General features: G+C 69.3%; 97 protein-coding genes and 1 tRNA gene (1 of these 98 running past the window's edge). 54 read left to right on the top strand and 44 right to left on the bottom strand.

The window, feature by feature from the left end:
• Positions 1-1,210, top strand: the 3' portion of a protein-coding gene (locus tag D7X32_RS03265; RefSeq protein ID WP_120601017.1) for a hypothetical protein. The gene continues 41 nt to the left of window position 1, outside the view; the window shows 1,210 of its 1,251 coding nt (coding positions 42-1,251); its start codon lies beyond the left edge, outside the window; it ends in the stop codon at positions 1,208-1,210.
• Between the two features lie 128 nt (positions 1,211-1,338).
• Complete coding sequence (locus D7X32_RS03260; RefSeq protein ID WP_120601016.1) at positions 1,339-2,076, top strand: hypothetical protein; 738 nt, start codon at positions 1,339-1,341, stop codon at positions 2,074-2,076.
• Here the strand turns inward: D7X32_RS03260 and D7X32_RS03255 are convergent.
• Genes D7X32_RS03255 through D7X32_RS03235 form a run of 5 tightly spaced genes read right to left on the bottom strand, consistent with a single transcriptional unit; the run spans position 2,048 to position 8,198 of the window.
• The gene (locus D7X32_RS03255) at positions 2,048-3,028 is read right to left on the bottom strand and encodes an ABC transporter substrate-binding protein (RefSeq protein WP_147450009.1); all 981 of its coding nucleotides are present in this window, start codon (positions 3,026-3,028) and stop codon (positions 2,048-2,050) included. The genes D7X32_RS03260 and D7X32_RS03255 overlap by 29 nt on opposite strands.
• Positions 3,025-4,083: a D-alanine--D-alanine ligase family protein gene (locus tag D7X32_RS03250; protein WP_120601014.1), complete on the bottom strand. Its 1,059-nt coding sequence runs from the start codon at positions 4,081-4,083 to the stop codon at positions 3,025-3,027. Before D7X32_RS03250 ends, D7X32_RS03255 begins: the two co-directional genes overlap by 4 nt.
• On the bottom strand, positions 4,080-6,173 hold the full coding sequence (locus tag D7X32_RS03245; RefSeq protein ID WP_120601013.1) for an MFS transporter: 2,094 nt from the start codon (positions 6,171-6,173) through the stop codon (positions 4,080-4,082). The genes D7X32_RS03250 and D7X32_RS03245 overlap by 4 nt, the downstream gene beginning before the upstream one ends.
• The gene (locus D7X32_RS03240) at positions 6,170-6,925 is read right to left on the bottom strand and encodes a cache domain-containing protein (RefSeq protein WP_120601012.1); all 756 of its coding nucleotides are present in this window, start codon (positions 6,923-6,925) and stop codon (positions 6,170-6,172) included. The genes D7X32_RS03245 and D7X32_RS03240 overlap by 4 nt, the downstream gene beginning before the upstream one ends.
• Before the next feature lie 16 nt (positions 6,926-6,941).
• A complete protein-coding gene (locus tag D7X32_RS03235) occupies positions 6,942-8,198 on the bottom strand; it encodes an OprO/OprP family phosphate-selective porin (RefSeq protein ID WP_147450008.1) in 1,257 nt (418 codons plus the stop codon).
• Between the two features lie 128 nt (positions 8,199-8,326).
• Here D7X32_RS03235 and D7X32_RS03230 point away from each other — a divergent pair, with 128 nt between their 5' ends.
• The 4 genes from D7X32_RS03230 (at position 8,327) to D7X32_RS03215 (ending at position 17,258) form a co-directional block, all read left to right on the top strand.
• Entirely contained in the window at positions 8,327-10,657 is a 2,331-nt protein-coding gene (locus D7X32_RS03230; RefSeq protein WP_120601010.1) for an MFS transporter, read from the top strand.
• The gene (locus D7X32_RS03225; protein ID WP_120601009.1) at positions 10,650-11,846 is read left to right on the top strand and encodes an ABC transporter substrate-binding protein; all 1,197 of its coding nucleotides are present in this window, start codon (positions 10,650-10,652) and stop codon (positions 11,844-11,846) included. Before D7X32_RS03230 ends, D7X32_RS03225 begins: the two co-directional genes overlap by 8 nt.
• The gene (locus tag D7X32_RS47435; RefSeq protein ID WP_120601008.1) at positions 11,843-16,579 is read left to right on the top strand and encodes an nSTAND1 domain-containing NTPase; all 4,737 of its coding nucleotides are present in this window, start codon (positions 11,843-11,845) and stop codon (positions 16,577-16,579) included. The genes D7X32_RS03225 and D7X32_RS47435 overlap by 4 nt, the downstream gene beginning before the upstream one ends.
• A 67-nt stretch (positions 16,580-16,646) precedes the next feature.
• Positions 16,647-17,258 (top strand): glycoside hydrolase family 19 protein, encoded by a 612-nt coding sequence (locus D7X32_RS03215; RefSeq protein ID WP_120601007.1) that lies wholly within the window; start codon positions 16,647-16,649, stop codon positions 17,256-17,258.
• A 90-nt stretch (positions 17,259-17,348) separates the two neighbouring features.
• On the opposite strand, the gene D7X32_RS03210 is transcribed toward D7X32_RS03215, so the two are convergent.
• Positions 17,349-17,768, bottom strand: coding sequence for a hypothetical protein (locus D7X32_RS03210; RefSeq protein ID WP_120601006.1), 420 nt, complete (start codon positions 17,766-17,768; stop codon positions 17,349-17,351).
• 111 nt (positions 17,769-17,879) lie between these two features.
• Positions 17,880-18,185 (bottom strand): hypothetical protein, encoded by a 306-nt coding sequence (locus D7X32_RS03205; protein WP_120558997.1) that lies wholly within the window; start codon positions 18,183-18,185, stop codon positions 17,880-17,882.
• 165 nt (positions 18,186-18,350) lie between these two features.
• On the opposite strand from D7X32_RS03205, the gene D7X32_RS03200 reads away from it, so the two are divergent.
• Positions 18,351-19,808, top strand: a complete 1,458-nt coding sequence (locus D7X32_RS03200; RefSeq protein WP_120601005.1) for a hypothetical protein — start codon at positions 18,351-18,353, stop codon at positions 19,806-19,808.
• Positions 19,809-19,905: 97 nt separating this feature from the next.
• Here D7X32_RS03200 and D7X32_RS03195 read toward each other — a convergent pair whose 3' ends face one another.
• Both D7X32_RS03195 and D7X32_RS44835 read right to left on the bottom strand, forming a co-directional pair.
• Positions 19,906-20,232, bottom strand: a complete 327-nt coding sequence (locus D7X32_RS03195) for a hypothetical protein (RefSeq protein WP_120601004.1) — start codon at positions 20,230-20,232, stop codon at positions 19,906-19,908.
• A 19-nt stretch (positions 20,233-20,251) separates the two neighbouring features.
• Positions 20,252-21,433 carry a patatin-like phospholipase family protein gene (locus tag D7X32_RS44835; protein WP_158625603.1) on the bottom strand — a complete coding sequence of 394 codons (1,182 nt, stop codon included), beginning with the start codon at positions 21,431-21,433 and terminating at the stop codon, positions 20,252-20,254.
• 220 nt (positions 21,434-21,653) lie between these two features.
• Here D7X32_RS44835 and phbB point away from each other — a divergent pair, with 220 nt between their 5' ends.
• Together phbB and D7X32_RS03175 are read left to right on the top strand one after the other, a co-directional pair.
• Entirely contained in the window at positions 21,654-22,379 is a 726-nt protein-coding gene (phbB, locus tag D7X32_RS03180) for an acetoacetyl-CoA reductase (RefSeq protein WP_120601003.1), read from the top strand.
• Between the two features lie 10 nt (positions 22,380-22,389).
• Complete coding sequence (locus D7X32_RS03175) at positions 22,390-24,030, top strand: PHA/PHB synthase family protein (RefSeq protein ID WP_120601002.1); 1,641 nt, start codon at positions 22,390-22,392, stop codon at positions 24,028-24,030.
• 52 nt (positions 24,031-24,082) lie between these two features.
• On the opposite strand, the gene D7X32_RS03170 is transcribed toward D7X32_RS03175, so the two are convergent.
• Positions 24,083-24,622 (bottom strand): RNA polymerase sigma factor, encoded by a 540-nt coding sequence (locus D7X32_RS03170; RefSeq protein ID WP_158625602.1) that lies wholly within the window; start codon positions 24,620-24,622, stop codon positions 24,083-24,085.
• A gap of 150 nt (positions 24,623-24,772) precedes the next feature.
• Here D7X32_RS03170 and D7X32_RS03165 point away from each other — a divergent pair, with 150 nt between their 5' ends.
• The 6 genes from D7X32_RS03165 (at position 24,773) to D7X32_RS03140 (ending at position 31,635) form a co-directional block, all read left to right on the top strand.
• Entirely contained in the window at positions 24,773-26,053 is a 1,281-nt protein-coding gene (locus D7X32_RS03165) for an SET domain-containing histone-lysine N-methyltransferase (protein ID WP_120601000.1), read from the top strand.
• A 2-nt stretch (positions 26,054-26,055) separates the two neighbouring features.
• On the top strand, positions 26,056-27,006 hold the full coding sequence (locus D7X32_RS03160) for an NmrA/HSCARG family protein (protein ID WP_120600999.1): 951 nt from the start codon (positions 26,056-26,058) through the stop codon (positions 27,004-27,006).
• A 101-nt stretch (positions 27,007-27,107) separates the two neighbouring features.
• Positions 27,108-28,847: a serine/threonine-protein kinase gene (locus D7X32_RS45935; RefSeq protein WP_120600998.1), complete on the top strand. Its 1,740-nt coding sequence runs from the start codon at positions 27,108-27,110 to the stop codon at positions 28,845-28,847.
• A 323-nt stretch (positions 28,848-29,170) separates the two neighbouring features.
• Entirely contained in the window at positions 29,171-30,514 is a 1,344-nt protein-coding gene (locus D7X32_RS03150) for a hypothetical protein (protein WP_120600997.1), read from the top strand.
• 72 nt (positions 30,515-30,586) lie between these two features.
• Complete coding sequence (locus D7X32_RS03145) at positions 30,587-30,823, top strand: hypothetical protein (RefSeq protein WP_120600996.1); 237 nt, start codon at positions 30,587-30,589, stop codon at positions 30,821-30,823.
• A gap of 131 nt (positions 30,824-30,954) precedes the next feature.
• Complete coding sequence (locus D7X32_RS03140) at positions 30,955-31,635, top strand: MotA/TolQ/ExbB proton channel family protein (protein ID WP_120600995.1); 681 nt, start codon at positions 30,955-30,957, stop codon at positions 31,633-31,635.
• A gap of 186 nt (positions 31,636-31,821) precedes the next feature.
• On the opposite strand, the gene D7X32_RS44830 is transcribed toward D7X32_RS03140, so the two are convergent.
• The 3 genes from D7X32_RS44830 to D7X32_RS03130 form a co-directional block, all read right to left on the bottom strand.
• A complete protein-coding gene (locus D7X32_RS44830) occupies positions 31,822-32,040 on the bottom strand; it encodes a hypothetical protein (RefSeq protein WP_147450006.1) in 219 nt (72 codons plus the stop codon).
• A gap of 234 nt (positions 32,041-32,274) precedes the next feature.
• Positions 32,275-33,519, bottom strand: a complete 1,245-nt coding sequence (locus D7X32_RS03135) for an imm11 family protein (protein WP_167506429.1) — start codon at positions 33,517-33,519, stop codon at positions 32,275-32,277.
• An 18-nt stretch (positions 33,520-33,537) separates the two neighbouring features.
• Entirely contained in the window at positions 33,538-34,899 is a 1,362-nt protein-coding gene (locus D7X32_RS03130) for an AHH domain-containing protein (RefSeq protein WP_120600994.1), read from the bottom strand.
• A gap of 353 nt (positions 34,900-35,252) precedes the next feature.
• Here D7X32_RS03130 and D7X32_RS03125 point away from each other — a divergent pair.
• The 7 genes from D7X32_RS03125 to D7X32_RS03095 all read left to right on the top strand — a co-directional run bounded on the left by D7X32_RS03125 (position 35,253) and on the right by D7X32_RS03095 (position 41,894).
• Positions 35,253-35,326 (top strand) — tRNA-Ile (locus D7X32_RS03125).
• A gap of 159 nt (positions 35,327-35,485) precedes the next feature.
• Complete coding sequence (locus D7X32_RS03120) at positions 35,486-37,861, top strand: zinc finger-like domain-containing protein (protein WP_120600993.1); 2,376 nt, start codon at positions 35,486-35,488, stop codon at positions 37,859-37,861.
• Entirely contained in the window at positions 37,858-38,247 is a 390-nt protein-coding gene (locus D7X32_RS03115) for a YHYH domain-containing protein (RefSeq protein ID WP_158625601.1), read from the top strand. Before D7X32_RS03120 ends, D7X32_RS03115 begins: the two co-directional genes overlap by 4 nt.
• Positions 38,248-38,337: 90 nt before the next feature.
• Positions 38,338-39,906, top strand: coding sequence for an AlkA N-terminal domain-containing protein (locus D7X32_RS03110; protein ID WP_120600991.1), 1,569 nt, complete (start codon positions 38,338-38,340; stop codon positions 39,904-39,906).
• Positions 39,899-40,420, top strand: a complete 522-nt coding sequence (gene ogt, locus D7X32_RS03105; RefSeq protein WP_208752297.1) for a methylated-DNA--[protein]-cysteine S-methyltransferase — start codon at positions 39,899-39,901, stop codon at positions 40,418-40,420. Before D7X32_RS03110 ends, ogt begins: the two co-directional genes overlap by 8 nt.
• Positions 40,421-40,449: 29 nt before the next feature.
• Positions 40,450-41,265 (top strand): isocitrate lyase/PEP mutase family protein, encoded by an 816-nt coding sequence (locus tag D7X32_RS03100; RefSeq protein WP_120600990.1) that lies wholly within the window; start codon positions 40,450-40,452, stop codon positions 41,263-41,265.
• A gap of 26 nt (positions 41,266-41,291) precedes the next feature.
• Positions 41,292-41,894, top strand: a complete 603-nt coding sequence (locus tag D7X32_RS03095; protein WP_120600989.1) for a class I SAM-dependent methyltransferase — start codon at positions 41,292-41,294, stop codon at positions 41,892-41,894.
• On the opposite strand, the gene D7X32_RS03090 is transcribed toward D7X32_RS03095, so the two are convergent.
• Both D7X32_RS03090 and D7X32_RS03085 read right to left on the bottom strand, forming a co-directional pair.
• Positions 41,840-42,115: a hypothetical protein gene (locus D7X32_RS03090; protein WP_120600988.1), complete on the bottom strand. Its 276-nt coding sequence runs from the start codon at positions 42,113-42,115 to the stop codon at positions 41,840-41,842. The genes D7X32_RS03095 and D7X32_RS03090 overlap by 55 nt on opposite strands.
• Positions 42,116-42,210: 95 nt before the next feature.
• The gene (locus tag D7X32_RS03085) at positions 42,211-42,711 is read right to left on the bottom strand and encodes a DUF1579 domain-containing protein (RefSeq protein ID WP_120600987.1); all 501 of its coding nucleotides are present in this window, start codon (positions 42,709-42,711) and stop codon (positions 42,211-42,213) included.
• Positions 42,712-42,833: 122 nt separating this feature from the next.
• Here D7X32_RS03085 and D7X32_RS03080 point away from each other — a divergent pair, with 122 nt between their 5' ends.
• Positions 42,834-43,883, top strand: a complete 1,050-nt coding sequence (locus D7X32_RS03080) for an NAD(P)-dependent alcohol dehydrogenase (RefSeq protein WP_120600986.1) — start codon at positions 42,834-42,836, stop codon at positions 43,881-43,883.
• Between the two features lie 69 nt (positions 43,884-43,952).
• Here the strand turns inward: D7X32_RS03080 and D7X32_RS03075 are convergent, their stop codons facing one another.
• Positions 43,953-44,519 (bottom strand): TMEM165/GDT1 family protein, encoded by a 567-nt coding sequence (locus tag D7X32_RS03075; protein WP_120600985.1) that lies wholly within the window; start codon positions 44,517-44,519, stop codon positions 43,953-43,955.
• 447 nt (positions 44,520-44,966) lie between these two features.
• Here D7X32_RS03075 and D7X32_RS03070 point away from each other — a divergent pair, with 447 nt between their 5' ends.
• Positions 44,967-45,221: a ribbon-helix-helix domain-containing protein gene (locus D7X32_RS03070; RefSeq protein ID WP_120600984.1), complete on the top strand. Its 255-nt coding sequence runs from the start codon at positions 44,967-44,969 to the stop codon at positions 45,219-45,221.
• 166 nt (positions 45,222-45,387) lie between these two features.
• On the top strand, positions 45,388-45,861 hold the full coding sequence (locus D7X32_RS03065; RefSeq protein WP_120600983.1) for a hypothetical protein: 474 nt from the start codon (positions 45,388-45,390) through the stop codon (positions 45,859-45,861).
• Between the two features lie 12 nt (positions 45,862-45,873).
• On the opposite strand, the gene D7X32_RS03060 is transcribed toward D7X32_RS03065, so the two are convergent.
• Both D7X32_RS03060 and D7X32_RS03055 read right to left on the bottom strand, forming a co-directional pair.
• The gene (locus D7X32_RS03060) at positions 45,874-46,944 is read right to left on the bottom strand and encodes a lysylphosphatidylglycerol synthase transmembrane domain-containing protein (protein ID WP_120600982.1); all 1,071 of its coding nucleotides are present in this window, start codon (positions 46,942-46,944) and stop codon (positions 45,874-45,876) included.
• A 150-nt stretch (positions 46,945-47,094) separates the two neighbouring features.
• Complete coding sequence (locus D7X32_RS03055) at positions 47,095-47,298, bottom strand: DNA gyrase inhibitor YacG (protein ID WP_120600981.1); 204 nt, start codon at positions 47,296-47,298, stop codon at positions 47,095-47,097.
• Positions 47,299-47,350: 52 nt separating this feature from the next.
• On the opposite strand from D7X32_RS03055, the gene D7X32_RS03050 reads away from it, so the two are divergent.
• The gene (locus tag D7X32_RS03050; RefSeq protein WP_120600980.1) at positions 47,351-48,352 is read left to right on the top strand and encodes a magnesium transporter; all 1,002 of its coding nucleotides are present in this window, start codon (positions 47,351-47,353) and stop codon (positions 48,350-48,352) included.
• A gap of 35 nt (positions 48,353-48,387) precedes the next feature.
• Positions 48,388-49,377, top strand: coding sequence for an NAD(P)H-quinone oxidoreductase (locus D7X32_RS03045; protein ID WP_120600979.1), 990 nt, complete (start codon positions 48,388-48,390; stop codon positions 49,375-49,377).
• A gap of 4 nt (positions 49,378-49,381) precedes the next feature.
• Here the strand turns inward: D7X32_RS03045 and D7X32_RS03040 are convergent, their stop codons facing one another.
• On the bottom strand, positions 49,382-49,810 hold the full coding sequence (locus D7X32_RS03040) for an MmcQ/YjbR family DNA-binding protein (protein WP_120600978.1): 429 nt from the start codon (positions 49,808-49,810) through the stop codon (positions 49,382-49,384).
• 88 nt (positions 49,811-49,898) lie between these two features.
• Here D7X32_RS03040 and D7X32_RS03035 point away from each other — a divergent pair, with 88 nt between their 5' ends.
• Positions 49,899-50,936: an agmatinase family protein gene (locus tag D7X32_RS03035; protein ID WP_120600977.1), complete on the top strand. Its 1,038-nt coding sequence runs from the start codon at positions 49,899-49,901 to the stop codon at positions 50,934-50,936.
• A gap of 4 nt (positions 50,937-50,940) precedes the next feature.
• Here the strand turns inward: D7X32_RS03035 and D7X32_RS03030 are convergent, their stop codons facing one another.
• Positions 50,941-51,951 (bottom strand): ATP-binding response regulator, encoded by a 1,011-nt coding sequence (locus D7X32_RS03030; protein ID WP_120600976.1) that lies wholly within the window; start codon positions 51,949-51,951, stop codon positions 50,941-50,943.
• 258 nt (positions 51,952-52,209) lie between these two features.
• Here D7X32_RS03030 and D7X32_RS03025 point away from each other — a divergent pair, with 258 nt between their 5' ends.
• The 3 genes from D7X32_RS03025 to D7X32_RS03015 all read left to right on the top strand — a co-directional run bounded on the left by D7X32_RS03025 (position 52,210) and on the right by D7X32_RS03015 (position 56,079).
• Positions 52,210-53,550, top strand: coding sequence for a trypsin-like peptidase domain-containing protein (locus D7X32_RS03025; protein WP_120600975.1), 1,341 nt, complete (start codon positions 52,210-52,212; stop codon positions 53,548-53,550).
• Between the two features lie 53 nt (positions 53,551-53,603).
• On the top strand, positions 53,604-55,610 hold the full coding sequence (locus D7X32_RS03020) for a protein kinase domain-containing protein (RefSeq protein WP_120600974.1): 2,007 nt from the start codon (positions 53,604-53,606) through the stop codon (positions 55,608-55,610).
• Between the two features lie 172 nt (positions 55,611-55,782).
• Positions 55,783-56,079 (top strand): hypothetical protein, encoded by a 297-nt coding sequence (locus D7X32_RS03015; protein WP_147450005.1) that lies wholly within the window; start codon positions 55,783-55,785, stop codon positions 56,077-56,079.
• Between the two features lie 51 nt (positions 56,080-56,130).
• On the opposite strand, the gene D7X32_RS03010 is transcribed toward D7X32_RS03015, so the two are convergent.
• Both D7X32_RS03010 and D7X32_RS03005 read right to left on the bottom strand, forming a co-directional pair.
• On the bottom strand, positions 56,131-56,487 hold the full coding sequence (locus D7X32_RS03010; RefSeq protein WP_120600972.1) for an alpha/beta fold hydrolase: 357 nt from the start codon (positions 56,485-56,487) through the stop codon (positions 56,131-56,133).
• 57 nt (positions 56,488-56,544) lie between these two features.
• On the bottom strand, positions 56,545-56,853 hold the full coding sequence (locus D7X32_RS03005; protein WP_147450004.1) for a hypothetical protein: 309 nt from the start codon (positions 56,851-56,853) through the stop codon (positions 56,545-56,547).
• A 571-nt stretch (positions 56,854-57,424) separates the two neighbouring features.
• Between D7X32_RS03005 and D7X32_RS03000 the strand changes: the two genes are divergently transcribed.
• Positions 57,425-58,456, top strand: a complete 1,032-nt coding sequence (locus D7X32_RS03000; RefSeq protein ID WP_147450003.1) for a hypothetical protein — start codon at positions 57,425-57,427, stop codon at positions 58,454-58,456.
• 195 nt (positions 58,457-58,651) lie between these two features.
• Positions 58,652-59,413: a superantigen-like protein SSL4 gene (locus D7X32_RS02995; RefSeq protein ID WP_120600969.1), complete on the top strand. Its 762-nt coding sequence runs from the start codon at positions 58,652-58,654 to the stop codon at positions 59,411-59,413.
• 419 nt (positions 59,414-59,832) lie between these two features.
• On the opposite strand, the gene D7X32_RS46480 is transcribed toward D7X32_RS02995, so the two are convergent.
• Positions 59,833-60,069: a hypothetical protein gene (locus tag D7X32_RS46480; RefSeq protein WP_244238820.1), complete on the bottom strand. Its 237-nt coding sequence runs from the start codon at positions 60,067-60,069 to the stop codon at positions 59,833-59,835.
• A 3-nt stretch (positions 60,070-60,072) separates the two neighbouring features.
• On the opposite strand from D7X32_RS46480, the gene D7X32_RS02990 reads away from it, so the two are divergent.
• Positions 60,073-60,918 carry a helix-turn-helix transcriptional regulator gene (locus D7X32_RS02990; RefSeq protein ID WP_244238819.1) on the top strand — a complete coding sequence of 282 codons (846 nt, stop codon included), beginning with the start codon at positions 60,073-60,075 and terminating at the stop codon, positions 60,916-60,918.
• A 20-nt stretch (positions 60,919-60,938) separates the two neighbouring features.
• Here the strand turns inward: D7X32_RS02990 and D7X32_RS02985 are convergent, their stop codons facing one another.
• Positions 60,939-62,864 carry an ATP-binding protein gene (locus tag D7X32_RS02985; protein WP_147450002.1) on the bottom strand — a complete coding sequence of 642 codons (1,926 nt, stop codon included), beginning with the start codon at positions 62,862-62,864 and terminating at the stop codon, positions 60,939-60,941.
• Between the two features lie 182 nt (positions 62,865-63,046).
• Here D7X32_RS02985 and D7X32_RS02980 point away from each other — a divergent pair, with 182 nt between their 5' ends.
• A complete protein-coding gene (locus D7X32_RS02980) occupies positions 63,047-63,607 on the top strand; it encodes a DUF1993 domain-containing protein (RefSeq protein ID WP_120600966.1) in 561 nt (186 codons plus the stop codon).
• 85 nt (positions 63,608-63,692) lie between these two features.
• Positions 63,693-63,833 carry a hypothetical protein gene (locus D7X32_RS45300; RefSeq protein WP_158625600.1) on the top strand — a complete coding sequence of 47 codons (141 nt, stop codon included), beginning with the start codon at positions 63,693-63,695 and terminating at the stop codon, positions 63,831-63,833.
• On the opposite strand, the gene D7X32_RS02975 is transcribed toward D7X32_RS45300, so the two are convergent.
• Together D7X32_RS02975 and D7X32_RS02970 are read right to left on the bottom strand one after the other, a co-directional pair.
• Positions 63,818-64,243, bottom strand: a complete 426-nt coding sequence (locus D7X32_RS02975) for a DUF3592 domain-containing protein (protein WP_120600965.1) — start codon at positions 64,241-64,243, stop codon at positions 63,818-63,820. The two genes, D7X32_RS45300 and D7X32_RS02975, sit on opposite strands and share 16 nt — an antisense overlap.
• 237 nt (positions 64,244-64,480) lie before the next feature.
• Positions 64,481-66,850: an RCC1 domain-containing protein gene (locus D7X32_RS02970; protein WP_120600964.1), complete on the bottom strand. Its 2,370-nt coding sequence runs from the start codon at positions 66,848-66,850 to the stop codon at positions 64,481-64,483.
• 406 nt (positions 66,851-67,256) lie between these two features.
• Here D7X32_RS02970 and D7X32_RS02965 point away from each other — a divergent pair, with 406 nt between their 5' ends.
• A complete protein-coding gene (locus D7X32_RS02965; protein WP_147450001.1) occupies positions 67,257-67,496 on the top strand; it encodes a hypothetical protein in 240 nt (79 codons plus the stop codon).
• A gap of 99 nt (positions 67,497-67,595) precedes the next feature.
• The gene (locus tag D7X32_RS02960; RefSeq protein ID WP_147450000.1) at positions 67,596-68,156 is read left to right on the top strand and encodes a hypothetical protein; all 561 of its coding nucleotides are present in this window, start codon (positions 67,596-67,598) and stop codon (positions 68,154-68,156) included.
• A gap of 213 nt (positions 68,157-68,369) precedes the next feature.
• On the opposite strand, the gene D7X32_RS02955 is transcribed toward D7X32_RS02960, so the two are convergent.
• Genes D7X32_RS02955 through D7X32_RS02940 form a run of 4 tightly spaced genes read right to left on the bottom strand, consistent with a single transcriptional unit; the run spans position 68,370 to position 75,228 of the window.
• Entirely contained in the window at positions 68,370-69,776 is a 1,407-nt protein-coding gene (locus D7X32_RS02955; RefSeq protein WP_120601028.1) for an EH signature domain-containing protein, read from the bottom strand.
• An 11-nt stretch (positions 69,777-69,787) separates the two neighbouring features.
• A complete protein-coding gene (locus D7X32_RS02950; RefSeq protein ID WP_120600961.1) occupies positions 69,788-70,522 on the bottom strand; it encodes a hypothetical protein in 735 nt (244 codons plus the stop codon).
• Positions 70,519-72,543 carry a methyl-accepting chemotaxis protein gene (locus D7X32_RS46475; protein WP_244238818.1) on the bottom strand — a complete coding sequence of 675 codons (2,025 nt, stop codon included), beginning with the start codon at positions 72,541-72,543 and terminating at the stop codon, positions 70,519-70,521. Before D7X32_RS46475 ends, D7X32_RS02950 begins: the two co-directional genes overlap by 4 nt.
• Positions 72,544-72,546: 3 nt before the next feature.
• Positions 72,547-75,228, bottom strand: a complete 2,682-nt coding sequence (locus D7X32_RS02940) for a DEAD/DEAH box helicase (protein WP_244238817.1) — start codon at positions 75,226-75,228, stop codon at positions 72,547-72,549.
• 336 nt (positions 75,229-75,564) lie between these two features.
• Between D7X32_RS02940 and D7X32_RS02935 the strand changes: the two genes are divergently transcribed.
• The 7 genes from D7X32_RS02935 to D7X32_RS02905 all read left to right on the top strand — a co-directional run bounded on the left by D7X32_RS02935 (position 75,565) and on the right by D7X32_RS02905 (position 84,642).
• Positions 75,565-77,343, top strand: coding sequence for a hypothetical protein (locus tag D7X32_RS02935; RefSeq protein WP_120600959.1), 1,779 nt, complete (start codon positions 75,565-75,567; stop codon positions 77,341-77,343).
• A gap of 1,053 nt (positions 77,344-78,396) precedes the next feature.
• The gene (locus tag D7X32_RS02925) at positions 78,397-79,017 is read left to right on the top strand and encodes a hypothetical protein (protein WP_120600958.1); all 621 of its coding nucleotides are present in this window, start codon (positions 78,397-78,399) and stop codon (positions 79,015-79,017) included.
• A gap of 60 nt (positions 79,018-79,077) precedes the next feature.
• Positions 79,078-80,718 (top strand): hypothetical protein, encoded by a 1,641-nt coding sequence (locus tag D7X32_RS02920; protein WP_120600957.1) that lies wholly within the window; start codon positions 79,078-79,080, stop codon positions 80,716-80,718.
• A gap of 2 nt (positions 80,719-80,720) precedes the next feature.
• Positions 80,721-81,773: an alpha/beta fold hydrolase gene (locus D7X32_RS02915; protein ID WP_120600956.1), complete on the top strand. Its 1,053-nt coding sequence runs from the start codon at positions 80,721-80,723 to the stop codon at positions 81,771-81,773.
• Positions 81,774-81,822: 49 nt separating this feature from the next.
• Positions 81,823-83,706 carry an extracellular catalytic domain type 1 short-chain-length polyhydroxyalkanoate depolymerase gene (locus D7X32_RS02910; RefSeq protein WP_120600955.1) on the top strand — a complete coding sequence of 628 codons (1,884 nt, stop codon included), beginning with the start codon at positions 81,823-81,825 and terminating at the stop codon, positions 83,704-83,706.
• A gap of 85 nt (positions 83,707-83,791) precedes the next feature.
• Positions 83,792-83,935, top strand: a complete 144-nt coding sequence (locus tag D7X32_RS45295) for a hypothetical protein (RefSeq protein WP_158625599.1) — start codon at positions 83,792-83,794, stop codon at positions 83,933-83,935.
• A 65-nt stretch (positions 83,936-84,000) separates the two neighbouring features.
• Positions 84,001-84,642 carry a glutathione S-transferase family protein gene (locus D7X32_RS02905; RefSeq protein ID WP_120600954.1) on the top strand — a complete coding sequence of 214 codons (642 nt, stop codon included), beginning with the start codon at positions 84,001-84,003 and terminating at the stop codon, positions 84,640-84,642.
• A gap of 61 nt (positions 84,643-84,703) precedes the next feature.
• Here D7X32_RS02905 and D7X32_RS02900 read toward each other — a convergent pair whose 3' ends face one another.
• From D7X32_RS02900 to D7X32_RS02890, 3 genes are all read right to left on the bottom strand, one after another.
• Complete coding sequence (locus tag D7X32_RS02900) at positions 84,704-86,017, bottom strand: nitrilase-related carbon-nitrogen hydrolase (RefSeq protein WP_120600953.1); 1,314 nt, start codon at positions 86,015-86,017, stop codon at positions 84,704-84,706.
• Positions 86,014-86,601 carry a hypothetical protein gene (locus D7X32_RS02895; protein ID WP_147449999.1) on the bottom strand — a complete coding sequence of 196 codons (588 nt, stop codon included), beginning with the start codon at positions 86,599-86,601 and terminating at the stop codon, positions 86,014-86,016. The genes D7X32_RS02900 and D7X32_RS02895 overlap by 4 nt, the downstream gene beginning before the upstream one ends.
• A gap of 127 nt (positions 86,602-86,728) precedes the next feature.
• Complete coding sequence (locus D7X32_RS02890) at positions 86,729-87,463, bottom strand: hypothetical protein (protein ID WP_120600951.1); 735 nt, start codon at positions 87,461-87,463, stop codon at positions 86,729-86,731.
• A 240-nt stretch (positions 87,464-87,703) separates the two neighbouring features.
• Here D7X32_RS02890 and D7X32_RS45290 point away from each other — a divergent pair, with 240 nt between their 5' ends.
• Together D7X32_RS45290 and D7X32_RS02885 are read left to right on the top strand one after the other, a co-directional pair.
• Positions 87,704-87,856 carry a hypothetical protein gene (locus D7X32_RS45290; RefSeq protein ID WP_158625598.1) on the top strand — a complete coding sequence of 51 codons (153 nt, stop codon included), beginning with the start codon at positions 87,704-87,706 and terminating at the stop codon, positions 87,854-87,856.
• Positions 87,857-87,894: 38 nt separating this feature from the next.
• The gene (locus tag D7X32_RS02885) at positions 87,895-91,176 is read left to right on the top strand and encodes a carboxypeptidase-like regulatory domain-containing protein (RefSeq protein ID WP_120600950.1); all 3,282 of its coding nucleotides are present in this window, start codon (positions 87,895-87,897) and stop codon (positions 91,174-91,176) included.
• A gap of 866 nt (positions 91,177-92,042) precedes the next feature.
• Here the strand turns inward: D7X32_RS02885 and D7X32_RS02880 are convergent.
• Positions 92,043-92,333, bottom strand: a complete 291-nt coding sequence (locus tag D7X32_RS02880) for a hypothetical protein (RefSeq protein ID WP_120600949.1) — start codon at positions 92,331-92,333, stop codon at positions 92,043-92,045.
• A gap of 526 nt (positions 92,334-92,859) precedes the next feature.
• Between D7X32_RS02880 and D7X32_RS02875 the strand changes: the two genes are divergently transcribed.
• Positions 92,860-94,071 carry a glycoside hydrolase family protein gene (locus D7X32_RS02875; protein WP_120600948.1) on the top strand — a complete coding sequence of 404 codons (1,212 nt, stop codon included), beginning with the start codon at positions 92,860-92,862 and terminating at the stop codon, positions 94,069-94,071.
• A 94-nt stretch (positions 94,072-94,165) separates the two neighbouring features.
• Positions 94,166-95,050, top strand: a complete 885-nt coding sequence (locus D7X32_RS02870; protein WP_147449998.1) for a DUF3455 domain-containing protein — start codon at positions 94,166-94,168, stop codon at positions 95,048-95,050.
• 248 nt (positions 95,051-95,298) lie between these two features.
• Here the strand turns inward: D7X32_RS02870 and D7X32_RS02865 are convergent, their stop codons facing one another.
• The 3 genes from D7X32_RS02865 to D7X32_RS02850 all read right to left on the bottom strand — a co-directional run bounded on the left by D7X32_RS02865 (position 95,299) and on the right by D7X32_RS02850 (position 98,612).
• Positions 95,299-97,182 carry an NBR1-Ig-like domain-containing protein gene (locus D7X32_RS02865; protein ID WP_120600946.1) on the bottom strand — a complete coding sequence of 628 codons (1,884 nt, stop codon included), beginning with the start codon at positions 97,180-97,182 and terminating at the stop codon, positions 95,299-95,301.
• A 439-nt stretch (positions 97,183-97,621) separates the two neighbouring features.
• Positions 97,622-97,747 carry a helix-turn-helix domain-containing protein gene (locus D7X32_RS02860; protein ID WP_244238816.1) on the bottom strand — a complete coding sequence of 42 codons (126 nt, stop codon included), beginning with the start codon at positions 97,745-97,747 and terminating at the stop codon, positions 97,622-97,624.
• A 451-nt stretch (positions 97,748-98,198) separates the two neighbouring features.
• Entirely contained in the window at positions 98,199-98,612 is a 414-nt protein-coding gene (locus D7X32_RS02850) for a hypothetical protein (RefSeq protein WP_120600945.1), read from the bottom strand.
• A 216-nt stretch (positions 98,613-98,828) separates the two neighbouring features.
• Between D7X32_RS02850 and D7X32_RS47430 the strand changes: the two genes are divergently transcribed.
• Together D7X32_RS47430 and D7X32_RS02845 are read left to right on the top strand one after the other, a co-directional pair.
• Positions 98,829-98,963 carry a hypothetical protein gene (locus D7X32_RS47430; RefSeq protein ID WP_279635553.1) on the top strand — a complete coding sequence of 45 codons (135 nt, stop codon included), beginning with the start codon at positions 98,829-98,831 and terminating at the stop codon, positions 98,961-98,963.
• Between the two features lie 564 nt (positions 98,964-99,527).
• Entirely contained in the window at positions 99,528-101,390 is a 1,863-nt protein-coding gene (locus D7X32_RS02845; RefSeq protein ID WP_120600944.1) for a hypothetical protein, read from the top strand.
• A 225-nt stretch (positions 101,391-101,615) separates the two neighbouring features.
• Here the strand turns inward: D7X32_RS02845 and D7X32_RS02840 are convergent, their stop codons facing one another.
• Positions 101,616-102,725: an FAD-dependent monooxygenase gene (locus tag D7X32_RS02840; RefSeq protein WP_120600943.1), complete on the bottom strand. Its 1,110-nt coding sequence runs from the start codon at positions 102,723-102,725 to the stop codon at positions 101,616-101,618.
• Between the two features lie 110 nt (positions 102,726-102,835).
• Here D7X32_RS02840 and D7X32_RS02835 point away from each other — a divergent pair, with 110 nt between their 5' ends.
• Positions 102,836-103,444: a TetR/AcrR family transcriptional regulator gene (locus D7X32_RS02835; RefSeq protein WP_208752295.1), complete on the top strand. Its 609-nt coding sequence runs from the start codon at positions 102,836-102,838 to the stop codon at positions 103,442-103,444.
• 87 nt (positions 103,445-103,531) lie between these two features.
• Here the strand turns inward: D7X32_RS02835 and D7X32_RS02830 are convergent, their stop codons facing one another.
• Both D7X32_RS02830 and D7X32_RS02825 read right to left on the bottom strand, forming a co-directional pair.
• The gene (locus D7X32_RS02830; RefSeq protein ID WP_120600942.1) at positions 103,532-104,074 is read right to left on the bottom strand and encodes a LysR substrate-binding domain-containing protein; all 543 of its coding nucleotides are present in this window, start codon (positions 104,072-104,074) and stop codon (positions 103,532-103,534) included.
• Positions 104,046-104,558 carry a TetR/AcrR family transcriptional regulator gene (locus D7X32_RS02825; RefSeq protein WP_208752293.1) on the bottom strand — a complete coding sequence of 171 codons (513 nt, stop codon included), beginning with the start codon at positions 104,556-104,558 and terminating at the stop codon, positions 104,046-104,048. The genes D7X32_RS02830 and D7X32_RS02825 overlap by 29 nt, the downstream gene beginning before the upstream one ends.
• 160 nt (positions 104,559-104,718) lie before the next feature.
• On the opposite strand from D7X32_RS02825, the gene D7X32_RS02820 reads away from it, so the two are divergent.
• Positions 104,719-105,675 (top strand): NADP-dependent oxidoreductase, encoded by a 957-nt coding sequence (locus D7X32_RS02820; RefSeq protein WP_120600940.1) that lies wholly within the window; start codon positions 104,719-104,721, stop codon positions 105,673-105,675.
• Between the two features lie 54 nt (positions 105,676-105,729).
• Here D7X32_RS02820 and D7X32_RS02815 read toward each other — a convergent pair whose 3' ends face one another.
• The 4 genes from D7X32_RS02815 to D7X32_RS02800 form a co-directional block, all read right to left on the bottom strand.
• Positions 105,730-107,127 carry a DUF1552 domain-containing protein gene (locus D7X32_RS02815; protein WP_120600939.1) on the bottom strand — a complete coding sequence of 466 codons (1,398 nt, stop codon included), beginning with the start codon at positions 107,125-107,127 and terminating at the stop codon, positions 105,730-105,732.
• A gap of 5 nt (positions 107,128-107,132) precedes the next feature.
• Positions 107,133-109,460: a DUF1588 domain-containing protein gene (locus D7X32_RS02810; protein ID WP_120600938.1), complete on the bottom strand. Its 2,328-nt coding sequence runs from the start codon at positions 109,458-109,460 to the stop codon at positions 107,133-107,135.
• 282 nt (positions 109,461-109,742) lie between these two features.
• Complete coding sequence (locus D7X32_RS02805; RefSeq protein WP_147449996.1) at positions 109,743-111,170, bottom strand: hypothetical protein; 1,428 nt, start codon at positions 111,168-111,170, stop codon at positions 109,743-109,745.
• Positions 111,171-111,180: 10 nt separating this feature from the next.
• On the bottom strand, positions 111,181-112,839 hold the full coding sequence (locus tag D7X32_RS02800) for a hypothetical protein (protein WP_120600936.1): 1,659 nt from the start codon (positions 112,837-112,839) through the stop codon (positions 111,181-111,183).
• A 280-nt stretch (positions 112,840-113,119) separates the two neighbouring features.
• Between D7X32_RS02800 and D7X32_RS02795 the strand changes: the two genes are divergently transcribed.
• Positions 113,120-113,524: a hypothetical protein gene (locus D7X32_RS02795; protein ID WP_208752291.1), complete on the top strand. Its 405-nt coding sequence runs from the start codon at positions 113,120-113,122 to the stop codon at positions 113,522-113,524.
• The last annotated feature ends 241 nt before the right edge of the window (positions 113,525-113,765 follow it).

The following is a 113,765-nucleotide window of genomic DNA, read 5'->3' as shown; positions in this document are numbered from 1 at the left end:
GCGCAACGAGAAGGATGCGGACGTCATCATGACGGCGGCGATTGTCGGGTGGGCGTGGAGCCGCCTCACGAACGCGGACGTGAACAAGCGGCACGCACGGGTCGACTTCGAACTCAAGGACACCCAGAAGCTGAATGCGAAGGAGCTCGTCGAACAGACGGAGACCATCGACATCCACAGGGCCGCCATCACGAAGCTCAACCAGCTGCTGCATGCCACGGGGCTCAAGCCCGAGCAGCAGGTGGAGCTGGGCACGACGCCCATCTGGACGACCGGCGGCCGCATCTCCGGAGGCTCCGGCGACAAGACCCCCGCCGACGCCTACCGCTACAACCCGCCGCTGCCGGACGGGTACGCCGCGAAGCTGTTCCAGATGGCCACCAACCCCGCCACCGCGGGCCTGCTGGGCTACCAGGGACGCGGCGCGTACACGGGGTTCATCGACGGCCGCACGGATGGGCAGACCGGGTTGATGAGCACCTTCCAGCACACCGTGCCGTTCGACGATGCGTACGGGCGGCGGTGGCATCCCCCGGAGGCGCCTCCGGACAAGACCTGGGGGATGATCCTCACCACCGCGATGCAGGACCACGAGGACCCGGACGAGTCGAAGCAGGGCCTCAAGCAGTGGGGCATGCACTTCGAGGGCCCGGCGCCCCAGCGCAACCGCGACATCTGCGCCTACACGCACGGGATGATCCAGGCCATCTACGACGTGCACGTCCACCAGCTGGCCAACGACACCAGCCCGACCAAGAAGACGCCCTACAACCCGGGCACGCCGTATGAGATCGCGGTGGGCAAGCAGACCACGAAGCTCGCCTCCTGCTTCCCCTGCAGCATCTTCATGGAGGCCACCGGCCACGCGGCGTCCTCGACGCACCTGGGCCGCGGCGAGTCCTGGAGCCCCCTGTATCCGCCCTCCAATCCCACCACCACGCAGCACAAGGCCTGGCAGGCGTGCAACACGCAGTGGCAGGCCTACTGCAAGTCCATCATCGACGCCGGGCTCCAGTGCCTGAAGAAGGCCCCGGCCCAGGTGAACGGCGACTGGACCGCCAGCGTGGCCGCGCTCGACCTGTACCTCAACGGCCCGCGCGGGGTGAACAAGACGCCGGCCACCGCGGCCCAGGCCTACGCCAACCTCATCCTCGACGCCGTGACCGTGCACGACCACGAGGTGAAGCGCGTCGCCCGGACCCTCAAGTAGCCGAAGCAGACGGGAGGACCCGGCCTGGCGCCGGTGACTCTGGCAGGCCTCACGGGGCACACCGCCCCGTGGGGCCTCTTTTATTTTCGGAGGAATCACAGCCGGTCCGCCCGCGCCGTCCTGGCGGCATGATCCGAACGGATATCTTGAAGGCTTGTCAGGCGCGGGACTCCGCGCTGTTCGACGTCGCGCTGTTCGCGGAGCGCCTGTCGCGGCCCCCACGCGGACAGGGCCCGCTGGAAGGCGAAGCCCTCTTCGCGTCGCTGCGCGCGCGGCTGCCGGAGGGCCCCAACCGCCTGCTGGCCTTCGGGCTGGCGCTGCGGTCCGCGACCGCGGACTCCGGACACCCCGGCCCAGCGGAGCTGCCCCTGGCCCAGCTCTCCCGCGAGCTGGGGGTGACGCCCGCCCAGGCGCGCGATATGCGCCGGGGACTCGCGGACGGGCTCTCTCCGCTCGTGCTCGCGGCGGAGCCCGCCTCCCTCCTGCACACGCGGGTGCTGGAGGCCGTGCTGCTGACGGCGGGGCTGGAGCTCCGCCTCACGGAAGCGGAGGCGACCGCGCTGGGGCGGGCGCGGGAGGACGTGGCCCACCTGCGGGAGCTGGCCGGGGAGCTGCTGCGCCGCAACGCCTTCGGCGCGCAGGTGGCCTGGCCCCTGGAGGCTCTGCGCCAGCAGTTGACGGCGCTCGCGCTGGCGCCCTCGACGCTCGCGCACCGCCAGGAGGCCTGGCGGCTGGCGGTCCGCTTCTCCCACGCCATCGGCCAGGACCTGGCGCAGCAGCTGGTGCTCGACCTGATGCGGGAGCTGCTCCACGTCGACGCGATGGAGTGCCCCCGCCCTACCGCTCCCGCATCCTCGCGTACCTGAGGATGTGCATGGGCGGGTACAGGCCCAGCGCGTGCGCGGCCGGCATGTTCACCTCGAAGGAGAAGCGCGACAGCGCTTCAATGGGAATCTCCGAGGGCGGCTGGCGGTCCCGGAGGATCTGCGCGGCCTTGAAGCCCGCGAGTCCTCCCACGTTGTAGAAGGGCGCCACCAGCCCCATCATGCCGCCCGCCTCCAGCTGCACCTCGATGGCGCAGAAGGTCGGCAGTCCCAGTCTCAGCGCTTCGCTCATCAAGAGCTGGCTGTGCGGCGCGAAGAAGTTCACCGGCGGCAGGTACACCAGGTCCGGCCGCCGGGCCGCCAGCCGCTGCATCATCGTGGGCAGCCGCGCCGGGTCCGGCTTCCCATCCGGGCCGAGCGGATCCACGGCCACCAGCTCGATGCCGGCCTGGGCGGTGAGCTGCGAGAGCCGGTCGAACATGGTGCGCTGGGACAGCTCGGCCGGGTTGTACGCGACGCCCAGCCGCTTCAGCGGCATGAAGGACTGCATGGCCTTGAGCTGGACGGGCAGCGAGGCCACGTGGATGGCGCCCGTCAGGTTGCGGCCGGAGCTCTCCAGCCGCTCCACCAGGCCCGCGCTGACCGGATCCGACACCATGGCGAAGACGACGGGGATGTCGGTGATGCGCGGGGGCGCGTCCGTTTCTCCCAGCTCGCCCACGAGCCCCTGCGTCACCAGCGTGCTCTGCGCGTAGACGAGGTCCGGGCGCCGCGCGCGGATCTCCTGGACGATGGCCGGCAGCCGGCTGGCGTCTCCCTCGATGTTGCGGACCGTGAACTCCACCTCCAGCCCAGCGCTGTGCAGGTAGTCCTTGAAGCCCTGGTCCGTCTCCGCGCCGGCCCGGTGCAGCACCATGAAGACGCGGTACGGCGCGGCGGAGGCGGAGGCCGCCGCCAGCAGCACCAGCGCCGCGAGGAGCGCCGGGCGGCTCATCGCTCCGCCTCCCGCGCCGTCCTGAAGGACGCCCTGTTCCACAGCCGGTGCTGCCGGTCCAGGCTGTGCCGGACGATGTGCTCGATGACGTCCGCCTGGCTGAACCCCGCCTGCCGCGCGAGGAACATCACCGCCGCGTGGCTGCCCAGGTTGCAGCCGATGTTGAACTCCAGCAGGAACAGCTCCCCGGTGTCCCGGTGCAGGCGGAAGTCGACGCGCAGGTAGTCGAACTCCATCACCGCGGCGCACAGCTTCAGCGCATGCTCGCGCAGCCGCGCCTCCAGCGGCCCCGGCGACACGAGCCGGCGCTCACGGCCTCCGTCCAGGAGCCGCTTCTGCCGGTGGGTGACGATGCCGTGCGGCAGCGCGGACGTCTCCTCCGCGACCCCCAGCACCAGGGGCTCCGGCCCGCCCAGCACCGGCACCGTGAGGTCCACGCCGGGGATGAGGGCCTCCACGAGGCAGGCCTGGCCCAGGTTCTGGAAGTAGCGCAGGCGCGCGTGCAGCCCGGCCTCCGTGTCCTGGATGCTCTCCTCGGAGATGCCCACGGACGCGGCACCGAACCGCGGCTTGACGAACCAGGGGCCGGGGAAGTCCGGCGCGGCGGGGAGCGGTCCCTCCACCGGACTGACGAGCCACGGGGCCGTCGGGATTCCCAGGGCCCGCGCCATCAGCTTGGTGAGGTGCTTGTCCTCCGCCAGCGCGCGGATGTTGGGCGGCGCGCCCAGGTAGGGCACCTCCAGCCATTCGCAGAACGCCGACGTGAAGACCTCCGAACTGCGGAACGGCGCGCGGTTGAGCAACGTGAAGACGTAGTTGGGTTCGCTGCGCAGGTGGACCAGCTCCTCCAGCGCGCGGCAGGGCGAACACCGCAGCCCCAGCTCCGTCAACGTGTGGAACAGCTCGTGGTTGTAGCGCGGGAGCACGCCGTGCTCCGGGTGCATGCCGGGCCTCGGCGCACCGGGCTCCGGCGCGTACTGCGCCAGGAACAGCACGTCCAGGCGCTCGCGCTGCAAGGGGGTCAGCTTCAGCAGGTCTCTTGAGAGTCGGGTCATGGGGCTTTCGGGGAGGGAGTGGACGAAGGAAGGGAGCGGACGAAGAGGTACGCGGCGAGTCCCGCGGTGAGCACGAGCATCCCGGCGCCAATGGCGTGGGCGCACCGGACGAAGCCGCTGGCGCCCAGCAGCGCGGCGGCGAGCAGCGGGCCGGCGAGGCTGCCCACCCGCTCGATGATGCGGAACACGGACAGGAGCGCGTCCAGACCGAACCCGACGCACTCCTCGGCGAAGAGCGGCGGCACGCTGGCCAGCAGCGGCGTGGTCGCCAGCGCCTGCCCCAGCCCCACCAGCAGCACCGAGGCGAGCAGCGGCCAGCTGCCTTCCGCCGACGCGAACAGCAGCACGCCCAGCCCGGAGGATCCGCCGCCCGCCAGCATCATCCCCCGGTGCCAGCCGTACCGGTCCGCCAGCAGCGACACCACCGGCGTGGCCAACACCGTGGCGATGAAGGAGCCCATCATCAGCCGTCCGATGGCGGCCTCGCTGAAGCCGAGCTCATGCAGGCGCAGCGGCGTCAGGAAGAAGAGGAACCCCGTCAGCACCAGGCGCACCGGCATGGCCGCCAGCAGGATGAACAGCAGCACCCGGCCGCGCTTGAGGATGCCCAGGTAGGCCGCCACCGGGCGGTGCTCGGCGGCCTCGCGAGGCCCCGAGTCCGGCGTCAGGAGCCCCACCAGCACCATGGACAGACACACCAGCCCCGCGGCGACCCCGAAGGTCGCGCCGTACCCGATGCGGTCCGCGAGGATGCCGCCAATGGCGGTGCCGCACACGCTGGCGGCCGTGGAGGCGCCCACGAACACGCCCATGCTCCGCGCGCCGTGGCGCTGCTTCGACGTCCGCGCGACGTGGAGCAGCGCCGTGGCCGTCACGATGCCGTAGCCACCGGCGGTGACGATGCGCCAGAGGAACAGCTCGGTCAGGCTCGACGACTGGCCCGTCAGCGCCAGGCCGAACGCGCTGGGCACCATGCCCGCCAAGAGCGCCACGCGGCTGCCCCGGGTGTTCAGCAGGCGCCCGCCCAGCGGCGTGCACAGCACCATGGCGGTGACCCACAGCGACATGGGCAGCGCCACCATGAAGCTCTCCGAGAAGAAGGGGCCGGGCTGGTAGAGCCGCTTGACGTAGAGCGGCCAGAACGAGCGCGAGAGCTCCGAGCCGAAGAGGTAGATGAACAGCGGAAGCCGCAGGTCGCCGGTCTCCGGCTCCTCCAGCGCCGCGGGTGCCTTCGGGTCGCCGAACCGGAACCGCGCCCCCAGCGCCGCGAGGGCCTGCTCCACCGCCTCGGTGAGTCTCCCGCCGCGCCGTGCTCGAGCGGCGCGCTCCGTCAGCGCGGCGTGGCGGGCGTTGAGGACGCGCACCAGCCTTGCCGCCGCGGCCAGCGCCCGGGTGGCCTCGTCGTGCAGCCGCAACCGGGCCTGCCGGGTGAAGTCCCCCGCGCTCCCGAGCGCCAGCAGCCGGTGGAGCAGCCGCAGCGGCCGGACGACGAGCAGTCCCATCAGCGCCATCAGCACCTCGATGGTGACCAGCGCCGTGACGAACAGGGTGATGAGGATGTCGGTGTGGATCTCCTGGAGCCGCTGCTCGACGTAGCCCGCGTCGATGCCCAGGTGGAGCTGTCCGATGACGCGGCCCCGCGACTCGACGGGATGGGCCAGGTCCAGCGCGCCCTCCAGGCGCGCCAGCCCGCGCGACTCCTCCTGCCCGTGGGCCTGCTTCACCCTGTCGAAGAAGGACTCGGGCCGCGTCTTCAGCTCCCGCGAGGCGTACAGCAGGCGGCCCTCCGGGGAGGCGAAGCCGATGTAGCGCAGCTCCTCGTGGCCCGCCGCCGCGTCGTCCAGGTAGGCATCCGCCGCCCCCAGCCGCGTCACCGGGATGCCCAGGTCCGCGGCGCGGTGGAACTGCAGGGCCACGGTCTCCGCCAGCGTCTCCGCCTTGGCCCGCAGGTCCGGGCGCAGCGACTCCTCGAAGAGGCGCGACGCTTGAACGGAAGCCGCCACCAGCGTCGCGACAATGAGCAGCGTGGACAGCAGGCTCACCTGCCAGATGCGGCCCCGGGACAGGCCTCCGTCGCTGGCCGGGCTCATGTGCCCTCCAGGGACTGCTCCGCACGGGCCAGGGCCTGGGAGGCTTCCTGGTAGCGCGCATCGAACGCGCGCACGTCCTCGTCCGCCGGGGCCGCGTGCGCCGGGCCCTCCATCCCGCGAAAGGTCTTCTCCATGGCCTGGAACCGCTGGCCCAGGGGCTTGAGCAAGCCCCACATCAGGGCGCAGACCAGCGTGAAGCCGCAGGCCAGCGGCCACAGCGCCTGCCGGGCGAACGTGTGGAGGAAGACGCCCGCGCGCGCATCCAGCGCCCGGCGGTCATAGGCGATGAGCACGAACCCCACGGGCTGGCTGAAGGGATTGAGGATGGGCGCGCCCACCAGCAGCGCCGTGCTGTCCGTGCGGTTCCAGGTGCCGTCGCGCGCCGCGGCGGCTTCCTCGAACCAGACCGCGCGCTCGCGGGCGGAGCCGGGCAGGTGGGTGGTGGCGTGCAGCCCGCTCTGGAACAGCACCGTGCCCCGGCGGTCCAGGATGACGACGCCCCGGATGTCCGGGTCCATGGCGGAGACCCGGGTGAGGATCTGCTGGGCGTCCCGCGCGGCGGGCAGGGCCAGGCCCAGGTCGATGGCCGCCTCCGTGGAGGCCTTCGCGTCCAGCGCGAGCACGCGCAGCCGCGAGCGTTGCAGCTCGCCGAGCGTCGTCTCGAACTTGGCGTAGTTGAGCAGGACGATCAGCGCGATGGAGAAGCACAGGATGGCCGCGGTCGCGGCCCCCAGCTTGAAGAACAGACTCATGGCCCTGCCCTCCCCTTCAGAAGAAGGACCACTGGATCCGCATGAGGAACTCGTCGAAGGACGGCTGCCCCTGGGAGAACCGGTACCGGCTGGCGTTGAACATCCAGCGGGTGGACGTGTTGAGGTACCAGTTGAGGCCCGCGGTCAGCTCCTGGATGCGCTCCACGGAAGGGCCGTCGTGTCCGGGCAGGCCGTCGAACTTCAGTTGGGCGACCCCGTAGCGCAGCCCCACCTCCCACGCGCCCGCCCCGTACCGGCCCGCCGAGGGATCGAAGGGACTGGAGGGCTCCACGCCGCGCTCCACCCGCTTCTCCCCGGTCAGCACCCACGTCCCGGACGCGTACACGGCCTGGGAGCGCAGCCCCGGCAGGTGGACGCGCCGCGCGTCGTTGCCGACGTCCGAGGCCTGGAGCCAGCCCTCGCGCGTGGAAGCATGGAAGCGCGCGTACTCCACCTTCAGCGAGGTGGGGCCCTGGAAGGAGACGGCGTCGGCGCCCAGGCGCCAATCCGCGGGGCCCACGTACAGGCCCGAAGCGCCCGTGGCATACGTGACCTTGTACTGGGGAGACGTGAGGAAGGCGTAGCCGGTGGCCAGCTTGCCCCGGGCCTCCTCGGGCAGGTTGTCCCCCAGCGCGTGCGTGGCGCTCACCGCGACGGAGAGGCCCTCCAGCGGTGACACGGAGAGGCGGCCCGCCAGCATCTTCCCGCGGTCCTCGTCGCGCGCCTTGCTGCTGGCCTCGTTGAAGAGTCCCAGCCAGTACTCCACGCGCTGATCCGCGAGCTCGCCATGGAGCGCCAGGCCCTGGTCGTACCGGGGCAGCACCAGCGTGTAGAGCAGCGACTGCTCCACGAAGTCGAGGAAGACGGAGGACGTCTCCAGCCACTCGTAGCCGAAGGGGACCTTGAGCCTGCCGGCCCGCAGCCGGAGCCAGGGAGCGGCGCGCAGCTCCAGCCACGCGTCCTGGAAGAGCGGCGTGTTGAACTGGCCCACGTCGGCGATGAGCCGCACGTCCGCGAAGGACGCCAGCGTCCCCGTGAGGTTCAGCCGTGCGCGGCGGACCAGGAAGGTGCTGTCCCACCCCTCGTCGGTGGGGTGCAGGCGCAGGTCCGACTGGAGGTTCATGCCCACGCGCAGGGTGGACCGGCCATCGCGGCCCTGGAGGACGGCGACGCCGCCCGGGGCCGGTGTGTCCGCCCGGGAGCCAGGGGGCAGCAGGAGCACCGCGACAAAGACAGACAGAAAAAAGGGGCCGGGCCCGCGGAGTTCGTTCATGCCCAGCACGACGTCCGCATGGTTGTCTTTGTGAAACTTCACACCTGACGTCCCGGGGCCGTCCTCGGAAGTCACCCGCGCGGCCCGGCTTTCTTCCGTCCACGGCGCCACGCCTTTCGAGAGGATCCATGTCTGCCCATTTCCTCCGGCACGGACGCGGGCTGCGCCGGGCCCGGCTTGGCGCCCTCCTGCTGGTGCTGGCCGCGTCGCTCGGCGGGGTCGTCGCCGTGGGGCTGAGAGAGGCGCAGCGCGGCTATGCCCACCTCCAGTTCGAGCGGCTGGCGGCGCAGGGCGCGGTCATCCAGGGGCCCGTGGAGATGTTCCTGCGCGTGGGCGTGGCGCTGGAGCAGTTCACCGGCTTCCACCACCTGGCCCGCGCGCTGCGCGAGGCGGATCCCACGCTGGAGGCGGTCCGTGTCCTGGATGCCCGGGGCCGAATCCTCTTCTCCGAACCTCCCGGGGAACAAAGCGCGCTCCCCCTTCCCCGCCGCGTGCCCTCCCCTCCCGGCCAGCGCTTCGAGGTGACGGAGGACGCGCGCGCGTTCCGCGTGGCGCTGCCGCTCTCCGACCGCTTCGGCGTGGTGGGCCGCCTGGAGCTGGTGATGTCCCGGCAGGCCGTGGACCTGCGCGTGCTCCAGCGCTTCCAGGCCCTCTTCACCCTGCTGGGAGGCTGTCTGGTGTTCCAGGTGGCGTTCGTCCTGGGGGCGCAGCGGCTGTGGATGCGGCGGCCCCGGCGCTGGCTGGGCCTGGCCTTCAGCGCCGGCTTCGGCGTGATGACCCTGGCCACCTCGCTGGCGCTGGTGGACCTCTACTCGGACGGCCTCCAGCAGCGGACCAGCAGCCTGGCCCATTCACTGGCGCGGCGGCTGAACGAGGCGGCGCGGCTGGGGCTGACGCTCTCCCACCTGCGCGGGCTGGACACGCTGCTGGAGGACTACCAGCGCTCCAACACGGACCTGGGCTCGCTCGCGCTCATCGCGGATGAGCGGGTGCTGGTCCAGGCCGGCTCGGGAGCGGGGGCGCCCGGGCATGAGCGCTTCAAGTACACCATCGACCTGGAGCTGACAGAAGGGCCCTGGAGCCTCCCCGTGCGGCTGGAGGTGGGCGCCGCGAAGGGCGCGCTCGACGACCGGCTCTGGCGCGGGTGCCGCGGCTTCCTCTTCCTCTTCGTGGCCTGCGGCCTGCTGGGCCTGCTCGTGCTGAGGGCCTTCGCGCCCCTGCCCCGGCGCGAGACACGGCCGCGTGCCTTCGAGCACGGCGCGGTGGACCGGCTCCAGCCCCTCGCGTTCCTCGGGGCCTTCCTGGACGGACTCCCCCTGGCCTTCCTCGCCACCTCCGCGGAGGCGCTCCATCCGGGCGGGGGCGCCGCGCTGCTCTTCTTCGCCTTCCATGGCGCCAGCGCGCTGGCGCACCTCTACTCCGAGCGCTCCATCCGCGACCTGGGCCCCGGCCGCTTCCTGATGGGCGCCCTGCTGCTGTCGGCCGCGCCCCTGTTGCTGATGGCGTGGACCGGGGACTTCCGCCTGTGGCTGCTGCTGCGCTGCCTCTCGGGCCTCGGGCACGGAGCGCTCGCCGCCGGAAACCGGGCGTACCTCCTCGCGGTCTTCCACCCCCAGCAGCCCCCAGCCCACGGCTCGCGCCTCGCCCTGTCCCGCTGCGGCGGGCTGCTCGGCGGCACGGTGCTGGGCGCCCTGCTGGCGGCCCACCTGGGCCCTCGCGCGGCGTTCCTGTGCGGCGGCCTCTGCGCCCTGGCCGCGCTTGCGTACGCGCGGCTGTGGTTGCCCCCGCTGGATGCGCGGGACAAATCCCGCGGGCCCGGTCCCTTCCGGGCCTCCCTCTCCTGGCTCGCGCCTCCACCGCTCCCGTCGAGCACCGGGAGCCCGCGCGAGCACCTCCCGGCGCTGTTGCTCGTCGGCCTTCCCTCCCTGCTCGTTCGCGGGGGCGTCCTCTGCTTCGCGCTGCCCTTGTGGCTTTCGGGCCAGGGCGAGGACGCGGACCGCATCGGCCAGCTCCTGGCCCTCCATGCGCTGGGAGCGCTGCTCTGCCATGTCCTGCCGCCGCCGCGCACCGCCAGGACCCGGAGGCTGTTGCAGGGCGGCGTGCTGGGGATGGGCGTCGCGTTGTTGGCGCTGGGGATGGCGGGAGCGCTGGAGCCCGTGTTCGTGCTGGCGTTGGGGCTCTGGGGCCTCTGCCACGCGCTCATCCAGGCCTGCCTCAAGCGCCCCCGATCCCAAGGCCCCGGGGAAGGCCTCGCGCGGGAGCGGGGCCCGCCGTCCATCACCCCGGTCGTTGGCGCGCTCGGGCAGTGCCTGGGGCCCCTGGCCGTGAGCGCGCTCTGGCACCTGCCTTCGGAGCCGCTCCAGGTGCTCGGAGGGCTGGGCGCCGGAGTGCTCCTGCTGGGCGCCGCGTACTTCTGGCTGACCCGGGGCCTGCCCGGGCGCGAGGCCCGCCATGCGTGACGTCACCCCCACACGGGCCGGATGGCTCGTGGGCCTGCTGCTCCTCCTCGTCATGCCCCTGCCGGCCTCCGCGCAGCCGGAGGACCTCTCCGCCTGGGTAGACCTGCCCCCCGAATCGCTTCGTGGCTGGAAGGTGGAGGCGTCCGCGGAGCGGATCCGCGTCGCGCACGAACGGCCTCCCACGCCGCGGGAGCAGGTGCGCGAGGTGCTGGTGCTGCTCACCGTGGCGCAGAGCAGCCTCAACTGGATCCTCGAGGGCATGCTGCCCGTCTTGCGCGACGGGCGCGTGCGGGTGGAGCTCACGCTGCACAAGCTGGGCACGGGCCGGCAGGAGCAGGAGCGCATGCTGGCGCTGGCGGACTCCGGGCAGTTCGACCTGGTCGTCGGCCTGGGCTCGGACGCGACGCGCTTCCTCTACAACCGGTTCGGCAATCAGCCCACGCCGGTGGTGGCGCTCTGCAAGGCGCCGGAGCTGTGGCTCGGCTTCGAGGAAGGGGCCTCGCGGCAGGCCAAGCCGGGCAACATGGCCTTCGTCTCGCTGTCCCTCTCTCCGGACGTGCAGCTGCACTACCTCCAGGAGCTGCTGGGCCCGCTGAAGGTGCTGACGGTGGTGTACGACCGCCGCAACCAGAGCACCGTGGAGGTGGAGGCGGAGGCCATGCGGCGGCTGGCGGCCCGGGACGGCTTCCAGTTGCTGGAGCTGGCGGTGGACGGCAAGCGCAGCGCGGAGGCGATGCTCTCCGAGCAGGTGCCCCGGATGGCCCACGCGATGCGGCTCATTGATCCGGAGGGCAGGCACAGCCTCTTCTGGGTCACCACGTCCTCGGCCGTCTACGACGAGCTGGAGCGCATCGACGGGCTCTCCGAGGGCATTCCGGTGCTGGGCTCCGTGCGCGAGGCCGTGCGCGAGGGGAGCGCCAGCGCGGTCATGTCCATTGGCGTGCCCTTCAAGAGCGCCGGTCAGCTGGGCGCGCGCTACGTGCTGGAGGTGCTGGGGTCGCGGCTGCCGGCGTCGCGGCTGCCCATGGGGGTCATCTCCCCGCCGGACCTCGCCATCAACCTGCGGCGGGCGCGCCAGCTGGACGTGAAGCTCCCCTTCCACTTCCTGGAGCAGGCCAGCTCCATCTACGACCTGGACGGCAGGCTGGTGCGGCAGGACGGGCAGCCCGCGGTGGCCCCTCCGCCGTGAGCGCGCCCGACGCCCGCGCCGCGCCGCTGGAGCTGCTCCTGGAGCTGGTGCGCGCGCACGAGGCCGGGGACGCGTTCCACTTCCGGCTGGAGCCCCAGGAGTACCTGCTGCGGCGGGCCCAGGGCAGCTACGCGCGCGCGGCGCTCGCGTGGGAGCCGGCGCTCCTGGCGGACCTGGCGGAGTTGGAGCGGCCCCAGCCGGACCGCAACGTGGTGCAGCGCCTGGGGGAGCGGCTGCGCGCCTTCCTGGAAGCGGTGGGCTGGGACGCGCACGCGCGAGACATCCTCACCGCCGTCCAGCAGGACCGCCCGGTGCACCTCACCTTCCGGTTCGCCGCGGCGGAGCTCTACGCGCTGCCCTGGGAGCTGCTCACGCTGGGCACCTCCGGGCGCACCGTGGCGGAGCTTCCCGGCGTGCTCGTCCGCTACGAGTGGCCCGCGTCCCAGGACGCGCCCGCCCCGGCCACCTCCCGCGCGGGCCGCATCCTCTACGCCTGGTCCGCCGCGGGAGGCCAGGTCCCGGCGGGGGCGCACCTGCGCGAGCTGGGCGCGGCCTGCGAGGAAGGCGTGTATCCGTTCGAGCCTGGGCGGGACGTCCTGCCGCACGTCTCGCTGGAGTCGCTGAAGGAGGCGCTCGAGCGCCCCGGCGAGCCCGTCTCCGTCCTCCACCTGCTGTGCCACGGCGGCCGGCGGGGGCAGACGTATGGCCTGCTCTGGAACGCGTCGTGGGAGGGCGGCGAGCCCGAGCTCGTGGACGGCGCGACGCTGCGCCAGCTGCTGATGCCCTACGCGGGGACGCTGCGGCTGGTGGTGCTCTGCGCGTGCCAGAGCGGCGCGGGCACGACGGACAACCACCTGGGCAGCGTGGCCCAGGCGCTCCATCGCGCGGGCCTCCCCGCGGTGGTGGCCTCCCGCCTGCTGCTCTCCGTGCCGGGCTCCGTGGTGCTCACCCGCGCCCTCTACCAGTCCCTGCTGGTGGCGCCCGCCTCGCTGGAGGAGGCGGTGGGGTCCGCCCGGCGCCAGCTCGCGCTCGACACCACTGCGTTGGATCACGTCTCGCTCCAGCTCTACGCCCGCGCGGAGCACGGGAGCGACACGCGCCCGGTGGCCCTGCGTCCCTACCGGGGCCTGCTGCCGTTCCGGCAGGAGGACCGCCGCTTCTTCTTCGGACGGGAGGCGCTCCAGCGGGAGCTGCTCCAGCGCGTCCACGAGGCGGTGGAGGACCGGCGCCCGCGCTTCCAGATGCTGGCCGGCGTGTCGGGCAGCGGCAAGTCCTCGCTCGCCCTCGCCGGCCTGCCCAGCGACTTGCGGGCCACCGGCTGGGAGGTGCGGCTCTTGCGGCCCGGGCAGGGCCACGCCGAAGTGCTCCAGCAGGTGCGCCAGGTGCCTCCGGAGCGCCGGCTGCTCTTGCTCGTGGATCCCTTCGAGGACCTCTTCACCGCGCTGACGCCCGAGGCGCGGCGCGCGCTCGCCACCGACCTCTGGAGCCTGTCGCGGGACGCGGAGCGGCGCGTGGTGGTGCTCGCCACGCTCCAGGTGGACTTCCTGGGGCGCTGCGGGGACCTGGTGGTGGACGCCGGGGGCACGCGCCTGGACGCGGTGGTGTACTCGGACGCGTATCGCCTCTTCGTCAGCGAGCTGCAGGGGGAAGCGCTGCGCGCGGCCATCGAGGGTCCCGCGCGCAAGGTGGGGCTGGGCTTCGAGCCCGGCCTGGTGGACCGGCTGCTCCAGGACGTGGGACAGGAGCCCGGCTCGCTGCCGCTGCTCCAGTACGCGCTGGATCAACTCTGGGAGGAGCGTGAAGGCCCCCTGCTCACGCACCGCGCCTATGCGGCCCTGGGCGGCGTGGCGGGGGCGCTGAAGCGGGTGGCGAACCGGCTCTACGCGGCGCTGTCCCCCGGCGAGCAGCGCCAGGCCCGGCGGCTGCTGGTGGAGCTGGTGGACTTCCAGCAGGGCCCCGCGCCCGGCATGCGGGGCCGGGTGAGGCAGCGGCACCTGCGCCCCACCCTCCCGGAGCCCCGCGCCGACTTCGACCGGGTGCTGGGCACGCTGCTCACCGCGAGGCTGTTGACGCGCGACGAGGACGCGGCGGGCGTGGAGTGGCTGCAGCTGTCCCACGCGTCGCTCCTGCGCACCTGGCCGGAGCTGGCGGAGTGGGCCCGGGCGGATCAGGAGCGGCTCCAGCACTTCCGCGAGCTGCAGTCCTGGGCCCACGCGTGGCTGGCGCACCGGGGGGAGCCGGATGGCGGCGCGCCCTACCTGCTGTCCGGCAGCCGGCTGGGGTACGCGCAGGACATCCTGCGCCGCTACAGCGAGGAGCCTGGCGAGGACGTGCTCCAGCTCCTCGACGCGAGCGTGGCCACGGCCGAGGCCCAGGACGCGTCCGCCCGGCGGCGCCTGGTGCGGCTGCTCGTGGCGGCGCTCGTGGTGGCGGGGGTGATGGCGGGGCTGGCGTGGAGCGCGAGGCAGTTGGAGGCCCGGGCCCGGAGCGAGCGCCAGGAGGCGCAGCGCTACGCCCAGCGGGCCCGGGACCTGGTGCTGCTGGACGTCGCCCGGAAGCTACGGCGCGACAACCCCACGCTCGCCCTGCTCATGCTGCGCGAGGTCCAGCAGCCCGGGCAGCTCCAGGGCTGGGCCCAGGACGTGTCGGAGGTCCTCCAGGAACCGCTGAGCCGGGCGGTGCTGCGCGGCCACACGCAGGCCGTGGTCCACGTGGAGGTCAGCCCGGACGGACAGCGCGTGGTGACGGCCTCGAAGGACGGCACGGCGCGCCTGTGGCGGACCGACGGCGAGGGAGAGCCCTTGGTGCTCGCGGGCCATGAAGGGCCCGTCTACCACGCCACCTTCAGCCCCTCCGGGGGGCTCACCGTCCTCACCTCCTCGCATGACGGGACGGCGCGGCTGTGGAGCACGTCCGACGGCACGCTGCTGCGCACGTTCCGGCACCGAGGCGTGGTGCAGTGGGGCGCCATCAGCCCGGACGGCCGGTGGGTGGCCACCGCGTCGCGGGACGGGCTGGCGCGCCTGTGGCCGCTGGAGACGGCGGACGGGCCGCGCGAGGTGCCGCACTGGGGCCCCGTGCAGACCGTGGCCTTCAGCCCGGATGGGAAGCGGCTGGTGACCGCCTCGCAGGACGGCACCGCGCGCATCGTGTCCGTGCGCACGCCGGAGCCGCCGCGCGAATTGCCCCACCCCGCCCCCGTCACCTCCGCCACGTTCGACCCGGAGGGCACGCACGTGCTGACCGTGGCGCGCGACGGCATCGCCCGCGTCTGGCCCGTCAACGGCGCGCAGGGCCCCGTGCTGCTGAAGGGGCACCAGGGCGAGCTCACCACCGCGCGCTTCAGTCCGGACGGGCAGTGGGTGGTGACCGCCTCCCTGGACAACACCGCGCGCGTCTGGCGGGCCGACGGACGGGGCGAGCCCCGCGTCCTGCGCGGCCACCAGGGCGCCGTGCGCATGGCCACCTTCGGCGGCCCGCTGGGAGAGTGGATCCTCACCGTGTCCTCGGACACGACGGCGCGGCTGTGGTCCACGCGGGAGGACGCGCCGCCCCGGCTTCTGACGGGCCACCGCTCCACCGTCCTGTGGGGCGGCTTCGGTCCGGATGGGAAGCAGGCCGTCACCGCCTCCATCGACGCCACCGCGCGGGTGTGGCGGCTGGACGCGCCCCGGGACTCGCTTCCGCTGCAGGAGCCGGGCGGCTTCGTCTGGTCCGTGGCCGTGGGCCCGGATGGGACGCAGGTGGCCACGGCGTCCCAGGACGGGGCGGTGCGCCTCTGGTCGGAGGACGGCCGGCTCGTGCGCGTGCTCCGGGGCCACGCGCAGGACGTCCGCTCCGTGGTCTTCAGCCCGGACGGCAGGTGGCTGTTGACGGCGTCGCTGGACGGGACGGCGCGCCTGTGGCCCTCGGACGGGAGCGTGGAGGGCCGGCGCGTGCTGGTGGCCCAGCGCGAGCCCTTCTTTGGCGCCGCCTTCAGCCCCGACGGCCTGTGGGTGGCGCTCGCCTCCAGCCCGCGCGCCACCCGCATCCTCCGCGTGGACGGCACGCGGGCGCCCCTGCCGCTGGAGGGCCACGGCGACCAGGTCCGCTCCGTGGCCTTCAGCGCGGACGGCCGCCGCCTCATCACCGCGTCGCAGGACGGCACCGCGCGCATCTGGAGCGCGGAGGGGCGGCTGCTCGCCACGCTCTATGGCCATGACGACTGGGTCCTCTCCGCCGCCTTCCACCCGAAGGCCGCGGATCAGGTGCTCACCTCCTCCCAGGACGGCACGGCGCGCATCTGGACCGTGGAGAACGGCCGGGTCCGCGGGGCGCACGCCATCCTCCCGCACGAGGCCCCGGTGCCCTGGGCCGCCTGGAGCCCGGATGGCAGCAGGCTCGTCACCGCGTGCGCGGACGGGCGCGCCCGCGTGTGGCTCGCGGCGGGTCCCCTGGAGCCGTACCTCGTCCTCTCCGCGCACGAGGGCGAGGTGACGTCGGCCGTGTTCAGCCCACGCCCGGAGGAGCCCCGGCTCGTCACCGGCTCCACGGATGGAAGCGCCCGCGTGTGGCGTCCGCGCGAGCCGCTTCCGGTCGACCGGCTCCAGGAGAAGCTCCAGGCGGCCAGCTCCGCGTGCCTGACGCCCGGGGAGCGGCGCGGCCACCTGGGGGACCTGCCCGCGCGGGCCTGGGAGGCCACCGTGGAGTGCGAGCGCCGGCACGGGCGGACGCCGCTCCCTGACGCGCCCTGAAGCGCTCACAACGCCAGGGCACCGGGCGTCTTCCAGGCATCCCACGCGCCAGCCACGGAGTCCCCGGATGTCTTTCTTTGGTTTTGGTTCCAAGTCCCCCAAGCCGCAACAGCCCGAAGCCTCCTCCGAAGCCGCCAACAAGGAGCCGTTCCAGGCGCTGAAGGTGGAGCACCTGCGCACGCTCATGCCCCGGCTGTCCGGGGCTCGGTTGAAGGAGCTGCTGCCTCACCTGAACGACGCCATGGCCGAGGGCGGCATCAACACCCCGCGCCGCCAGGCCGCGTTCCTGGCGCAGATCGCCCACGAGAGCGCCGAGTTCCGCTACTTCGAGGAGCTGGCCTCGGGCCACGCCTATGAGCGGCGCAAGGACCTGGGCAACACCCAGCCGGGCGACGGCGCGCGCTACAAGGGCCGCGGCCCCATCCAGATCACCGGCCGCAGCAACTACCGCGCGGCGGGCGAGGCGCTGGAGTTGGACCTGGAGAACAACCCCACCCGCGCGGCCGACCCGGACGTGGGCTTCCGCACCGCCGTCTGGTTCTGGAACAGCCGCAACCTCAACAAGCACGCAGACAAGGGCGAATTCGACGCCATCACCCGGCGCATCAACGGCGGCTACAACGGCAAGGCGTCGCGGGATTCGTACTACCAGCGGGCGCTGAGGCTGCTGGCGAAGTGACGGGCCCCCGCGAAGCCGCGCGCCCCTGAAACACGAAGAGCCCGCGGCCCGGCTTCCGGGGCCGCGGGCGGGACCGCGGGCTCGTTCGCGTCAGGGCTGCTTCGCGGGCGTGCCCGACGCGTCCGCCGCCGGGGGCGTGCTGCCGTCCGCCGCCGGTTCGGTGCCCGGCGCCAGGTGCTTGCCACCCGGCCGGAACAGCATGCGGACCGTGAGCTTGCTGGAGTCCTTGTCGTTGAGGTCGTGCAGGCGCGTGTGGTTGAGCGCATCCTTCCTGCCGCCGCCGCCAAAGAGCGAGAACCAGCGCTTGGGCTGGGGCTTGTCCTCGGGGATGTCGCTGTCCTGTTCCGTCATCTCGAACTCGAAGCTGGCGGACACCTCCAGCTCCACCACGGAAAAGGAATAGTGCTTGCGGGCCGTCTCCTCCGCGATGTCGAGCGAGGACTGGACGGCCAGGATGAGGTCGTGGATGAGGACTTGGGCGTGGTCGGGCGTGGGATTGGGCTTTGCCATTGGGAAGGGATTGCAGGGCGAAGGGTGGCGGGCATGCCGTCGCCGCCAGTGCTCCGTCGCGGAGCACCGGCGGCGACGGGTCTGTTTCATCGCGTCTCAGCGAGGGGCGGACTAGGCGGCCCCGCCACCACTGGCGCCCTGGGCGGCGAGCACGGCCGCGGGCTTGATGGTGCACTTCACCGTGAGGCCCATGTGCTCCTTGTAGTCGAGCGTGAGCTTCTCCTTGATGCTCATCCGCCAGACGTTGAGGGCGACGTCCGTCTCGCTCTTGATCTCGAAGTCGCTCGTGAGGTTCACCTCGAAGTAGTACTCGGCGATCGTCATCGGATCCATGCCGGACGACATGAGACGCTGCGCGGTGCGCGCGGCACCGGCGAAGGCAATGATGTACGAGGAAAGCTGCGCGGCGGACTGCATGGGGGTGCTCCTGGGATTGGGTTTGCCGGCGGACATGCCGGGCACTGCGTTTCCAGGACGGCGCACGCCCCCTGTGTGTGAATGACAACTCACACCGCCACCCGCCTCCGCGTCTCTTGCGTCAGGCGCCCCATTCCCGGGCGCCGCGCGAAAGGCCTTCTCACGATGAGCACGGAGAACGTTGAGCTGTTGTTGTCACATGCGGACTCACACCAGCCGGTGGCGCCCGACGGCCTGCCCGCGGAGGCCACGGCGGCAATCCCGCGCGGCGCTGACGCCCAGGCGCCGGAGGAGAGCCACCTGTGGGACGACGGCGAGGACCCCAACTCGCTGCCCGCGCAGCGCTGGGGGCTGGTCGCGCCGGAGGGCCCCGAGGGAGACCGGCTGCTCGCGCTCATCGAACCGCTGCGCCGCCGCAGGCAGGAGCAACAGGAGGGCCACCCCGTCCACGTCTACCGCGTGAAGCCGGAGCTGGCCCGGGAGTCCCGGAGCCTGGAGGACTTCGCGCGCTGGGTGCGCGTCGTCCTGGATGACGAGTCGGTGCCCGTGGCGGACCGGCCCCGCTACCTGCTCTTCCTTGGGGACTTCGACCAGGTGCCCTTCGAGCTGCAGCAGGCCGCGGCCACCAGTGCCTACGTGGGACGGCTGGCCTTCCGGCGCGAGCAGGACTACGCGGCCTATGTCGACAAGGTGCTTCGCTGGGAGCTCGCGCCCTCCCCCGAGGTCCAGGCCCGCTCGCTCTTCTTCACGGTCCATGACGGCACCGCGGCCACGCGGACGGGCTACCAGTCGCTGGTGGCCCCCGCCATCGCCTCGGCGCGCCAGGCCCGGGAGCTGGGCCGCTTCCCCGCGCGGGAGGTGCTGGAGCTGGGCGTGCCGGGCGAGTCCGCCGCGAACGAGCTGCTGGAGCACGCCGCGCGGCCACAGCCCTCGCTCCTCTTCTCCATGAGCCACGGCCTGGGCAGTCCGCGCGCGGGCTGGCGGAGCACCGACACGAAGCTCGCGCTCCAGGGCGCGCTCAACCTGGGCGAGGGCCACCACCTGGCCGGCGTGGCCCTGGCCCATCGGCCCTTCCTGCCCGGCGGCATCTGGTTCCTCTTCGCCTGCTTCGGCGCGGGCACTCCGTCGCGGAGCGCCTTCCAGCACTGGCTGAAGCAGTTGCAGGCGGCAGGTCAGTTCAGCGGGAGGCTGGACTCCATCACCGCGGCGCTGCCCCAGCCCGGCGAGCGCCCCTTCGTCGCCGCGCTGCCCCAGGCCGCGCTGGCCAATCCCCAGGGGCCGCTGGCCGTCTTCGGCCACGTGGACCTGGCGTGGACGTATGGCTTCCAGGACCGAGACAGCCGCGCCGGCAAGGTGTCCCGCTTCCTGGAGCCGCTCCAGCAGCTGGCGCGAGGCCGCCGCGCCGGTCTGGGCCTGGGCTGGCTTCTGCGCGGAGGCCACCAGGCCAACCTGGAGCTGACCACGCTGTACGACCAGGAGGAGCAGGCGCGGAGCGCCGGCCGGCCCGTGCAGGTGGACGCAGCCCGGCGCGCGCACCTGTGGATGCTGCGCCAGGACCTGGGGGGCTACGTCCTCTTGGGAGATCCCGCGGTGCGGCTGCCGCTGACGCCGCGCGCCCCGTGAGCCCCACCCCGCGCGCCTGCCCCCAGGACGCACGAAGCCCCGGACGGCCAACGCGCCGTCCGGGGCTGGGGGCTGAAGTCCAGAGTCTGGCGATGCTTCAGCGGGAGCCGGGACCGCCACGCGCCATGCCGGGCAACGTGAGGCCCCGCAGGGTGTCGTCGGCCAGCTCGAACAGGCGGGTCTGCGCCTTCAGCACCTGCTCGCGCGCGGACTGCTCCAGCGCGTAGAGCGGCGCCAGGGCCTCCAGCGACTTGCGCAGCCACTCCTCGTGGTGCTCGCGCAGCGAGCGCGCCACGCCCTCGCCCTCCACGAGCTGCCGGGAGGATTCGAGCGCGGAGCGCTGGACGGCGACGGCCTGCTCCAGGAGGCCCCGCCCCAGGTCCATCAGGTGGGCCTGTATGTCGGTCTTCTTCGCTTCGGTCATGGTGTAGCTCCTTCTGGGGTTACGACAGGGGCACCTGGGTGTGGACTTCATCGCCTTCGACGCGGTGGATGAGGGCCGTCCCTCCGGCCGCAGCCGCGTCGTCGTCGCCGAACGCCTGCGGCCCTCCCTCGGGAGGGGGCTGCGTCCACGGGCACGTCGCCAGGGCCCGCTGCATGTCGCGGTAGCCGTCCGCGCGGCGCTCCGCGATGGAGGCCCGGGAGAACTCGGCGTCGCTGCTGGAGAGCTGCTGCTCGCCGCGCTGGTACGTCAGGTGGATGATGTCCAGCCGCGGCGTGGGCCGCGCCTCCGCCTCCTCGCTGAAGGCCATGGGCGAGGACGCCGACGCGCGCCGCACCACCCGCGTCACGGCGCTGCGCAGGTTCCACACCTTCGCGAACTGCTCCACGTGGTGGGACGTCCGGCCCGCGTACTGGATGGACTTCATGCGCCAGGTCGCCTCGTCCATGGCCGTGGGCAGCGGCGCACGGGCATCGAACAGGTCGATCATGAAGACGACGGCGTGGCGCTTGGGCGGGTCGTCGAGGATGGCGTTGAGCGGCGTGTTGGTGACGCAGCCGCCATCCCAGTACAGCTCGCCGTCGATGAGGCTGGGCGGGAACGCGGGCGGCAGCGCGCCGCTGGCGAGCACGTGCTCCGGGCCCACGATGCCGCGGGTGTTGTCGAAGAACACCAGGTGGCCGTCGCTCACGCGGGTCGCGCCCAGGCTCAGCCGCGTCGCGCGGGAGTTGATGTATTCGAAATCCACCAGCCGCCGCAGCGTCGAGCGCATGGGCCGCGTGCTGTAGAAGCTCAGCGCCTCCGGCGAGCCGGGGAACGCGAACATCGGTGGCACCACCCGTGGCGAGTAGAAGCCGGGCTGGCCGAAGAGCAGGCTGGTCATGTGGCTGCCCAGGTTGAAGAGCTGGCGCAGGCGCCCCTTCAACAGGGAGCCCCACTCGGTGCCGGGCCAGGACACCTCCCGCCAGAACGCCTCCAGCCGCTCCAGCCGCTTCTCCGGGCGGTTGCCCGCGACCAGCGCCGCGGTGAAGGCGCCAATGGAGATGCCGGAGACCCAGTCCGGGTGGAGCCCGGCCTCCTCCAGGGCCTGGTAGGCCCCCACGTGGTAGGCCCCCAGGGCACCGCCGCCCTGGAAGACGACGATGACCTGCGGGCGATCCTGCGGTGCGTGTGGCTGTGTCATGGATGTCCTCTCGCGGGTGCTGCGCGTGTGGTGCCGTCCCGCGGAAGAGGAGGCCGACGGTTCCCAATCCACCCTTCCCAGCGCCCCCCTCCACGGGACAGCCCTGAAGGGACGCTCGGGCCCACGTGGCTGTGAATCCGCGCGTCCCCCGGCCCGGGCATTCACACCCGGGGCGCGACCGCGTCCTTCAGGCGCAACCCCCAACCTGGAGGGAAGAACCATGAGCGGACGCGTAGCAGTGGTGACGGGAGGAACGCGCGGCATTGGCGCCGCGAGCGCCGATGCGCTGAGGCAGCAGGGATACCGCGTGGCGGTCACCTACAATTCGAACGAGCAGGCGGCGCAGGCCTTCACGAGCCGCACGGGCATCCCGGCGTTCCGCTTCGACGCGGCCAGCGCCGAGCAGTGCGCGGCGGGGGTGCAGAAGATCGTCGATTCGATGGGCCCCATCGAGGTGCTGGTGAACAACGCCGGCATCACCCGGGACGCCATGCTGCACAAGATGACGCATGACCAGTGGAACGAGGTCATCCAGACCAACCTCAGCTCCTGCTTCAACCTGTGCGTCGGGGTGGTGGGCCCCATGCGCGATCGCGGCTTCGGCCGCATCATCAACATCGGCTCCATCAACGGGCAGACGGGCCAGCTGGGCCAGACGGCCTACGCGGCGGCCAAGGCGGGCATGCACGGCTTCACGCTGGCCCTGGCGCGCGAGGGCGCGTCCCGCGGCGTCACCGCCAACCTCATCGCGCCGGGCTACATCGACACGGAACTGCTGCACGCCGTGCCTCCCGAGGAGCTGGTGAAGATCCGCGCCCGCATTCCCGTGGGCCGCCTGGGGCGCAGCGAGGAGATTGCCCGGGCCGTGACGTTCCTCGCCTCCGACCGGGCCGGCTTCATCACCGGCTCCACGCTCACCGTCAACGGTGGGCAGCACATGTACTGAGGAGCGGACGATGGACGCATCCCTGGAGCCCATGCGGCGCGCCTTCCTGGAAGTCCTCCTCCGGCTGGCGATGGACCCCCAGCGGATGCTCGCGGCGGGAGCAGGCCTCTGGGAACGCTCAGCGCGCCTGGGCGTCCCACGAGGCCCCTCCCGCCCGGACGCGGATCGCCGCTTCCGCGATCCCGCCTGGCAGGAGCAGCCCTTCTTCGACTTCGTGCGCCGCGCGTACCTGAGCGGCGCGGACTGGCTGCACGGCCTGGTGGCGGAAGCCCCGGGCGTGGACCCCCACACGGCGCACCAGGCGCGCTTCTATGCCCGCCAGCTCACGGAGGCGCTCGCGCCCTCCAACTTCCCCGCGCTCAACCCGGAGGTGCTCCGCGCCGCGAGGCAATCCGGTGGCAAGAGCCTGCTGACGGGCCTGGAGGCGCTGCTCGCGGACCTGGCGCGCGGCCAGGGACAGCTCGCCCCCCGGATGACGGATCCACGGACCTTCCGGTTGGGAGAGAACCTGGCCACCACCCCGGGCGACGTCATCCACGAGGAGCGCCTGTTCCAGCTCCTCCAGTACCGGCCCACCACGCCCACCGTCCACCGGCGCCCGCTGCTGGTGGTGCCCCCGTGGATCAACAAGTTCTACATCCTGGATCTGCGCCCGGAGAACTCGTTCGTCCGCTGGGCCGTGGAGCGCGGCCACACGGTGTTCCTCGTGTCGTGGGTGAACCCGGATGAAAGCCACGCCGACGTGGAGCTGGAGGACTACCTGCTGCACGGGCTGCTCCCCGCGCTGGACGCCGTCACCCGCGCCACCGGCGAGCAGGAGGTCTCCGCGCTGGGCTACTGCATTGGCGGCACGCTGCTGGCCGCGGGGCTCGCGTGGCTTTCGGCGCGCGCGGACACGCGCGTGTCCAGCGCGACGCTGCTCACCACGCAGGTGGACTTCAGCGAGCCCGGGGACCTGGGCGCCTTCATCGACGCGCCCCAGCTGGAGCGGTTGGAAGCCCACATGCGCCAGCGGGGCTACCTGGACGGGCTGGAGCTGATGACCACCTTCAACCTGCTCCGCGCGAAGGACCTGGTCTGGTCCTTCGTGGTGAACAACTACCTGCTCGGCCGGGAGCCCGCGCCCAGCGACTTCCTCGCCTGGAGCTCGGATCCAACGCGGCTGCCCGCGCGCGCGCACGCGACGTACCTGCGCGAGCTGTACCTGCACAACCGCCTGATCCAACCGGGAGCCGTGTCCTTCGGAGGAGTCCCGCTGGACCTGGGCCGGGTGCGGATCCCCCTCTACGTCCAGGCCTGCCGGGAGGATCACATCGCGCCGTTCCGTTCGGTGTACCGGGGCGCGCGGCACTACGCCGGCCCGGTGCGCTTCGTGCTCGCGGGCTCGGGCCATGTCGCGGGCGTCATCAACCCGCCGGCGGCGGGGAGGTATCGCCACTGGGTGCCCGGCCCCGGGCCGCTGGCACCCGACGCGGACGCGTGGCTCGCGGGCGCGCTGGAGCGCCCCGGCTCGTGGTGGGCGGACTGGGAGGCCTGGCAGTCCGAGCGCTCCACGGACCGCGTCCCAGCACGCATCCCCGGCGAAGGAGCGCTGCCTTGCCTGGAACCGGCGCCGGGCCGCTACGTCCGGCCGCGCCTCCTTCCGGAGTGAGCGGCGGGGGCACGCCCCCGCCGCCCTGCATGCACGACAGCAGGCCCTCCACTCAGCGGGAGTGGAGGGCCTGGGGCAAGGTGGCGCGGAGGATGCCGTACGCAAGTTGGATGCGTTTGCGCACGTTGCAGTGAGTCAATCTCAGCTGCGCGGCGATGTCGGCATAGGACATATCCTGAAGGTAGCGCATCACTAGGGGACCTTTCAGGTTGGGTGGCAGCGCCTGGATGCACCTGCGGACCGCCTCGGCGTCCTCACGATGGAGCAATCCCGCGTCGGGCAGTGGCTCGTGGGACTCCGGCTCCACGGGCTCCAGGTCGTCCATCCGCCCCTCGGCTTCGCCCCGGCGCTGCCGCTCGCGATGGATGTCCATGCAGATGTTGTGGAGGATGCGGCTCAGCCAGGCCCGCTCGTTGAGGATCCTCCCGGGAGGCGACGCGTACTTCTGGAACGCGCGGAGCATCGCGGTGTTCACCGCGTCCTCCGCATCCGCGACGTTCCCTCCCATCAGCCGAAGAGCCTGCTGGAACAGATGTTCCTTGTGCTGCTGCCAGACCCGCCAGAAGGGCGAGAGCGTCGAAGTTGTTTTCACAGTATCCAGTGCCCAAAAAAGTGCCCCTGGAAACGGTGCAGCGCGGTCTTTGTGAAAAACCTCTTACTCGCTCAATAACTGCCGACACCGAAATAGAGGCAAATCACAACGCGCGCGGTCGGACGTCTTCATGAGGACCACCCCCGACGCATGGCGGAGCCCATGAGCGCGCACGACGAAGAGCCGGACACCCTCGACGAGGAGCACCCGCTGAAGGAGCACCTCGCGCTCAGCTGGAGCAGGCAGGCGGGCGCGAGCTTCCCGAAGCTGTGGGTGGGGCATCTGGAAGGAGATGAGCGCGGCGTCTTCGCGAAGGCCGACATCGCGCCCGGTGAGGTGGTGCTCCAGGTGCCGCGAGCGTGTCTGGTGACGCTCGACGTGGCCCGCGCATCCGAAGTGGGACGGCTCATCGAGGCCCATGCGCCCGACACGAGCGAGGAGTCCTATCTGGCGGCCTTCCTCCTCCAGGAGCGCGAGCGGGAGGACTCCGCCTGGAAGCCCTATCTGGACGTGCTGCCGCGCGCCTTCCCGCACCTGCCGCTGTTCTTCGATGCGCGCGAGCTGTCGCTGTTGAAGGGCTCGTCCACGCTGCGCGAGGTCGCGCGGTGGAAGGAGCTCATGCTGACCCGGTACGCGGAGCTGGCCGCGAGCGTGCCTGGCTTCACGCGCTTCACGCCCGACGCGTTCCTGTGGGCGCAGCACGTGTTGATCAGCCGCACCTTCGGCCTGACGGTGGAGGGGCGGCTGATCCGGTGTGTCGTCCCCGTGGCGGACATGCTCAACCACCGCGCGTCGCCCAGGGTCGTGTGGGGGAACACGGAGGACGGGGACTTCCTGCTGAGGGCCCGGGAGCCCGTGGCCGCGGGCGAGGAGCTGCACATCAGCTACGGCATCAAGCCTGGCTACCGGTTCCTGCTGAACTACGGGTTCGTGCCCGAGGACAACCCGGACGACACGCTGGTGCTCTACCTGGGCATCCCGGAGGACGTGCCCCAAGCGGCGCGGAAGCGGGAGCTGCTCTCGCTTCCGACCCCGGCGTCACGGCGCCGCTTCGAGGTGCCCCTGCACTACGGCCATTCGTCGACGGTGGCGATGTTCTCCTTCCTGCGCGTGGCCTGCGCGGACACGGAGGAGCTGGCCCGGCTCACGGCCGAGGCCCGTGAGGAGCAGGGGCTGGGCCCGGTGTCCCCGCTGAGCGCACGGACGGAAGGACGGGTCCTCCAGCAGCTGAGTGACCTCTGCGAGGCGCGGCTCGCGGGCTTCGACACGACGTTGGAGGAGGACGAGCGGCTGCTGCGCGAAGCGGACCTGTCGCGCAACGAGCGCAACTGCGTGCTGTTGCGGCGTGGGGAGAAGCGGCTGCTCCACGCGTATGCGGGCCTCGCGCGCACCTTCGGAGCATCCAGCAGCGCCCGGGACGAGAGGACATGACCATGAGCAAGAAGATCATCGCGGTGGTGGGAGCAACGGGAGAGGAAGGAGGCGGGCTCGCGAGAGCCATCCTCGCGGACCCGAAGAGTGGGTTCACGGTGCGCGCGCTCACGCGCAAGCCGGGCTCGGAGCTGGCGCGCAAGCTGGCGAAGCTGGGCGCGGAGGTCGTCGCGGCGGACGTGAACGACCCCAGGAGCCTGAGCGCGGCGTTCACGGGGGCGCACGGCGCCTTCTGTGTCACGAGCTCCTGGGAACAGTCCGCGCCGGAGCGGGAGCTGACGCAGGCGCGCGCGATGGCGCACGCCGCGAAGGAAGCGGGCGTGGCGCACGTCCTCTGGTCCACCCAGGAGGACACCCGGCGCTTCATGCCGCCCGGGGATGGGCGGATGCCCACGCTCAAGGGGAAGTACAAGGTCCCGCAGTTCGACGTGAAGGGCGAGAGCGACGCCGCCTTCACCGACCTGGGCGTGCCGGTGACGTTCGTGCGCACGTCGCTGCCCTGGGAGACCCTGCTGTTGTTCGGGATGGGGTCGAAACGCAACGCGGACGGCGCGCTCGACTTCGTGTTGCCCACGGAGGACCAGAAGCTGCCGGGCCTGGCCGCGGAGGACCTGGGCGGCTGTCTCCACGGCATCTTCCAGCGGGGGCCGGAGGGGGTGGGCAGGACGGTGGGCCTGGCCAGCGAGCACCTGACGGGCGCGGAGATCGCGAGCACGCTGAAGCACGTGCTCGGGCAGGAGGTCGTCTATCACTCGATGTCGCCGGAGGTGTACCGGACGTTCAACTTCCCCGGCGCCGCGGAGCTGGCGAACATGTTCCATTTCATGCGGGACTTCGCCACGGAGTACTGCGCCGCCAGGGATCCGGTGCTCACGCGGGAGCTGAACCCCCAGGCGCAGTCGCTGGCCCAGTGGCTGGAGCGCAACAAGGCCCGCTTCCTGCGGGCGGCGTGAGCGGCCGGGCACCGCCCCCAGGCGTTCCACCACGGGTGCGTGAACGAACCGACGACAGGTGGGCAGCAGTCGCGCGCCTCGACTTGTTATCGTGCGCGCCCATGAATGAGCCCACGGCCGTTACGGATCCTCGCATCGGCTCGGTGTTGCAGGAGCGCTACCGCATCATCGAGCGGCTCGCCGCCGGTGGCATGGGCATGGTGTACCGGGGCGAGCGGCTGGAGGTGGGCAAGTCCGTCGCCATCAAGTTCCTGCACGCGTGGGCGGCGCGGGATGACGACTTCCGCAAGCGCTTCCAGGTGGAGGCGCGCGCGATGAGCCGCCTCACCCATCCCTGCTGCGTGTCGGTCATCGACTTCGGCATGGATCAGGAGTCGCCATACATGGTGATGGACTTCGTCACCGGCGAGACGCTGCGGGGCCTCTTGCGCGACGGCCCGCTGCCGCCGGCCCGGGCCCTGAGCGCCGTGCGGCAGGTGCTCGCGGGTCTGGCCCATGCGCACGACCAGGGCATCATCCACCGGGACATCAAGCCCGAGAACATCATCGTCACCCACGCCGTCGGACTCGGGGAGCAGGTGCGCATCCTCGACTTCGGGCTGGCCAAGCTGCGCGACGAGGTGACGGGCCTCACGTCAGGGATGATGCTCGGGACTCCGTCCTACATGGCCCCGGAGCAGATCCACGGCGAGCCGGTGGGCCCGCCCACGGACCTGTACGCCACCGGCGTGCTGCTCTACGAGCTGCTCACCGGGAAGAAGCCCTTCAACGCCACCAGCAACGCGGAGCTGCTGCGCATGCAGCGCGAGGTGACACCGCCCCGGTTGCGCGACGCCGCCCCTGACGCGGGCTTCTCCGCGGAGCTTGAAGCGACGCTGGCGAAGGCGATGGAGAAGGCCCCGGGGGATCGCTTCCAGTCCGCCACGGAGTTCCTGAGCGCGCTCGAAGGCGCATGGTCGGGTCCGGCGGTGTTCCCCGTGGTGCCCGTGGCCGGCGATGCACCGGTGGCGCCGCGCGCCTCCTCGCCCACGCCGTCACGTCCCAGGGAGGAAGTGCTCGCGACCCGGAACGCCCGGGCGCAGCCCCGCGCGACGCCGGTGGGCCTTCAGGCCGAAGCCCGCGCTCCGGAGCCCCTGCCGGTGACTCCGACGGAGGCCGTGGCCAGGAAGGAAGCGTCCGAGGCCACGATCCGGTCTGGCCCCATCACGCCCTCGCCCGCGCGGAGCCGCTCGCGCCGCGTGGTGGGAGGCGCGGCGGTGCTCTCCCTGGCCGCGGTGGGCCTTGGATGGTGGGCATTGGCGTCGAGGTCCGCGGGCCCGGCGCCGGTGTCCTCGGAGCACCCGTCGCCCAAGGCCCCGGCGGGTGAGGAAGCAAGGGCGGAGGCTCCGACGGGCGCCACGGCCTGGCAGCCCGTCGTGGAGCAGCTCCCGGGCATCGACGAGGTCCATCGGCTGATCAAGGCGCAGCGACGGGACGCGGCCCTGGCGGCGTTGAAGAAGCTGGCGGCGAAGTACCCTGCGAGCGCCTACGTCCGCTACCTGGAGGGGAACGTCGACTTCGACAACCTCCGCTGGGTGGATGGCGTGGCGGCCTACCGGGCGGCGCTGCGCAATGACGCCGCGTACCGCAACGCGCCGGCCGTCATCCAGAACGCCATCCAATGCCTCGTCAGTGACCGGTTCCACGGCACCTGCGAGGATTTCCTCCGCAAGGACCTGGGCGAGGCCGCGGTGCCCTCGCTGGAGGATGCTGCCCGCGAGCACCCCATGGCCAGCGTCCGGACCCGGGCCGCGGCGCTGCTCCGCCAGCGTGACCGCGATTCCACGGAGGGCTCACGCTGAGCCCCCGGGCGGAGCAAAGGAAGTGAAGATCGAGCGGTAGCCCCAGCCGCCCAAAGGCGCCACCGGTCTCCGGACCGTTGCATTCTGATCGCGCGGAAGGGACGTGCGGACACTGACCCGCAGAGGGGACAGGGAATAGATCCAGGCGCTGTCCAGACAGGGGTGCCCTCGCATCGCTCGTGCTGGCCACCTCCATGAGATTCTATTCCCGTTGCGTCTCGCTGTTTGTGATGGGACTGGTCCTGTGTGAGCTCGGCTGCGCAACCTGCCCCCTGGGGGCGCCCCCCTCCCCGCGGAATCCGATCCCAGGGGCTTCGAGCATCATGAACTGGAGCAAGCCCCAGCGGCTCTCCGCTGGGCCTTCGCTTTCGTGGGAGCACACGCGCGTGGTGGCGGGCCCATCGGGGAGCGCATTCGCAGTCTTCGCGCATGTCACGACCCAGAACGCGCCCCACGACTACACGGCGATCTACGCCAGCCGCTATGCCGCCACGTCCGACACATGGACGTCCGAGCAGCCGCTCCAATCCCAGCCCGGCAACCTTCTGCTGAGCAGTCTGGCCGCGGATGAGCAGGGAAATGCCCTCGCTGTCTGGCTCCAGCAGACCCCCGCCGGCGACACCTTCTTCGCAAGCCACTTTTCGGCGGCGACGGGCCAATGGAGCCTCGCGCTACAGCTCACGTTCCCCGTTGACGACACCCCCACCATGCGTCTGGCCATGTCCCCCAAGGGCGATGCGGTCTTCGTCTGGACAACGCTCTGCAAAACGCTGTGCAAGCCCGCCGAGCACCGGGTGATGGCCATGCGCTATGCGGTGGCCAGCAACCGGTGGATCCAGCCGCCGGTGCCCCTCAACTCGGCGCGTGACACCCCGTCTCTCTGGCCCGCCGCCGCCCTCGACGCGAACGGCAGCGCGCTCGTGCTGTGGCAGCAGGCGGACGCCCGCGGGACCCAGGCCATTCATGGCAGCGCGTACAACGCCGACAAGCTCCAGTGGTGTGGCGATGCGATCCTGAGCCGGACGAACTACGGCGCGGCCACGACGCCCGCCATCGCCATGGACGCGTCGGGCAACGCGCTCGCCGTCTGGCCACAGCACTTCTCGACGCTGACCGGTAAACTGATGCAGGGAATCGACGCACGCCGCTACGACCGTGAGAGCAACACATGGCAGCCCGCTGAGCGCATCGACTCGCACATCTCCGATTACGGAGGCATGTTCAACCCGTCCATCGTCGTCGCGACGAACACGGGCGATGCACTGGCCGGCTGGCTGTACCTCCCCCACCCCCCGCCCCTCACCGGGGCCGCGGAGGGACGCGTGTACATCGCGGCGAAGGAGGCCTGGGACATCCGTCCGCGCTTCGACCGCAGCGTCGATCCGAACAACCCGCGGCTCGGAGGCACCGTGGTGGGCGGATATCCAGTGCTCGCCTCCGACCCGGCCGGTGACCAGGTCGCCTTCTGGGCACAGTCAGACCACACGGCCTGGGCGAGCTACCTCTATGCCCCTGGCAACTTCCGGCCCCCGGAACCCCTGCGGTCCGCGCCGGGAGCTGTCGTGGGCGCCATCACGGGGGCCATGGACCTGAATGGGCATGCAACAGCGGTGTGGATTGAGACAACCGCGGATGGCGACACCCTCTGGGTCGCTCGCTACCAGTAGCCCTCGTCTCCATGCCCGTGGGCCCCCTGGTCACGACCCGAGGGAGGGCGTTCCCGCGAGTTCCTTGAGCCCGTGGACGCCGTACTGGATGCGTCGCTGTCCAAGGCCACGGTCGTGACGGGCAACGCGAAGGCTCCCGGCTCGCTGCTCGTCACCTGTCCCCTCCTCGTGCTGGGCGACCTGGAGGTCGATGGGTTCCTGGACGACTGCGGACCGGATTCGACCATCGTGGTCCTGGGCCGCTGTGTCGCACAGGGGCTGCGGACGTCGGGGAACACGCGGTCTGCGGACGCAATGACAGAACGATGACCAACGCATGGACGCGGGACCACCCTCGCGTCCATGCGCCTGCGTACCTTGGACACCGTTCCCGTTACCCGCGGTTCCCTCATGGGGCCACGCCGTGGCCCACGCGCACGGAGGCGCGTCTCGTTCCCGCCATGAACTTCACACTCGCGGGTCTGTGGACCCACATGGGTCCGGTCGCACAGCTCATCGTCATCCTCATGGGCGTGATGTCGATGGTGTCCCTCCTCATCCTCGCCGAGCGCACGATCGTCTTCCGCGCTTCCCGCCGCCACTCGCGCAGGTACGCCGCGCAGTTGGGCGCCATGCTCGCCAGTGGCGACTTTGACGCCGCCGCCGAGGCGAAGACGGAGAAGGATGTGGGCTACCTGGGGAGGACCATCCGCGCGGGGCTGACGGCCTACCGCATCTCCGCCACCGACAGTCGTGAGGAGGCCATGGAATCCGTGGCGCGCAGCCTGGAGCGACAGGCGCAGCGCGAGGTCCAGAGCCTCAAGCGCGGCCTGGGCCACCTCGCCACCGTGGGCTCCACCGCGCCCTTCGTGGGCCTGCTCGGCACCACCATCGGCATCGTCACCGCGTTCCAGGAGATGGGCGCCGCGAATTCGGGCGGCATCGGTACCATCTCGACGGGCATCTCCGAGGCGCTCGTCACCACGGCCTTCGGCCTGCTCGTCGCCATCCCCGCGGTCATGGGCTACAACTCCCTGCAGGGCTGGGTGGACGCCCGCGCGGTGGACCTCTCCGAGGCGAGCAACGAGTTCCTCGATGCCGCGTCCCGCGCCCTCAAGCGCACGCGCGGCACCGTGCGGTGAGCCGCACGACCTACGGCAGGATGTGCCGTCGAGCCCTCTGATGCAGCATGACCTGCACGCCGCCCGCCGCCTTGTCCTCGCCGTAGGTCGTCGTGCCCTGCGTGATCTCGATCCGGCCCGCCGACGGTCCAGCCCCGCGCTGTAATGGCTAGCACCGCTCAGCCGCGGGGCATCCAGATCAAGGGGTCAGTAGTAGTAGCAGGTGCACTCATTACCGATGCAGAAGCCACCAGCCCTGGGCCCGGCTTCCACCTGACATGCCTCCCAGCAGCGGTCGTTACAGTCATTCATGAGTGGCCCCTCCGCCTGTGATGCGGAGAACGCCTGCGTGCCACCGAACGACACGACAAAACCAGCGGCGACGGCGAGCAGCACCTGTCCTGCCTTCTTCGCAGAGAAAATCACGGTGACCTTTCAGCGTGGGTAGGGAGCCATTGGGAACGGCACGCGGAAATACAACACTCCTCCCAATCCGGTTCAAAGGGGATCCCGTGACTCAGTGACTCAATGCGTGGCCTGGGCGACGGACGCGGGCTCCGGGCTCGCGGCCCCAGCCTCCGCGTCCGGCCGGTCAGCTCCTAAACCTTGGAGCTGGCCGGTGTTGAGTTCCATGACTCACGTTATCCCTGCATGAGGCTGTCACACCACGGGCTGGCGCCAAGCGCGAGACAGGTGCGCCTGGCCTTGCTGGGCGAAGCGCCGCACCAGCTCGTCCCGACCTAGTTTCCCATGCTCCAGCAGGTACGCCAGCTCCACGGGCATCAGCACCTTGACGGTGACTAGCCGCACCTCTCCGGCCGGCATGATGAAGCAGCCTGGCAGCGTGCTCGTCGCCATGCCCAGCAGCCCCCCCACCCGGCCCTCCTTCGTCAGTAGCGGCTCGGGCAAGCCCTGACCAGCTACTTCCATGGAGAGGAAGCCCGCCTTCACCTTCTCGCGCAAGATCTCGTGTTCCGCGATTTCGTTTCCCATCTGCGCCAGGAGCATCAGAGGCCAGCTCTTCTCGGCGTCCTTGATGGGCTCGTCCGTTTCCAGGGCCAGTTCCAGGCCGAAACCCACGGACGGCTCCGCGCGGTCCACGAAGAAGTCCGAGAGCCCGTCTGTCACCAGAAGAGTACGCCCCTCGGGGCGGTGGATGACACGCCAGACCTGGCGCCGGGCGGGCCAGTTGCCACCAACGACGATGGGGATGATGACCTCCTCGTCCAGCGTCCCCAGGGTGCGCCAGAAGGCTTGGCGGGCCGCGTCCGTCTGCTCACGCAGCTCGATGAGCCTCCGGTTCCGTTCGCGCTCCTCCGGACTGATGGCGCTCGGGCCGGTGACTTCCGTGAACTTCAGGCCCGTGACGCCCGCGCGCTCCAGCGCATCCTTGATGTCCTCGGACACGATGAGCGCGAGGGTCCACCCCCAGGTCCGGAAGACCTTGGCGTCGCCCACCTTCGTCGGGTCGATTCGCATGCCGGACACCGCCCGGTACTTGCCGACCTTCTCCGGGCGCCCATCCTCCGGCGTCCAGTAGCGCACCTCTTCCGAGGCGCTGTCGTCAATGCACCGGACGAGTCGGGTCGCCACGAGAATGCGGTGCGCCCCCGGCTGCGAATCGATCTGCACCGGGATGAGCTGCACGTCACCGGGAGCCCTCTCCGACAGAATCGCCGCGACCTTGGGGTCGATGACGGGAATGTCCAGTTCCGCCAGCGTGAAGTCGAGGGGCTTCCCGCCGACGCTCACGGGCATCCTCAGGACCGCATCAAGCTGTACGGAGTTCCCCTTGGTGAACTGCCAGGGGTTCACCGTCTGGCCGCGCTGGTCGACTGGGGCACCCAGTTGCCATCGGTCCGGGATGTCGAGATCTTCCGCCAACCTGTAGTACCGGCTTGCCATGCAGCGATCCTGATGTGCCTAGCTCTTGGTGACCAGCTTGTTGAGCTTGGTACCCGACGTCGAGATCTCCTCGGCGAGCACCCTGAGCGCCTTCGTCAGCGCCTCTCTGCACTGATGCAGGGTGCTGCAATCCTCCACGGCGTCGCGAAGCCGCTCGTATACGGCCTCATGGTACTCCTTCGGGTGGGGTCCCTTGTGGCCCTTGATTGGGACCCTGTTCGCCGCGTCATCCAACGACATGCCGGCCTGGTCGAAGAACTTCTGAAACTTGGGCGACCATGGGCCGTCGCTCGCCGTGGACTCCCACCACTTGTTGGTGGCGAGGTGATGCTCGTGCACGTCGGCAGTCACTGGCCCCGACGCAGCAGCACTCGTGCCCCGAGCCGTCATCGCCACCGCTTCCGGGTCCAGTGCGATGGTCACGACCCCCTCCGAAGAGATCGCCACTGCCTCCACCTGCCCCACCGCCGCGAGTCGGAAACCGCCCTGGTTCGCGCCCACCAGCGCTGCCTGCGCGGAGCCTGGGAGCGTGGGAATCCTCGCGGCCAGGGTCTGCGCCGTGCTGCCCAAGGCGGCGGTCGCCAGCAGGATGAAGACCCGCGCGGCGTTCTTTCCCATCACCTTCCCGTACTGCTCGCCCGAACTCCGTAGTTCGTCGAAGGAGGTTGCCACCTGCGCCTGTGCAGCCAGTGCCCGGAAGCCCTGGATGAGACTCCACACGGTGTCCCAGCCAAGATAGGCAATGAGCCCGGCCGTCAGGACGGCGGCCACACCCTTGCTCATCGGCTCGGGGAGCAACCAGAGGCCGAAGTAGAAGGCCCCGGTGGTAGCCAGCATGGCAACAACCGCGTCTCTGTCAGTCAGATCCTTCAGGGCTTCGGCGGTTTCGTCCCAGACTGAGTCCAGGGCGATCTGGAAGGCCAGGGTTCGCCTGGCTTCCTCATCCAGCGTCGGGCCATTCTCCAGCAGATGCAGACAGTCGCCTGAAGAGCCTTTGCGTTTGCACCAGCGACCATAGGCGCTTGCCATTTCCGAGCCCTCATCCGTTTCCTCCTGCGGCAGGAGACGGCCTCGCTGCGGATCCTCAACGGAGACAAGCCCCAGGCGCGCTCGAACCTGCGAATAGGCGCGAGGCCGTAAGGCTTCAGCGAGCACCCGGAGGGCGGCTTCCCGCGGTTGCGCTGAGACCGGAACATGACGTCCCAGCTTCTGGACGGCCTCCGAGAACTCCTCGTCATCCAACTTCACTGGCTCAACATCCGTGGTCGGCGTGTAGACGAGGAGCTCTCCCCGGCCCGTATCCAGGCGCACGGCCCTTGTGGACGTGCTGCACCCAACGAGCAGTGTCAGCAGCAGCGGAACCCACCTGCGCGGAGTCATGGCATTCCTGGCCCAGCCATCGCCCGTCAGGGGCGTAAGGGCGGCGCCTCAAACTCCATGAAAATCAAGACTTCACTGCAATAACAGGACTCACCAGGACAGGTGCTCCCACTTGGAGACGGAGCACTCGCGTAAACCGGCGCGAGGCGGCCCATCTCGCATGCCATGTCCAGCGTGAGCACGGGTGGCCGTGATCCTGAGGGCCCTGTGCCGCGACCACTCAGTGGGCAGGCGCCTGGAGCTGGGACTTGAAACCGCATCCGCCGCCCGCAGCCCTGTCAGGAAGGGCCCATGCGCCCCGTCCGAAGTTCTTGCGGTCACGGCCCTGGCCCGGTATACGGGCCGGGCTTCACGGCCAGGTAGCTCACCTGGTTAGAGCGGCGGTCTCATAATCCGCAGGTAGTCGGTTCAAGTCCGACCCTGGCCATCAAGCAGCCCCGGAGTCACTTTCCCAAGTGATTCCGGGGCTTTTTCTTTCCGCAGCCCCCTCCCCTCCCCCTTTGGGGGATTGGCAGGCCCCCTCCCGGCGCGGTCGGATTCCCTCCGTCCCGACGCGCAGCACCCACGCTCCGGGGGGAGTCCGCACATGCTGGACGAGGGAATCGACTCGAAGGCCCGGGCCGCGGCCGTCCGATGGGCGCGCTGGCGGCTGGGCCCCCTTGGGTTCGCGGACCTCATCACCCGGGTCGACACGTCCGTGCTCCACTACGGGCGGCTCGTCACCCGGTACGCCGTCCGCACCGGCACCTGGGCGGAGGAGGCCTACGCGGGCGGCGCGAACACGGGCTGGAGATCCTGGACCGCCGCCCCACTCCGGCTCGAAACGCTGGACCTGTGGAGCGCGTCCCCGGAGGCTTTGGCGGAGCAGTCGTCGCACCTCACGTCCTGCGACCCCTGTCAGGGCGCGGGTCAGGTCACCTGCCCCATCTGCGATGGCTCGCTGCGCGCGGATTGCTCCGGCTGTGGCGGCTCCGGCCAACGGATGAGCCGGGCCCGCAAGAACTACCGGATGGTCAACTGTTCGGACTGCCGGGGAAAGGGCACGAAGAAGTGCCTCCGCTGCTCGAAGGGGCTGGTGGTTTGCGATCCCTGTAGGGGTTCGGGAACCTTGCGCCGGTGGGTGCAGGTGACCACTGCCCAGCGCACGCTCGTCCGGGCCTGGCCGGATCCGAAGGCGCTCTCCGCGCATCCGGGCCTCCTGGAGGATTCCCCCCGCGCCCTCCAATGGCAGGGCTCCCAGGCCCTGGCCTCCATGGAGCACCCCGGCCCCCTCCCCGACACGAAGCTTGGGGAAGAGGCGCAGTCCGCGGGGTTTCCCTCCGCACGAGCCTCCTTGGAGCCGGAGCTTGAACCGCTGCGCGGGCGCATTCTTTCCCAGACGTTGGATGTCTTTGAATCCCCCTCCGCCACCGTCTGCTTCGAGTTCGCGGGCCGGACGGGCTTCGTCCACCTGCTCGGACGCGACCTCAAGCCCACCCAGGCATGTGACACGTGGTCATTCCACAAGCGCTTCTGGGCCCTGCTGGGCATGGCGGTCGCGGGCTTCTTCGGAGTGCCATTCCTGGGAGCCGCCTTCACGGGGCGCCACGCCTTCTATGATGAGCCTTCCCAGAGCGGGCTGGCCGTGCTCGCGATCCTGGGGCTCTGGCCCGGCACCTGGTGGTGGACGGCGACCTGGCTGCGGCGTCGCAGGACCGGTGGGGCGAAGTCCCCCGCGCGATGGCATGACCGGATTGGCATCGGGCTGACCTCCGTCTGCGCGCTCGTGCTCGCGGGATGCTTTTTGTTCATCCGCCCGTCGGTCTCCGAGCTGACCCGCCTCACTGCCGAGGGACAGCTCCGCGAGGCCGGGCTCCATGCTGATCTTCTGGAAGCGCGTGGCGAATCCAGTCCCGCCTACGTCGAGGCACGGAATGCCTTCGTGCTGGCGCGGCTCCCTGGCATGGACAACCGCTCGGCGATCGCGCTCATCGACCACTACGCGGGATCCCGGAACGGCACCGCGCCCTTGGAAGCCGAACGCTGGAAGCTGCGCGAGGCCTGGGCGCACGCCGCGCTGACGCGGGGCGAGGAGGGGCCGGCGGAGGCGGAGCTGGCTGCGCTTTCCACCGATCGGGCTCCGGCCTCCGTCATGGACGGGCTTCGCGCGAAGCTGGAGGACACGCGCATCGCGAAGGGCAAATCCGCGCTGGAGAAGGGAGACCTGGCCGAGGCCATCCAGGTCCTGTCACGCATCCAGGCCCGGACGCTCGTCTCCGAGCGCCCCGAACCGCTGATCACCCAGGCCTACCTGCGTCAGGAACACGCCTGCCCTGCCCGCGACGTGCGCTGCCGCGCCTCGGCCCTCCACGATGCGGTCGCGATCGACACGGGCGAAACGGCTCGGACGGCGCTCGCCTCGTTCCGAAGCGCGGAGCTCACCCGGATGGAACAGGCCGTGACCCACGCGGGAGGGCTCGGTGCCTCGCTGCGCGAGCTTCGAAGCGCGGACGAGGACGCGAGCGTCCTGCTCTCGGTGCTCGAAGGTGATGCCGAGGTGACTGCCGCTCGGGCCACGCTCCTTGAACGCAAGGAGGCGCTGCTGCGGAACCGCTTCGCGCTCAATGAGCCCGTGGAGGTCGCCCAGGCGTTGCTGGGTCCCTCCGGCCTGGAGCTGCAACGCTCCGATGTGTTCCGTGTGGTGGACGCGCCCTCCGGCACGCTCACGTATCTGTTCGTCGGACAGGGAACGACCCGGGGCCTCTACGTCACCACGCCGGAGCATGGGCAGAAGGGGCTGTCGCCCACTGCGCTCCAGGAGGCCGCGAAGCGCTTCACGGGCCAGGAGTTCTCCGCGAAGGACCTCGTGCACTCCGGCAAGGGTGTGGCCCATGTCCCGGCGCGCCTGGGGCGGCACGCGGCCCTGCTGGGATGGCACGACGACACGCTGGTCGAAGCACAGATTGGACGGGTGGAGCCATGAGACGCAGCGGGCAGGTGGTGCTGGGAGTGGCGATCATCACCGGAATGCTGTGTTCCCCCCTCGCGTGGGCACATCCGGGACGGACCAACAGCTCCGGCTGTCACAACGAACGGGCCACGGGTGGCTATCACTGCCACGGGGGAGGAGGCGGCGGCGGTGGAGGATGGGCTGAACTCGAGGAGACGCCCACGCGCCTCAAGGTCATCGCCATCCCGCGCGCCCGCGTGTGGATCAATGGCGCTTTCGTGGGCATGTCCCCGACGCCCGCGGTCCGCGTCGACGGAACAAAGGTCCGGGTGCGGCTGGAGCACGCCGCGCTGGGCCATCACGAGATAACCGAGACAATCGATTCTGGAGGGACGACCGCACTGACGGTGAGGTGGTAGGCGGGCCGCCGGCAGGCCCGCCTCCAGGGCCGGAACGTCCACGTCCGAAAACGGCCAGACATCGAGGGCCCGCCGTGGGACGTTTCCCCCATGAACGGCCTGGACCCCGCCGCCTGCTACCGCGCGTTGACGACGCGGGATTCCCGCTTCGACGGGCGGTTCTTCACCGCCGTGAAGACGACGCGCATCTACTGCCGCCCCATCTGCCCGGCCCGCGCGCCCCGCTTCGAGAACTGCACGTTCTACCCCACCGCCGCCGCGGCCCAGGAGGCCGGCTTCCGGCCGTGCCTCCGCTGCCGGCCGGAGACGTCGCCCTCGCTGGCCCCCTGGCACGGCACCTCCGTCACCGTCTCGCGCGCCCTGTCCCTCATCGCGGACGGCCTGCTCGATGCCGACGACGCCAGCGTGGACGCCCTGGCGGGCCGGCTTGGCGTCGGGGACCGGCAGCTGCGGCGGCTGTTCCAGCAACACCTGGGCGCGTCGCCGGTCGCCGTGGCCCAGACGCGCCGCGTGCTCTTCGCCCGCCAGCTGATCCACGAGACCTCCCTGTCCATGTCCGAGGTCGCCCTCGCGTCCGGCTTCGGCAGCGTGCGGCGCTTCAACGCGGTCTTCCGGTCCCTCTACGGCCGTCCTCCCAGCGCCCTCCGCCGTGCCCGGACGGCTCCGGCGACGTCCGCCGTGCCCGTGGTGACACTGCTCATCCCGTACCGGCCCCCGTATGACTGGGAAGCGCTGGTGGCCTGGCTGGCGGCCCGTGTGCTCACCGGCATGGAGCACGTCGAGTCCGGCCGCTACCTGCGCGCCTTCTCGAATGCCTGGGGCCAGGGTGCGGTGGAGGTGTCTCCCGCTCCGGGGCTCGACGGGCTGCGGGCCACCCTGCGCGTCAGTGACGTGCGGATGCTGCCCTCCGTCGTCGCCCAGGTCCGGCGCGTCTTCGACGTGGGCGCGGACGTGGAGGCCATCCGCGCGCACCTGTCGACGGACGCCCTGCTCGCACCGCTCCTCGCCGCGCGGCCCGGCCTTCGTGCCCCGGGCGGATGGGACGGCTTCGAGTTGGCGATCCGCGCCATCCTGGGCCAGCAGGTGACAGTCACCGCCGCACGGCAACTGGGACAGCGGCTCCTCGCCATGCATGGTGAAAACCTGGACCCGGCACTCACCGGCGATGCCCGCCTCCTGCGCGCCTTCCCCCGCCCCGAAGTCCTCGCCACGGCGGACCTCACGGGCCTGGGCATGCCGGCCGCTCGGGCCCGGACGCTCTCCCAGCTCGCCGCGGCGGCCGTGGCGGATCCCTCGCTGTTCCAGCCCGGCCCGTCGCTCGCGGACACCGTGGCCCGCTTCACGCGGCTGCCCGGCATCGGCGAATGGACCGCCCAGTACATCGCGCTCCGTGCCATCCGGGAGACGGATGCCTTTCCCGCCTCCGACGTCGCCCTGCTTCGCGCCGCCACGCAAGCCGGGAGCCCACGCCCCACGCCCGAAGCGCTCCTCCAGCGCGCCGAAGCCTGGAGCCCGTGGCGCGCGTACGCCGCCCAGCACCTCTGGACCGCGGATGCCCTCCAGGCCCATGAGCCCCAGCGGAACATGCCCTCTCAAACCAGCACCCGGGCGCAATCCTCACGTGCCACCGCGCCTTCCCGCCGAGCCGCCCATGCCTGACCACCTGCGCTTCTTCATTGATTCCACGCCCACCCCCACCGGCGTGGCGCTCCTTGTCTGTGATGAGCAGGGCCGCCTGCGAGCACTGGACTGGGAGGGCTACGAGGCCCGCATGCACAGGCTCCTGCGGCTGCACTACGGCGAGGGCGGCTGCGTCCTGGAGCCCGCGCGCGACCCTTCCGGCCGCACCTCCGCGCTCCAGGCCTATCTGCACGGAGACCTGGGCGCCATCGCCTCGCTTCCCGTGGAGACCGCCGGCACGCCCTTCCAGCGCGAGGTCTGGCGCGCCCTCCGGGAGATCCCCGCGGGAACGACGACCACCTACGGCCGGCTCGCCGAACGCATCGGCCGGCCCAAGGCCATTCGCGCCGTGGGCATGGCCAATGGCGCCAATCCCATCAGCATCGTCGTCCCGTGCCACCGCGTCGTCGGCTCCAATGCCTCACTCACCGGCTATGCCGGAGGCCTGGAACGCAAACGCTGGCTGCTCAATCATGAGCAGACCCACGCCTGAATCCCTTCCACTCTCACCGGAGCTCCCGCATGACCTCCCGTCCTGACACCGCCAGCACCTTCCGCGCGCTGCACCAGGGGCCTGACCTGCTCCTGCTTCCGAATGCCTGGGACGCCGGCAGCGCCCGCCTCTTCGAAAGCCTGGGCGCTCGCGCCATCGCCACCACCAGCGCGGGCGTCGCCTGGGCCCTGGGATTCCCGGACGGCAACGCGCTGCCCGTGGACGCGCTCGCCGCCACGGTGCGCGCCATCGCCAACGTCATCCGCGTCCCCCTGACCGTGGACGCGGAAGCGGGCTACTCCGACGACCCGGCCACCGCCGCGGAGAACGTGGCCCGCCTCCTGTCTGAAGGGGCCGTGGGCTGCAACCTGGAGGACGGCAACGGCGCACCGGAGCTGCTCGCCGCGAAGATTGAACGCGTGAAGCAGGCCGCCGCGCGCCTGGGCATCGACGTGTTCATCAACGCGCGCACGGACGTGTATCTGCGCAAGCTCGTGCCGCCCGAGCGCCGCGTGGAGGAGACCCTGGCCCGTGCCGTCCGCTACCAGCAGGCCGGCGCGGATGGCCTCTTCGTCGCGGGCATCACGGACGCGGCCGACATCCAGGCCATCACCCGGGGCACTCCGCTGCCCGTGAACGTCCTCGCGCGGCCGGACCTCCCCGCGCCGGCGGAGCTGCAGCGGCTGGGCGTGCGGCGGCTCAGCGCGGGCTCCGCCATCGCGGAATCCATCTGGGGCAAGGCCGGCGCGCTCGCGTCCTCCTTCCTCCGCGAGGGACACTCCGCGAGCCTGTTCGAAGCCGCCGCCAGCTACCCGTCCCTCAACGCGCTGATGACCCGGAAGTAGGCCCACGGGCCTGGAGGAGCCGAGCCATGTCCCAGGAGGATCGCCAGCGCTGGAACGACCGCTACCAGCAGGCTCCCGCGGTTCGGGAGCCATCCACCTTCCTCCGCTCGCTCGCGGACCGGCTGCCCGAAAAGGGCCGGGCGCTCGACATGGCCGGCGGCCCGGGACACGACGCGTGCTGGCTCGCGCAACGCGGGCTGGACGTGACCCTGGTGGACATCTCCGACGTGGCACTGGCACAGGCGGAAGGCCTGGCGCGCGACGCGGGCGTCTCCCTCACGCGCCTGCGTTTAGACCTGGAAGCCGAAGCGTTGCCGCCCGGGCCGTTCGACCTCGTCGTGTGCTTGAACTACCTCTGGCGGCCGCTCTTCGCCGCCGTGCCAGCGCTGCTCGCACCGGGAGGGCTGTTCGTCTTCGCCCAGCCCACCCGGAGCAACCTGCAACGCCATCCACACCCGTCCGCGCGCTTCCTCCTGGAAGACGGTGAACTGCCCACCTTGCTCCAAGGGCTCCAATCCCTCTCATTCACCGAGGGTTGGACGGACACCGGACGTCACGAGGCGCGCGTCCTGGCTCAGAAGCTCCAGCACGTCGCGGACGGCGTGTGGCCGCAGTACGACGTGCCATGAGCCTGGCACTCGCCGTAGTAGAGGATGCCGGGCTCGTAGAGGAACCAGGGGCCGTTGGCGGTGCACCGCACGGAACAGCGCCTCGCGCCGTTGTCGTAGCCCTCACAGAGCCCCTGCTCGGAGGTGGCCAGGGACGGCGTCGGATCCTCCGTCTCCACTCCGCCACAGGCTGCGAGGAGGGAACCGACGGCGAGGCTGGCGATGAGTGTCTTCAGGTGCATGGGGTGGGCTCTGGGTGAGCACCGGCGGAAGCGCGCGGCGCCGGGCGTTGATACATCACCCGCCCGGCCCGCCCCAAACGCCCCCCAGGCGCCTTTCAGCTCCGGCGCTTGTACTGAAGTTCAATGGCTTTCTGCGGTGCTTCCCCCGGCTCGATGTTGAAGTGCGTGATGACCAGCGCATCCGGACCCGTCAACTCGATGTCCACGCGCCAGCCCCAACGGGGCGACTGCTCACCGGTGGAGTAGCTGCCGGTGACGGAGATACGGTCGCTCACCCCGGCCTCTCCCTGCAGGCTCATGATGTCCGTGCCAACGTGGAAGGTGTCCACCCACGACATGGTGAACTGCTTCCCGTCCAGGTGATGGCCCAGCGTCGCCATGCCGGACAGCGGCTTGCCCCCAAAGGCGGACGTGTACTCGTACACCACGAAGCGGCCGTCGAGCGCACTCCGGAAGGTGCCGGAGATGGGCGACTCATCCTCCACCTTGTCGGGCTGGAACCACGTGCGCGCGACGCCTTCCCACGTGCCGACCAGACGGGAGAGGAGGTGATGGGGACCGGCGGACAGGGATTGCTGCAGACGTTCCTGGCTCATGGGCGCGGAGTCTCGCGGACGCCCCCCTGCCAGGTCTACATGCCCGTGCTTTCACCCGGCACGAATGCCCCTGCGTCATTACATTGGCGCCCCTCTGCTTCGTTTCCCATCAGGAGCCTCACTTGCCCACCACCCCTGCCTATGCCGCCCCCAGCGCGAAGGCCGCGCTCGGTCCCTTCACCCTGGAGCGCCGCGAGCCGCGTCCCCAGGACGTGCTCATCGACATCCAGTACTGCGGCGTGTGCCACTCCGACATCCACCAGGCCCGCGACGAGTGGGGCGGCGCCGTCTTCCCCATGGTTCCGGGCCACGAAATCGTCGGGAAGGTGTCGAGGGTCGGCAGCGCCGTCACCACGTTCAAGGTGGGTGACGCCGTGGGCGTGGGCTGCTTCGTGGACTCCTGCCGCGAGTGCCCCCAGTGCCTCAAGGGCGAGGAGCAGTACTGTGAGCGGGGCTCGGTGAACACCTACAACGGCCGCGACTACGACGGGCAGCCCACCTACGGCGGCTACTCCACCCAGGTCACCGTGGACGCGAAGTACGTGGTGCGCATCCCGGAGGGCATCCCCCTGGATCGCGCCGCGCCGCTCCTGTGCGCGGGCATCACCACGTACTCGCCGCTGCGCTATTACGGCGTGAAGGCCGGCAGCAAGCTGGCCGTCGTGGGCCTGGGCGGCCTGGGCCACATGGCAGTGAAGCTGGCCAAGGCGATGGGCGCGGAGGTCACCGTGCTCAGCACCTCGCCGTCCAAGCGCGACGACGCGCTCGCCCTGGGCGCCGCGCACTTCGCCGCCACGTCCGACAAGCAGACGTTCAAGACGCTGCGGAGGAGCTTCGACTTCGTGCTCGACACCGTCTCCGCGCAGCACGACTACAACGCCTACCTGAACCTGCTGAAGACGGACGGCACGATGATCATCGTGGGCGCGCCGGAAGCCCCGGCGCCCCTGGCGGCCTTCTCGCTCATCCCCCGCCGGCTCAAGCTGGGCGGCTCGATGATTGGCGGCATCCGGGAGACGCAGGAGATGCTCGACTTCTGCGCGAAGCACCAGGTGGCCTCCGACGTGGAGGTCATCCCCATCCAGAAGATCAACGAGGCCTACGAGCGCATGCTCAAGAACGACGTGCGCTACCGCTTCGTCATCGACACGGCGAGCCTGAACGCGAAGTAGCCGGCCCTCGAAGCCCCCGCGGTGAAGCCCCGGCGTGCCTGCGCGCCGGGGCCTTCATCCCCGCTTCCGTCAGCCGCGCCAGGCCGTCCAGAGCGACACGAGGCCGAAGAGGAAGAAGAGCGCGGCGGTCACCCAGCGCACGTACTTCATGTTCACCCGCCCGGACAGCCGGTCGCCCAGGAACACCGCGAGGCCGTCCGACACCAGCATCCCCGCGGTGGTGCCCAGCGTCACCAGCACCGGAGCCTGGTAGCGCGCGGCCACCGCCATGGTGGCCAGCTGCGTCTTGTCCCCCATCTCCGCCATGAAGAAGAGCGCCACCGTGGTGAGGAAGGCGCCGAAGCGCGGGGGCTTGCCGCCGTCCTCGTCCAGCGTGTCGGGCTTGAGCGTCCACAGGCCGAAGCCCAGGAACAGCACCGCCAGCACCAGCGCCATCACCCGCGCGGGGACGTGCACGGACACCCAGGTGCCCACCGATGACGCCAGCGCGTGGTTGGCCACCGTGGCCACGAAGATGCCGCCCAGCACCACCCACGGCTTGCGGAACCTGGACGCCAGCGAGAACGCCAGCAGCTGCGTCTTGTCGCCCATCTCACTGGCGGCGACGAGGACGAATGAACCTACGATGGCTTCCAACGACACGATGGCACCCCATCCCAGTTCCTGGCGCGGAGGGTGTCGTGGTGGAGCGCGTCAGGGAGGATCGCGCACGACGGACCTCGGCCAGGGAGCATGAATCCCTGTCCGAAGGTCTCGTTCGTCTCGCGCTTCGCGAGATGGGGGCCCGGGCTGTCACCAGCCAGTGTGTCGAGCTCCCCTCCGCCCATCGCTGCCGGGCGGGAACTACTCCCCTTACGTAGATGTGCAGGTAGCAGCGCGCCCGGCATGAGTCAACGGTCCCTTCAAGACCGGGCTGCCGGCCATGCGGCAGTGTCCCTCACCGCGCTGCAATGGAAGACACGCCAGGAATCGCTGACGGAAGTCCCGGGAAGCGTCGCTTTTTTTGACGACACGAGAGCCCGGCCCCCTAATGCCCAGGCCAGGTCGGTAGCGGCCTGTAGCAGCATTCCTGGAGGAAGCCCGATGCAGGATGGAAGCGCCAGCCCGCTGAGCCCCGACGCTCCGTCGTCCCCGTCCGCGGTGGAACCCGGTGAGGTCCGAAGCCCCGAGGCCGACATCGTCTCCACCCACGTCCTCGTCCCCGAGGAGCAGGTGCACAAGCTGCGCGAGCTGGCGCGGCGCACCCGCATCCACCAGAGCGAGTACCTGCGTGAGGCCGTGGAGGACCTGCTGTCCAAGTACGGCCGCATCCCCGCCAAGACGGAAGGCGAGTCGTGAGAGGCCTCCTGCCCCGCCGCCGCACCCTGTCGTTGCGTGAACGGCTGCGGCGCTGGCTGGAGCAGGAGCTGTAGTCTACTCCCCGCTGCCTCCAGGGCCTCCCTGGAGCCGCCGCGGGGGAACACGCTAGGGTCGCACGCCTCCCCATTCCGGAGCCGCGCCCCTGATGCGTCCCGCCCTGCTGTCCGCCCTCCTCGCGCTGGCCACCACCGGCTGCGCCGCCCCCGGCTTCGAGAAGCTCTACCCCGGCATGACGGCCGCCCAGGTGGCGGACACCATGGGCAAGGGACCGGCGCGGGCACAGGAGTTCACGGACGGCTCGTCGGCCTGGTACTTCGACGAGGACCACTGCGTGCTGATGCGCGACCACGTGCTGGTGGCCAAGTCCACCACCGAGACGCGCACCGCGGTGCGCACGCCCGTGGCATCCCTGAAGGATCAGGACAAGGCCTGGTGCGGCCCACCGGGCACGGACGGCCGGCGCGAGCAGCGCCTCGAGACGCCCTTTGGCACCTTCAAGGGCACCGTGGACCCCGCCGCCGTCACCGAACAGGTGCGCAACAGCGTCCGCAACCAGAAGGTCCCTCTCGCGGCCCCGCCGGCCTCCGACGGGGGGCAGGCCACGCAGCCCGCCCCGTAGCGGCGGAGGGGCTCAGGCCGCCGAGCGGGTGGCCGCGGTGTCGTCGCCCTTCTTCATGTTCCCCGCCAGCTCGCGGAAGGACATGTGGCTGATGGACAGCAGGATGAGGCCGAAGGCGATCTGCTGCACCGTCTGGCACAGCCACAGCACGTTCGCGTACGCGAGCCCGTGCGCGTTCACCATCGCGGCGGGCAGGAACAGCCCCAGGCCCACCTTGGTGGCGGCCTGGAAGGTGCCCATCATCCCGGGCGCGGCGGGGATCATCACGCCCACCACCAGCACGCACATCACGATGTAGGACTGGAACAGCGACAGGTTCATGGGCTCGCAGACGACGCCCGGTCCCGCGCCAGAGCAGTCGAACGCGCGCGCGAGCAGCGCCATGCCCAGGCCGTTCAACCCCCAGTAGACGAACGTGTAGAGGAAGAAGAGCGCGATGTGCTTGCGGTCGGGGAGCTGGCGCATGGCCCCCACGAAGGTGTCCACGATGTCCGCCACCTTGTCCGCGACACCCGGGGAGAAGCGGCCCACGGTGGCGCGCACCAGCCGCACCGTGCGCTCCTGCTGCCACAGGCCCAGGAGCAGGAACACCAGACCGCCGCCGAAGATGGCGAACATCAGCCACGAGCCCAGCTTCACGTACCGGACCTCGGGGGTCTCCGTCGGGACGAAGAAGAGCAGCACGCGGAACAGCGCCGCGACGAAGAGGCCGTCGGTGATGCGCTCCAGCACCACGGACGTCATGGCCGCGCTGCGCCGGATGGAGCTGCGCTGGGCGATGAGGAAGGGCCGGGCGAACTCACCCAGGCGGAACGGCAGCACCAGCAGCATCATGAAGCCGATGCCGGACGCTTCGTTCAGCTTGCGGAACGGGACGTGCTCCAGCCCCGACAGCAACGCCCCCCACCGCAGTGTGCGGAAGACGTGGATGCAGGTGAGGCACAGGAAGTACGGGAGGATCCACGCGTAGTTGGCCGCCTTGAGGCTGGCGATCTGCGTGGACACATCCGTGTCCCGGAAAGCCCACCACATGAAGGCAACGGTGACGAGCAGGCTGGCGATGAGGTTGACGGCGCGTTTCACGGCAGGCGGGTATACCGTCACTCTCCCCGCGACTCCAGCGGCACGCCAGCCCCCTGCCCCCCGGGGCGCATGGACGCGGGCCTTCCGGTAGCGCGCTCCCCTGCCCCGCCGTTCGAATGGGCCGGAAATCTTCCAGCGGCGAACGGTGGCTCAGGCGTCGTGGCGGCGCGTCTCGCCGTCGGGGGGCAGCTCGTCCTCCTGCTGCTCGGCCTGACGGTCGGGCATGCGGTACTCCTCGCCCAGCCAGCGGCCCAGGTCCACGGCGCGGCAGCGGCGGGAGCAAAAGGGTTGGGAGGTGTTCTCCGGGCGCGGAGGCACGGGCTTCTGACAGATGGGACACGGCGTGAGTGGCATGGTGGCTGGACTCCTAGATAAGCCTTGACGCTCCTGCGGGCCAGGACGTTTCGTGCCCGGCCACGTGCAGACGCCCTCGGAGACCGCTCACACGCTGTTGCAAGGCGACCGGCTGTCCCGGGACTTCACCGCCGTGGGCGTGGAGGACACGGTCGCCCAGGCGCTGGCGAAGCTGCGCGCCCACCCCGGCACGGGGGAGATCTTCTACTGCTACGCGTGCGACCCGGACGGCCGGCTGGTGGGCGTGGTGCCCATCCGCAAGCTGATCCGCGCGGGCCCCGACGAGCGCATCGCGTCGCTGATGTTCACGCGGGTGGTGAAGCTGCCGGTGGACGCATCCGACGCGGTGGTGGAGGACTTCTTCGTCACCTACCGCTTCCTGGCGTTCCCGGTGGTGGACGCCGAAGACCGCATCGTGGGCGTGGTGGAGATGAACCAGTTCGTGGACGCGTTCTCCGACACGCTCTTCGACGAGGTGGAGGGCCGCGTGCGCGACGAGGTCTACCGCTTCGTGGGCCTGCCCCAGGGCGAGGAGCGCGAGACGCGGCCGGGGCGCATGGCGCTCAAGCGCTTCCCGTGGCTGCTCGTGAACATCGCCGGAGGGTTCCTGGCGGCCACGACGACGCGGCTGTTCGAGCACACGGTGTCGGAGCTGGTGGTGGTGAGCGCCTTCATCCCCATGGTGCTGGTGCTGTCGGAGAGCCTGGGCGTGCAGACGACGGCGGTCTCCGTGTCGATGGTCACGCACGGCGAAGTGGACAAGAAGGTGGTGGCGCGCGAGGTGGTGGCCGCGAGCCTGGCCGGGCTGATGGCGGCGACGGTGGTGGCGCTGCTGGGTCGCTTCTATTCGCCGGGGTTCGGCTTTCCCCTGGCGCTGTTCGTGGCGGTGACGGTGTCCGCCACGCTGGCGTCGTGCCTGGGTGGGGTGCTGCCGTTCCTCTTCAAGCGGATGAAGGTGGATCCGCACCTGGCGTCGGCGCCGCTGGTGCTGGCGGTGTCCGACAACGTGACGCTGCTGGCGTACTTCGGATTGGTGACGCGGTTGTTGTTGTAACGGTGGTGGGTCTTCTCGCTGAAGGGGGCAGGGACATGAAGGTCGTGCGCATCACGAAGCCGGGCGGTCCGGAGGTCCTCGCGTTCGACGAGCGGCCGGAGCCGGCGCCGGGCCCCTACGACGTACAGGTGCGGGTGCGGGCGAGCGCGCTGAACCGGGCGGACCTGCTCCAGGTGCGCGGCGCCTATCCCCCGCCGCCCGACGCGCCCCAGGACGTGCCGGGCCTGGAGTACGCGGGCGAGGTGGTGGCGGTGGGGCCCCGTGCGCGGAAGTTCCAGCCAGGCGACCGGGTGATGGGGCTGGTGGGTGGCGGCGCGTGGAGCGAGGTGCTCACCACGCACGAGCGCGAGGTGCTGCGCATGCCCCAGGGCCTGGACTTCGCGGACGCGGCGGCGCTGCCGGAGGCGTATCTCACGGCGTACGACGCGCTGGTGCTCCAGGCGGACCTGCGGCCCGGGGAGGCGGTGCTGGTGCACGCGGTGGCGAGCGGCGTGGGTTCCGCCGCGGCGCTGCTCTGCCGGGCCATGGGCGTGCGGGTGGTGGGCACGGGGCGGAGCGCACAGAAGCTGGCGCGGGCCTCCGAGTGGGGCGTGGGCCACACGGTGCTGTGCGAGAGCAACCCGCCGGTGTTCGCGGACGCGGTGCTCGCCGCGACGGGTGGCCGGGGCGCGGACGTGTGCCTGGACCTGGTGGGCGGCAACTACCTGCCGGAGTCCGTGAAAGCCATGGCGCCCCAGGGGCGGCTGATGCAGGTGGGCTCGGTGGCGGGGGCCCGCGCGGAGTTGGACCTGGGACCGGTGATGCGCAAGCGCCTGCGGATCACGGGGACGGTGCTGCGCAGCCGGCCCGCGGAGGAGAAGATGCTGCTGACGCAGGTGGCGGAGCGGCAGCTGTTGCCGCTGTTCGACTCCGGCGCGCTGAAGGCCGTGGTGGACGCGGTGCTGCCCATGACGGAGCTCCGCTCCGGGCTGGAGCGGATGGCGGGCAACGGCACGGTGGGGAAGATCGTCGTTCGCTGGGACTGAGCCGCTACACGGTCCGCTTGCGGGCAGGGGCCTTCTTCGCTGCCCGCTTGGGAGCTGCAGCCGCGGGCTCCTGCGCCTTGAGCACCCTGGCGGAAGCGCACCGGCGCCAGGCTTCCTTGAGCAGCGATTGCAGCAGGGGCCGGTCCACGGTGGTGAGCCGCACGATGACCATGGGCCAGTCCTGATAGTGCGGCGTCACTTCGAAGACGTCCGGCTGTGATTGCAGCAGCGCCTCGCGGTGGTCGAAGTCCACCTTGATGACGATGGAGTCCTCATCCAGCACGCGCGCGAAGAGCGTGTCGCTCACCCGGAACCCGGGCGTGCCGTAGGAGGGCCGCTCCTCTGTCGATGGCAATGCCAGCGCCAGTTCGCGCACGTCGTCCACCGTGAGCCGTCCCTTGCGCTTCGCCACCGTCTTCTTCCGTGCCGCCATCCGAGTCCTCCCTGCCCGCTTGCCGCCCGGCCGCCGGCCCTCATCGAAGTCATTGCGCCCGGGGAGCGGAACCGTATCCTGCGCCGCCATGGCTACCCACTTCGACCCCGCCGCCGCCGCGCAGCCGGGCTCCGGCATCTTCGGCCTCCCCCACTCTCCCGACGAGGCCCACGTCGTCGTCATCCCCGTGCCCTTCGAGGCCACCACCAGCTACGGGGGCGGCACCTCCAACGGCCCCGCCGCCCTGCTGGAGGCCAGCAAGCAGGTGGACCTGTTCGACGTGGAGACCGGCCGTCCCTACGAGCGCGGCATCGCCATGCTGGAGGCCCCCGCGGAGCTGCACATGTGGAACGAGCGCGCCAAGGAGCGCGCCCTGCTCGTCATCGAAGCGGGCGGCATCGAGTCCGGCGACGCCGAGCTGCTCTCCGCCGCGCAGGACGTGAACGCCTTCAGCGAGAAGCTCAACGACCACGTCTACCGCACCGCGAAGCACTGGCTGGAGCAGGGCAAGCTCGTGGCCGCGGTGGGAGGCGACCACGCCATCTCCTACGGCATCATCCAGGCCCACGCGGAGAAGTACCCCGGCATGGGCGTGCTCCACCTGGACGCGCACGCCGACCTGCGCGTCGCGTACGAAGGCTTCACCTGGTCGCACGCGTCCATCTTCTACAACGTCGCCGAGCGCATCCCGGGCATGAAGACGCTGGTCCAGGTGGGCCTGCGCGACATGAGCGAGAACGAGCACCGCTACATCGAGGACTCCGGCGGCCGCATCCAGGCCTTCTTCGACGCGGTCCTCCAGCAGAACCGCTTCGACGGCCTGCCCTGGAACCAGCAGGTGAAGCAGATCGTCGACAAGCTGCCGCAGCAGGTCTACCTGTCCTTCGACATCGACGGCCTGGACCCCGTGCTGTGCCCGCACACCGGCACCCCCGTCCCCGGCGGTCTGTCCTTCCCGGAGGCCACCGCGCTCGTCGCGGGCGTCGTGCGCTCGGGCCGCACCATCGTCGGCTTCGACCTGACCGAAGTGGCCCCCGACCCCGAGGGCAGCGAGTGGGACGCCAACGTGGGCGCCCGCCTGCTCTACAAGATGATCGGCTGGATGCTGAAGTCGCAGAAGGCCTGACGCTTCAGGCCACGCGCGGCAGTGACACGCTGAACGTCGCGCCCTGCCCGGGGCGCGACTCGGCGGAGAGCGCGCCGCCGTGCAGCTTCGCCAGCTCCGAGGCCACGTAGAGCCCCAGCGCTTCACCTCTCGCGGGGCCCTCCGGGAAGGGCTGGAACAACCGGGGCAGCTCCGCTTCGGGGATGCCCGGCCCCGGGTCGCTCACGTGCACCAGCACCTGCTCCGGGGACGCCGTCAGCTCCACGCGCACTCCGCCCTGCCGGGCCGCGTTCGACAACAGCACGTCGAACACCTGCCCCAGGCGCTCCGGATCGAAGCGCAGGCCTACCGCCTCCTCGGGCACCGTCACCTCCACCGGCACGTCCGGGCCGCCCGTCGTGCGGCACCGCGCGATGGACGCCTCCAGGTGCCGGCGCAGGTCGCCCTCCACCGGCCGCAGCGTCACGCTGCCCGCGCTCAGGCGGACGGCGTCCTGGAGATAGCGCCCCATCCTCTCCAGCGACTGCAGCTGCGCGCCCAGCGCCTCCACCGCGCCCCTGCCGGGCGGAGGCAGGTCGCGAAGCGTGCGCAGCTGGTCGCGAGCGGCCTCCAGCGGTCCCTGGAGCGACTGCGCCACCCACCGGCTCAGCGCCTCCACGGGCGTCGCGGGCTCTGAGGGGACGGCGGGGGCCTTCTCCAGCACGTCGTGGACCAGCGTCTCGAAGTCGGTGATTTCGAAGGGCTTGTTGAGGAACGCGGCGGCATCCGGCGAGCCCTGCTGGAGCACGGCGCTCAGGAGGATGATGGGCACCTCGCGCAGGCCCGGCTCCTGCTTCAACCGGCTGCACAGCTCCATGCCGCTCATGCGCGGCATCATGTGGTCCGTGATCACCAGCCGTGGGCGGTGGACGCGGGCGAGCGCCAGCGCCTCCTCGCCATCCCGCGCGCGCACCACCTCGTGCCCCAGGTCCTCCACCACCTGGCTCAGGACTTCCAGCACCGCGGGTTCGTCATCCGCGACCAGGACGAGACTCATGTGCGACCACTCCCTCGGCCCCCGCGGGCATCACGCACCACGCCGCGCCGGGACTCCCAGGCCCGCCCTTGCGCCCCCAACGCCGCAATCGGCCCAGGGCAAGAACGTTCTGCCTGAAAGTGCGTTCGATCACGGCCGCGCCATCTGGTCTATGAAGAGCCGGACGCCGCTTCCAGACACCCAGGGAATGGCTGAGGCCTTCCCGACATTCAGACTGTCTTCCGGGAGACAATTTCCGGCGGCGTAGGGAGGAAGGGCATGAGGGCAGCACACATCCGGTGGGGGCTCTTGCTGACGGGGCTCGTGCTGGCGCTTCCAGCGCACGCGGACCTGTCCCGGCGCCGCAGCGACGTCGTGGAGGTGGTCCAGAAGGTCTCCCCGGCGGTCGTCTACATCGGCACCGAACAGGAGGTGGAGTCGCGCTTCCGGGGCAGGCAGCGCTCGCCGCTGGAGGAGTTCTTCGGCCAGGGGATGGATCAGCCGGAGACGCGCCAGCGCATCCAGGGCCTGGGCAGCGGCGCCATCATCGACCCGTCCGGCATCATCGTCACCAACGACCACGTCATCCGCGGCGCGTCCGCCATCCACGTGGTGCTCGCGGACGGGCGCACGTTCGACGCGGAGGTGGTGGGCAGCGACGCGAACAACGACCTGGCCGTCCTCAAGGTCAACGCGAAGGACCCGTTGCCCACCGCGAAGCTGGGCACCAGCAGTGACTTGATGATTGGCGAGACGGTGGTGGCCATTGGCAGCCCGTTCGGCCTGAGCAAGACGGTGACGGCGGGCGTGGTGTCCGCGACGGGCCGCACCTTCCGCGCGGACGACCGCGTCTACAACGACTTCCTCCAGACGGACGCGGCCATCAACCCGGGCAACTCCGGCGGGCCGCTGCTCAACGTGGACGGGGAGATCATCGGCATCAACACCGCCATCTACGCGAACGGCCAGGGCATCGGCTTCGCCATCCCGGCGGACAAGGTGCGGCGCATCGTGGAGGAGCTCACGCGCTTCGGGAAGGTGCGCCCCGCGTGGGTGGGCATGGACACGGCGGACCTGCCCGCGCAGGTGGCCGCGCGGCTCGGGTGGGACCGCACGTTCGGCGTCATCGTGACGAACGTGGATCCGGACAGCCCGGCCTCGCAGGCCGGCGTGCAGCGCGGTGACGTGGTCGCGGAACTGGGCGGCTCACGCATCCAGGACGCGGAGGATTTCGACTCGCGCGTGCGCGGTTATCCGGCCCGCTCGGTCTTCCCCTTGGTGCTCTTCCGAGCAGGCGGCAACCGCACGGTGCAGGTCACGCCGGTTGAATTTCCAGCTCGCCTGCTCGAAACCCTGGCGTGGGAGAAGCTGGGACTGCGCGTGAAGGAAAATAAAGGCGGGATGGCGATCTCCGCGGTGCGGCCGGGCTCGGCTGCCTCGGAGATTGGGCTGGAGCCGGGGGACGTGCTGTTGCGAATGAACAATCAGCCTGTCCCATCGGGTGATACTTTCCGTGAAGCCCTGCTGACGGCGCGACGGGGACGTAGCGTGCTGTTGCTCGTGCGGCGCGGGCGCTACGGCTACCACCTGACGCTGCCTTTCGAAGGGCAGCGGCTCTAGGCGCGACCCGGGGATTCCAGGATCGACGGGAAGGGCACTAGCATGCCGTTCCCATGAGTTCGCCTCGCTACCATTCACTCGGCCCCCTCCTCGCTGGAGAGGGCTCGCGTGCCTTCCTCGGCCTGTCGCTGGAGGAAGGTGCCACGCCCCGCCCCGTGGTGCTCATCTGGGCACCGCCTGAGATTGCCCAGAACCCGGAGCTGGTGGCGCGCCTGGAGCGCGAGACGAACCGCGCCATCGTCTTCGACCATCCGAACATCCTGCGCGTGCACGGCCTGGAGAAGCTGGACGGAGGCCTGGCGCGCGTCACGGAGTTCGCGGACGGCGAACCGCTGCGGCGCGTGCTGGAAGCCAACCCGCGCATGTCGCCCGCGTTCGCGGCGCTGGTGGTGGCGGACGCGGCGATGGGCCTGCACTACGCGCACGTGGCGGGCAACGACGACGGTTCGCCGCTGGTGCACGGAGACATCCGGCCCGAGACGCTGATGGTGTCCTTCAGCGGCTTCACGAAGGTGACGGGCTACGGCGCGCTCTCCGTGGCGCCGCGTGAGCGCGGTGGCAAGCGCGTGAAGAACCGGCGCGCGTACACGTCCCCCGAGCAGCTGCTGGGCGGGCGCGAAGCGGTCAACGTGCAGTCGGACGTGTTCCTGCTGGGGCTCACGCTGCACGAGTGCCTCACCGGGAAGATGCCGTTCAAGGAGTCGGCGGATCCGGACAAGGCGGTGCTCAACCGCGCCCTGCCCCCGATGCCGGCGGACGTACCGCTCAAGCTGGATGCCGTCGTGCGCCGCGCGACGACGAAGCGCGCGCTGGAGCGCTACCCGTCGGCGCTCGCGTTCCGCGAGGCGTTGGTGGAGGCCATCGGGAAGCTGCCGGAGCACGAGGCCTTCGCGGAGCATCTGGCGAAGCTGTTCCCGCCGGAGAGTGATGCGCGCGCGGCGCGGCGGGCGACCATCGAGAAGGGCATCGCGGAGGTGCTGGCGAAGGCGGGCATGCCCGCGCCGCAGATCGCGGAGCTCATCGCGCAGGGCGTGGGGCTCGCGGAGCCCGTGAAGAACAAGGTGCCGGAGCTCTCTTCGGCGGAGAGCAGTACGGCTGCTCCCGCGCAGCCCGTGGTTGCCGCGCCGCAGGCCCCTGTCTCCGCGCAGGCCTCCGCGCCCGTGCAGGCCGCGCAGCAATCGACGCCCGCTGTCACGCAGAGCGCGCAGGCTTCAACGGCCGCGCAGAGCACTCCGACCGCTCCGGCCACGGCGTCAGCGCAGCCTGCGGCTCCGAGCATCCCGAGCGCCGTGACGGTGCCCGCTGGTGCCACGGCACAGGGTGGCACTGCCGCGCCCTCCCCTGCTCCGGCGACCTCCAAGGAGACACGGCCCACGGGCCCCATCTTCGGTGGCGCGGCGAGCCCCGTGGCGCAGGTCGCTGTCGCGCAGAAGCCTTCGCGTTCCTGGGTGCCGTACGTGGTGGGCGGCTTCGTGTTGACGCTCGGCGCGGGCGCGGTGGTCATCCAGCGCCAGCTCCAGGGCACGATGACGGTGGAGACGTTCGACGCGGGCCTGCCCGCCGTCGTGGCGGCCCCCTTCGACGCGGGCATCGAGGACGCGGGCGTGGACGCCGGTGTGGACGCGGGCCCGACGATGGGCATCCTGGACCTCACCGTGGATCCCCGCGTGGAGGTCACGCTCAACAACGCGCTGCTGGGCCGCACGCCGCTGTCCGCGTCGCTGCCGCCGGGCAAGCACCTGCTCACCTTCACCAACGGCGCGCTCGGCATCTCCGTGTCGCGCACCGTGACGGTGGCCCCCACCGGCCGCTCCGCCTACCAGTTCTTCCTCAACAAGGCCTTCATCAACGTTCGCGGCCCCGCTGGCGCCAACGTCTCCGTCGACGGCAAGCCCGTGGGCGTCGTCCCGGTGGAGGAGCTGGACGTCTACGAGGGCTACCACCGCCTCAACGTCACCGTGGGTCCATCGCACTGGCAGAAGACCTTCACCATCGAGCCCGGCCAGCGCGTCAACTTCGACGTGGACTTCCAGGAGCCCCAGGAGGCCGTGGAGGAGTAACCGCCAGTTGGCGGGACGCCTCCAAGCTGGGCAGCGGGTTCGATGCGTTCTGGGGTGGCCCCCGTGCTGGGGCCAGTCTCCCAGGCAGCGTGCGCGTTACGCGGAAGCACGTATTTACTCCGAATCACAATCCCCTGAGGCTGACGCGGCAGTCCACCCAAGGGAGATGTCCATGCGTACCGTGCTCAAGTCGCTGTTCGCCTCCGCCTCGCTCCTGGCCCTCGCGCCGCTGCCGGCCGCCGCGCTGCCGTGCCACGGCGTCTGTAGCTGCACCACGGCCTGCGACGTCCGTTGTACCGTCGGCGCCTCCGTCGTCACCTGCGGCGACGAGCAGCTCTGCATCGACTACTGCCGCGCCCCCAGCGCGCAGCAGGCCTCCGTGAGCGATGAGATGGAGGCGTCCGGTGACGCGGCGCCCGTCTGCGAGGAGCCGCAGGCGTCCGAGTCCGCGCCCTCCGCCGAGAGCTGAGCGCGCCCGAGATTCAACCCCAGACATGGCCGTGAGGGATTGCGCAATCCCTCACTCCGCCTGGAGCGGGGCTCCCCTCATCTCGTCCAGGAACGTAGAGATGGCGGCGTTCACCGCCTCGGGCTGCTCCAGGTTGCTCATGTGGCCGCCGTGAGGCAGTTGGAGGAGCCGGGAGCTGGCGATGCGCTCGTGCAGCCGGTCCGCCATCTCCGGCAGCGTCACCGCGTCCTCCTCCCCCACCAGAATCAACGTCGGCGTGGTGATGCGGTGCAGCAGGTCCTTCAGCTTGCCCACCATCATCTCGAAGGCGCGCCAGCGCGGAGGGCAGGCCCGCGCCCACCTCCCGCCCCTGCTCCTCGAACGCCGCGCAGATGCACGGCAGATCCCTAGATCACAGAATGTACACATGGCGTCCCAGGTACACCCGTTGAAGCCTGACCACGAACCGGAGGCCCGGAGCGCGGCTCAGCAATGCTTCTTGATGAGGGCCTTACAGGCCGCGACGGCTTGGTCCATGGTGCAGTGGGTCTGCGCGCAGTTCGGCCGGCCCGTCTGGGGGTCCTTGCAGTACTCCAGCACGACCCAACAGGACGCACCCATGGCGGACACGTCCCCGGACCGGGCCTCACCCGGCTCCGAGCGGTGCTCAATGACCATTTCGGCGCCATCCTCGGTGGTGACAATCTGGCCCTGCTCCGCCAGACCGTCTGTCTCCGTGCCACAGCCCACGAGCGGAATCACAGCCAGCATCAGTCCTACGAGCAGCTTCTTCATGGTCGGCCCTTTCTTGTTCGGCCTCGAGTAAGTCACAGCGATGAGCCCCCGGCCCGCGTGAGCGAGATGGGCGTGCTCCGGGTCGGTGGACCGTTTGACCATGCTGCCAGCCTCTTGGTCTCGGCCATCCGCTCGTATTCCACCAGCAGACACAGCCCCGCGACCACTGCACCCTTCGTGAGGCCCCGTCTTGTCGCGGTCGGAGCCCCATCCCCGCCGCAGTACATCCATCCTTTCGGAAATTCCACCGCGCGAAGAGACCTGCACGGCAGTGGATTCTCGCGCCGGACGCGCCCTTCGCGAGGGAAGACGCCCCCGCCCCGGAGCCTCCCGGGAGATCCCGGCGCGGGCAGGGCACAGGGCCTGGTGGGTCGTTCGGTCGTCGCGAGCGTTCCTCTACCCTGCCGTGAATCCCACACACCACCCCGCTTCAGCGCTTTGGGGGCAGCATAGCCATCTCCGTCGACTGCCCCAACCCGGGCTTGATGAGTTCCTGGAGCTGAAGACCTCCTTCCAGAAGCCGCCCTACCCCTGACCCGCCCTCCCACACTCTCTCAACGGGGATCCCGCCATGCCAATCTGCCCGGAATGCAATGCCTTCTTCCCGGAGAAACTGGGCCTGCCTCGGCACGATTGTGCCCGGGGAATCAAGTCCCAGAAGGTCGCCATCACGATGCTGCAATGCGATGGGACCCGACAGGGAATCGTGAACAACCTCAAGCGGCTGGATGTCCTCAAGGACCTCTGCGCCGGGGTCGCGCGCAAGGACGTCTTCCACCTGCTCCTCGCACCGGAGTTCTTCTTCTGGCACGCCCTGGGAGCGCCCGAGGGGGCCCTGTCCTCGAAGGCGGCGCTCGAGTTCAGCGAACAGATCAAGGGGCTCTCGACACAGCTGGGTGACGTCCTGGTCGTTCCTGGGACCTTGCCTGTCGCGGATGCCATCGAGTTCGGCGCGGAGCGCTCGCTGGAACGCCATTTCGAGTCGCTCGCCAAGGTCCAGTGCATGGGTGACGACCACCTGCCCGACGGAGTCAAACGCGCCTACCTGAACGAGGACTGGGACACACAGCAGGAGCAGGCGTCGGAGGCGGGCAGCACCTATTCGTACCGGAACGTCCTGAAGGCCTTCCGCGCGGGAAAGCAGGTCATCGAGTACGACAAGCAGATCCCCTACCTGGACGGCACGGACTTCGAATACCACTGGTTCCAGACCAAGGACGCCGCCATGGTCATGAATGCAGGGGGCGACAACAAGCGGAACTGGGCCGTGGTCGATGGCGTCAAGGTGGGCTTCGAGATCTGCGCCGAGCACCAATACGGAACGCTCATGGCCGTCTCGGGTTCTCCCTGCGACATCCACGTCCTGCTCTCGAACTCCATGGAGGAGTTCTTCCCCAAGCTCATCCACGCGCGCAACGGCGGCCTGTTCGCGCACGTCGACGCGAAGAAGGCGCACTGCCACCTCTACCAGGTGAAGCAGGGGACGGATCCGGAGGAGTTGCGGCCCACGAAGGTCAGCGCCATCGCGAAGGGCGGCTTCGAGGGAAATGTCCTGGAGTACGAGGTGGAGCTCCGGATCCCCATCCGCCTCCGCACCCCCTGATGACTGGACACATCAGCCCGTAACGGCAGTCACCAGGCCTTGCCTGGGGAACGGAGGCCGCGCCACACGCGGCCCCAAGGAGATCAACGGGTTGGGCGCGCAATGGGGCTTCGGAGGGCCTGGCACGCCCGCTGCTATGGGTGGACTCAACGCTGAACGCGGTCCCCACCCTCTTCTTCCGAAACGAGCTCCCCCATGAAGATCTCCTCCGCTCGCGGTCCCTCCACCAACGCCATCCGCCGTCCCCCCGCGCAGGACATCCCGTCTTCCAAGCCGAGCTCCCCCAACGCCACCCAGAAGCCGGACGCCAAGCCCTCCTCGCCCAACGCTCCGAACGCGATCCAGAAGCCGGACGCCAAGCCCTCCTCGCCCAACGCTCCGAACGCGCTCCAGAAGCCGGACGCCAAGCCCTCCTCGCCCAACGCTCCGAACGCCCCCCAGAAGCCGGACTCCAAGTTCTCCAAGTCCTCGCTGCTCGACGCCGCCACCCAGTTGCCTGACCTCGCCTCGCCCTTCCTGCCCAACGGCGCCCAGTTGCCTGACGCCGCCATGCTCTCCGCGCCCTCGCTGCCCAACGGCGTCCAGGCGCCAGACGCCGCCATGCTCTCCGCGCCCTCGCTGCCCAACGGCGCCCAGCGGCCTGACTCCAAGCTCGCTTCGCCCCTGATGCAGTCGCTCCAGACGGACGGCTTTTCTCCGGCCGGCGCCAGCAAGACCGAGAGCATCGGCAAGCTGCTGGAGGGCGTCGCCTCGGTGATCAGCAGCATCACCGAGCTGGTGCAGGCCGCCACCCAGGGCGTGCAGGCCGTCAGCCAGGGCGTGCAGGGCGTGGCCCAGGGCGTGACGGGCGTGGTCGGCGCCGTTGGCTCCGCGGGCAGCTCGCTGTTGGGCGGCTCGCTCGGCCAGGGCAGCGCGGATCCGACGGCCGGCATGAGCCAGGCCCCGACCCTCGAGTAACCCGACGGCGCCTCGCGCCCGATGAAACAGGAAGCCCCTTTCCGGCACGGACCGGAAAGGGGCTTTTTCATGCGGCGTCAGTCCCGCCTTCTCGCCCCGTCGCAGCCGGGAGTTGAGCTGCGACACCTCCTCCTTCAACGGCCTGGCCTCGGCCCCTGCGGACACCGGGGGGCGGTGGGAGCCGGCGTGGGCTCCTCCCGCGTGGCGCAACCCAGGGCCAGCGCCAGCATGACGGTCAACAACGTGCGCACATGCAGGTGCGGACGCGAGCAGTTCGTGGGCAGCCTGCGCGACGGATTCATGAACATCCGTCAATCCCTCTGGAGGGTGAGGGACAGGTATTCAGTCGGTGGCTATGGATGAGAGGGCACCCCATACAACTCGCGGGGTGGCCTACTCCAGGAGGGTGAATGGTCCGTCTACCGAATCTCACTGCCGCCGAGTACTCGCTCAGGGAAGAGGCACTCCTCGCCCTCCATGCTCCACTGACCCTTGCTGAAGCCCTCGAGGCATTCCGACCCCGCTTCCTCCAGCTCGCGCAGGCAGACGCCATGGGGCTGTGCCTCATGGAGAAAACGCGTTCGCCAGGAAATGAATGGCTCGTTCCGGGCCAGCGCCTCCTCATCCTCGAGCGGTACAACGAGGTGATCGAACATGACATGTTCCGGAAACCCATCTTCGACCGGCCCAACTGGGTCGTCCGCGATTCGCAGCTCATGTCCCACGAGGAGTTCAAGGGGAGCCTCATCCACCAACTCAGCATCGAGCTGGGGCCGCCCTTGGAGCACATCATGGCCGTCCGGCTCATCCTCCGCCCCGGCTTCGACGCAGCCCTCGCGCTCTACAGACACCGGCCACGCCCTTTCTCCGACCAGAACGCCGACGTTGTCGCGAGCGTCACCGAGCACTTGACCCAAGTCATCCGCAAATGCGGTGTCACCCAGGGCCTCGCCACCTACGCCAACATCCTCGAAGAGCTCTACCGCCGCCCCAATGCCGCCATCCTCGTCGTGGAGCCACCCCACCGCGAGGTGCTGCGCTCCCCGAACGCCGCCGTCCTTTTGGAGCGATGGTTCGCCCCTTCCGACCTCCACTCGTCTGGCATTCCCATCCCCCTCCAGGAGCAGTTGGAGTCCCTGGTGCGCATGCCCCCAGATGCCCGGCTCGGCAAGGACTCCTGGGTCCGCAGCCACGGGAATTGCTCCCGCGTGGTCCGGTTCATCCAACTGCGTGCTCCCGAGGGTCCCCGGAAGTGGGCCCTCCTGATGAACGAGCTCCCCCACTCCATCCCGCTCCCTGAGCAGATGAAGTGTGAGCTCACCTCCACCGAGGTCGTCGTCGCCATGGGCATGCTCAGCAAATGGAACGACCAGCAAATCGCCGATGAGATGGGAATTTCCCGTCACACGGTGAAGAGCCATGTGAAACATATCTTCGCCAAGCTGGGCGTCGATGACCGCTTGGACCTGCTCTACCAGGCGGCTCGCCTCAACATGCCTGTCTGACCCAGGACCCTGGACGGCCCTCAGCCATTCGAGCGGGCCTTGCCGAGCGTTCCTCGCAGTCGGTTCTGGATGAGGATGTCCTCACCCACCAGCCCCAGCAGGGCCAGCGTCAGGGCCTGGGGCGTCCTCAGGCCCTGCTCCACCTCGCGCGAGGGGAGAAACGACCGCATCCCTTCGGAGTGGGCGATCTTGGAGATCGCCATCTCCTGGTACACGTTCACGACCTCCTGCTGGACCTGTTCGGCGAAGTGATCAGGATACTGGGACTGGTGATAGGCGATCTGCTGCGCCAGGACGGGATGCTCGATGTTGAGGAGCACCACGCCGTTGGGACACTGGGGGTCTCGTGGCTGCCAGGCCGCGAGGTAGCCCGGATTGTCCATGTCGCTCGCCTTGACGGTGCGGCAGTGCGGCAGGCCCCCGCCCACCCGGGTGCTCCGCGCGGAGCTGGGCCCCGGTGAGGCGCCCAGGTTCTCCGGCCCGCGAGGGTTCTTCGTCGGGGCGGAGGTCGCGACCCTCGGGCTGCGGGTGGCCGCCGGGGTGCCTGGGAGCGTGAGCTGACGGCCCCCCTTCTGGATGGGCTGCACGGACTCCGGCCCCTCCTTGCGCGCCGACAGCTTCGTCATCTTCCAGCGCGAACCAAAGCGCTCCAGCAGCCGGTTGCGCCAGGCCTCGTCCTCGATGCCCCGGGCGTCCCCCAGACGCGTGTCCGCCAGCGCCTTGCGCACGGACTCCGGCATCTTGTCGGCGAAGGCGTTGGCCCACTCGCTCATGGGCAGCTCGTCGCTCGTGCCCGAACCTCCCCGGAGCTTCAGGGCATTGCGGTCCGTGGTCGGGAAGACGCCTGTCTTGGTTTCCTTGTCGAAGGCCCGTGGCTCGAACACCACCCACAGCCGCTGCCGGACGGGCGTGGCGCTGACGCCCAGGGCCCGGTAGGGCGAATGGTGCGTCTGGTGGTTGTACAGCTCGTTCTTGTAGAGCGCCGCGATGAAGCCGTGCTGCGGAGCGTAGCCGTGGATGTTGGGCCGTTCGCCAGACCAGAGGAACCAGTGCGCCCGGGTGCCGTCGTCCAGGGGGACGGTCCCGCTGTCCGCCAGGCGCCCTCCCTCATGATTCCGGGTGTATTCGATCCAGTGCCGAGCGCCCCGGACGGTGCGCCGGATCGTGGCCCGAGGCTCCTTGGGCCGAGCCTCCAGTGCGCTCCGGGGCCAGTTCTCCTTGAGGTCACTCTGAAGGACGTCCACCTTGACGTCGACGTCCTTGGGAACCTCCCAGATGCGGTGGTTGAGGTACTTCGCCACGCCGTGCACGCCCTTCTCGTCCCGGGTCGGGTCGCCCAGCACCGTGTCATCGGTGGGCTCGTTTCCCAGGAGGACGATGACGGTGCCATGCGCTCCCATCCAGTCAGGCCGCACGGCCGCCCAATCACAACCATGCGCTTCGTCCAGGTAGGGCCGGATCGTGGTTTCGTTCGACTGAGTGCCGTCATCGAGCTCCACGGACCAGATCTTCAAACCGTACTCACCGGTCTCCGGGTCTTGCTGGAGCCAGACCATCGACGGTTCCTGGCCCTCCACCCAGGACACCACCACCAGGCCGTAGCGGTTCCACGGCAGAAGGGACGTCTTGGAGCCCACACCGAAGTTCTCCGCGGCTTCCCCAATGGGCTTGCTGCCTCCACCGAACGTGTTGAAGAACTCCTCGAGTTCCTCCGGGCCCATGCCCTTCCCATCGTCCGCGATCACCCGCCGGTACACGCCCTTGCGTTCCACGGCCTGCCATTCGATGCCGTATTCGACGTGCCGCGCCCCGGCCTCCAGGGCGTTCATCAATGTCTCGCGCGCCCACTGGAACACGCCCCCTTCGCGGTAGGTGCGTTCGACGAAGTGCTGCGTGCCCGCGGACTGCATCGCATGGATTCGGGTAGATGACTTCCGGGTGGACATGCCCGCGTCTTGTAGCGTGCCGTTCGGCGCGTGCCTCTCCCCCAGAAGAGGGATTGCCCCCAGTTGGGAACAGCAACTATCCGCTGGCTGCGAGGGACAACGTGGGCAAGTATCGCGTTTCATCAATAGGCACCGGCCGGGACCGGTTCGCACCGGTGCATGAAGCACGTGAAGGGTGTGCCATGTCTTTGAATGCCTACGATCTATCTGCTGGCCTGTTCATCCGCGGATTGACAAACTTGAAAACGCAGTTGAAGAAGGCCGAAGACCCTGCCGCTGCCAGTGGCAGAGGTGAAGAGGCGTTGCTGGCCGCGCAACTCGCCGTGGAAGAGCGCGTGCGTGGCGCCGCGGGTGACGCGCAGTCTGACCTGCACATGTACACGCTCGCCGCTCAAATCCACTGGGCCGCGGAGGGAGCCAGGTTGACGATCGCGCAGTTGCTGGGGGCGCCATCGGTGCCGGCCGCGAACGATGCAAGGAGCTTTGCGGATCTACACCAGCGCCTCGATGCGACGATCGCGTATCTCCGAGATATCGCGCCAGGCGACCTCGAAGCCGGCCTCGATCGAGAGATCGTGATCGAGCACCGCCGGGGCTCGATGCGCTCCAAAGGCAGCCAGTTTCTGATCGCATTCGCAATCCCCCACTTCTTCTATCACGTGACCACCGCCTACGGCATCTTGCGCAACCAAGGCGTGCAACTCACCATGGGCGACTTTTTGGGCAACTGGGGAACGAGTTGAGCTGAATGACGCGCGCCGGCCCCATCCAGCCGAGGCGTGCGCTCCTGGGTCAGCTCCTGCCTCGCCGCTGCCTCAGGCGGCTCACTTGCCTCTTCCGGCTGAGGTGCGGCTCCATTCCACGCCGGACGCCGTCAGGGAGGTGCTGGAGACGATCGACACGGAGCAGGAGGCCGTCCTCGCCGTCTACGCGATGGGTTACGACTTCCTCTGCTACGACGTGAAGTAGGAGTGCAGCGCGACGAAGAGGCCAAGGAGCGAGAAGCCCACGAGCAATGCCGCCACGAGCAGGAAGCGCTCATGGGTGAGGCCCCCGCCCACCGCCGCGGCCATGTGGTGCTGGGGCGCGTCCGCCAGGTAGAGGACGTCAACGGAAGTGCCTGGGCGCCGATCCATGGCTGGCGAGGATGGCTCGGTGAAGACGCCGTGGCGCTCCGGCCCCTCCGCGAGCCGGAAGGCATAGGAGATCCAGTTCTCGGTGGCTGACCGCCTCCTGACGAAGGTCACCTTCCCCTGGATGAGCAGCCCCTGCTGCTCCAGCCGCACGGTCACGCGGCGGGAGCGGACGAGGAGGGACAGGATGATGGCGGGGAGTCCCACGAAGCCCGCCAGGAGGCCGAGCAGATCCTCGAAGCTCATGGTGCCCGCATGATGGCGGGTGGGAGGAGATCGAATCAACCACCGGGTCCCGCCCCCTTCACGGGGACGCCTCGATGCGAGTCCCCACGGGAGGGCCGCTGAAGGGGCGGCCCTCCCGTCAATCCCAGACAGGACGGCTCGGATCAGAAGGCGCGCGGGCCCTGCGCTCCGGGCGCTGAACGACGTCCGGCTTCGGCGCGGAGGTCCGCGCCGAAGCCGGAGGCTGCAGGGTCGAAACTAGAAGCCCTGCGCCCGCACCGGTGTGCCACGACCCGTCGACGTGCCGTCGCCCAACTGGCCACCAGCATTGCCGCCCCAGCTCCAGAGCGTGGCGTCCGACTTCAGCGCCATGCTGTGGAGATCCCCACCGCCGATGGCCACCACCCCGGTGAGCCCCGGCACCTGCGCCGGCGTGGAGCGGTTCGTGGTCGTCCCGTCGCCCACCTGACCGTTGGCGTTGTAGCCGCAGGTCCAGACGGTGCCGTCCGACTTCAGCAGCACGGTATGGGCGTCCCCCGCCGCGATGGCGGCCACGCCGGTCATGCCCGGCATCCGCACCGCCGTGGGGTGGTCTCCTCCCGTCCCGTCACCCAACTGACCCGGGCCGTTGTAGCCCCAGCCCCAGACGGTGCCGTCCGACTTCAACCCCAGGGAGTGGAAGTCGCCCGCGGCGACGGTCACCACGCCGGAGACTCCCAGCACCTGCACCGGCGAGCTGCGCGACGTCGATGTTCCGTCACCCACCTGGCCAGGACCGTTGCGGCCCCAGGCCCAGACGGTGCCGTCCGACTTCGCGGCGAGCGTGTGGCCCGTGCCGCCCGCCGCGATGGACACCACGCCGGTGAGGCCCGGCACCTGGCCCGGACTCAGGCGCCCCGCCGTCGTCCCATTGCCCAGCTGGCCATAGCCGTTGTAGCCCCACGTCCAGACCGTACCGTCCGACTTCAGCGCCACGGTGTAGGCGTCGCCCGCCGCGATGGCGATGACTCCGGTGAGGCCCGGCACCTGCACCGGCGTGAGGCGGTCCGTCGTCGTCCCGTCCCCCAGCTGACCGAAGTTGTTGGAGCCCCAGACCCAGACCGTGCCGTCCGACTTCACGGCCACCGTGTAGAAGTCACCCGTGGCGACGCTGATCACGCCGGTGAGCCCCTGCGCCCGCACCGGCGTGCGGCGCTCCGTCTGCGTCCCGTCTCCCAACTGGCCATTGCCGTTGGTCCCCAGGGACCAGACGGTGCCATCCGACTTCACGATGACCGAGTGGCTGTCGCCCCCCGCCATCCTCGGGCCCGTGGCCGCGCTGCACGCGGTGCCGCCCTGGAGGGAGAAGACATAGGAGGCGGAGAGGCCCAGGGCGTTGGTGACGGTGGCCGTCACCGTGGGCGGGGTGCCCGAGGCCACGCACGCGGGCGCCGTCCAGACGACGTCGCTGGTGGTGGCGGTGCTGGTGGCCGTGCCCAGCGCGCCGGTGCTGGCGGTCCACGCGAAAGTGAGCGCACTGGACTGCGCGTCCCTGGCGCGCACGCGGAAGAGGACGGTGTCGCCGCTCGCGGGCACCGAGCCGGTGGACTGGGAGGACTCGAACACCTCCGGCGGGAAGCGGCCGGTGGTGGGCGTCGCCGTCACGTGGATGGTGAAGCTTCCCGTGCCCTGGCCTTCGCGGCCGTCCTGCGCCTTGACGTTGAGGGTGCAGGTCCCGCCCGAAGGCAGCGCGGTGGGCGTGAAGCTGGCGCTGGCGGAGTCCGCGTTCGTCCAGGTGCCGGCGCAGTTGGCCGTCCACTGGTAGGTGAGGCTGTCGCCGTCCGCGTCGCTGGCCGAGGCCATCACCGTGGTGGCCTGCCCGACGGCGACGGAGGATGGCATGGCGGTGATGCCCGCCACCTGCGGCCAGGTATTGAAGGAGACGCTGACACCCGCGCCGCCGTTGCCGGTGCTCACCGTGACGGTGACACTGAGGGAGGTGCTGGCGCCCTTGGAGTCCGTCACCGTCAGCGTGAGCGTCGCCTGGCCCGCGGTGGCGGGGGCGGTCCACGCGGTGGTGAGGCTGGAGGGAGCGCCGAGCGTGCCGGACGACGCGGTCCAGGCGTAGGTGAGCGTGTCGCCCGCGTTCGGATCATCCGCGGTGGCCTGGAGGGACACCTGACCGCCCGGGGCGACCGTGCCGGGGTTCGTCACCAGGGAGAGGATGCGCGGCGCCACGTTCTCGAAGGGCGGCGGCGCGTTCACCTCCTGGAGCAGCAGGGTCACGGCCGTCGTCTGGTTGGCCAGGATGGTGACGGGCGTCGCCTGGCCGGCGTAGCGCTCGGTGTTGGAGGAGTCGAAGGCCTTCGCGCTGAAGGTGCGCCCGGTGCCGGCGGGCAACTGGCCCAGCACCGAACGCCACTGCCCACCTGACTTCACCAGCGCCTCCGTGCGCGTCGTCATCCCCGCGCCGGACAGGGTGAGCTCCACCCGGGACACGTCGCTGGCGCTCAACGCCTGGGGCATTGTCACCACCGCCTGCGCGCTGCCCTCCTGATCCTCGGGCGCTTGGGCGCCACCGCATCCGGTCAACGCCAGCACCAGGCCCAGGGCCAGCAACGCCAGCCCGCTTCGACTCTCTCTTCTCATGGAGTTTCTCCAGCGCGTAGGACGACCGCTGAAGCCCTGTGCATGGGGCCTGCCAGGGCCCGCCTCAGAGGGGAGACACCGCGCCGGGGGCCCGGCGCGAAGCGCGGCGACTTGTCGGCGACATGTCGCCGACGGATGGGGGCGCGGAGCCCCGGCCCTCACTGAGACGGGAGTGCGGCCCCCTCCGGCAGGACACCCCAGGCCCCCGGACGCTCACATGCCGGGACACGCTGGACGGAACATCCCCTGAGCGAGGAGCCGGTATGCACGGCCGGGCTCACCCGGCGGTAGGTCCAGACGTTCAATTCCTCCCATCTCCACCCCACTCCGCCTGCCCTTGGGAGCAAGGCTACTCCTATCATTGAAAGGCAGCATCCAACGGCAGGACAACCCTCAAGGACAAACCATGCGTCTGTCTGTCATCGCGGCATTGCTGTCGGTGGGCTTCTTCGCGGGCTGTGGCGGAATGGAAGAGGAGCCCCAGGACGCGGAGGTCACGGGCCAGAACTTCACACAGTGTTGGAACCAGTGCGTCGCGACCCACCAGGGCTGCCTGCAGGCCGCGACCACGCCGGACGCGAAGGCCTTCTGCGACAAGAAGTTCAACTTCTGCGTGGACCGTTGCGAGAGCGGGACCGTACGCTGACACTCTCTGGCGAATCACTGCACCCCACTCGAAGTCGCTCCGCGCTGACACGTGAACTTCGCGGCGCGCGCCATTCGGGGCGCGTCGCGGAATAGCCCCATGAGACCACGCCCTCACCTCGCCCTCCTCCTCGCCTTGGGCTGCGCCTCGGCGCCCCTGGACCGCTCCGCCACGGCCCCGCGGGAAGAACATCACCAGGAAGCGCCCAAGGTCTGCACGCTGATCGGCTGCGTCACGGGCATGACCCTGATGACCATCGTCCCGGAATCGCCCGAGCTGCTTCGCGTGAGCCGTATCAGGGTCTGCCGCAACAGCACCTGCCTCACCCACTCGCTCGCGGAGCTTCCCCCCGGCAAGGACACCCGCCTGGCGTGGCCCGCGCCGCCGACCGGGCCGTTCAGCCCCTCGGCGGAGTTCCAGATGCGGTCCCTCCCGGACGGCCGGACCGGGCTGCTCGTCTATTACGATTCGGGCTCCGACACGGCCTGGCGCGAGGACGACGTCTTCACCGTCACCCTCACCAGCGCGGACGGCCGGAGGCTGCTCGACCTCAAGCGCCCGGCCCGATACGACAAGGTGGAACCCAACGGGCCCGGCTGCGGCACCTGCTACCGCGCCATCTACCGTGAATCCGAGGACTGGCTGACGATGCCCCGCTGAGTCGCTACGCGTCCTGGGGGCCCCGGAATGGACAGAGCCGCGAGCGCGAGCGGAATGACGATGGGGCCCAGCATGAAGCCCGCGAAGAAGCCTCCCACGCCCCAGGCCCGGAGCATGGGAGGGACAGGAGCCTTGGTCCTACAGCTGTAGGACCAAGGCACCGGTTCTCGCGTCCAGGGCCGCGCTGCGGGGAATGCCGACGCGCGGCAGCATTCACCGTGCCACGCGTTTCACCTGACGGTCCCGGGCGATTCCCAGCTCCAGGAGTTCCTGCTCAAAGCGGATTTCCCATCCGGGAAGGTGCGTCAATCGCCTCTCACAATACTCCTGGGGTGTGTCCTTGAGATCATTGTGATGCTCCACAGGCTGGCCGTTGAGCTTTTGATCCAGACTCCTATGCTCATAAACATACGTGGCATTCCCGGTGTCGGAGAACTCCACGGCCACGTACCGCTCGAAGGTGAGGACGAACGCGCTCGTCCTGCCTCTTGGAAGGCGCCGGGCCCGCCGGAAAGCGGCCTGCTGCTCCACTGGCAGGTTCGCGAGCCGTGCCCTCAATGCGTCATACGCCTCGGAAGCAAGCCAGCAGGTCGTCCTCCTGATGGAGCCCAAGTAGTTCAACCAGAACCGCCGCCGATCCTGCTCGTTCATGGCGCGTTCGAAGAAGAACTCCAGATCCTGCTGGATGAGCGCGGACAGGAATGCGTCGAAGGCATCCGGAGCGCGAGCACGGACCGACTGCCACCCCTGGGTCAGCGTCGTGTGCCGGGGATCATCGAAAACACCGTCCCTTGCAATCAACCGCTCCTCCAGCCGGGTGAGGACGGCCGGAGCCATTCGTCCGGCCAGTCGACACTCCAGGACCTTGGAGATGACCGCGATGCGGGCCTCTATCGGCGCCGACACCGCGACGCCGTCCACGTTCCTGTGCGGCATCCAGGAGAGTCCCCCGGGGTCGTCCACGAGGAAGGCCATCGCCTGGGACAGGTCCTGACGCGTCTGGAGGCGTCCCTCCAGGTACTCCGCGATGACATGGCCAGCGTAGGGACTGGTCTCCTTGATGCCGGAGTTCCGGAGCATCCCCACCATTTCCGCGAGGCCGTGGTCCCGCCAGTGACGAGCCAGCGTGCTGGGACCCTCGCCTCCCAACGCCGCTTCGACGGACATCGGCAATGCCCATCTCAACACGCGCTTGTCCTCGACGCGACGCCCTACCAACTGGGCCCAGCTCCGCTGCGTGGCGGCGTCCTCGGATGCGCTCCAGTCCCGGAGCCGCTGCCGTACCAGCCTCGGCACGCTGTCAGGGCTGCGCGTAAGGAACCAGGTCATGCCGTCCAGGCCCACGTCCCGCCACAGTCCCGTCACCGCGCGCCGCTCCCTGCGGCTCAGCCCATCGAAGTCCTGAGCCTTCACCTTCGATAGCACGGCCCCGACGTCGAGCGCCTGTTGCAGCCGGGCCAGACGTTCCGGTTCGAGTTCGTCCGCACGCTGCTGGACGGCCTCCGCCCGGAGGACGAGCTGATGCATCCCATCCTCCACCTGCTGCTGGAACGTCCCGAACGCAGCCAGGACGACCTTCTGCCGCTCCCCCACTTCGTCCAGCAAGTCATCCAGCCCCATGGTGTCCCCCACTACAGACGCAGGTCGCCGCGAACACGAAGCACAAGCCGGCGGTTGGCGGGATCGTCGCCCTCCGTCCCGGTCCGGGGCGCGGTCTGACCTCGTCCCGACACCACGAAGTTCGCGTCCAGGCATGTGCGCGCGTAGCCGGCGGCCGGGAGCTGATCACGCACCGTGAAGAACACCTCCTGCGCACGGGAGGCGCTGGCGCGGACGTTGTTCTCGAAGCTGAACCTCGCCACGCCATTGCGGACGCCACACTCGCCGCTCGTGCCCAGGAAGGGACGGTCGTCCGTATGTCCTTCCAAGATGATGGACGGCTCGGCGCCCGCGTCACGCATCGCGTCCACGGCCGCGCAGACGCGTTCGATGAGCGGCACCGCCCCCTGACGGAACTGCGCCACGTACTCCGGAGGCGTGCGGCACTCCCCCAGTCCGAACTGAAGGTTCTTGAATTCAATCTCCAGCGCGTTCACCCCGCCGTCCAACCCGCTCATCTCGATGAAGCCACCATCCAGGTCGGAGTCCAGGGTCACCAACTCCGCCCGGAGCGCCACCAGCGATGCCTGCACGCCATCCTTCTGTGAATCCACCTTGCCAATGGCCACTTCCTTCTCGCGGATGGCCTCCTCGCGCTGCTGGCGAGCATCCAGGATGAAGATGACCGCGAGCAGCAGGAAGACCACCGCCACGCCCGCCATCAGGTCCGCGAGTGATCGGTCACTGCTCTCTCCCCCAGAGCTCATCGCCGCACCTGCTGCTTCAATGAATCCTTGAGCTGGTTCACCACGTCCGCCAGCTCCTCCACGCCCTGGAAGAATTCATTCGAAGAGCGACCCAGAGCGGAGTCGACCTTGCTCACGACCTGCGTCCACTGGCTGCTCAGCAACTGGACCTGCTTGCTGATGGATTCCTCATAGGTCCGCGTCAGGCCGTTGAGCACCGGCGTCACGCGCTCCAGGGCCTCACGCTGGGCGTTGAGGAGCATCTCCTCCTGCTTTACCACCCCCGAACGTTCCTGGGACAGCTGTTGGAAGGACCGGGCCGTGTCGATGAGCCGCTGCGCGACCTCATCCATCTTCCCGGAGACCACCCCCGCCTTGTGATGAGTCTCGCCCGCGCTCCGTGACGCGGCAGCCAGCTTGTCCACGGTGTCGTTGAGCTGCTTCGTCACGGAGCGCAGGCCGTCCTGCGATTGCTCCATCGCCTTGGCGAAGGCATCGGCGCGAGCCTGGAAATGACCGACGTCGGCCTCGGACCGGGCCCGGAGTTCCGCCAGTTGATCATTCAGGATGCCGGACTGCTGCACGGCGCTCGCGTGCATATCTCGGGACACGTGCGCGGTCGCGCGAACCATCTGGTCGGAGCTCTCCTGCATCCGCGTGAGCACGCCCTGGAAACTGCCCACGATGTTGGAGACGCTGCCCGCCAGCTGGTCGACGACCTGCTGGTTCTGACGCCCCAGATCAACGGAGGCCGTGGTGGCGCTCCTCAGCACCTGCGCGACCGCCTTCTCCATGTTGTCCCGAACACCGTCGAAGCTGCCCACCAGTTCGGACACCTTCTCGCCCAGTGCCTCCACGGCACGCTGGTTCTCGCTGCCCCACTGCCGTGCCTGGTTGCCCAGCATCTGGGTCATTGCCCCAAGCTGCTTCTCCAACTGGGGAAGCACCTCCACCAAGCCTGCCATTTGCCGGGCCATGTCCTGGGACTGGGAATGGAACCCGCCGGACACCGTGTCGCGGAGCTGTTCGAGGATCCGACCCAGGTCGTGCTCCTGCTGCCCCACCAGCGCCTGCTGGATGCCATCCAGGTGGGCCTTGATGCTCGCCATCTCCAATTGCAGCGACGCAGTGAAGTTCGTGGAGATGGAACGCTGGAGATCCGTGGCGATGTCGCGCACCGCCTTTTCCACCGCGCTCAACTGCCGCGTGATGACGTCCCCGACCTCCTCCTTCATCATCTTCCCGAAGTGGGCCTGGACCTCCGTGCCGATGCCCTGGATCGAAACATTCACGCTTTCGAGCTGTGAGAGCTGTTCGGCGAGTTCCCTCCGGGTCTGGACGAGTTCTGTCTTCAGCGATCCCAGGGAATCCCCCCGCGCCGAGGCCAGGGCGATTTCATGCGCATCGAGGGTCCGCGTGTACTTTTCGAAGCCCAGGCGCATCGCATCCAACCGCCCCAGGAGCTTGCGCTCGCAGAAGAATGCAATCATCTGGAAGAACAGCGTGCCCACCAGCCCCGTCGCGGAGATGAAGAACTTGGCGCCCATCTTCCCGATGGCCTGGGAGAGCAGGTCCGACTGCGAATGGCCGCTGCCCCCCGTGCTCGTGAGTGCCTCCTGGACGGGCCCCACCAGCACGACGCCCAGCAGGCCGAAAGTCATCACCAGCGCGATGCCCGTCAGGTTCCGTCCGATTCCATGCCCCAGGGAGTGGCGAAACAACGCACGGCAGGTCTCACGCAGCTCCCGCGACGGCGACGAACGCATGAGGACAGGCCCCGGGACCTCCTGCCTTCCGGGAGGGAAGACGAGCTGCTCGCGCACGGCCCGCCACAAGGCGCGGCTTTCGTCGCGGTCGCCGGGCTCCTGGAGACGGCCCGTCAGCAACTGCTCCAGCTTCTGCTCCAGCGTCTGGATGGCGTTGCGCAAACGCCTCCAGCGCTCGACCACCGCGCCCAGGGACAGCAACGCCAACAGTGCGATGATGAGCAGCGGAATGCGCAGGGATTCGTCCCGCAAGGCCTGCATGATGATGATGAACATGGTTCAGCCGTCCCCCTCTTGAAACACACCCGAGTACTGCCGCGCCTCATCCGGAACGGGAGCCAGGAAGTCACGTGCCAGCGAACGCTTGCGTTCGACGAGTTCGTGGAGCCGCATGTCGAAGCCTGAATCGGGGCGTCCCTGCCGGTGCAGCAACGGATAGTGGACGTGGACGGGCCGGACCTGACCGATGCGGTGGGCCCGGTCCGTGGCCTGGTCCTCCTTGGCGGGATTCCACCAGCGCCCGTAATGGATGACGTGGTTGGCGGCGACGATGTTGAGCCCCGCGCCCGCGGCCAATGGACTCAGCAGGAGGACCTGGAAGCCCCGTGCCTTGGAGAATTCGTCGATGGCGTCCAGGGCTACACGGCGGCTCTCCGGCTCTCCGTTGATGATGCGGACTTCCGGCAGGCGGAAGCGCTCCTGGATGAGGCCCGATAGCAGCTCCTGCATCGCCCGGGAGAGGACGAACACCAGGGCCTTCTGCGCATCCGCTCCGCTGGCCGTGGACTCCACCCGCGCGAGCAACTCCAGGCAGAGGCGGGTCTTGGGGCTCTCCTGGAGCGCGGTGGCGGCGGAGAGCCCGCGCGAGTCCGCCAGGAGCGCGGGATGCTGATACAGCTTCTGGAGCGCGGAGAGGGCCCATAGCGCGCCGCGCTTCGGCGCCTGCCGGGCAATGAGCCGCTCCTGTTCCTCCTGAAGCGCCGTCATCTCCACCGGATGGCTGTGATATCGCTTCTCCGGCAGGTCCTTGAGCGCCTCCGCCTTCTCCCGGCGCATCAGCGTGCTGTCCCTGGACGGATACTTCAGCCGCGTCCGCAGGGTGGATGCGCCCTGCGCACCGCCATGTTCCTCCCGGAAGGAGGCACGAGGGCCGAAGACCCGGGGCGCACGACTCTGGATCGCGTCGTAGACGGCCCAGACATCGAACAGCTCGTTCTCCACCGGTGTGCCCGTCAGCGCGACGGCGAAGCTCCGCTTGAGGGCCCGGGCCGCGCGGGAGCGCAGCGTGTCCGGATTCTTGAGCAGGTGGGCCTCGTCGAAGACGACGACGCCGAAATCCACCTTCAACAGCGAGCGCTGATAGGCTCCCAGCGTTTCGTAGTTGGTGATGATCAACGTCCGCTGCGCGAGCAAGTCGGTGTCGAGTCCGTCCCCGCGATTCACGGCCCGGAGGTCCTGCCCATGCAGGATGAAGGCGGCTTGCCAGAGCTCTTCCCGGAAGAAGCGGTTCAGTTCCTGCTTCCAGTTGTCCAACAGGATGGTGGGGCAGACCACCAAATGGGGCCGCGCGTCCCTTTCAGCCATGAGCAGTCTCAAGGTCAGAAAGCACGCGACCTGCAATGTCTTGCCCAGGCCCATGTCGTCCGCGAGCAGGACGCCGGGACTTCCAGAAACGGCATGGCGCCACAGCCAGGCGAGTCCCTCCTTCTGATGTGGCTTGAGAGACACGCCTGGACGGAAGGCCTGCTCCAGCTTTTCCCACGGCACGGGCGATGCGTCGTCCACCCGTGGTTCCGCGGACGATGGTGCTTCCGCTTCGCGGACGATGGCTCCAAGACGGCCCCCGGCTCGGGGGGCGTCGTCGGGTACCACCTCCACCTCCCCGGCAGGCGCGGACAGACCGAGCGCGATCCGAAGCTGACGCCCCAGTGCCTCACTTGGGAACACCTGCTGTCCGCCCACGTTCAGGGGCATGGGGGTGGCGCTGGCCAGCGCCGCATCGTTCCGGTTCAGGACCTCCAGCGCCTCCTCACGCGACTTCAACTGGAGGCGCATGCCCGTCTCGTTGACGTGGAGGGTCAGGGCGAAAGATTCGGAGGGCGAGGACGGTTCGACCCATTCCAACCCGGTGGCTTCGCGGCCTTCCCCCGGCTGGCGTCCCCGGAGGAGTTCGAAGCCCGCCACCCGGGGCGAGTACTGCGAGAGTTCCAGGCTCGCGTCGAGGTCTCGTCCCTCCGGGATGAGGTGCGACGGGTCCGCCATTTCGCGCGTGACGTCGGCCACGAGGCGTCGCTGGAGGGGACGGGTTCTGGCCAGCACCTCGTCGGTGTGTTCGGGAAGCAGCAGGGGGCGCCGGGCGTCTTCTCCCGCGATGCCGCCCGGCCGTACCGAAGACAGGGAGAAGTCCGCGCGCGTCCCATCCGCGAAGACGGCGTAGGGGCGAAGGGAGACCACCTCCGTGAGGTCGGCGTCATGCTCCCAACGCAATCCCAGGCGACTCACCGCGCGAGGTTCGAAGGTCTTGAGGAATCCGGTGGGCGCGAACGGGATGCGGTCTCCCAGCAGCCCCGATACATCTTCCAGCACGCCTCGCAGCCGGACGACCACGGCCAGTTGCTCCTGCGTCGAGGCATGGGTCGCGCGGTGAGCCTCGGCGCAGGCCCAGGCCGCCGTGGGCGTCAGGGGGAATGTGGCTCCTTCCGGAGAGCTGACCGTCCAGGGAAAGGGCGCTCCCGTGGCGAGAATGGGCTCACCGTCCACGCGAACCTTGTAGCGGGCACCGGCGCCGCCTGGGATGCCTACGACCTCCCAGCGGAGGGATTGCTGCTGGAGGCCCAGCAGGTCCATCAGCAGGTGCTGCGTCGACGCCCACTCCTCCCGTGAATACTCGTGCTCCTCCGCATCGAAGCCCCCCTCGCCCGGACGGCCGAGTGCAAGCCATTGCTCCCGGCTGAAGCACAACCGTTGGCCGTCACTCCATCCCTTGGCGTTCCAATCATCCCTCCGCAACTGGACCCTCGCGGCCAACTCCGGAGGCAGGGGGGGCAAAGCAATGCACAGCCGGTCCGCATCAATGAACCAGCGCGGAAGGGGGGCACGGGTATCTGGGTTCACGGGCCTGCCAGGAGAGCTGTCCGTCCGTCCCCCGGTGACGTATCGCGTTCATGACGTGCAGGAACATCACCCTGTTGGGGTATTGAGTTCCCGGGCATCCCGCCGCTAGCATCCGCCTCCCGAGTTCTCCCCCAGAAGCACTCGCGAGTCCGCCGCCGTGGAGTTCGCGATATACGCTCCACCATGGGCGAATGGGGACAGATCACACTCTTCAAGACACGTGAACTCGACGTGCTCGAACGCGTCATCTCGGACCTCTGCGTCACGGAGGGACTCGTGGCGGTTCCCTACTCGCCGCGCAAGCGCGAGACCTGGGACCGGATGCAGTACGGGACCGGAGCGACCTCCGACCGATGGGCGTGCGCGCTTGGATCCGGAATGCACGGCTGGTCCATCGCCAAGACGGCTCCGTTGGAGCTGCTTGCCGAGCCTGGACACACGGGCGAAAGCCGACTGGGGAAGATTGCCCGTGCGCTCGGATGCGAAGCCCTCCATGTCTCTCTTTATGACGGCACCGCGATGGCGATTGCCCAGGCATCCCCCACGGGTGAGGTCGTGCTGTCGGGGTACACCATGGACGGACTTGTCTTCCACGGCATGGAGATGACCGAGGAGCGCGCCATGCCCAGGATTGAAGGCAACAGCGTCCCTCCGTCCATCCAAGAAGCGCTCGAAGAGTCCTTGTCGGATGGGTTCGATTCACTGGTCGAACAGCTCGCAGGGGCAGACTGGCTTGATGTGTCATTGCGGCTTATCGAAGGTCAGGCACTCCCAACGGCACGCGTGTTGTCGTTCGCTCGCCCCGAACTCGAAAAGAAGCCACCGCTCCGGGTGAAGTTCGCGCTGGAGAAGCATCCACTGGGAACACGCTACGTCCTCGATGAAGGCGTCTGGCTCACCGGAGGCAGCATCGATGCCTCTGATGCGAAGACCGGGGCCGCGTTCGTCCAGAAGGTCGCGCACTGGCTTGACGTGCCTGTCTCGCTCGAACCGAGCGTTCCACGGTCCCTCTTCAGCATCCGTTCGACGCCCGAGGAAACCGATCCGCGTCCAGGGGTAGAGACAGAGCTGTATTCCTTCGGAGACAACGGGGGTAGTGAGTTCATCCTCCGGATCCAGAAACAGCAGGGCACCGCGGACATCGAGGAGCGCAGTCCCCACCAACGGCGACACCTCATCTCCCAACTGATCCATGGGCTCACGGGCGCTCGTGCGAGCGCCAATGCCCTGTATCGTGACTTCCAGCGCGTGGTCGAGGAGCCGACCACGCATGCCCTGGGCACATTCGCGGGGGAGCGCCTCATCACCGCGTGGTGGCGACTGGGGAAGTCCGCCATTGTCATCGAAGGCCAACCCGTCCTTGAGCTGCCCGGGCTCTGCACGGCCATCGCCGCAGCGGGAAACAAGGTCGCCCTCACACTCGTTACACCCAGGCACGTCAACGGGTATTCCCAGGGCTACGGGCACGAGGATCCCGTGACACTCAGGGTCATCGATATCGACACTGGCGACGAACATGAGGTGCTTCGCAGCGACGAACATCTGATGTTCGGCTTCTCCATGCTCGGCTTCGCGGGCGGCGTGCTTGGCGTTCGCGCGGAGCGCGATGGCGTTCCAGTCGTCGTGACACTGGACGGCGATGTCGTTTCGGAGCACCCGGGAGATTTCCGGCAATGGCTCCGCGCCTCCACTCCCCTCCCCTTTCAGGTGGACGGGCTCTATTCGACCTACGAAACCCCGATCCTCCGGGCGGGCCCCGATGCAGTCATCGTGGCCGAGGAAGCATCCCCGGTGCGGGAGCGCGCGATTTCCGTCTTGGACTTGAAGACACGGGAACTTCACGCCTTCAGTGACGCCTCGGGCCTTGCCCCCGTCGCGTTCTCCGCCAGAGGAGCCCGGTGCCTCGCGAGAATCGACGACCGACGACTGTTCGTCGGGAGCCGCATGGAGCCCTCCCGTTAGCTGCCATTGGCCCGCGACCTGCGATGGAGGCTCCAGGATGGCGCGCACCCCACTGGGAGCCGTCAGAGACACCAGCACCCTCAAGCCTGCCTCCACACCTGCCACAGGCGAACACGTCCAGCGCGAAGTTCCTGCTTGAGCAGCCCGGCCCCCTCCAGCCGCGGCGCGCGCTCCTGGGTCGGCTCCTACCTCGCCGCTGCCTCAGGCGGCTCACTTGCCTCTTCCTGCTTCGGCTCTGCCCCCACGTGAGGGAGCAGCTGCGCCAGGCGGCGCACCTGCGCGAGCGAGGCAGTCTCGGAGGCGTTTTTCACGGCCGCCATCCCAGGCCACGCCGCGGCGGCAGGCAGATTGCTCCACATGACATGTCGACCAGGTGATGGCCTACTCATCGGCCTTCTACCCAAGCGTCGCCTCCGTCCGGAAGCGAAGCGTCGCCACCGCCGCCTCGGGCACCTCGAGCGGCAGCTGGGGGTACAGCACCCTCGGGGTTCGCTCATCCGGGGTCGCGTCGAGCTTCATCAGCGGCACCGAGAGCTCACTCGCCCTCTTTGACACCTTGCTGGCCGGAACCAGCAGCCCCGGCACCACCCGGGTCCCCGTGGTGGACAAGGTCCTCGGAAGCCACCGGCGGCTGCGCAACGGCACCGGTCGGCTCTCGGCCGAGGACAGGATGCGGCTGGACCCGCACATCGACGCGGTCGCGGAGCGGCGACTCGATCACGGGCAGCGAGGGCAACTTCCTGTGGTCGGGCCTCCTCTACAACCAGTGGCTCGGCACGGCGCTCCAGGCGATGGGCATTCCGAAATCGGAATGGAGCGAACCCAACCACCCCGGCTACGGCTGGAAGGCGTCATACCCCTCGACCTACGAGTACTTCTTCACGAACCAGGGCTTCACCTCGGTACAGGCCTCTCCGGCGTCGATGTGGCAAGCGTCCTGACGCACCAAGCCATCGTCTGTCTTTTGACAAGGCTGTCTTGCGAGTGCTACCCGTAGCTGAAACATGAATCGGGCTTCATCTCCCCCGTGCGCCCGAACGAGGAGTCACCCCCATGAAGAAGACGCTTTCGTCCGCGATGCTGCTGTGCGCGTTGGGCCTCACGGGTTGTGGGGAGGAGACGACGCCGACTCCCGTGGACAACGCGCCCAAGCTGGACAGCCAGTCGAACATCCTGGCCTTCCTGGAGGGCAAGACGCTGGTGATGGAGGGGGACAACATCCCCAGCCACCCGCTGTCGCTGGACGAGGACATCAACTGGGGTTCGGCCAGCCAGTGCTTCCAGAAGGTCACCATTGGCGTGGGCGGCAACAACTTCCACGTCACCAGCATCCCCGGCACCATCCGCAACTCCGCCGGCGTCGGCCAGCCCGGCAGCACGTGTGATCACGCCGCCGCGCAGAACGCGCTGGTGTTCGACTCCAAGGCGGTCACGCTCTCCAACATCACCGCGGGCGGCAGCTGCTTCGAGGTCCTGGTGGACTACGGCAGCTTCAAGCAGGAGGGCCGCGTGAGCATCTCCTCGGACACGAAGAAGATCTCCATGGAGCTCTACTTCGAGGCGAAGGCCACGGGCTGGCGCTGCGCCGACGGCGCGGTGGGCGCCAAGACGGTCAGCGTCTCCGGTCAGGCCTTCACCGGCAACGCGGTGCAGGTCTACGACATCAGCGGCTAGTCGCACGGCGGACGGTGGGCGCGAACCGCCCTCACGGCAATCCATCAGGGTGAGGTGTCTATGTCGGGAGGGTGGTTGGGCGCGGCGCGCTTGGGCGCGGTGGCGCTCGTGCTGGGGCTGGCGCTGCCGGCGGCGGGGCAAGGCACCACGGTGCCGGGCCTCTATTACGGCGATTGGTTGGATGAGAAAAACCGCGAGGAGGACGCGAAGCCTCGCGAGTTCGTCCTCATCAACTACTTCTTCACCCGGCTGTCGGTGACCAACAGCGTGGGCGACCCCGCGGGCCTCAAGGGCGTGTCGCTGGGGCCCATCGGCTCGCTGTCCGGCAGCTCCGTCCGCGTGGAACCGGGGCGCTCGGCGTTCTACGTGGAGCAGCGCTGGATCCCCGTGCTGGAGTACAGCCCGTCCTTCGCGGACGGGCTGGCGTCCTTCCGCGCCCAGTTCGAGGTGGACTACCTCTGGGGCCGCGCCGCCAATGCCTCGCAGCAGAACGAGGGCGGCGGCTTCAACGCGGACCAGGTCAACATCCAGACGAAGAACGTCAACGTCGCGGTCTATCCCACGCGCAACCCGGCCCGGCTCACGCTGCTCATCGGCACGCAGCCGGTCTACGACTCCATCTTCGACCCGACGCGCTCGCCGCTCAACGACATCGTCCGCACGGGTTACAAGCTGGCGTTCATTGGCAGCGACGCCACGGGCCTGTCGCTCTACAGCAACTACAAGGGGCTTTCCAAACTGAGCCTCCTGCCTCTGGGCAGCGCCCAGGCGGACAAGGCGACGCGGGACGACCCGCGCCTGAAGTTCGTCTACCTGCTCACCGCGGACTACGCCTACCCCGTGCAGCCCGGGACGAACATCGGCCTGTCCGCCTGGTACCTGCGCGATGACACGAAGGGGGACGCGTATGCCTTCGAAGGCATCGTGAAGAGCGGGCCTTCGTCCACGGGCCTCTCCCCGTTCGTCGGCACCCCGCGCTTCAACATCGAGCGGCCCACGGGCAACGTCTTCTGGCTGGGCGCCAACTTCCACCACAACATCGACTTCCGCGCGGGGCGCCTCGCCGCTTCCGGATTCGTCATGTACAACGGTGGCAGCTACACGAGCGACCGCGCGGACACCACGTTCAACAAGAAGGTGGACATCTCCGGCCTGTCCGCGAACCTGGAGGTGCTCTACCAGTGGGGCCGCGGCCCGGCGGACCTGGTCACGCTGGAGGGCATGTTCACCACCGGCGACAGCAACCTGGATGACGACCGCTACACGGGCGCCTTCACGCTCAACCAGTACGGCCTGCCCGGCTCGGTGTGGTTCAACCACAAGATGCTGCTGCTGTTCCCCTTCACCAGCACCGTGAACAACTACACGGGCGCGGTGACGGACATCTCCAACCAGGGCTACGGCCTGCGCACCGGCATCGCGAGCGCGGCGTGGGACGTCATCCCCAACACGCTCAACCTCAAGCTGGCCACGGGTCTGGCCAACTCGGGGGCGAGCCCGCCGCGCTGGGAACCGGCCGTGCGGCGGGGGCGGTTCATTGGCGCCGAGGTGAACGCGGAGGTGCGTTACACCATCCGCTACCTCATGACGGTGGGCCTGCACGCCGGCTACCTGTTCCGCGGCGCCTTCTATGACGGCTCCACGACGGTGAAGAACAACCCCTTCGCCGCCTTCACCACCTTCACCTGGTACGCGTTCTGACCATGAGCCCCTTCCGCGCCCTCAAGGCCCTGCTGCTCGTGGCGGGGCTGGGTTCCTCCACCGGCTGCGTGCGCTCGTACGCCAGCGCGCCGCCGCTGGCGTTCCAGGACCTGGACTACGCGTCGCCCGGGGCGAAGGAGCCCTGGCCGCTGAAGCGGCTGGCCCTCCCCGAGACGGCGGCCACCTACGGCATGGCGCGCGTACCGGAGATGGCCTACGTGGAGCTGCCCGCCGCGCCCGGCGCGCGCACCGTGGTGCTCATCCATGGCCTGGGCAGCTACCTGAAGTTCTGGAGCGCGCAGTTCGACGCGCTCCAGCGTGCGGGCTACCACGTCGTCGCGGTGGACCTGCCCGGGTATGGCAAGTCCGACAAGCCCGGCTCCTTTCCGTACACCATGGAGGCCATGGCGGACGCGGTGCGTGAGCTGACGCGGAGCCTGGGCGTCGAGCATCCCATCCTGGTGGGCCACTCCATGGGAGGGCAGACGGCGCTGTCGTACGCCATCCGCTACCCGGACGAGCCCTCGGGGGTGGTGCTGGTGTCGCCCGCGGGCTTCGAGAAGTTCTCCCAGAAGGAGAAGGACTGGTTCGCGCGGGTGATGAGCACGGAGTTCATCAAGTCCGCACCCGAATACGGCATCCGGGGCAGCGTGCGGCAGGCCAACTTCCAGCACTGGCGGCCGGAGCTGGAGTGGCTCATCGAGGAGCGCGTGCGGCTGGCGAAGTCGCCCGAGTTCGACGCGTATGCCTATGCCAACGTGCGCTCGGTGCGGGGGCTCGCCAACGACGACTTCGTGCGCGACAACCTCCACCGCATCACCGCCCCCAGCATCATCATCTTCGGGGAAGCGGACCGCCTGATTCCCAACCCGTTCCTGCACGGTGGCTTCCCGCGGGACATCTTCGAATACGGCCACGCGCGCATCCCGGGCTCGAAGCTGGTGGGACTGGAAGGGTGTGGCCACACGGTGCAGCTCGACTGCCCGGTGCCGTTCAACGCGGCGCTGGAGGCGTTCCTCAAGAGCTTGCCGGTGGCCGGGGCACCCGAACCCTGAATGAACTCGGCCGCCCACCCTCCTCCCCCGTGGCGGCCAGGGAGGCACCATGCACGGTCGAGGCATTCGTCGTCTTGGGTGGTTCACGCACGTCCCCTGGTTTCGCGTCGCGGCGTTGGCCATCGCGGCGACTGCAGGCTGCGGTCCGCTGGGAGCCGAAGCGCCGGACACCGGCGTCCCCCAGGTCGAGCAGGTGGAGCAGGGGCTGACGCAGGTGACGGGCTTCGGGTCCAACCCTGGCAACCTCCAGATGTTCCGGCAGGTGCCCGCGGGCATGCCGGCCAATGCACCGCTGGTGGTGGTGTTGCACGGGTGCACGCAGAGTGCCGCGGGCATCGAGCCCGCTGGGTGGACCGCGGCGTCGAACGTCTACAAGTTCTACGTCGTCTACGCGCAGCAGCCGAGCAGCAACAACCCCACCAGCTGCTTCAACTGGTTCGAGCCGGGGGACATCGCGCGCGGCGCGGGTGAGGCGCTGTCCATCAAGCAGATGGTGGACGCCATGAAGGCCGCCTATTCCATCGACCCGGCGCGGGTGTTCGTCACGGGTTTCTCCGCGGGAGGCTTCATGGTTCCCGCCATGCTGGCCACCTACCCGGACGTCTTCGCGGCGGGCGCCATCAACTCGGGCGGTCCATACCGGTGCGCCAACTCCATGAACGAGGGCTTCACATGCATGAGCCCCGGCGTCAGCAAGACGCCCGAGGCGTGGGCGGACCTCGTGCGCAACGCATACCCGGGCTACACGGGTGCCCGGCCGCGCGTCTCCATCTGGCATGGCACGAGTGACTTCACGGTGAGGCCCTCCAACCTCACCGAGTCCATGAAGCAGTGGACCCAGGTGCACGGCATCGACCAGACGCCGGACACGACGGACACCGTGGGGGGCTTCCCGCACAAGGTGTACCGGGACAGCGCGGGCACGGCGCTGGTGGAGACCTATGAAATCACCGGCATGGGTCACGCTATCCCGGTGGATCCGCAGTACAGCTTTCCTGGGAGCAGCACCGCCTGTGGCGCGACGGGCGCATACCAGTCCGACGTGAACCTCTGTGGTGTGTATCACCAGGCGCTCTTCTTCGGGCTCACGGAAGCCAGCACTCCTCCGGATGACACCACTGCGCCCACGGTGAACGTGACGGCGCCCGTCTCCGGCGCCACGGTGAGTGGCACGGCGACGGTGACCGCGAGCGCTTCCGACAATGTCGGCGTCACGCGGGTGGACTTCTACGTGGATGGGAACCTCGTGGGCACGGCCAGCACGGCGCCCCATGCGTTCAGCTGGAACACCACGACGGCCGCCAATGGCTCGCATGTGCTGGGGGCCCGGGCGTTCGATGCGGCGGGGAACTCCGCGCTGGACGCGGACACGTCCGTCACGGTGAGCAACAGCGGGACGACGCCGACGACGGTCAGCTTCACCAGCATCGCGGCGGAGGATGGCTACGTGAAGGCGAACGCGGACGGGAGCGCGGCGGAGCTCGGGACGCTCACGGGCCTGGCGCTCGGACGAGGGGTGGACGGCAAGCACAACCGCTCCCTGCTGTCGTTCGACACGTCCAGCCTGCCGGACACCGCCAGCATCACCCAGGCGTTCCTGACCCTCTCCTACTCATCCGGCTCCGGAGACCCCTGGGCCAGCCCCGCGGGCAACACGCTCGTCATCGACGTGGCCACGGGCACCTTCAACGCGGCCGCGACGGAGACGGGCGACTGGGCCGCCCCCGCGACCGCGAGCGCCGTGGCGGGCGTCGCGAAGTTCACCGCGGGCACCGTCCGCTCCACGGACTTCGCGGGGGCGGGGACGTCCGCCGTCAACACGCGGGGCCGGACGCAGCTGCGCCTGCGCTTCGCCCAGAATCCCGCGGCGACGGCCTACCTCTTCGTGAAGGACGGTGCGAACGCCACGCTCACCGTCGTCTACACCCCGTAGTCCCCGCACGCCGCCCCGGGGGGACCTCCGGGGCGGCGGCAGGAGCGGGATTGAACGCATCACCCCGCCGCATGCGGCACACCCGGTGACGCGCTTCTTCGACCTGGAGACCGGCGCGGCCCTGGGCGAGGTCGCGGGGCTCTCCGCGCCCGGGGATGCACTGCGCCTGCCCCACTGGGATGCGCTGGGGGACGGGTACGTCCTGAAGCCGTGCCCCGACGATACCTGACAGTCCCTTGTCACGCCGGGTGGATAGGTCCTCCTCCTTCACCCGTGCCGTCCTGGAGGTCCGTCTTGAAGCTCTACTTCCACCCCCTGTCCGGAAACTCGCGCCGCGTGCTGCTCGTGGCCGCCCACCTCGACATTCCCCTCGAGCGCATCGTGGTGGACCTCACCACGGGCAAGCAGCGCGAGGCGTCGTACCTGGGCATCAACCCCAACGGGCGCGTCCCCGTCCTGGACGACGGCGGCTTCGTGCTCTGGGAGTCGCGCGCCATCATGGTGTACCTCGCCGAGAAGACCCCGGGGCAGACCCTGCTCCCGACGGACGCGCAGGGCCGCGCCGATGTGAACCGCTGGCTGTTCTGGTGCTCGTCCCACATGGCCCCGGCGAACACCGTGCTCGTCCAGGAGAACTTCGTGAAGCAGCGCACCGGCCGCGGGCCGCCGGACCCCGCCGAGGTCGCGCGCGGCGAGGCCCTCTTCGCGCAGACCGCGCCCGTGCTGGACTCGCACCTGGCGGGCAGGACGTGGGTCACGCAGGAGCGCCTGACGCTCGCGGACCTCTCGCTCGCCGCGTCGTTCGCCCTCGCGGGCCCGGCGCGCCTGCCCCTCGAAGGCTACGCGAACCTCCGGGCCTGGCTGGGGCGCGTGCAGGAGCTGGAGGCGTGGCAGCGCACCGCGCCCCCCATGCCGCCGCCGGCCGCCCGGAGCTGAGCAGCCTGCCCCCGTGAACACCGACATCCCGAGCACTGGCGCATGCCCAAGAGGACCGGGCCTACTCCTGCGTCGCCTCCACCCTCCGCGGCGGCGGGGACACCGTGAGGATGCTGCTCGCCCCCGGTGCGCTCCGCGCCAGCACGCGGCCGTCGGAAGACACCACCGCCGCGACGCCTCCCAGCGAGGCTCGCACCGCGGGCATGCGCAGCTCCACCGCCCGCATCACCACACCACCGATGGCCTGGTCCATGGCGAAGCGACTTCCAGCCAGGGGCAGATCACTGGCCAGGACCGCGAGCAGCTCTCCTCCCGCTTCCCGTCCACGCAAGGCGGTGGCGCGGCTGAAGGCCTCGTAGCAGATGAGCGGAATCACCTTCCGCCCCGCGAGGGACAGCAGCGGTCGCGCCTGGCTTGCGACCAGCGGCTCCCCTCTTCCCTGAAGCCCGAAGATGGAGCGCTCGCCGATGGGGACCAGGATGGACTTCCCTCGGGTCTCCTGCAGACGCCCGTCCCCATCAAAGGCGGCGGCGGCATTGAAGAAACCCTCGGGCGTTCGGAGCGTCAGCCCCGCGATGGCGGGGACCGGCAGGCGCGCATCGAAGGCCTCGATGACCTCCGGCCGTGACACACGCCCCTCGGTCCCCCGCTGGAGCCCCCGTACCGTGGACTCTGGCCAGATGAGCCGCTCCGTGGCCTCGGGCACCGACTCCGGCACCCGCACGGAAGATGCCATGTGGACCACGCCCGTCCCCTGGAGCGCATCGTCCGCCACGGGCAGCGGGGGCAGCGCGGCCAGGGCCACCATGACGCCCACGGCCGGCAGCAACAGGCGGCGCGAGCGCAGGGCCACGGCCTCTCCAACGCACACGGCGGCGAGCAGGCAGAGCACCAGCGTGGGCACCCACCCCACGAAGCCCACGGCCCTCAGGATTGGCGGCTGCATCCACTGGGAATGCAGCACGTGCGTCATGGAGAAGCCGCTCCACGCCTCCAGCCCCGCCTCGCCCAGCACCCATCCCACCGGCAACCAGTACCTGGGAGGCACCCGCTTCACGGGCAGCGCCGCCAGCGCCAGCAGTGGCACCTGGGACAGCGCCCCCGTGGCCGTCCAGCCCAGAAACGCCACGATGAACGGAGGAGGAAGCCAGGGGGCCGTGTAGAACCCCGCCGTCCCCACCCACCAGTGCAGGGCCACGCCCTGGCGCACCAGCGCAGCCAGCAGCAGCGCCGCGGCGGCCTGGCGCCAGCCGTTGGCGCGGTGGAGCGCCCACCCCAGCAGCGCGATGCCCACCCAGGCCAAAGGCTGCGCCCACGTCCACAGGAAGGCGACGCCCAGCGCGATACCCGAGCCCAGGGCCAGGAGCAGGCTCATCGCTTCCGGAACCTCTCGGGCGGAACGGGGACCAGCGCCGTGGCCTCCCCCGGGAGCGTTACCTTCACGAGGTTGGGGTGCTTGCGCGCCAACCGGGCCTCCAGCACCGCGGGCTCCCAGCGCGACACCTCTTCGAGGGCCGTGTCCATGGCCTTCGCATCCAACCGCCACAACTCGAGCGCCTTGCCAGAGCGCGTACGGACGAAGCGAGCGCGCTGCTCGGGGCTCCCGGCCTGGAAGAAGCCCTCGTCATAGAGCAACCCATCAAGGGGCAGCTTGTACGTGGAGCCCAGCACCCAGGCCCCCGGCGCCTCTTCCGCGAGCGCCGTGAGCAGCGGCGTTGAGAAGCCGTAGCAGGTATCCAGGACGATGAGGTCCGGGCGGTAGCACCGGACCACCCGCGCGAGGTCCTCCGGGGACGCGTTGAGATAGCTCGGCGGCAGGCTGTGTCCGCTGAGCACGAGCACCTCGGCCCTCACTCCAGAGGGACAGGAGAAGTCCTCGAGGTCCACATGCGGGCAGCGGCCATCGGAGCAAGGCGACTGCTGCAACTCGGCGACATCCGCTCGCGAGTAGATCGCCACGACACGCTCCTGCACACCGGGGGCCTGCTGACACGCGCAGGCCCCCAGAAGCAGGGCCAGGAGCCAATGCCTTGCCAACACAGTCATGGACGGTTCCAGTTCCTGGCTCGAAACACCGGTAGGCCTGCTAGCAGTGGCACCAATACGAGGCGCACCACGAGCGGCAGTAGTTGCTCAGCCCGGTGAGCCTGCAGCCGTTCCGCCTGTACTGCTGGGAGCAGCCGACGGTGGAACCCACGTACCAGACGCCCACCGCGATGAGGGTGACAACCGCCGCGGCGCCGCCCTTCCCCGTCTTGTCCTCGGGAAGGTACTTGCTGATGACTTCAATCATCGTGAACAGGGAGTACTCGGAGACGCTGTCCAGTTCCCCGGTCTCGAGGAGGATCTTGGCCGCTTCATCCTCGTTGGCGGCCAGCTTGTCACCCACCATGATGGTCTTGTCCGCGTTGAAGACCATGTGCAGCTTGCCGCCTTCATGGTGGACCCAGGCGTCGCCCGTCTCGTTGTTCACCGTGTAGAGGGTGCGCTCCCCGGTCTTCTCGTCATACACCTCGAGGACGGCGTCATCCGTGCCGCGGACGAGCGTCTGCCGCAGGACGAAGTTCATGAAACGGGGCACCTCGTCATGCATCGCAATGCCCAGCCGGCCAAACCGCTCCAGGCTCCCGTCGACGACTCGCGCGGGCTCCACGTCGCTGAAGACGATGTTCTCGGCCAAGGCCTCGCGCGCCTTGGTCATCGGGTTGGCCTCGGGAGCACGGCTGCAACCGATCTGAATGGTGAAGACCGCGAGCATCGCGAGCGTTACCGCGCGCAGGCCGTTGGAAGAACCACGGTGTGACTCAGCCGGATGAAGCATGTGGGGGCACTCCTCTTGCTGCGGGGATCTCGCACCCGGCTCAAGGCCGGGTGCGATGGTTACGGCACTCCCCGTAAAAGCAGGAAGCAGGCCATCTCTGGCTTCCCTCGAATCTGTGTTGCTACGCCGGTGCCGTTGTTGCGTCCGCCGCAACAAACATTCACTCTCCGTGACATCCGGCGCTACAACCCCAACGCATACGCATCGGGCGAAGAGAAGGCCTGTTGAGGGTGAGGGCGGATGCAGCGGTGCCGAAGCGGGACGCTGACGGGTACCGCCGAGCTGTGGGCGTACGTGCCCCGCCATTCGCAGCGCGAGGGCTGGGTGGCCTTCCGTGAGCAGCCGTCGCCCTCGGGCATGGAGGCGCGCGCCATGGGTTTCGCGCCCCCCTGAGGAACGCCTGTCGACCGCGCTGCTATCCTGGCCCACGCATGCGCCAGGGGAATCGTCGGTGGGCACTCATCATCGCGGGCATCGTCGGGCTGCTGCTCGTGACGTTCCTCCTGCGTCGGCAGGCTGCGTCCCCGTCATCCCGTCGTTCCTCCACGGTCGCGAAGGCGGCGGGCCCCTCCGGCACCGGGCCGCGCGTCACGCCCGTGCCCGGCGCGAGCCTGCGCATCACCGGCGTCGTGAAAGAGGGTGCGCTGCCCGTCGCGGGCGTGCGGGTGTCCGCCTCGCGCGTCGACCCGGCGGAGACGCTCTCCGAGCGCCCCTGCCCCGCGCCCGACCTCGTCACGGCCGACGCCGGAGCCGCCGGGTTCGCGCCCCGCATCCGGCTGATGGACTGCTGGCCCCAGGCCCAGGCCCGACTGCTGGAACAGGTGAGCGCCCGCGAAGGCGAAGCGCCCGTCCTCGCGGAGACGACGACCACAGCGGATGGCACCTTCGTGCTCGATGGACTTCCGGAGGGTGCCGTCACGCTCTGGGCCCTGGGGGAAGCGGGCGCGGTGAAGCAACACGACATCCTGGCCGGGACCCGGGACGTGGTGTTGTCGCTCGATGAAGGCCTCGTGTTCGAGGGCAACGTCAAGGTGGAGGGCTCGCCGGAGCCCCTCACGGAGGTGACGCTCACGCTGTTCTCCCATCACCACACGCGCTTCTTCGACGTGCGCGCCGATGCCCGGGGACACTTCCGCCTGGGGCCCCTTCCCCGCACACGCTACGCCGCCCTCTTCGCCCTCGCGGGTGAAGGCGTGCTCCTCCTCCAGGACGTGGAGGCCGCTGACCTGGAAGACCTGACACTCCACCGTCCCTCGCGCTTCTCGGGACAGGTGGTGTCCGAACAGGGTGCGCCCGCGGCGGGGGTCCAGGTCTGGCTGTCTCCCCCCACCTCGGAGCCAGACCCCCAGGTCACCACCACGGACCCCCAGGGACGCTTCGCGTTCACCTCGGCGCTGCCGTCCGAGCATGAGCTCTTCACACGGAGCTCCGCGCAGGACGCGTTCGCCTCCATCGAGTCCCCGCCCGCGGAAGGATTGTTGCTCCAACTGCGACCCGGCGTCTTCCTCCAGGGCACCGTGCGGGACGACACCGGGAAGTCAGTCGCTGGAGCGAAGGTCACGGCACGACCCTTCCAGCCCGTCGCCCTCGGCGAGCGCGGGCAGGCCGTGACCCGCGCGGATGGGAGCTACCGGCTGGGCCCGCTGGCCATCTCGGAGTACCTGATCCGCGTCAAGGCCGAGCACCACCTCGATGAAGGGCCCGTGGACCACGAGGTCGACGAACACACGGAGCCCCTCGACTTCACGCTGGCGCGTGCAAGCTCGGTGGAAGGGCAGCTGGTCGACGAGGCGGGCCAGCCGCTCGCGGGCCTGGAGGTGAAGCTGCACACCGGCGAGCTTCGGCGCACCGGAACGGACGCGGATGAAGACGTCGCCGTTTCGGATGAGACCGGGCGCTTCGTGCTGGACTCCCAGGCCGTGGGGCCCGGGTGGCTTGAAATCGATGCGGACCGCTTCATCCGGGAACGTTTCGCCGTGCGGATTCCCTCGCGGGGCATCCGGCGGGTGTTGCGCCGGGGCGCCACCGTCTCCGGCACCGTCGTGAGCATGGCGGGGGCGCCCCTGCCCGGCATCGAGCTCACCCTCTGGAAGCGCGAAGGGCAGGACGACGCCGAGCGCTCGGGAGCCACGGACGAGCAGGGACGCTTCACCCTCCAGGGTGTGAGTCCCGGCCGCTACGTGGTGGAGGCCTCCCTCCAGACCCCGGCCTACACGCGCAGCGCCTCGCAGCCGGTGGAGGTGGCGGACGGAGAGACCGCGACGGTGTCCCTGAGGATGGAGGGGAACCGGACGCTGGCGGGCCTCACCGTGGACGGAGCAGGCCGGCCCGTGCCGGGGGTGATCATCCGGATGGGGGTTCCCGAAGGAGATCTCCCGCGCCACCGGCAGAGCAGTGGCATGTCCTGGATGAACGTGGAGGGCCTGCGCTCGGACGACAAGGGCCGCTTCTTCCTCAAGCACCTGGACGCCTCCCGGTACGTGCTGTCCGCGAACCGGGCGGACTACGACCTGGAGCCCGCCCGCTCCCAGGGAGGCCTCCCCGGCAAGGACCGCACCTTGATTGTGGGGAGCGACGTCCGCGAGGTTCGACTGGTGCTCCACCGCAGACCCCACGCCCGGGGCCGGGTGGTGGGTCCGGGGGGCGCGCCCGTGACGTCCTTCAGCGTCGGCTTCGACCAACAGCGCTCCCCGAGCGGAAACTTCGACGTGGACCTGTCCGGAGCCACCGACCGCCACGCCCTGGTCTTCCGAGCCAAGGGCATGGCGCCGCTGGAGCGGACGTTCACGCTGGAGGGCGGGGCGGACGTGGACCTGGGCACGCTCACGCTGTCGGAAGGCCGGACGGTGCGCGGCGTCCTGCGCGACGCCCAGACGGGCCTCCCCTTGAGCGGCGAGGTGCGCGAAGATTCGGGGAGCTGGGTCCAACACACGGGCACCGTCTTCTACCGGCTGCGGAGCGAAGGCCCCGGAGACCCGGTGCTGGCATACCGCAGGCTCCGGGCCGCGCTGACGCCAGACGGCACCTGTCTCCTGGAACACCTGCCCTCCACGCCCCTCACCCTCGAGTTGGAAGTCCCCGGCTATCTGCCGCTGCGCCAGACGCTGGACGCCGGAGCGCGGGAGTTCACGGCCCTGCTGGAGCGCGGAGCCCGGGTGGAGGTGAACATCCGGGATGCCCAGGAGCGCCCCATGCGGGCGATGCTCGTCATGACGATGCCGGACGGCGACACGCAGCAGCGCATGGCCTCCACGGGCACCGTGGTCATGAGCGGCCTTTCCCCGGGCCTCTATTCCTTCACCGCCAGCCCGCTGGAGGACGGCAAGCCGCACTCCAGCGACCGCTTCCAACCGAAGTCACTGCGGGTCCCCGCCAGCGGGCAGGTCGCCCTCACACTCGAAGCGCTGGAGCGCGGCGCCACCCTGACGTTGCGACTGGAGGACGACATCCTCGAGGCCTTCCTCATCCCCGGCTCGGAGCCCTGGCCCGAGGACGACATGGCGTCCCGGCGGCTGGAGGCACGAGGGCATCCCCAGGAGCGGCTGGCGCAGTTGCCCGTGACGCTGCGCTTCGACCGCGTCCCCGCGGGCCACTACACGCTCTTCGCCATCCACCGCGCGAGGGATCGGATCCACCGGGAAGAGCTGGAGCTGCCCGCCGAAGGCGCGGTGTCCCTCGAGGTGCGCCCGGTGTGGAGACCACTCGCCCCCTGACGTGGGCGTCCCTCCCGTGACCGCCGAATGACGGCGTTCACGGGTGGCGGCGCTCCTGGCCACCGCATGCGCCAGGGGAATCGCCGCCAGGCACTCCTCATCGCGGGCATCGTCGGGCTGCTGCTCGTGACGTACGTCCTGCGCGGACACGGAGCCGCCTCGAACCGGGGGGCCCGTAGCGCCACCGCCGAGGCGTCTTCGGGCAGCTTCGTCACCGGGCCGCGCTTCACCCCCGTGCCCGGCGCGAGCCTGCGCATCGTGGGGCTCGTGCGCGATGTCCGGGGCCCGGTCGCGGGCGTGAGTGTGTCCGCGTCGCGCGCGGAGCCGGAGGAGACGTTGTCGGAGCGTTCGTGTCCTCCGTCCTACGAGTCCCCGAAGGCTCGGGCCCGACTACGCATCGGGCGAAGAGAAGGCCTGTTGAGGGTGGGGGCTGGAGCAGAGGTGCCGAGGAGGGACGCTGACGGGTGCCGCCGAGCGGTGCGCCAGGCCGGTGGAGAGGCCGTGCAGTCCTCATGGGGCGCACGCCCGCTCAGGCCTCGCTCCCCTCTGGGGCGCGGCAGGGGCTTGGGCATGGGGGTACTGCCGCCTGGCGCTCAACACCCTGCGTTCTGGGGTGGCCCCCGTGCTGGGGCCAGTCTCCCAGGCACTCGCTCGACGCACATTTCCGGCTGCTCTATGTTGGGCGTTCGATGCGGCGAAACCAGCCCGGCCGCAAGGCGACCTCGGCGCACCTGGAGGGGCTCGTGCAACAGCTCGAGCCATCGCTCCGGGGCCGTCTGGACTGACTGCGCGTTGGCAGAGGCACTCCGGCCTTGAAACCACGAGGCTCGGACGCGATGCCGGGCCTCGGGGACGTTCAAGACCGCTCAGCTCTCAGCCTGCTCCGTGCCCGGATGGTTGGCGTCGCAGACCGGCGCGGTGTCGTCGGAGCGCTGGCTCTGCTCGGAGGAGACCGAAGCGTTCTCCTGCGAAGGCTGCGCAGGCTGGAAGCAGTAGCCCGCCGCGCCACAGGTGGTGAGGCGGGTCCCCAGGAAACAGGGGTCGTCGCAAATACCCTCGCAGGTATCCCAGCACTGCAACGGAAGAGCAAAGGCGGACGCGGGGGCCACGGCGAGGACAGCGGCGACGGCGAGAAGCGACTTCTTCAGCGCGTTCATCGGCACTCCTGGGTGTGGGAATGTGCCTGCACGAAGGACAGGCACGCCTCGCAGCAGAAGCGCGTACCGGAAGACAATGACAGACACTCTACGTCAGAACTGTTTCCGACCTGACGCTTACATCACCCCAAAATCCATCCCTGCAAGAGTCAATCGTGGCAACCCCTCATATTTAGTGTGTATGGCCAGAACCAGACTGCCGGCCCACCCTTTCGTCGGAGCCGTCATGCGCTTCAGTCGTCTGCTTGCCGTTGCCACGCATCGGGCGAAGAGAAGGCCTGTTGAGGGCGGGTGCAGAGGTGCCGAGGCGGGACGCTGACGGGGGCCGCGAGCTGTGCGCCAGGCCGGTGGAGAGGCCTTGCAACCCTCATTGGACACGACCCCATCCAGCCGCGGCGTGCGATCCAGGGTCGGCTCCTGCCTCGCCGCGCACGCCAGAGCATCCCGTGGGACCGAAATGGGATTCAAGATTATTAACGGAAATCAGCTCTTCCTGTTTTAATTCATCACAGCCAGGATGGAGGGCATGAACCTGTCCACCCTCCTCCTGTCGCGTCTTCCTTCGCCGTCCGCGCTGTTGGCCGCGGGCGTGCTGCTCGGTGCACCGGCCCTGGCCGGGGGTCTTGCCTATGCGGGCAACGCGGGCGGCCCGGGCGTCACCCTGATCGGCGTCTCGCAGCCCAACGGCATCGAGGCCCATCCCTCGGCGGAGAACCCCCTCGTCCAGGGCCACAACCTCTACGCGCCGGACCTCGTGCGAAACGGCGGCGTGTGGAACCTGTACTACGGCGGCTGGAAGAACAGCACGGACGTCAACGACCGCATCTACTTCGCCGTCTCGGATGACCTGCTCTTCGAGGGCCCGTGGTCCGGCCAGTCCGTCATCATCAGCAATGGCGGCTACCTCCACGTGAACGATCCCTCCGTGCAGAAGCGGCCGGATGGGCGCTGGGTGATGGCCTACACGGTGGCGCACCAGGTGGGCTCGGACTACCGGGACTGGATTGCCATCTCCACCAGCACGGACGGCGCGGCGTGGACGCCCTCGGTGGCCACCTCCACCACGGAGGTGCGCATCACCAACGCGAGCTTCAGCGACATCGCGCGACCGTCGCTGCTGTGGACGGGCAGCGGGTGGAAGCTGTGGTTCGACGCGCGCACGGACAACGGCCCCCTCCACTCGTACCTCGCCGAATCCAGCGAGGACCTCCCGCGCAACTTCGTCCTCGTGCAGAGCTACCCGGACGTGAATGGCTTCCCTGGCTTCATGGAGCCGGACGTGGAGCGGGTGAATGGCCGCTACGTGGCGGTGGTGCAGCGCGGCTTCGCCACGCTCCACAAGCTGGAGAGCACCGACGGCCACGCCTTCACCGAGGTGGGCACGTTCCTGTCCGCCGCGTCGCCCGCCTTCGGCCGCAAGTACGTGAGCAACCCCGGGCTCGTCTACGACAACGTGGAGGGGACGGTGAAGGGCGTGGGCTTCGGGATGACGAACAGCGACAGCCTGACGGGGCACGACATCGGCTTCGCGTACACGCAGTACCGCGTGAGCGTGCTGTCCTGCCCGAGCACCTGGCACGCGTACACGACGGGCCGCTACTTCGACCAGGCCCAGCAGCTCACCTTCGGTTACGGCAGCTTCTGCCGCATCCGGGTGGAGGACCCGCGCACCGGACAGGTGCTCGCGGATCAGGCGGTGGGCTCCGTGGCCGGAGACCGCTGGCAGTTCGTGCCGTAGAGGGTCGTGGGGATGACACGCGTTCCTCCCTGGGAACGGCTTGCTGGCACGCAAGGCCGGTATCACCGTTGCCCGTTTCCGAGGGAGGTCCGTCTTGAAGCCTGCTCGAACGAGACCCGTCCTTGTCATCGCCACACTCGCGCTCTCCGTCGTGGCCTTGGGGGGATGCGACGATGATGAGGACGACGATGAGAAGGCGGCGGCCACGGAGGCGGTGAAGCAGATCTCCCAGGGCGCACCCACCAGCCTGCCGGCCAATGTGCCGGATGAGGTGCTGCGGGTGATGTTGGGAGGCGTGGAGTACAACCTGCGCGAGCTGCTCAGCCGCCCCTCCGAATCGCGGCCCTCCGCACACATCGTGGCTGCCTACCAGACGGGCTCCACGCCCGCGGACCCGCCGCCCTTCGGGACCAGCGACGTGGCCGTTCTTCCGGACTACACGCGGGAGGCGCCAGCGGCCCAGGTCTACGAGTGCCGCCAGAACGCGAGCGGCTTTGCCTGGGCCTTCCTCCAACCGGAAGCGGGCCTCCAGCCCATCACCGCCGAACCCATCCCGGCGCTGGAGAAACTCGTCCTCGACCACTTCCGCTACCCGGCTGGCATCGACTTCGGGCCACCCACCGGCACGCCCCCCGTGGGCCCCGCCTGGCGCGTGTCGGCTCCGGTGCTCGACGAAGGCGCGTCCACCGCCGGCCAGACCCTCTTCATTGGCAGCGTCGAGGCCACGGTCGCCAACGGGCCTGGCAACGTCCCCTTGCTGCGACTCGCCAACGTCGCGCGCATCGACCGGGGGCTCCCGTCCGAGGTGTTCTCGAGGACCACGTCCGACGGAACCCAGACGGGCTATGTGCTCCGGCTCGACACCGCGGGAGGAATCGCGCCACCGACGGGTTGCGACGGCACCTCGGACGTGGGCAAGCGCGAGCGGGTGCCCTACGCAGCGGACTACTACTTCATCGATGTCTTCACGACTCCGTAGCGGCGAGCGTTGAGTTCGCGTGAGCGGGCCTGGGTCGCGCCAGGCTGCGGGCCCCAGGCGCCGCCATGCTCTCGACCTGCCCACCTTCCATCACCCTGCTCGCGGCCGTTGTCGTGATGGTCGCCAACCGCAACCTGCCCTCCCCCCTCAAGCTCCCCTGGGAGCTCGAGGCGGGCCTCTGACTGCCTTCATCCGGCAGGCAGAGCGCTACCCCAGGATGGCCTGGGCCCACGGGTGGGCACGGCGCCTCAAGGGCAGTCGTGCCACTCGAAGCTGGTCATGGGAGCAGTGTCTCCATTGCGGTTCACCACGGAGTCCGCGGTGTTGATGTTGAGCGCGGACGTGGCGTGGGTGCCGCAGAGGAAGCTCGCGGAGCCCGGGGACGGGCTGGTCACGGTGTTGCCGTAGAGGAGCAGGGGCGCCGCGGCGGTGCCGGCGCCGTCCACGTTGATGCCCTGGCGCGCGGAGACGACGGTGTTGCCATACACGCTGCCGCCCAGGATGTTGTTGCCGGAGTACCAGGGGTGCGGCCCCAGGTTGATGCCGAAATGGCAGTTGCGCGCCGACGAGCAGTTGATGGTGTTTCCCGTGACGATGGCGCCGGTGAAGTCACCCGGGAAGCTGTTGTTGAAGTTGTCGAGCATCAGGCCCGCGAAGGTGACCTGGCCTGGCTGGGTGATGGAGTTGTTGGTGACGACGGCCTGGCGTCCGCTGCCCAGGATGAGGGCCACGTCGCTGTTGTCGATGAAAGCGTTTCGGTCCACCAGGGCCCGGTCCGAGGCGTGGATGGTCAGGCCGTCGGCCCACATGCCGGGCTGGGAGTTCTGGCCGTTGGAGCGGAAGACGTTGTTGACGAGCGTGCCGTCATTGCCGCGGAACTCCAGCGCAGTGCCGCAGAGCGTGTTCTTGCTGACGCTGTTCGTGAAGCGGCAGGAGGCGCAGTCGCTCATGCGGGCGTTGAAGCCCCAGATGTTGGCGCCGGGGACGCCGCTCGCGCAGTTGGACGCCGCCGCGGTGCCCAGCCGCGCCACGCGGTTGCCGTCGAGCACGAGGTGGTCGAACGTCACGTTGCTCGTGGCCTCGGCGGCGATGAACCCGCCGGTGGAGGCGCTGAAGGTGGGCAGGGCCTTGAGCACGGCGCAGGCGTTGCCCAGGCCCTCGCAGTTGGTGGTGGAGCCAGCCAGGCCCTGGGTGCGCAAGGTGAACGGCTTGTTGATCGACACCAGGGTCCCGATGCCGTAGGTGCCGGCGGGAAGCTCCAGCGTGCCACCCGGCGGCGTGGCGTTGATGCATCTCTGGAGCGCGGGCCCGACGTTGGAGGTGCCATCCAGGATGCCCGATTCACCCGGGCACAGGGTGACGGCGGGCTGGGAGACGGTGATGGAGACGGCGGGCGACTGCGCGCCGAACCAGGCGACGTACTCCTGGAGCATCTTCCACTGGAAGGTGTAGACGCCCGCGGTCGCAGGGGCGGTGATGGTGAAGGTGAAGGTCTTCTGGGCGTTGGGAGCGATGGCTTCCCCAGAGACCATGTACACGCGGCTGTCGCCCCAGGTGAAGGTGTCCTGGGGCGCCTGGGAGCCAAGCCTGTACTGGCCAGCGGCGGTCCAGACATTGGTGCCGGTGTTGCGCATCGTCACGGAGACAGAGGCCGTCTGGCCCGGGGGCAGCGACGTCGGCACGGACTGCGACACGAACTGTGAGTCGAGGGCGGGGCGTGGCTGGACGGTGATGGAGACGGCGGGCGACTGCGCGCCGAACCAGGCGATGCCGTCATGCACCATCCGCCACTGGAAGGTGTAGGTGCCGGGGGCGGAGGGGGCAGTGATGTTGAAGGTGAAGGTCTTCTGGCCGTTGACCGGGATGGCCTCCCCGGGGGCCATGTACACGCGGTTGTCGCCCCAGGTGAAGGTGTCCTGGGGCGCCTGGGAGCCGAGCTTGTACTCGCCAGCGGGGGTCCAGACGGTGGTGCCGGTGTTGCGCATCGTCACGGAGACAGCGCGCACCTCACCCGAGGTGAGCACCGTCGGAACGCTCTGCGAGACGTAGGTGGCGTTGTCCGCCGCGTTCGCGGTGATGCCGAGGAAGAGAGTGCAAAAGAATGCGAGGACTTGCAGGAAGCTTCGAAGCATGCGGGCCTTTCAGCGAGTGGAACGGCGGTTCCATTGACGTACGCGTTCACGGGAAGCAGGTGCATGGCTTCCTGGTGCAGCTTGATTGGGTGTCCGGCGTGTCTTCGCGAGGCCGGGCAAGCCCGCTCGTTTTGAATGAGCCGGCGTGGTGAAAAACGATGCAGCCGCAATGCGGCTCCTAGCCCTGGTGCGCCTCGAGGCCCGCACCGGGGTAGCCCCCCCATGAGCAACGCAGCCGCGCCTCCAGCTCCGCGATACGCGCATCTCTCGGGTCGGGCGTGGCCACGTCCCAGTATTTCCAATCCGCCCCAGCCCACGTCGAGCGTGGTGAGGCCCACCGTTCGCTGCCTCACGGACCCCGCAGGCGCGCACCACCCCGTGAACGCTTATTCATTGACTCTCATGAGAGTCAATGGAACTGCTCCCGCCGTGACCGCCGTCAGTCCCCCCGGTGCTGCCAGCCCTTGAGCTTCGCGTAGAGCGAGCTGCGGGAGATGCCCAGCTTCGTCGCCGCGCGCTCCACGTGGCCGCCCTCGCGCGCCAGCACGCGTTCAATGTGACGCATCGGGCGGATAACGCATAGGGCGAAGAGAAGGCCTGTTGAGGGTGAGGGCGGGTGCAGAGGTGCCGAGGCGTGACGCTGACGGGTGCCCGCCGAGCTGTGCGCCAGGCCGGTGCAGAAGCCGTGCAGCCCTCATTGGACACACGCCCGCTCAGGCCGCACTCCCCTCTGGGGCGCGGCAGGGGCTTGGGCATGGGGGCCACTGCCGCCTGGCGCTCAACACCCCGCGTTCTGGGGTGGCCCCCGTGCTGGGGCTCGTCTCCCAGGCAGCGCGGGCAGTCCCAGGGGCTCCAGGTTGGCACGCACCCCACTGGGAGCCCTCAGAGACGCCAGCACCCGGCCCTGCCTCCACACCTGCGCAGGCGAACACGTCCAGCGCGATACTCCTGCTTGAGCAACCCGGACCCATCCAGCCGCGGCGTGCGCTCCTGGGTCCGCTCCTGCCTCGCCGCTGCTAAAGGCGGCCCACGACCGTGGGCGTTCCCCCGTCCGGGGACGACGTGCAGGACGGCATGCCTTCCGACATCCCTCCGGCGAGCACGGCCACCTCCAGTTGGGTGGCGGGGCTTCCGGGCGCGGGGGGCATGGGCGCCGTGGTGTCCGCCATGCGGATGAGGGATCGCTGCGCGTTCGACACCGCCGGGTCCGTCATCGACGGCGCGCGCATCGCGTCGAGCGAGTTGAGAGGCATGGGGGCGCCCCCGGTGGGCACCGCGCCGTGGCAGCCGCCACAGCGGGTGACGGCCATGGCTTCGACCTCGCAGGCTGAGGCGGACGGCTCTGGAGGCGGGCCCCCCGCGTCGGGGACGGAGGCGTCGGGCGACGCGCTTCCGCCAATCGTTCCCTTGCAGCCGACCAGCAGCAGCACCTGATTCCTCATGACCGCGACTATCGGCCCCCCCCGCGAAGGGGCCGCAAGTCCAGGACGACTGAAGGCGCGCCCTGGTCCGGTCAGGACGACTTCAAAGAGCGCGGCCCGGCAGCTCCACCTTCAGGGGCGAACTCGCGGAGCCCACTGCCTCCACCCATGCGGCGACCTTCGTAATGGGCGCGGAGTGGTTCATCTCAAGGGACCATTTGGAGGGTGCTCCAGGCCACGGCGGCGATCCTCCACCGGCCCCTCCTGGTGCGCACGAGCAGCAGGTTGGCGATGTTCGCGCGGGACGTGCAGGCGATGTTGCAGGGCGAGGAAGAGGGCCGGACCCGCGCCTCGTGCTAAGACGGGACTCCTGCGCCAGCGCTTCGTGACGGAGGCGAGCAGGACAGGCCCACCCCTACCCCCCGGTCCCAAACAGGCATGCCCTGAAGGTCCCCTGCCGCATGGAGACGGGCCTGCCCAGACTTGGGGAGAAGCAATCCCACTCAAACCCACGAACTCGCCACCATCCAACCGCAAATAATCCGTTGCGGAGCCTTGTTCCGCTCCAGCGGCTCACGCCTTTTCCGGAGTCGCCCTCGTCAAATCAGAAAAGGCCAACAGGGGTGAAATCGCAGGCTGGAATTCGCGAGGAGAGCGCATCTTCAGTACTTCTCTCGCAATCAATGGCCTGAAGGCTCCAAGTCGATAACGTCTGTTTAGAGAGAGCCATTCGTCGTCATTTAAATACAACCAGGCACCTGCTGAAATCTGGGGCGACTCAGCGGCCCCAGAAAATCCGACCTCAATATAAACCTACACAGACATTGGCGGCGCGCACACCGGGCGCAGTAGCGGCTTGCCAGTGATCAGATGAAGTTGACTTCGCCTGATCTTCCTCACATCCGCGCCCCGAAGGAGACCCTCATGTCCGTTGCAATGGATGGCATCATGGCCGTATTCAGTCCACCCTCAGATAAAAAGAGTCTTTTGATTGCTGTCGCCGAAGAAGGCACCGCAGCTGCTCTCAATCAACTCGTCTTCGCGCCACTGTGGCAGGCGTTCGTGGTCAACGAGGTGATGAACAATCCTCCGAGCGGGACGATCTGCAACGGTACGGTCTACGTGGTCTACCCCAGCACCGCCCAGGATACGTCCTCTGCGTTCTGCTACACCTGCACGGGCACGACCTGGAGCGGCCCCACCGTACTCACCGAGGTATTGACGAACTGCGGCATGAGTGCCGTCACGTACAACGGTACGCCGTATGCATTCTATCAGGGCACAACCCTGAACATGAAGAACAGCGGTCAGATGTTCGCCAAGCAACTGCCGTCAGGCTCTTACTGGGGCGTGCTGGGCGAACAAGTGATCATGTCCAACATTCCCTCGGCTGTCGCGTTCAACGGCGAAGTCTATGTTTTCTACCAGGGGCCGGGGAATGATGAGCAGGTCTGGTTCACCCACACCTCCGACATCAGCAGCGGTAACTGGGCGGCTTCGACCCAAGTCCCAAATATCGGGGTCGCGTCGTCGGGTTCACCAGGAGCGGTGGTTTTCAACAACCAAGCCTACATCTTCTACCCGAGCTCCAACACCAACAACTCGATGTATTACAGGGGGATGAACACCGCGGGCGCCTGGGGAACCGAAGGCAATATCTCCGCCGTGAGCATGACTGGCAAGCCGAGTCCCCTGGTCTACAACGACGTCCTCTATGTGTTCTACGAGGGCTCGGGCGGCGGAACGATGTGGTACATCAGCTCCACCGATGCGGTGAATTGGACTGCGCCGGTCCAGCTCGCCATGACCGGAATATCGGCTGCGCCCTACTTGATTGTCTATAACTCACAGCTGTTTTGTTTCATGCAGGGTCCGGGGGACGATTCTCAGCTGTGGAATTGCCTCATCACCCCTGGCGAAACCAACAGCTTCATGGCCCGGATCACCAATGGAGGCCTGTCCTGGTCTCCTGGTGTCGCGGTCTACAACAATCAAGTATTCGCGTTCATCCAGGGCACAGGAGAAAGCGGCGCAATGTACTGCTGCATCGGCGATTCAAATGGATGGCAGCCCGCCATCCAAATCGTAGGAGAATCAGGGATGACGGGGTCTCCTGCGCCGGTCGTGTACAACGACGTGCTGTATGTCTTCTCTCAAGGTGGGGCCTACGCGGGCAATTTGCTCTACAACACCTACAGCCCAAGCAGCGGCTGGAGTGCGCAGCAGGAGGTCGTTCGGGGTGCGGGCATGTCGGGATGGCCCGGGCCGGTGGTGTGGAACGACCAGATGTACGTCTTCTATGAGGGCAAGGGAAACGCCAACGGCGTCTGGTACAGCGTGATGAGCAGCGATGGAGGCTGGAGTAACTCCATTCAGATGAACACCAGCGGCGTCACGTACTCCAACCAGACAGGAAGCAATCACGCAGGAACAACCGCCCCATGCGGCGTGGTGTACAACGGCACCCTGTATGTCGGGTACCTGGCCAACTCCGGATATATCTACATCACTGAGTTCAGCAGCGACGGCACTTCGAACGGAAACCCGGTCGCCATCGGAGGGAACGCGTCGTGCTCGATGAGCTTCGCTGTGCTGGATGGGGTGCTCTATATGGCCTACCAGAATGAAACGAGCGGACAGCTCTTCTACCGGGTCAACAGTGGCGATCCCTGCAACAGCGCGGATTGGGGTCCAGGCATCCAGTTGGGCGCGGCGCCGTCGTCGAGTGCGCCGGGTGCCTTCACCGCCTGGACCGAGGATGCGATCAGCTGCGTGCAGATGTTCTGAGCGCGTGTCCCGAGACGGCTCGATGCATCCCTGAGAGCCTCTTTCGGTAGGAAAGAGAGCCGTCCGCCTGCCGACTGCGCCAGGCCGGTGGAGAGGCCGTGCAGCCCTCATGGGGCGCACGCCCGCTCAGGCCGCGCTCCCCTCTGGGGCGCGGCAGGGGCTTGGGCATGGGGCCACTGCCGCCTGGCGCTCAACACCTCGCGTTCTGGGGTAGCCCCGCGGCCATCACGCGCTGCGCGGCGCGGAGAGGCGGGCGTTGCGCGCCTCGATTGCTTCCCAGGTCGCGGGGCAGATCAAGTCGCCGCCGGGAAGCGCCATGGCCTGCGCGCGATCGACATGGGGACGTTGCCGCTGTTCGTATTCCGCGAAGGCCGCTTCGAAGTCGCCTCCGTGGCGGCGCAACGCTTCGGCCAGGATGCAGGTTCCGGTGATGGCGAGGGACGTTCCGCGGCCGGAGAGCCCGGTCGCGCACGCCGCGGCGTCGCCCACGAGGACGACCCGGCCTCGATGCCACGTTGGCATGTGAATCTGGCTCACCGAATCGAAGTAGAGCCCGGGATCGCGCAGCGCGGCGGCGACGATCTCGGGCACCTTCCACTCGTCGTGGCCGGCGAAAGCCTTCGCCAGGATCGCCTTCTGCGCGGCGAGGTCGTGGTAGTCGTAGTCGATCCACGGCGAGCGGAAGTTGAAGACGCCGAGCGCGCGGTCCCGATACCGGGCGATCCCAACCATGTGTCCGGGGAAATTGAACATGGGATTGACCCGGCCGGCACTGGCTTCCTCGGGCAGGTCTGCCAGCGCGATGTAGAACCCCAGGTGTTTGAGGTAGTCCTTTTCCGGGCCGAAGATGAGGCGCCGCGTCGCGGAATGCACGCCGTCCGCACCCACGACGAGGTCGTAGCGCTCGCGCAATCCCGACTTGAACGTCACGTCGACTCCGGCACCATCGTCGTGCAGGGCCTCGATCCAGTCGCCGAAACGGACCGTGTTGCCCTCGGGCTGCGCGCGGTAGAGCACGTCTCCCAGATCCTCGCGCGGAATCTCGACGTCCTCTTCGGAGTCGTTGATCTCCTGCTGGGGAATGGCGGCGATCGTCTTGCCTTCGCGATCCACGAAGACGACCTCCTCGCTCATCGTCACGCGGCGCGCGCGGATCGCCTCGAGCACCCCCAGCTCCTGCGCCATGCGCACGGCATCACCGCGGATGTCGATGGGTGAGCCATTCACGCGCAGGTGTTTCGCACGCTCGACCAACGTGACGGAGAACCCACTCTGGCCGAGCGCGATCCCCGCGCTGAGACCGGCCATGCCTGCGCCCGAGACCAAGACCTTCATGGGATGCCTCCTCCGGTTCACAACCGGCCACCTCGTTAAGATACACCGTGTACCTTAACGGCTGGCGGAACGTGCCGCAACGCGTGCAAAACCGCCCCGGAAGAACCAACATGGCGCGCATGGAACAGACCGGGGTGCGGACGCGGCGCCGGGGCGCGACACTCGAGGACGCGCTGCTTGCCGCCGCTTGGGCGGAACTCGCCAAGACCGGCTACACGAACTTCACGTTCGACGCGGTGGCGAAGCGCGCGAACACCAGCCGGGCGGTGCTCTACCGGCGATGGTCGAGCAAGCCCAAGCTGGTCCGCGCGGCGATCGCCCGGGAGATCCAGAAGGATGAAGTGGTCACGCCGGACACGGGCTCCCTGCGCGGCGATGTCATCGCCCTGCTGACGCAAGCCAATGGACGGCGCGTCCGCCTGGCGATCACGCTCCTCGCCCACCTCGGCGACTACTACCGCGCCACGGGGACGAGCATCGCCACCCTGCGAAATTCTATCTATGGCGACCGCGAGTCGAACATGGAGACCATCATCGAGCGCGCGGTGGCTCGCGGCGAAGTGAAGCCCGGCGTGATCAGCGATCGCATCCTGCGCCTCCCGCTGGACCTTTTCCGGCAGCAGCTGGCCATGACCTACGCGCCGGTGCCGGCCGAGGAGATCGCCGGGATCGTCGATACGATCTTCCTCCCGCTGCTGAAGGCCCACGGCGCGCTCTGAACGGCGAGGCGTCAGCGCATCGCGAAGCGGACTTCCAGCGCCAGACCTTTCCTTCGCGCGGAGGCACCGCCTTGGACGACCCAGGCGTCATTTCCGGGTGATGCCTGGACGGCCTCCCCCACCCTGACGCGGTGCGGACTCCCAGGGCGGACCGTTCTTGAAGAGTTCCGCCAGATGGTCCACGAAGACGCGCACCTTGGCCGGCAGGAAGCTGCGGGACGGGTACACGACGGAAACGGTGGCATCGAACTCCGTCGCCGTGACGTCGTACGCGGGGAAGAGGTCGACCCGTGTCCCCGCGGCCAGCTCCTCCGCGCACATCCAGCGCGGCAGGAGCGTCAGCCCGGCGCCATCGAGCGCGAGGCGCTTGAGCAGCAGGCCGCCGGCGGCGGCGACGCGGGTCCTGGGTGGCACCTCGTGGATGTGCCCCCGGGCATCGCGAAAGCGCCACGTCGGACGGAACCCTTCACGTGGGAACGCGAGGCAGGGCTCACGCTCGATGGCGCCTCCAGCACGAGCTCCAGTTCGATGCTTGAGTTGCACGGTCTGCTCCCGAACGTCGCCTGCGTGCCCTGCGACCCGTCCATGAGCGGCGTTGCCGTTACCGGCGGGCGGGAGGCCGCAGTCCATCCAGCAGGAGGTTCAACAGGCGATTGGCAAGGCCTTCTGTCTGGCGAGGGGGCGCCACCGTGAAGATGCCGATGAGGCTCGCGGCGATGTCCTCGGCGGTGACGTCCCGGCGGAACTCATCCACCGCGCGGCCGGCGTCGAGGATGGTGGTGATGGCCGCCAGCAGCTCGATCCGGGTCTGGCCGTGGGCGAGTTCGCCGGTCTTGATCATCGCCAGCAGGGTGTCGAGCATGCCGTTCTTGGTCGCGATCCAGTCGCCGAAGAGATCCATCCAGCGCCGCATCGCCACGGCCGGCGGCAGTTGGTCGAGCAGCTCGCGGGCGCCGGTCGTCAACCGCACGACCTGGCTCCGGTAGACCGCGTCGACCAGCGACTCCTTGGTGGGAAAGTGCCGGTAGAGCGTGGCGATGCCGACCTCGGCCTCGCGGGCGATCTCTCGCATCGACGGCTCGGTGCCAGCCGACGCGAACACGCGGGTCGCCACCGCGAGCAACTGCTCGCGGTTCCGGACTGCATCCGACCGTGGCGCGCGGTCCTCCGACCCAGTCGAAACGGAGCGTGCTCCATTTGTGTTGCGGTCGCCCATATAAGCGGAGCATAGTCCGTTTCGGCGGGGTCTTTCATGCCGGAAGAGACAGGGGCGCATGCAGAAACGGAACGATGAGCTGTCGACGGTCAGGGGCCGGGCGGTCCGGCTCGACGCCTTCGGTGGCCCCGAAGCATTGAAAATCCTTGAGATTCCCGCCCCGCAGGCCGGACCGGGACAAGTCCGTGTTCGGGTCACGGCAGCCGGGCTGAACCCGATGGACTGGATCATGACCGCGGATGCGAACACCGCCGCCCGGTTCGGCTTGAGCCTGCCGGCCGGGTTCGGAACCGACTACGCGGGAAGGGTCGACCAGGTCGGTGACGGGGTGACCGGGTTCGCACCGGGCGACCGGGTGTTTGGCGGCGCCCTGTCCCGCGCGGTCGCCGACTTCGTGGTGGTCGACGCGACCGGGGGCATTGCGGCGAACGAGGCCCATCACACCCCCAACGGCGTCGACGACCGCACCGCCGCCACCCTCACGATCGCCGGACGCACGGCGTCCGCCGCCCTGGCCGTCGTCGAGCTGGGGCCGGACGACACCGTGCTGATCGGCGGCGCGGCGGGTGGAGTCGGGGTCTTCGCCGTCCAGTTGGCCCGGCTCGTGGGGGCACGCGTGCTCGGCACGGGATCGGCGACATCGGCCGATTTCCTGCGCGCGCTTGGGGCCGAGCCGGTCGCCTACGGCGACGGCCTGGCGGATCGGGTCCGTGCCCTCGCTCCCCGCGGCATCACCGCCGCGTTCGACCTCCATGGAACGGAGACCGTGCACGCCGCCAAGGCGCTTGGCGTCCCGGACACGCGCATCACCACCATCGCCGCCCAGATCGATGGGATCACACCCGCCAACGGCGCCAACGCCGCCCCCGGTGCTCTGGAAAAGATCGCTCACCTGGTTGCGACCCGCCAACTCCGGGTGCCCATCGCCGCAAGCTTCACGCTCGAGCAGATCCACACCGCGGTCGAACTCCAGGCCGGCCGGCACGTGAAGGGCAAGGTCGTCATCGACCTCTAAACGCGTGTGGCTGAGCCTGGCCCAGGTCACAGCCGCCCAGCCCGCTCTCGCGGCTCAGCCATACAGCTCGCTCAGCGGTCCCGGCGCGATGCGCGTGCTGCCCTCGTGCCCGAAGGTGTTGAAGTCCGCATCTCCGAACGCGTGGCCGAGCGTGTTGAAGAGATTGGAGACCTGCCGGTTCCGGGCCGCGTCGTACTTCGGGTACACGACCGTGCGCCCGTCGGTCTTCAGGCCCAGCGCGTTGCCGCCCACCACGAGCTTCGGCCACTCGCGCGCGGTTGAGTGGTGCTGCTCGCCGTTGTCGGACATGAAGACGATCGCGGTGTGATCCAGCATCGAGCCGCTCGCGCCGACCTCGGGCGTGGCGGCCAGCGTCCTCGCCAGCTTCGCCACCAGCTGCACGTGGCGGCGGGTGACCTCGGCGACGCGATCCCAGTTCTGCCCCTCATCCAGGCCGTGCTGCAGGCTGTGCCGCGGGATGTCGGTCACGTCCGGGCCGTAGGCCACGTCGAAGCCCGAGGTGCCCGTCGCCAGCACCACCGTGTTCGTCAGCCCGCCCAGGAGGGACGCCGTGGCGATCTGGAACTGCGCCTCGAACCACTTCAGCGAGTCGGGCGGTGAGCCCGCGCCGGTGATGAGCGGGTTGTCCTTCGGCGCCAGCGGCAGGTAGGGCCGCACGCGGTCCGCCATGCCCGCGAGCTGATCCTCCCGCGTGCGCAGCGACTCGAGCGAGGAGAGGTAGCGCTCCAGTTTGAGCCGCTCGTTGGAGTTGCCGCGGAACTCCGCCAGCGCCTTGCGCGAGTCGGCCAGCGCGAAGTCGAAGAGCATCTTGCGATCGCGCCCATTCGTCGAGCCGCCCAGCAGCGAGCCGAAGGTGCTGTCGAACGCGAGCGACGGATTGACGATGATGCCCGCGGGCTTGCGGGGTCCGAGCGCGCAGGTCTCGTACACGATCGACACGCGCGCGGAGCTGGTGCCCAGGCGCAGCACGTCGAACGGTGCACCACGGCGCAGGCGAGGTGCGATCACCGCGTCGAAGGTCGCGCCCGCGCCGTTCACCGCGCAGCTCAGCGCGCCCGTCCCGCTGGAGTGCCCGCCGCCCGCGATGAGGCTCGAGAGCCCCAGCAGCACGGCGGAGCGGTTCACCAGGTCGATGTTTCCGGAAGACGCCGCCAGCGGCCCGAGACTGATCGCACTGGCGAGATTGTCGCCCTCACGAACCAGCGGCGTGTCCTTGTACGCGTCCCAGAAGAGGCGGTCGGAGGTGTTGGCGCGTCCCCCCAGCGCCGCGCGGGTGCCCGTGCTCAGGAGCGCGCGGGGGTAGACGCCATTGCACTCGAGGACCAGCACCAGGCGCGCCGGCAACGCTGACGGCTGGGCATAGACGTCGTGGAAGTAGGGCGCGAAGAGGCCGGCGGCCATGCCCTTCAGGACGGTTCGTCGCGAGAACATGGCAGTCACTCTCCAGCCTGCGGCAAACGCCGCGTCTTCCAGGTGTCGCTTGTCATCAGCGTGGTCAGCATCTTGGAGAACGAGCCGTTGTTCTGGTCATAGGCCTGCTCCATCTGCGTCAGCGTGCAGGCGTCGCTCCGGTTCTCCGGGCGGCCCATGAAGTAGCGGAAGGCCTGCCGCACGAAGCAGCGTTTCACGTGCCGCGAGGTCGCCAGGCGCTCGCTCAGTTCCACCGCGTCGCGCACCGCGCCGTCCAGCGAGGGGTCCGGCATCGACGTGAGCGTCGAGCTTCCGTCCGGCGTGGTCCAGCCTCCGCTGGTCGAGTGATCCCGCGCGCGCAGGAAGCCCGCGTGGTTGTAGATCTCGAAGGGCAGGCCGAGCGGATCCATCAGGCGGTGACAGCCCTGACACTGCGCTCCGGCGGTCGCCTCCTGCAGGCGGCGGCGCGCGTTCTTGTCGGCAGCGTGAGCGCCGACCTGGGCTGCCACCTGCACGCTGCTGAGCGGCGGGACGAAGCCGCACAGGAGGTTCTCGCGCACCCACTTGCCGCGGTGGACGATGGACGGATCGTCCTCGAAGTTGCCGCCGTGCGCGGCCAGCCACACCGGGTGGGTCAGCACGCCCGCGCGCTCGGCGTCAGGCAGCTTCTTCCAGCGGCCCGCGACGGTCGCCGGGAGGATCTCGCTGACGTTGTAGGGGTGCGAGAGGCCCTTATGCGAGTCGTACGCCGCGTTCTGCATGGAGGGCACGTAGAAGGTGCGCGTGGTGAGCAGGTTCGCCAGCACGTCCCGATCCTCGACGACCACCCGCGCGATCAGATCGTCGAACTGCTGGATGAAGGTCGGCTCCAGCGGATGGAAGTTGGTGAGCAGGTTGTCGTACGAGACCGAGCTGATGTAGCCGAGCCCCTCGATTTCGAAGCGCGAGGTCGCCGCCGGAGACTCCTTGAACACCGCGGACACGTGCTCGTAGCCGAGCCACTCGCGGAAGAAGCCCGCGACGCCGTCACCCAGCCAGTACTGCCCGCGCTTGGAGCGCTGCTCCTCGTTGTAGTCCTGCACCAGATCGAAGCGCGGTGTCCCGTTCTGGTTGGCGTCGACGCCGCCCAGGTACTTCTTGATCAGGGCGGTGGTCGTCGCATCCTGCGTGAGCGAGCCATCCTTCGCGGCAGTGGCCACGTCCGCCAGATGCCCCTCGAGGGGCGCGGAGTAGTACGGCCACACGAAGCTCGGCGTGGCCGAGGGCGCGCGCCCCGCGAGCGCGTAGGCCAGCTGCGAGCCCAGCTCGAGGCTGGTCAGTTCAACGCGACCGTCGGCCGGCTCGCCGCCCATCTCTCGGCGGAACATGGCGCCGGTCATCATCCACGCGGCGTTGGAGATCCGCGTGATGGAGTCCGCGCGGTTCTGCGGGGAGTAGCTCGGCTCCTGCGCGATGACCGCGGTCGCGAAGGTGGTGAGGCGGGTGAGCTCATCCTCGGTGGGCGGGCGGAAGAAGACGCCGAACTCGAGCATCTGTCCGAGGTGGAAGCGCTTGCAGGTGTCGCTTGGGTTCGCGTCGTTGAACATGCAGCTGAAGCTGTTGTTGGTGTAGACACGCTCCATCCGGTTGCCGTCCGGGTAGTTCATCGTCCACGGCGCGGCGGCCGCGCCGACCACCGGCAGGAAGAGCTCCACCGTGGCCTCGTCCAGCGTCTCGTCCGTGGCCCAGGAGCTGTACTGCTCGATGGCGCTGGGATCGAGCGGGTTGTCGTAGAAGCTGAACCCGGTCCAGCTGCGCTCGACCGAGCCACCGACGTTGCGGGTGAACTCGCGCCGGTTGATGCGGCGGATGCGCGTCGGCGCATCCGAGCGCACGCCGCCGGTGCAGGTGAAGAGCGCGGACTGATCGAGCAGGTTGGGCTCGGACACGACGGTCACGGGCGGGCCGTCCGTGCCACTGCAGAGGGGCATCCCCTGCCCGATCCAGGTCTCGAGCGCGGTGAGCTCGGCTGCGCTCGCGCGCTCATGCGGGACCGGCGGCATCGGAGACGCGTCGTCGCGCATGCGGATGAGCGCGCGCTGGGCGTTGCTGAGCCTCCCATCCATCGCCGAGCTCACCCGCATGTCGTGCAGGGTGCGCAGCGGCATCGTCGCCCCCTGGGTCGGCAGCGCGCCGTGACAGCTGGCGCAGCGGTTGGCGAGCACCGACTGCACCACGCACGCGGCGCCCAGGTTCCCACCGGGGTCACCGGGGTCACCGGGGTTGTTGGGGCCTCCGTTGTTGGTGCTTGGCTCGATGATGCCCTTGCACGCAATGAGGCTCAACAGTCCGGCCAGCAGGAGGACGCGGTTCATCCGGCCAGATTGGCATTGACGGTGGGGGGGATAGCAAGCAGGTCCTGCCCAATGGGCTCAGATCTGCCTGGGCCGCCGGTGGGGGCGCGCAGGTGCCCTGTGCCTACCCAAAATCCGGTCGCTGCCTCTAGTGAGCACAGCACACACGGGGCCGGCGAGGTCCCATAGCGGCGGCGCGGAGTGCGAATCGCCGAGAGCGGCGCCTGGCCATGCGTCGTTCGAGAAACCGCACCAGCGGCATGCTCCAAGGTTACGCGCGGCCCTGAGTCGCGCCGTCCAATCTCAGCGGAGGGCCTTCTCCAGCTCCTCGCGGCTGAAGTCCCTCGAGAGGTTGTTCGGGTCCCAGAGGGCGGCCAGCTCGACGATGGCCGGCAGCAGGGCCTGGATGCGGTCCTTGAGCCTGGCGCGCACGTGCTCCTTGAACCGCTGGTTCTTCATGCGGGCCAGCTCGCGCACCTCTTCCGGGACGCGGTTGACCAGGTCGTCGAGAGGGCGCAGGCCCCGCTCGAGCGCGCTGTCGACCTCGCTCTGGAGGTTGCCCGGCAGGGCCTTGAGCTTGCCGGCGGCGTCCTTGCGAGTGATTTCCTCGATGTGCTGACGGAAGAGGTAGGACTCCGCGAGCTGCTCGAGGGTCTCGCTGCCCAGGGACTGGACGAAGATGCCCTTGAACTTGTCGCGGAACTTGTTGTCGAGCTCCTCGGTGAGCCTCCAGTCGGTGTCGATGGCCGAGCACACCTTGTCCTTGAAGCTGGAGGCCTCGCTTCGCTGGGCCGAGCTGGGCACGCGTGAGGCCCAGTCGGAGAGGTAGCCCTTGGCCTGGTCGAGCAGGACCTTGGCCTTCCCCAGGTCGTTCTTGTCACGGTACGTGTCGACCTCCGCCCGCGTCGCGTTGAAGAGCAGCAGGACGCTGCCCTTCTCCGCCTGCACCAGGCTTTGGTAGGCCGACACCAGGTTGCGGTAGTGGCCCTTCTGCACCTGGTAGACTTCGGAGCCACCCTGTATGGCTTCCAGCAGGTTGCGGTCGATTTCGTCGGGGATGTCGACATCGAACAGCGAGGAGACGAGCTGCTTGGCCAGGTCCACGCCCTTGCCGCCCAGGAGCTTGTCATCGATCTTGAGGGCCACGTCGAGCGACTTCGCGGTGGCGCGCGAGACGCCCTCGCTGGTGCGCTTGAGCACGCCCGGGGCGAGCTCGTCGACGATGGACTGCGCCATCCGTGAGACTTGCTGCACCACCTGACGCTGGTCGTTCTCGAAGATGACGTCCTTGGACAGCAGGAAGGTCCACTTGTCCCACAGCTCGCCCAGCATCTTGTTGAGCAGGTCCTGGTGGACGAGCAGGTCGTCGTGGAGCTGGGGCGTCTGCACCTTGGCCAGGGAGTCAAAGAAGGCCATCTCGTGCTCCAGCGCCTGGTACCAGAAGAGCTGGAGGGCGGGCGAGAGCATGTTGTCCTTGGCGGCATCACCAAAGGCGCGGCTGATGTCGGCCGTGGCCGTGGCGCAGCGCTCCTGCCACTTGCGCTGCGTCCCCAGATTGCCGGCGCTGGTGCGCTCGCTGGCGTCGAGCATGGCCGAGAGGGCTTGATCGGCCGCGTTTCCAACCTTCACGATGGCGTCGCTCAAAGCGCGCTTCACCGTGTCGGGGGCGCCCTCCGAGGCGCGGTTCAACCGTTCGTTGAGTTCAGAGACGCGGCTTGAATACCAGCCCATGGAGTGCTCCTTACAGGCTCTGCTCGCTGGTGATGCGCCAGGGGCCACCGTTGCGGCGTTGGACCGTCCAGCGCCGACGCACGTCGACTGAGTTGAAGGTGCGGGTCTGGCCCTCGAAGAGGCCGACGTGGTCCAGCTCCAACTCGACCTCCTCGACGCGCGGCAGGCCCGGGGCCTCGTCGCCCCGGATGACGACCCGCACCTCGCCAATCCAGCGCACCCGCGCGTCGAGCACCTTGTTGAGCAGGAGTTGCCGCGAGCGCACCCACTCGCTGTCGCGGCCGTTCCAGGTCCAGACCGGGTAGTAGATGGGCCGGTCGGCGTCTGGCACGGCACGCCAGCCCGCGAAGAGGCCGTTCCAGGTCTCCTGGTCACCGCGCTTCACGGCCGAAATCATCGCGGTGAGGACCTCGCGCGGGCTCGCGTCGTCGGCCGGAGCGCCGAAGCGCTCCTGGCTGAGCGTCTCCTCTCCGGCGAAGCGCGGTCCGCCCTCGCTCGGGTCGCTGACATCGACGCAGACCACCCCGCCGACCAGAGCGGCGACGGGCTCCACCTCCAGGCCGGCGGCGGTGCGGCCCGAGCCCGCGAGCAGGCGGGGATCCGGAAGGATGCGGCCGAGCACGGCGATGTCGAGCCTCACCGACGGGGCAACGCGCTTCTGGTAGCGCTGCATGGCGGAGAAGACCTTGTTCATGGCCGGGGTGTTGGCGGGGCAGAAGACCCAGGCGCCGGACTGGTTCCAGGCCAGGTAGCCCTTGCCCATGTCGACCAGCCACTCCCGTTGCGTCAGCGTCGGCAGTGAGACCAGCTTGCCGGTCACCGCCGAGCGGTCACCCCGGAAGGGGTCGACGACGGGGAAGGCGCCGAGCGTCTCCCCTGCACGCGCCTCCAGCAGGACCTTCCACGCCGCCGCGGCCTGGAGGCCGATGGCCTTCACCTGCTCCTCGCCCCGGGTGCGGAACTCAAGGGCATCCGCCGGGAGCGTGACGAGGTCTCCATCGAGACAGGCACGCACCGTCTCCCAGTCCTCGCGCATCGCCGTCGCGAAGGGGCCGGGATGATGCTCGACGAGGAAGTCGACGCGGGCCTTGTGTCCGAGGTGATTCGCGAGCTCCGCGCGCGTCCCTCGCGAGGTGCGCCAGGCGCCGAAGGTGCTGTCGAGCAGGCGCTCCCAGTCGAAGACGCGCTTCTCGAGCCATGACATCCAGGCCTCGTCGAAGCCGTCGCGACCCATGCGCTCGGGTCCTCCCGGTCCGATGATCTGCCGCGTCGTATCGGCGATGCTCCAGGTGCGTTCATGGAGCAGGGCGCCGCTGAACTCGTGCTCCTCCCAGCCCTCGCCGGGCTCGCGCCGGCGAACGATTCGCACCTGGACCTTGTCACCCTCCTTTCGCCCCTGTTTGTCCCAGGTCTGGTTCTCGGCGTACTGGCCGAGCATGAAGGGCACGGTGCGCTGCGTGGTGGCCAGGTCGGGTGGCTTGACGACGGGCTGACCGTCGATGGCGATGACCCGGTCGCCCACGCGCAGTCCCGAACCGCGGAAGCCGCTGTCCCAGGAGATCCACGCCACGTGGAGGTGGGGCGTCAGGGCGTCGAAGCGCGCGTCGAGCTTGAGGCCGCTGCGCAGGCCCTCTTGGAGGTATTCCTTCTCGGCGCCACGTGGGTTCATGAAGGCGTCCCTGCCCTGAATCCCCGCCCCCTGCGGAGATGAGGCGTCGTTCTCTACCTCGCGGGCCTCGGCGCTTCAAGGAAGGGGGACGCCGGAGCACCTTCGCCCGCGTCTCGACATCGGTGTCCGAGACGACTGGCTTGCACGTCCACACCCTGGCCAACTCACGGACGCATTGGGCCGCTTCGTCACACGCATGGTGCCACTGGCGGCACGGCGATGTCCCGTGTCCGCCAATCCCGGTACTTCTCCGAACACACACTTGAACGGAGACGAACCCGTGCGTGCTGCCTTGTTCCTTGCAATCCTTCCTCGCTGGCTCACCGTGTGCCTGAGCCTCGTCGGCGCCCAGGCCTTCGCGGGATACACGTCCGTGCCAGACGGGTACGTCCTGCTCGGCATCGAAACCTCGAACCGCTACCTGGTGGCGGGTGGCGCCAGGTTCTACATCCCTCCCGCGCAGCACTCCCTGTACTCCGGCGCAACCACCGTGGCGCTGCCCCAGGCCACCATCAATTCCTACACGCAGATTCCCATGGACGGCACGCTGATCCGCCAGAAGGGCACCGCCGAGATCTACGTCGTGGTGGGGCAGGCGTACTGGTGGATTCCGTCGCCCACGGAGCTGGCCTACTGGGATGACTGGAAGGTAAGCGTTCACGGGGTCTGGCGACCGCGAGCGTGAATCAGGTCCCGGGCAGCAGCGATGGTGCGGGAGTGCCGTGGAGGTAAGCGTTCACGGGGTCTGGCGACCGCGAGCGTGAATCAGGTCCCGGGCAGCAGCGATGGTGCGGGAGTGCCGTGGAGATGGGCTTCAAGGGACGCAGTGAGAGCGTCGAGCACGTTGCGCTCCTGCTTCCTGAGGCTCATCACGGCCGTGAGGATGCGCTCGACGAAGCGGCTGCCGTCCTCGCTCTGGGTGCCAA

This window comes from Corallococcus carmarthensis (genome assembly GCF_003611695.1).
Lineage (GTDB): Bacteria > Myxococcota > Myxococcia > Myxococcales > Myxococcaceae > Corallococcus > Corallococcus carmarthensis.
The sequence above is the reverse complement of the archived record's forward strand: the minus strand, read 5'-3'. Positions and strand labels throughout refer to the sequence as shown.

Bases quoted from the DNA above. Each gene is read 5' to 3' on its own strand.
- D7X32_RS02880 (WP_120600949.1), bottom strand. From the start codon at position 92,333: ATGAACGCGCTGAAGAAGTCGCTTCTCGCCGTCGCCGCTGTCCTCGCC.
- D7X32_RS02875 (WP_120600948.1), top strand. From the start codon at position 92,860: ATGAACCTGTCCACCCTCCTCCTGTCGCGTCTTCCTTCGCCGTCCGCG.
- D7X32_RS02950 (WP_120600961.1), bottom strand. From the start codon at position 70,522: ATGAGCTCTGGGGGAGAGAGCAGTGACCGATCACTCGCGGACCTGATG.
- D7X32_RS03110 (WP_120600991.1), top strand. From the start codon at position 38,338: ATGAACGGCCTGGACCCCGCCGCCTGCTACCGCGCGTTGACGACGCGG.
- D7X32_RS03010 (WP_120600972.1), bottom strand. From the start codon at position 56,487: ATGTGTACATTCTGTGATCTAGGGATCTGCCGTGCATCTGCGCGGCGT.
- D7X32_RS02800 (WP_120600936.1), bottom strand. From the start codon at position 112,839: ATGAACCCACGTGGCGCCGAGAAGGAATACCTCCAAGAGGGCCTGCGC.
- D7X32_RS03165 (WP_120601000.1), top strand. From the start codon at position 24,773: ATGGCGGAGCCCATGAGCGCGCACGACGAAGAGCCGGACACCCTCGAC.
- D7X32_RS03065 (WP_120600983.1), top strand. From the start codon at position 45,388: ATGCGTCCCGCCCTGCTGTCCGCCCTCCTCGCGCTGGCCACCACCGGC.
- D7X32_RS02835 (WP_208752295.1), top strand. From the start codon at position 102,836: ATGGCGCGCATGGAACAGACCGGGGTGCGGACGCGGCGCCGGGGCGCG.
- D7X32_RS03120 (WP_120600993.1), top strand. From the start codon at position 35,486: ATGCTGGACGAGGGAATCGACTCGAAGGCCCGGGCCGCGGCCGTCCGA.
- D7X32_RS03040 (WP_120600978.1), bottom strand. From the start codon at position 49,810: ATGGCGGCACGGAAGAAGACGGTGGCGAAGCGCAAGGGACGGCTCACG.
- D7X32_RS44835 (WP_158625603.1), bottom strand. From the start codon at position 21,433: ATGACACAGCCACACGCACCGCAGGATCGCCCGCAGGTCATCGTCGTC.
- D7X32_RS03030 (WP_120600976.1), bottom strand. From the start codon at position 51,951: ATGAGTCTCGTCCTGGTCGCGGATGACGAACCCGCGGTGCTGGAAGTC.
- D7X32_RS03250 (WP_120601014.1), bottom strand. From the start codon at position 4,083: ATGACCCGACTCTCAAGAGACCTGCTGAAGCTGACCCCCTTGCAGCGC.
- D7X32_RS03240 (WP_120601012.1), bottom strand. From the start codon at position 6,925: ATGAGTCTGTTCTTCAAGCTGGGGGCCGCGACCGCGGCCATCCTGTGC.
- D7X32_RS02815 (WP_120600939.1), bottom strand. From the start codon at position 107,127: ATGTTCTCGCGACGAACCGTCCTGAAGGGCATGGCCGCCGGCCTCTTC.
- D7X32_RS02985 (WP_147450002.1), bottom strand. From the start codon at position 62,864: ATGTCCACCCGGAAGTCATCTACCCGAATCCATGCGATGCAGTCCGCG.
- D7X32_RS03260 (WP_120601016.1), top strand. From the start codon at position 1,339: ATGATCCGAACGGATATCTTGAAGGCTTGTCAGGCGCGGGACTCCGCG.
- D7X32_RS02820 (WP_120600940.1), top strand. From the start codon at position 104,719: ATGCAGAAACGGAACGATGAGCTGTCGACGGTCAGGGGCCGGGCGGTC.
- D7X32_RS03025 (WP_120600975.1), top strand. From the start codon at position 52,210: ATGAGGGCAGCACACATCCGGTGGGGGCTCTTGCTGACGGGGCTCGTG.
- D7X32_RS03115 (WP_158625601.1), top strand. From the start codon at position 37,858: ATGAGACGCAGCGGGCAGGTGGTGCTGGGAGTGGCGATCATCACCGGA.
- D7X32_RS03230 (WP_120601010.1), top strand. From the start codon at position 8,327: ATGTCTGCCCATTTCCTCCGGCACGGACGCGGGCTGCGCCGGGCCCGG.
- D7X32_RS02960 (WP_147450000.1), top strand. From the start codon at position 67,596: ATGAGACCACGCCCTCACCTCGCCCTCCTCCTCGCCTTGGGCTGCGCC.
- D7X32_RS03070 (WP_120600984.1), top strand. From the start codon at position 44,967: ATGCAGGATGGAAGCGCCAGCCCGCTGAGCCCCGACGCTCCGTCGTCC.
- D7X32_RS02920 (WP_120600957.1), top strand. From the start codon at position 79,078: ATGTCGGGAGGGTGGTTGGGCGCGGCGCGCTTGGGCGCGGTGGCGCTC.
- D7X32_RS02925 (WP_120600958.1), top strand. From the start codon at position 78,397: ATGAAGAAGACGCTTTCGTCCGCGATGCTGCTGTGCGCGTTGGGCCTC.
- D7X32_RS02980 (WP_120600966.1), top strand. From the start codon at position 63,047: ATGTCTTTGAATGCCTACGATCTATCTGCTGGCCTGTTCATCCGCGGA.
- D7X32_RS02845 (WP_120600944.1), top strand. From the start codon at position 99,528: ATGTCCGTTGCAATGGATGGCATCATGGCCGTATTCAGTCCACCCTCA.
- ogt (WP_208752297.1), top strand. From the start codon at position 39,899: ATGCCTGACCACCTGCGCTTCTTCATTGATTCCACGCCCACCCCCACC.
- D7X32_RS46480 (WP_244238820.1), bottom strand. From the start codon at position 60,069: ATGTTCGATCACCTCGTTGTACCGCTCGAGGATGAGGAGGCGCTGGCC.
- D7X32_RS02885 (WP_120600950.1), top strand. From the start codon at position 87,895: ATGCGCCAGGGGAATCGTCGGTGGGCACTCATCATCGCGGGCATCGTC.
- D7X32_RS03000 (WP_147450003.1), top strand. From the start codon at position 57,425: ATGCCAATCTGCCCGGAATGCAATGCCTTCTTCCCGGAGAAACTGGGC.
- D7X32_RS03235 (WP_147450008.1), bottom strand. From the start codon at position 8,198: ATGAACGAACTCCGCGGGCCCGGCCCCTTTTTTCTGTCTGTCTTTGTC.
- D7X32_RS03045 (WP_120600979.1), top strand. From the start codon at position 48,388: ATGAAGGTCGTGCGCATCACGAAGCCGGGCGGTCCGGAGGTCCTCGCG.
- D7X32_RS03200 (WP_120601005.1), top strand. From the start codon at position 18,351: ATGAGCACGGAGAACGTTGAGCTGTTGTTGTCACATGCGGACTCACAC.
- D7X32_RS03055 (WP_120600981.1), bottom strand. From the start codon at position 47,298: ATGCCACTCACGCCGTGTCCCATCTGTCAGAAGCCCGTGCCTCCGCGC.
- D7X32_RS03195 (WP_120601004.1), bottom strand. From the start codon at position 20,232: ATGACCGAAGCGAAGAAGACCGACATACAGGCCCACCTGATGGACCTG.
- D7X32_RS03150 (WP_120600997.1), top strand. From the start codon at position 29,171: ATGAACTGGAGCAAGCCCCAGCGGCTCTCCGCTGGGCCTTCGCTTTCG.
- D7X32_RS03090 (WP_120600988.1), bottom strand. From the start codon at position 42,115: ATGCACCTGAAGACACTCATCGCCAGCCTCGCCGTCGGTTCCCTCCTC.
- phbB (WP_120601003.1), top strand. From the start codon at position 21,654: ATGAGCGGACGCGTAGCAGTGGTGACGGGAGGAACGCGCGGCATTGGC.
- D7X32_RS02970 (WP_120600964.1), bottom strand. From the start codon at position 66,850: ATGAGAAGAGAGAGTCGAAGCGGGCTGGCGTTGCTGGCCCTGGGCCTG.
- D7X32_RS02840 (WP_120600943.1), bottom strand. From the start codon at position 102,725: ATGAAGGTCTTGGTCTCGGGCGCAGGCATGGCCGGTCTCAGCGCGGGG.
- D7X32_RS03130 (WP_120600994.1), bottom strand. From the start codon at position 34,899: ATGACTCCGCGCAGGTGGGTTCCGCTGCTGCTGACACTGCTCGTTGGG.
- D7X32_RS03135 (WP_167506429.1), bottom strand. From the start codon at position 33,519: ATGGCAAGCCGGTACTACAGGTTGGCGGAAGATCTCGACATCCCGGAC.
- D7X32_RS03255 (WP_147450009.1), bottom strand. From the start codon at position 3,028: ATGAGCCGCCCGGCGCTCCTCGCGGCGCTGGTGCTGCTGGCGGCGGCC.
- D7X32_RS02955 (WP_120601028.1), bottom strand. From the start codon at position 69,776: ATGGGGCTGGATGACTTGCTGGACGAAGTGGGGGAGCGGCAGAAGGTC.
- D7X32_RS02900 (WP_120600953.1), bottom strand. From the start codon at position 86,017: ATGAGCCTGCTCCTGGCCCTGGGCTCGGGTATCGCGCTGGGCGTCGCC.
- D7X32_RS02915 (WP_120600956.1), top strand. From the start codon at position 80,721: ATGAGCCCCTTCCGCGCCCTCAAGGCCCTGCTGCTCGTGGCGGGGCTG.
- D7X32_RS03205 (WP_120558997.1), bottom strand. From the start codon at position 18,185: ATGCAGTCCGCCGCGCAGCTTTCCTCGTACATCATTGCCTTCGCCGGT.
- D7X32_RS02805 (WP_147449996.1), bottom strand. From the start codon at position 111,170: ATGGGCTGGTATTCAAGCCGCGTCTCTGAACTCAACGAACGGTTGAAC.
- D7X32_RS03160 (WP_120600999.1), top strand. From the start codon at position 26,056: ATGAGCAAGAAGATCATCGCGGTGGTGGGAGCAACGGGAGAGGAAGGA.
- D7X32_RS45290 (WP_158625598.1), top strand. From the start codon at position 87,704: ATGCAGCGGTGCCGAAGCGGGACGCTGACGGGTACCGCCGAGCTGTGG.
- D7X32_RS03015 (WP_147450005.1), top strand. From the start codon at position 55,783: ATGCGTACCGTGCTCAAGTCGCTGTTCGCCTCCGCCTCGCTCCTGGCC.
- D7X32_RS02990 (WP_244238819.1), top strand. From the start codon at position 60,073: ATGTTCCGGAAACCCATCTTCGACCGGCCCAACTGGGTCGTCCGCGAT.
- D7X32_RS03245 (WP_120601013.1), bottom strand. From the start codon at position 6,173: ATGAGCCCGGCCAGCGACGGAGGCCTGTCCCGGGGCCGCATCTGGCAG.
- D7X32_RS02910 (WP_120600955.1), top strand. From the start codon at position 81,823: ATGCACGGTCGAGGCATTCGTCGTCTTGGGTGGTTCACGCACGTCCCC.
- D7X32_RS45935 (WP_120600998.1), top strand. From the start codon at position 27,108: ATGAATGAGCCCACGGCCGTTACGGATCCTCGCATCGGCTCGGTGTTG.
- D7X32_RS02995 (WP_120600969.1), top strand. From the start codon at position 58,652: ATGAAGATCTCCTCCGCTCGCGGTCCCTCCACCAACGCCATCCGCCGT.
- D7X32_RS03005 (WP_147450004.1), bottom strand. From the start codon at position 56,853: ATGAAGAAGCTGCTCGTAGGACTGATGCTGGCTGTGATTCCGCTCGTG.
- D7X32_RS02830 (WP_120600942.1), bottom strand. From the start codon at position 104,074: ATGGACTGCGGCCTCCCGCCCGCCGGTAACGGCAACGCCGCTCATGGA.
- D7X32_RS03035 (WP_120600977.1), top strand. From the start codon at position 49,899: ATGGCTACCCACTTCGACCCCGCCGCCGCCGCGCAGCCGGGCTCCGGC.
- D7X32_RS03215 (WP_120601007.1), top strand. From the start codon at position 16,647: ATGTCTTTCTTTGGTTTTGGTTCCAAGTCCCCCAAGCCGCAACAGCCC.
- D7X32_RS02975 (WP_120600965.1), bottom strand. From the start codon at position 64,243: ATGAGCTTCGAGGATCTGCTCGGCCTCCTGGCGGGCTTCGTGGGACTC.
- D7X32_RS03085 (WP_120600987.1), bottom strand. From the start codon at position 42,711: ATGAGCCAGGAACGTCTGCAGCAATCCCTGTCCGCCGGTCCCCATCAC.
- D7X32_RS02965 (WP_147450001.1), top strand. From the start codon at position 67,257: ATGCGTCTGTCTGTCATCGCGGCATTGCTGTCGGTGGGCTTCTTCGCG.
- D7X32_RS03140 (WP_120600995.1), top strand. From the start codon at position 30,955: ATGAACTTCACACTCGCGGGTCTGTGGACCCACATGGGTCCGGTCGCA.
- D7X32_RS03210 (WP_120601006.1), bottom strand. From the start codon at position 17,768: ATGGCAAAGCCCAATCCCACGCCCGACCACGCCCAAGTCCTCATCCAC.
- D7X32_RS03100 (WP_120600990.1), top strand. From the start codon at position 40,450: ATGACCTCCCGTCCTGACACCGCCAGCACCTTCCGCGCGCTGCACCAG.
- D7X32_RS02860 (WP_244238816.1), bottom strand. From the start codon at position 97,747: ATGCGTCACATTGAACGCGTGCTGGCGCGCGAGGGCGGCCACGTGGAG.
- D7X32_RS02810 (WP_120600938.1), bottom strand. From the start codon at position 109,460: ATGAACCGCGTCCTCCTGCTGGCCGGACTGTTGAGCCTCATTGCGTGC.
- D7X32_RS02890 (WP_120600951.1), bottom strand. From the start codon at position 87,463: ATGCTTCATCCGGCTGAGTCACACCGTGGTTCTTCCAACGGCCTGCGC.
- D7X32_RS03175 (WP_120601002.1), top strand. From the start codon at position 22,390: ATGGACGCATCCCTGGAGCCCATGCGGCGCGCCTTCCTGGAAGTCCTC.
- D7X32_RS03225 (WP_120601009.1), top strand. From the start codon at position 10,650: ATGCGTGACGTCACCCCCACACGGGCCGGATGGCTCGTGGGCCTGCTG.
- D7X32_RS46475 (WP_244238818.1), bottom strand. From the start codon at position 72,543: ATGTTCATCATCATCATGCAGGCCTTGCGGGACGAATCCCTGCGCATT.
- D7X32_RS03020 (WP_120600974.1), top strand. From the start codon at position 53,604: ATGAGTTCGCCTCGCTACCATTCACTCGGCCCCCTCCTCGCTGGAGAG.
- D7X32_RS02935 (WP_120600959.1), top strand. From the start codon at position 75,565: ATGGGCGAATGGGGACAGATCACACTCTTCAAGACACGTGAACTCGAC.
- D7X32_RS02865 (WP_120600946.1), bottom strand. From the start codon at position 97,182: ATGCTTCGAAGCTTCCTGCAAGTCCTCGCATTCTTTTGCACTCTCTTC.
- D7X32_RS03095 (WP_120600989.1), top strand. From the start codon at position 41,292: ATGTCCCAGGAGGATCGCCAGCGCTGGAACGACCGCTACCAGCAGGCT.